The organism is Pseudomonas sp. MM213 (assembly GCF_020423045.1).
GTDB lineage: Bacteria > Pseudomonadota > Gammaproteobacteria > Pseudomonadales > Pseudomonadaceae > Aquipseudomonas > Aquipseudomonas migulae.
The window spans coordinates 4,015,205-4,130,547 of record NZ_CP081943.1 but is presented as its reverse complement, the minus strand read 5'-3'; the positions used below and the strand labels follow the sequence as shown (position 1 = coordinate 4,130,547).

Sequence of the window (115,343 nt, the reverse complement as noted above, 5' to 3'; positions counted from 1 at the left end):
CTGACCCCGGTGATGTCCTGCAGGATCGGTGCGATGTAGGTGAACACGCTGAACAGGCTGGTCGACGCCAGCACGCTCATGCCCAAGGCCAGCAGCACATTGACCTTGCCCAGCACCTTGAACTCGCTGGCGAGGTTGGCCTTGTCCATGGCGATGTCCTTCGGCAGCCAGACCCACTGCGCAATTGCGGCGATCACCCCGATCACCGACACCGCCCAGAACGTCGAACGCCAACCGGCGTATTGGCCGAGCGCGGTGCCCAATGGCACACCGAGCACATTGGCCAGGGTCAGGCCGGTGAACATCATGGCAATCGCCTGCGCCCGTTTGTTCGGCGCGACCAGACCGGCCGCGACCACCGAACCGATGCCGAAGAACGCCCCGTGGCACAACGCGGTAACCACTCGCGCGGCCATCAGCGTGGCGTAGTTTGGCGCCAACGCGCACAGCACGTTGCCGAGGATGAACATCAGTGTCATGCCCAGCAGGGTGGCTTTGCGCGGCATATTGGCGGTGCCGACCGCGAGGATAGGCGCGCCGAACACCACGCCCAGGGCGTAACCGGTGATCAACAGGCCGGCGTGGGGAATGCTCACGGCGAGGTCGCGAGCGACGTCGGGCAGCAAGCCCATGATGACGAATTCAGTGGTGCCGATGCCGAACGCGGCAACAGCGAGGGCAAGCAAGGCGAGTGGCATGCGCAAGGTCTCTGTCGGTAGTCTTGACGCTGTGATCAGGCATACGCAGGCCGACGACCGTTCTCGAGGAGAACGGGCCATGGCAGAAATTATTGGAATTAGTCTGTGCGCAACTGAGTGCGGCGTGGTCGCTTGCAGTATAAACAGCTGCTGACATATGGCGAATCAATAATCTCCCCCGTCCCTGTAGGAGCACGGCTTGCCGGCGAAAGCGGTCTGAAGTACGCCTTCGCCGGCAAGCCGTGCTCCTACAGGGTGAGGATGATGAACAAAAGGAGTGTGCCGTGCTTGCGACGGCGTTGGTGTTGGTGGCGGCGCTGTTGCACGCGGCGTGGAACACCCTGATTAAATTCAGTGCGGAACGGTTGTTGGTCGTGGCCTGCATGGACAGCGTGGCGATGCTTTTTGTCGCGCTGATGCTGCCGTTCGTGGCGCTGCCACCGATTGAAATCTGGCCATGGATTCTCGCATCGGCCGCATTCGAATTGCTTTATCGCTACCTGCTGATTCAGGCCTATCGAGTGGGTGATCTCGGTTTGGTGTACCCGCTGATGCGTGGCTTGTCGCCGTTAGTGGTGCTGGCCTTGACGCTGATCTTTGCCGGGGAGGTGCTGACGAATCAGCAGATCTTCGGAATTCTGCTCATCCCGTTGGGCATGCTGTGCCTGCTGTGGCAGGGCGGTGGCGGTACGCGTTTGCCGTGGTCGATGCTGCCGGTGGTGGCGCTGATTGGCCTGTGCATTGGCTGCTACACCTTTATCGATGGCCAGGCGTTGCGGCGCTGGTCGCATCCGCTGGACTACCTGGTCTGGGTGACGTTGCTCAGCGCCTGGCCGTTTCCGCTGCTGGCGTTGGTGCGCAAGCGGCCGGCGTTCATGCTGTTCTGGCGTGAACAATGGCGCTTGGGATTGGCGGTCGGGTTCTGCGTGTTGTTCAGCTACGCTCTGGTGCTGTGGGCGATGCAGCTGGGGTCGATTGCAGAAGCGGCGGCATTGCGCGAGATCAGCGTGATTCTGGTGGTGCTGTTTGGCATGCGCTATCTGAAAGAACCTTTCGGTCGGCCGCGGCTCTTGGCCTGTGGGCTGGTGCTGATCGGCATGTTGGTGATGAAGTTTTGACCGGAATCCGGAATTTATAACTCGAAGAAAGGGACTGCGATATGACGGTTGCTCTGTGGTGCATTTTGATTGCGTTCTTCCTGCCCTATCTCTGCGTGGGGATTGCCAAGATCAGTGGCCGTTTTGGACTGAAAGACAACCATGATCCCCGGGATTTTCTCGAGTCACTGAATGGTTTGGGCCGGCGCGCCTACGCGGCGCAATTGAACAGTTTCGAAGTGACCCCGGCGTTCGCGGCGGCGGTGATCGTGGCCCACCTGGCCGGCAACGCCGAGCTGGTGACGATCAATGTGCTGTCGGTGTTGTTCATCACCAGCCGTCTGCTGTACATCATTTGCTACCTGGCAGACTGGGCGATTCTGCGGTCGCTGGTGTGGTTTGTGGGGATGGGGTTGATCGTGAGTTTCTTTGTGATTTCGGTCTGACATATCTGCGGTGTTTATTTTGGCCCCTTCGCGGGCAAGCCACGCTCCTACAGGGATCTGCGTCGATCACAATTGTGTGATCGACGCAGATCCCTGTAGGAGCGTGGCTTGCCCGCGAAAGCTATCTATCTGCCGCCACAGTAATTAAGGGTTGGCTTTAACCGCATCAGCCACCTGAGGCACTTGCGGCAAGGCCGCGCCTTTGGGCCAGAGCATCCAGATCTGCCCCTGCTGTTTCATGTCGCCAGCCAGTTGCCCCGCTGCTTCGCCAGTGCCCCAGAACAAATCCGCACGGACTTCACCGGCAATCGCGCCGCCAGTGTCTTGAGCCGCCACCGGGCGAACAAGCGCGGTGCCGTCCGGCCGCGTTGTGGATAACCACAACAGGCTGCCCAGCGGAATCACTTTGCGATCCACTGCTGCGCTGTAACCCGCCGTCAGCGGTACGTTCAGCGAGCCGCGAGGGCCTTCATTGCTGTCCGGGTTGCGGGTGAAGAACACATAGCTCGGGTTGCTGCCGAGCAGTTCCGGAATGCGCGCCGGATTGGCCTTGGCCCAGTCGCTGATTGCGCCCATGGTCACGTCTTCTTTCTTCAGTTCGCCTTGCTCTACCAGCCAGCGGCCGATGGGGCGATACGGATGGCCGTTCTGGTCGGCATACGCAATGCGCAACTGGCGGCCATCGTCGAGCTGAATGCGACCGGAACCCTGGATTTGCAGGAATTGCAGGTTCATCGGATCGGTCAGCCACGCCACGACCGGCGCCTTGACCCCTTTGGTTTCGATGGTTGCCGCATCGTCGTAAGGCTTGAGCACGCGACCTTCGAGCCGTCCGCGCAGGCGTTTGCCTTTGAGCTCCGGGTAGATGCTGTCCAGAGAGACGATGATCATGTCCTCTGGAACCCCGTACACCGGGATGTTCGCCACGGCAGTTTGGGTCAGGCTGCCGGGGTAGACCGGCTCGTAGTAACCGGTGATCAAGCCGTTGGGATTGTCGTTGGCGGCGCGCAGGCCGTAGACGTCGAGGTTCTGTTTGAGGAAACCGCGAATGTCACTGGCGGTTTGCGGCACGTTGGTGGCAGCGGCACAGGTAGAGCCCCAGATCGGGTCGGCCTTGAGTCGGGTGCAGGCGCTGCGCCATGAACCGAAACCGGCGACCAGGTCGTTATCGGACACCGTCGGCAGGGCTTCCCAGGTGGCGCTGGAATAAGTCGCCAGCGCGTGAGTCTTGGGTTTGTTGTTGTCACCGCCGGTGCAGCCTGCGAGCACGGCCACCATCGGGAGGGTCCAGGCGAGGCGGTGACGCCATGCCTTGAAACGGCTGTTCATGGAGTAATTCCTTTGTCGGTTGCCTGAGTGCTCCATGCGCTCAAACAACCCGTATTGATAATAGGGCTATTGGTCTTTGCCGATGACGCGAGGATACTGGCCGCCGTTTCCCGTGACCTGAAGCCACCATGACTCTTAAAAGACTTTCCGTTGTATTGCTGGCCTGCCTGACCTTGTCCGCGTGCGGCGGTGTCGATCCGAATTCGCCACTGGGCCAGCGCAAGGCAATCTTCAAGCAAATGCTCAAGACCGGCGAAGACCTGGGTGGCATGTTGCGCGGCCGCATTCCATTCGACGGCCCGAAATTCGCTGACGGCGCGGTGAAACTCGATGCGCTGTCCCAGGAACCGTGGAAGCATTTTCCGCAGGTGCGCGAAGAAGATCACACCAGCGCCAAGGGCGACGTGTGGCAGAAACAGGCACGCTTTCAGGAAATGGCCCGCACCCTTGAAGCCGCCACCGGTGAATTGGTGATTGCCAGCAAGGTTCAGCCATACAAGGCCAGCAACCTGGGGCCGGCGGTGCAGAAGGTCGAAGATGCCTGCAGTGCGTGCCATAAAGAGTTTCGGGATCATTGATTTGCAGCGCTCTTGCTGACGCTTTCGCGAGCAGGCTCGCTTCCACATAGGATTGCATTCCCCTGTGGGAGCGAGCCTGCTCGCGAAGCTCCCTGAAGAACGCTACAAATTCCTGACTTTACCTTTTCTTATTTATCCAGCTCGTCGAGCGCGTTTTGCAGTTCCTTGCGCGACTCGGCCAGTTTGTCTTTGCGCTTGTTGATCTTCTCGGGGTCGCCTTTCTTCATGGCTTTGTCGAGGTCGGCCTGGCGCTGGCTGACTTCATGCTTGGCGTCGAGGACCTTGTTTTCCCGCTCCTTCTTCAGCGAAGCGTCGGTGCAATGCGCGGTAACTTCGCTCAGTGCCGTTTCCAGGCCTGCCTGCTGTTCGGCGTTGCCATGGGATTTGGCCAGTTCGATCTGGTTGATGATGCCTTGTTTCTTGGCGGCACAACCGGTCAGCCCCGGGGCCTCTTCGACGGCCATCAGTGGCGCGGCCATCACGCTGCAAAGGGTCAGCAGGGCGAGCGGTGAAAGAAATTTCATAAAAGCTCCATGTGCAGGTGCAATCGGGTCGATAGGGCGATGGGCGTTTGAGCTCGTCGGCCTCTTTGGGTTCCCGGGCGGGCGAGTATCTGCGGTTGCTAAAAACCGTCGATCCCCGCCGCACGTAATGTGTCGCTCAAGGCCAGGACCTGCGGGTCGCGGAAAAATGCACTCAATTGCGCCGCGCGTCCCGGGCCGATGCCGGCTTCGGCCTGCCATTGTTCGGTGTTTCGTTGTGCCAGTTCCTGCCAGGAGTCGGCGAGGTTTGCCTGGCCGGTCGGTGGTAAACCCAGGGCTTTGAGCCAGCGAGCAAAAGGGCGTTGGCGGGCACTGTTGAAACTGTTTAGTAGACGAGTACTGCTGCGGTCGCCGAAGCCGTTAATGTTAGCAAGCTCTTGAGCATCGAGGGTCAACCAATCCAGCAGGCCGTTCAGGTGGCCTGTTTCGAAAAGTTTCTCCCACGTTCCCGGGCCGACATGAGGCATGGCCAACCCTTGCTTGCCGCTGAGCCAGGTCAGTCGCGCGAGAAACTGGCTTTCACAGCCCGGCGTCGGTTGCCAGCAGCTCAAATGATGAAAGTCCGCTGCCAGCGGCGCGTTCAAGGCTGGGCGTTCGGCGGCGCGTAGTACGACGCCGTCGAGCCGGGGAATGGTCAGCCCCGCGAGGCTGATGGACACCTGATCACCGGGGCGGATGTCCAGCTCCTCCCAGCGCCGCAGTGAGCTGACGCTGACACGCTTGATCTGCCGGTCATCGAGCGTCACCGGTTTCAAGTCCAGCACGGGGGTGATCCGTCCGGTGCGACCGACCTTGAAGTCGACTTTGCGTACTTCGGCCAGCGCCTGGGCAAAGGGGTATTTCCAGGCGACCGCCCAGTACGGTGTTTTTGCCTGCCAGCGCTCGGCCGAAGGCCGTTGGCTCTGGCGCAGGACCACACCGTCACTGGCAAAGGGCAGGGGTGAGCGGTACCAGTAATTGCGCCAGTGTTCAGTATCGGCAAATGTCTGTACCGGCTGACTGTAAGGCGCGATGCTCGGCAAACCCAGCTCATCCAGAGCGGCGATGCGAGCAGGCAAACCGGCCGGGCCTTGTGGCCAGTCCCAGATAAACAGGCCGATGCCGGTGGCCTGCTCAGGGCTGAGTTTCTTGCGCGCCATCAAACCGGCCACGGTGGCGCGGGCATTGAGGCTTCCTGCCTTGACTTGTACATGGTCGACCAGTCGCCAATAGAGTTCACCTTGCACCAGCAGGTCCAGCGGGCGCGACAGTTGCCGGGGGATGGCGGGGATCAGTCGCGCCGAGGCCGTCCAGTCTTGCCCGTTTATTCCGTCGCCGCGACTGATTGCCTGGTGCAGTACGCCCTTGCGGTAGATCAGCGTCACCGCCACACCATCGACTTTGGGTTGTACCCAGAGGTCCTTGCGATCGCGCATCCAGGTTTCGGCTGCACGACCATCTCGCACTTTTTCCAGGCCCGTGTGGGCAATGGGGTGGGCAATTTTGCCGCCAGCCGTGCGTAATGGTTCGGGCGTCAGGCCCAAGTCAAAGCAACTGCGCCATTCGGTGAGGCGAGCGAGGGCTTGATCGTAAAGTTCGTCGGCGACCAACGAGCGGCCATGGCGGTGATAACTGTCATCCCAGGTGTCGATCTGTTTTTGCAGGGTGGTGATTTCGTCCAGAGCCCTGTCGGGTAGCCAGTCGGGGCAGTCGGCTGCCTTTGATATCGAGCAGACCAAGGTCAGGAAGAAAACAGAAAACAGGCGCAGAAGCATCGTGAGCGTCCTTGCTCAGGGGGATGCTTGAAGGCTAGTCAGTATTTTCTGGCGGGGACGGTGGGTGTTTTGCCTGGTGTTTCCGGGTGGCTGGGCTGGCCTCTTCGCGAGCAGGCTCGCTCCTACAGGGAAATGCATTCCAATGTAGGAGCGAGACCGGCTTGCCGGCGATGGGAGCGACTCGGTCTCAAAGGCAAGACAATAAAAAGCCCCGCACGGCGAACCGTGCAGGGCTTTTGGTACCGCCGGGGAGGTCTTACAGGCCGGCAGCCGAACGCAGGTCGTCGGCGCGGTCGGTTTTTTCCCAGGTGAACGTGGTGAAGGTGTCTTCGCCCACGGTCTTGGTCGCCGGGGTGCGACCGAAGTGGCCGTACGCTGCGGTTTCCTGGTACATCGGGTGCAGCAGGTCAAGCATGGTGGTGATTGCGTATGGACGCAGGTCGAACACTTCGCGAACCAGTTTGACGATTTTGTCGTCGCTGATTTTGCCGGTGCCGAAGGTGTTCAACGAGATCGAAGTCGGCTGGGCAACACCGATCGCGTAGGAAACCTGAATCTCGCAACGCTCGGCCAGGCCGGCAGCGACGATGTTCTTTGCCACGTAACGACCGGCGTAGGCCGCCGAACGGTCAACCTTCGATGGATCTTTACCGGAGAACGCGCCGCCGCCGTGACGGGCCATGCCGCCGTAGCTGTCGACGATGATCTTGCGACCGGTCAGACCGCAGTCACCCACTGGGCCGCCAATGATGAACTGGCCAGTCGGGTTGATGTGGAACTGGGTGTCTTTGGTCAGCAGTTCGGCAGGCAGCACGTGCTTGACGATCAGCTCCATCACGCCTTCGCGCAGGTCTTTGTACGACACTTCAGGGTTGTGCTGGGTCGACAGTACAACGGCGTCGATACCGACAACCTTGCCGCCTTCGTAACGGCAAGTCACTTGCGACTTGGCGTCCGGGCGCAGCCAAGGCAGCAGGCCGGATTTACGGGCTTCGGCCTGGCGCTGAACCAGCTGATGCGAGAAGGTGATCGGTGCTGGCATCAGCACGTCGGTTTCGTTGCTGGCGTAGCCGAACATCAGGCCCTGGTCGCCGGCGCCCTGATCTTCAGGCTTGGCACGGTCAACACCCTGGTTGATGTCAGGGGACTGCTTGCCGATGATGTTCATCACACCGCAAGTGGCGCCGTCGAAGCCGACATCGGAGCTGTTGTAGCCGATGTCCAGAATGACGTTACGCACGATTTCTTCCAGGTCGACCCAGGCCGACGTGGTGACTTCACCTGCGATGATTGCCACGCCGGTTTTTACCAGCGTTTCGCACGCCACACGGGCGAACTTGTCTTCAGCAATGATGGCGTCCAGCACCGCATCGGAAATCTGGTCGGCGATTTTGTCCGGATGCCCTTCAGACACGGACTCGGAGGTGAAGAGGGAGTATTCGCTCATCTCGATTTTTTCCTGAATTTACCGATGGTGAGTGTCGCCAGTTGGCCGCTGAAAGTGGCGGACCTGAATCTGGAAACCATTACGTAAGCCTACATAGAGGCTTTCCCCGGGAACGAGTCCCGCAGCGGTGGCCCAACGGGCCAGATCGTCCTGTTCAAACCCCAACCAGAGATCACCGCAGGCCTCCCTGGCCCAACTCTGGTTGTGGCTACATAACTCTGTCACAAGCAGGCTACCGCCCGGTTGCAGCAATTTGGCCATGTGCTTGAGCGCATCGGCCGGTGCGGCAAAGTGGTGCAGCACCATGTTCAGTACAACGCAATCGGCCTTGAGGCTTACGCCATTCAATGCATCGGCCAGTTGCAGGCTGACGTTAGCCAGCGTTTCACGTTCGCAGACCTGTCGCGCCAATTCGAGCATCGCCTGGCTGTTGTCCAGCGCGGTGACGTGAGTGAAACGGCGCGCCAGTTCCGGCAGAAAAGCACCGTCGCCAGGGCCGACTTCAATGGCCGTGGCGCCTTCGCTGAAGCTCAATTTGTCGAGCAAGGCCACCACGCTTTCGCGGTACTGCGGCAGGCCGGCAATCAGGTCTTGCTGGGCGCGAAACTTCTCCGCGACCCGTGAGAAAAAATCCTGGCTGGCCGCTGCACGTTGCCCGTGGACCTGGCCGATCCGCGACTGCACATCGGCAGGCAGGGTCAGGTTGTCCACTTCTTCGAGCAGCGCGGCGTGCAACTTGCCGCCGAGCAGGTCAGTGTGGGGCAGGGCGCGACGGTAGAAAATCGCGTTGCCTTCACGGCGCGTTGCCACCAGGTCAGCCTGGGCCAGTACCTTGAGGTGATGACTCATGCCCGACTGGCCAATACCGAAGATCTGCGCCAGTTCGAGTACGCCAAACGAGTCGTTGGCCAGCGCGCGCAATACATTCAGCCGCAGAGGATCGCCACCGGCCTTGCACAGGGCCGCCAGCTCATCGCACTCGTCATGTTGAATGGAAGGCACGCGTAAATTCATAGGGCCAGCAGTCTAGTGACGGTCAGAAAGTACCGCAAGAGCAATATCAAAAAGTTTTGATATTGCTCGATGGGTGGCACTTCTGATGACTTGTTCCACTCTACAAACGAATAGCAGAAAGGTTTCACCAGCCGAAACCGTCTTTATCCATTGGAAAAACGCCTTCAGATGACTATCTGTCATTGCCGCGAGGCATGCCTGTGAGGGAAAATGCTCGCCTTTTTTCCGTTTCGTTTTATTCAAACCCTAGGAGATCAGCGATGCCCAGCCGTCGTGAGCGTGCCAACGCCATTCGTGCCCTCAGCATGGATGCCGTGCAAAAAGCCAACAGCGGCCATCCCGGTGCCCCGATGGGTATGGCGGATATCGCCGAAGTACTTTGGCGTGACTACCTGAAGCACAACCCGAGCAATCCATCGTTCGCCGACCGTGACCGCTTCGTGCTGTCCAACGGCCACGGCTCGATGCTGATCTACTCGCTGCTGCACCTGACCGGTTACGACCTGTCGATCGATGACCTGAAGCAATTCCGTCAACTGCACAGCCGCACCCCGGGTCACCCGGAGCTCGGCTACACCCCGGGCGTTGAAACCACCACCGGTCCACTGGGCCAGGGTCTGGCCAACGCCGTGGGTTTTGCCCTGGCTGAAAAAGTCCTGGCGGCGCAGTTCAACCGTCCGGGCCACAACATCGTTGACCACCACACCTATGTGTTCCTGGGTGATGGCTGCATGATGGAAGGCATTTCCCACGAAGTCGGCTCGCTCGCCGGTACTTTGGGCCTGGGCAAGCTGATCGCCTTCTACGATGACAACGGCATCTCCATCGACGGCGAAGTCGAAGGCTGGTTCACCGATGACACGCCGAAGCGTTTCGAAGCCTACAACTGGCAGGTGATCCGCAACGTCGACGGTCATGATCCTGAAGAGATCAAGATCGCCATCGAGACCGCTCGCAAAAGCGCGCAGCCGACCCTGATCTGCTGCAAGACCACCATCGGTTTCGGTTCGCCGAACAAGCAAGGTAAAGAAGACTGCCACGGCGCCCCATTGGGTGACGCGGAAATCGCACTGACCCGTACTGCGCTGAAGTGGAACCACGGCCCGTTCGAAATCCCGGCCGACATCTACGCCGAGTGGGACGCCAAGGAAGCCGGCCGCGCTGCCGAAGCCGAGTGGGACCAGCGTTTCGCTGCCTACTCCGCCGCTTTCCCGACCGAAGCGAACGAACTGATTCGTCGTCTGAGCGGTGATCTGCCGGCCGACTTCACCGAAAAAGCCGATGCTTATATCGCTGAAGTCGCTGCCAAAGGCGAAACCATCGCCAGCCGTAAAGCCAGCCAGAACGCTCTCAACGCATTCGGCCCGCTGTTGCCTGAGTTCCTCGGCGGCTCCGCTGACCTGGCCGGTTCCAACCTGACCCTGTGGAAAGGCTGCAAAGGCGTCACGGCTGAAGACGCCAGCGGCAACTACATGTACTACGGCGTACGCGAGTTCGGCATGACCGCCATCATGAACGGCGTTGCCTTGCACGGCGGCCTGGTGCCTTACGGCGCGACCTTCCTGATGTTCATGGAATACGCCCGCAACGCTGTGCGCATGTCGGCCTTGATGAAGCAGCGCGTGATCCACGTCTACACCCACGACTCCATCGGTCTGGGCGAAGACGGCCCGACTCACCAGCCTATCGAGCAACTGGCCAGCCTGCGCTGCACGCCAAACCTCGACACCTGGCGTCCAGCCGACGCCGTGGAATCGGCGGTGAGCTGGAAGTGCGCACTGGAGCGCAAGGACGGTCCTTCGGCCTTGATCTTCTCGCGTCAGAACCTGCAGCACCAAACCCGCAACGCGATTCAGATCGAAGAGATCTCCCGTGGCGGTTACGTGTTGAAGGACTGTGCAGGCGAGCCTGATCTGATCCTGATCGCCACCGGTTCCGAAGTCGGCCTGGCGGTTCAGGCTTATGACAAGCTGACCGAGCAGGGTCGTAAAGTACGCGTCGTTTCGATGCCGTGCACCAGCGTGTTCGATGCCCAGGACGCCGACTACAAGCAATCGGTCCTGCCGTTGCAGGTCAGCGCCCGTATCGCCATCGAAGCCTCTCACGCGGACTACTGGTACAAGTACGTGGGCCTGGAAGGTCGCGTCATCGGCATGACCACCTACGGCGAGTCGGCGCCTGCGCCAGCCTTGTTCGAAGAGTTCGGCTTCACCCTGGAAAACATCCTGGGTCAGGCTGAAGAGCTGCTGGAAGACTGATCCAGAAGTTGCGTTATCGGGGCTGACGCCTTCGCGGGCAAGCCTCGCTCCTACAAGGGATAGCGTTGTTGGCAGAATTGGGGTCATCCCGATCCTCAACAATCGCAAACCTGTAGGAGCGAGGCTTGCCCGCGAAGACGGCAGGCCTGGCGACTACATTCCCAAGCGTCATCGAGAACCCCCATGCCTCAACCGCGTCCCTACAAAGTTGCACTCAACGGCTACGGCCGGATTGGTCGTTGCGTCTTGCGTGCGTTGTTTGAGCGAGGCTCGGCGGCCGGGTTTGAAATTGTCGCGATCAACGATCTGGCGGACATGGCCAGCATCGAATACCTGACACGCTTCGACTCCACGCACGGGCGTTTTCCCGGCGAGGTGAAGGTCGACGGCGATTGTCTGCATATTAATGGCGACTGCGTGAAGGTCCTGCGCAGTGCCACCCCCGAAGGCATCGATTGGGCGTCCCTGGGCGTCGATCTGGTGCTGGAGTGCTCCGGCGCTTACCACACCCGTGAAGACGGCCAGCGTTTTCTCGACGCCGGCGCGCCACGCGTGCTGTTTTCCCAGCCGATGGCCAGCGAGGCGGATGTCGACGCCACCATCGTCTACGGCGTGAACCAGGATTGCCTGACCGGCGACGAGCTGCTGGTGTCCAACGCATCTTGCACCACCAACTGCGGCGTGCCGCTGTTGCGCCTGCTGGATCAGGCCATCGGCCTGGAATACGTGTCGATCACCACCATCCACTCGGCGATGAACGATCAGCCGGTGATCGACGCCTATCACCACGAAGACCTGCGCCGTACGCGTTCGGCGTTTCAGTCGGTGATTCCGGTGTCCACTGGTCTGGCGCGCGGCATCGAACGCCTGTTGCCGGAACTTGCCGGGCGAATTCAGGCCAAAGCCGTGCGGGTGCCGACGGTGAACGTGTCTTGCCTCGACATTACGATGCAGACCGTGAGCGATACCGACGCCACCGAGGTCAACCGGATTCTGCGCGAGGCTGCCACCAGCGGCCCGCTCAAAGGCCTGCTGGCCTACACCGAGCTGCCCCACGCAAGTTGTGATTTCAACCATGACCCACATTCGGCGATCGTCGATGCCAGTCAGACCCGAGTTTCCGGCCCACGGCTGGTGAACATCCTGGCCTGGTTCGACAACGAATGGGGTTTTGCCAACCGAATGCTGGACGTTGCAGAACACTATCTGCAAACAGCAACTTCAAAAAAACCGTAGGAAGTGCGACCCATGACCGTGTTGAAGATGTCCGACCTCGATCTGCAAGGTAAGCGCGTATTGATCCGCGAAGACCTCAACGTCCCAGTCAAGGACGGTGTTGTCACCAGCGATGCGCGAATCCTGGCCTCGCTGCCGACCATCAAGCTGGCCCTGGAAAAAGGCGCGGCCGTGATGGTCTGCTCGCACCTTGGCCGTCCGACTGAAGGCGAGTTCTCGGCCGAGAACAGCCTCAAGCCTGTCGCTGACTACCTGAGCAAGGCCCTGGGCCGCGAAGTGCCGCTGGTTGCCGATTACCTGGGCGGCGTTGACGTCAAGGCCGGCGACATCGTGCTGTTCGAAAACGTGCGCTTCAACAAGGGCGAGAAAAAGAACGCTGACGAACTGGCCCAGCAATACGCCGCCCTGTGCGACGTGTTCGTGATGGACGCCTTCGGCACCGCTCACCGCGCCGAGGGTTCGACCCACGGCGTGGCCAAGTTCGCCAAAGTTGCGGCTGCGGGCCCGTTGCTGGCCGCCGAACTGGACGCACTGGGCAAAGCCCTGGGCGCTCCGGCTCAACCAATGGCAGCCATCGTTGCCGGCTCCAAGGTATCGACCAAACTCGACGTGTTGAATAGCCTGAGCCAGATCTGCGACCAGCTGATCGTCGGCGGCGGCATTGCCAACACCTTCCTGGCCGCAGCCGGTCACCCGGTCGGCAAGTCCCTGTACGAACCGGACCTGCTGGATACCGCTCGCGCCATCGCCGCCAAAGTCAGCGTGCCGCTGCCGGTCGATGTGGTGGTCGCCAAGGAATTCGCTGAAAGCGCCACCGCCACCGTCAAGCTGATCGCCGACGTGGCGGCAGACGACATGATCCTGGACATCGGCCCACAGACCGCGGCGAATTTCGCCGAGCTGCTGAAGTCGTCCAAGACCATCCTGTGGAACGGCCCGGTCGGCGTGTTCGAATTCGACCAGTTCGGTAACGGCACCAAAGTGTTGGCCCAGGCCATCGCCGAAAGCTCGGCGTTCTCCATCGCGGGCGGCGGCGACACCCTGGCGGCCATTGATAAATATGGCGTAGCGGATCAGATCTCCTACATTTCTACCGGCGGCGGCGCATTCCTCGAATTCGTCGAAGGCAAAGTGTTGCCGGCCGTAGAAGTCCTGGAAAGTCGGGCCAAGGCCTGAGGTCGCTGATTTGACCAGGCAAAGGAGTGTTCAGATGGTCAAGACGCTAGCGCTGTTGATCGTCGCCGGTTCACTGGCGGCTTGCGGGAGTAACCCGAAGGCCGCACCGGAACCTGCGCCGCAATCGGTACAAAAAAGCTGCTACCAGGCTGACTGGCAAGCGGAAACCAACCCGGTGCTCAACAAGCGTTCCGGGCCTGATGGCCTGGACAAATACGAAACACAGACCCCCGCCAAGGAACATGGTTGTCCTTGACGGGTCTGACTCCTTACTCAGGGCTGGCAGCGTGCGCCGTCAGTCGAGGAACACGGATGAAAGGTTTTATCGCCATTACGGCGCTGGTGCTGCTGGCAGGTTGCTCGAATTTTGACCTGTTCAAGCCGGCCCAATCGACGGACAGCTGGGCCACCTGGACCTGCGACAGCCAGGCCAAAGTGGTCTGGCGCTACACTGACGACAGCCACAAGGCCGTCGATGTGCGCCTCGGCGGGGCCGATCAGGTCTATCGCCTGAAGCTTGAGCCGGGCGCCGAAGGTTCGCTGTACAGCAACGACATGCTGGCGTTTCACATAAAAGGTGAGGAAGGCCTGGTTTACTGGGTCGCCACCAACGATTTGATCGGCCGCGGTTGTAAAGCCGAGTAATTGAAGGCTTGTGCCAAGCCTGTAGGAGCGAAGCTTGCTCGCGAAGAGGGCGCCACATTCAACGCATGTGGTGTCAGTTAAACCGCTTTCGCGAGCAAGCTTCGCTCCTACAGGGTTTCTGCGTAATACCGAATGAGCGGACTGGATTAACCCCCGATCTGCAATAACTTGAATAGCCGCCGCCGCTCCGGCAGGCTGGCACGATTAACGACCCAAACCGGGAGAGACACACACAATGGCACTTATCAGCATGCGCCAGATGCTGGACCACGCAGCCGAGTTCGGCTACGGCGTTCCAGCCTTCAACGTCAACAACCTTGAGCAGATGCGCGCCATCATGGAAGCCGCTGACAAGACTGACTCCCCGGTGATCGTCCAGGCGTCGGCCGGTGCTCGCAAATACGCCGGCGCACCGTTCCTGCGTCACCTGATCCTGGCGGCAATCGAAGAATTCCCGCACATCCCGGTGTGCATGCACCAGGACCACGGCACCAGCCCTGACGTCTGCCAGCGCTCCATTCAACTGGGCTTCAGCTCGGTGATGATGGACGGCTCCCTGGGCGAAGACGGCAAGACGCCGACCGACTACGACTACAACGTCCGTGTTACCCAACAAACCGTCGCCATGGCTCACGCCTGTGGCGTTTCGGTAGAAGGCGAGCTGGGCTGCCTGGGTTCGCTGGAAACCGGCATGGCCGGTGAAGAAGACGGCATCGGCGCTGAAGGCGTTCTGGATCACAGCCAGATGCTGACCGACCCGGAAGAAGCTGCCGACTTCGTCAAACGCACTCAAGTTGACGCCCTGGCCATCGCCATCGGCACCAGCCACGGCGCGTACAAGTTCACCAAGCCGCCTACCGGCGACGTACTGGCCATCGACCGCATCAAAGAAATCCACAAACGCATCCCGAACACCCACCTGGTGATGCACGGTTCGTCTTCGGTTCCGCAAGAGTGGCTGGCGATCATCAACCAGTACGGCGGCGACATCAAAGAAACCTACGGCGTGCCGGTTGAAGAGATTGTTGAAGGCATCAAGTACGGCGTGCGTAAGGTCAACATCGACACCGACCTGCGCCTGGCATCCACCGGTGCGATGCGTCGCCTGATGGCCACCAACCCGAGCGAATTCGACCCGCGTAAGTTCTTCGGCGCGACCGTGACTGCGATGCGTGATGTGTGTATCGCTCGCTACGAAGCCTTCGGCACTGCCGGCAACGCTTCGAAGATCAAAGCGATTTCGCTGGAAGGCATGTATCAGCGTTATCTGAAAGGTGAGTTGAACGCCAAGGTTAACTAAGCCTTCAGCGTTTGAGTTGCACAAAAAACCCGCCGAGAGGCGGGTTTTTTTATGGGCGATGACTCTTGGTTGAATGCGGTCATTGTAGGAGTGAGCCTGCTCGCGATGGCGGGGTGTCAACGTTGAATGACACTCCGCCATCGCGAGCAGGCTCGCTCCCACAGGTTCTGCCGTGATTCACATCACTTATCGTGATCAATATCCAGTTTGCTAAATGTCACTTTACCGCCTTCACTGGTGTACCCGGTGTTGTCCTGCACATAGACCCCGGCCTTGAAGTACAGGGGTTTGACCCGCCACGTGGCGCTGATGTTGGTGTCCCACTGATAACCCGCGGCACTGATGCCCAGCGCACCGCCAGGGCTGAGGTGGATGAGGTAGGAGAACTCCTGATCCAGCTTCACGCCGGTGGCGATGGTGATTACCCGGCCTACGTCGTCATCGGGGTGCATGCGCACTTTGGCGACGATGTTGCCGGTCTTGGTGGTGGTCTTGTACTGATACTCGACCTTCACCATGGGTTTCTGGCTTTCGTAGGCGTGGATCTGGCCGATGACGATTTTGCCGGAGCTCGGCACCTGGTTCACCGCCAGGGTGGCGCGCAGGGAGTTGTCGGCGTCCGGGTAGTACCAGTTTTTCAGGGTGCCGTTGCTGTAGGTTTCCCGTAGTTCGGTGCGCGGATATTTTGCGTTTTCGGTTTTTGTGCCGGTTACCGGGGCCCAGAAAAACAGGGTGCCGGTGTCGGAGTGGAAGTATTGATCCTTGAACCCATTCACCAGTTTGGCCGTTTCAACGGTGTACGGCGGGTTACCGACGGGAACGCTGAGGTTCCAGGATGCGAGATCGATCATAGGCAAAGCTTCCACGAATTTTGCGGCACGGACGTACCAGAAGCTCTAGCACGCGCCTTTGGGGGCGGTCTTTATAAGCGTAGAAGGCTATTTTGTTAACGTCTGTCTGACAAATGGATGACGTCAAAACCCTGTTAAAAGGCCATCTTTCCCGGTTTTAGCGGGCTGTAGAGGCGACCGTTAGTCGGGCAATGAACCCTTTAGTTAAATGATGGCGTACTGATATCTTCTGCTTTCGCGAATCCCGGTCTAGAGTGAAGACGTAATATTTGTCCGGTTTTCACGAGAAACCGGCCTGACGCCCCGACATAGAGAAGCAGCATGGAATGCGCGCAACCCACGCCAGCCGAAGGCAGCTCAACCCTTTTAATCGTCGATGATTACCCTGAAAACCTGATCAGCATGCGCGCGTTGCTGCAGCGCCAGGACTGGCAGGTCATTACTGCTGCCTCCGGTTTCGAAGCCCTCGGCCTTCTGCTCGAACACGATATCGACCTGGTGCTGCTGGATGTGCAGATGCCGGGCATGGACGGTTTTGAAGTGGCGCGCCTGATGCGCGGCAGTCAGCGCACCCGTCTCACGCCGATCATTTTCCTCACCGCCAACGAACAGTCCCAGGATGCCGTGATCAAGGGCTACGCCAGTGGAGCGGTGGATTACCTGTTCAAACCGTTCGACCCGCAGATTCTCAAGCCCAAAGTCCAGGCGCTGCTGGAGCATCAGCGCAATCGCCGGGCGTTGCAGCGCCTGAGCCACGATCTGGAGGTCGCGCGCGCCTTCAACGCCTCGGTGCTGGACAACGCCGCCGAAGGCATCCTGGTGGTCGGCGAGGACGGTCTGATTCGCTTTGCCAACCCGGCGATGTCACGACTGCTCAACGCCACGGTGCAAGACCTGCAAGGCAAAGAGTTTCTGGATTACCTGCAAAAGCCGCATATTCCGGTCTGGGCCGATTCCGAACTGCTGGCCGGTTACAAGCGCGGCGAAACCCTGCGCCTGCACGATGCGCTATTGCGTACGGCGCCGGGCCAGCAGGTGCCTGTCGCACTTTCATGCGCGCCATTACCAACCGAGCAACACGCGATGGTGGTGACGGTGCTCGACATGTCGGTGGTGCGTCATCTGCATCAGCAGCTGGAGTTTCAGGCGGTGACCGACCCGTTGACCGGCCTGCTCAATCGCCGTGGTTTCTATCAGACCGTGGAAAATCTGCTGCTGCGCGGTGAGCGTAACGACAGCGCCTGGGTGTTGCTGTACCTCGACCTCGACGGTTTTAAACGGGTCAACGATTCCCTTGGTCACGATGCCGGCGACCGCGTGTTGCGCTGGGTGTCCGAACAATTGAAGGCTTGCTTGCGACCCTTCGACATTCTGGCGCGCATGGGCGGCGATGAATTCACGGCGCTGCTCGATCTGGAGTTCCCCGAGCAAGCGGCCAAGATTGCCGAGAAGCTGATTGAGCGGGTGTCGATCTGTCAGCAGATCGATGGGCTGGATATCGCCCTCGGCGCCAGCATCGGCATCGCCACGTATCCGGATTGCGGGGCCAATCTCGATGGTTTGCTGCGAGCGTCCGACATCGCCATGTACGAAGCCAAGCGTGCCGGGCGTCAGCAATATCGCTTCTATGACCATGACATGAACGGTCGCGCGCGCTCACGGTTGATGCTCGAAGAAAGTGTGCGCACCGCCATCGAAAACCGCGATTTCAATCTGGTGTATCAACCGCAGGTGGCCATTGCCGGAGGGCAGATTCGCGGGTTCGAAGCCCTGCTGCGCTGGCAGCATCCGAGCGTCGGCGATGTGCCGCCGGGGCTGTTTTTGCCGTTGCTGGAAGAGGCTCGGTTGATCAGTCGTCTGGGCAGCTGGATTTATCATCGCGGCGCCGGGCAACGCAAAGCCTGGGAAACCTTGTTTGCCGAAGACTTGGTGCTGGGCGTCAGCTTGAGCAGTACACAGTTCGGTATGCCTAACCTGGTCACCGAGTTGCGTCAGGTGCTGGAGCGCCATGGCTTGCAGGCGCGGCATCTGGAGGTCGAGGTCACGGAAGAGGCCTTGATGCACAACCCCGATGAAACCCGTAAACAACTGCGGCTGCTGCGCAATCTGGGGGTGCGGGTGGCGCTGGATGATTTCGGCTCCGGGCCGTGCTCGTTGTCGCATCTGCGGGATCTGGAGCTGGACACGCTCAAGCTTGACCGGCATGTGATCGCCCGGTTGCCGGACTCCTCGCGGGATGCGGCGTTGGTGCGCAATGTGATCGACCTGTGCAAGCAGTACGGGATGCTGGTGATCGCCGAAGGCGTGGAAACCGTCGCGCAATATGAATGGCTGCAAGCCAATGGTTGCGAGTACGTGCAAGGTTTCCTGGTGGCGCGGCCGATGATGGCCGAAGACGTCGGCGACTTTGTGCGGCCGTTCGACTGGAGCACGTTGATCGACTGAATTCGCTACACTGGCGGCCTTTCAGTAATTGATGTTGCCTATCCCGATGACCGCGTTGAAATACCTTCAGGCCTATCCCGTAGAGTTGCAGGACCAGGTGCGCTGGCTGATCACCGAAGGTCGGCTGGGCGACTACCTGGACAAACGCTACCCGCAAAAGCACGACGTGCAGAGTGACAAGGCGCTGTATGCCTATGCCCTGGACCTCAAGCAGGAATACCTGCGTAACGCCCCGGCCATCGATAAAGTGTTGTTCGACAACCGTCTGGACCTGACCCATCGCGCCCTCGGCCTGCACACCACGATCTCGCGGGTGCAGGGCGGAAAACTCAAGGCCAAGAAAGAAATTCGCGTGGCCTCGCTGTTCAAGGAGGCGCCTTGCGAGTTCCTGAAGATGATCGTGGTGCATGAGCTGGCGCACTTCAAGGAATCGGATCACAACAAGGCGTTCTACAAGCTGTGCGAACACATGTTGCCGGGGTATCACCAGGTCGAATTCGATTTGCGGGTGTACCTGACGTGGCGGGAAATGCAGTAGCCAAGGAGTGTGTGGATGGACGTGAGCAAGACCAAGAGCAGCTTCTATCGCCGTTTATACGTGGCGTACCTGATCGACAGTGGGCTGGCCAGCAGCGTCCCGGCATTGACCGACGTGACCGGCATGCCCCGGCGCACGGCGCAGGACACCATTGCGGCGTTGGCGGATCTGGATATCGTTTGCGAGTTCGAGCAGGAAGAGGGCGCGCGCAACCATGCGGGGCGTTATCGGATTCGCGAGTGGGGAGCGATTGATCGGGGGTGGATCGAGCGGAATCTGCGGCAGATTAAAGCGGTGTTGGAATATCCCTAGCTCCTGCGGTGTTTGACCTGGCGCCTTCGCGGGCAAGCCTCGCTCCTACAGAAACAGTGAAGTCTGTGTAGGAGCGAGGCTTGCCCGCGAAGAGGCCCTCAAGAACGACGCATCCCGATATGCGGAATGCCATCTTCCACGTATTCCTCACCCGCCACGACAAACCCGTACCGTCCGTAATACCCCTGCAAATGCGCCTGCGCCGACAGATAAACCGGCACATCAGGCCAACGCTTCGCAGCCTGCTTCAACGCCAGGGCGATCAGCTCATGACCCAACCCTTTGCCGCGCGCCTGCGGGGCGGTAAGCACCCGGCCGATCACCACGTCGCCGCCCTGTAGCTCCGGGTCGAGCAAACGCAGGTACGCCACCAGCCGATCGCCTTCCCAGGCCATCAAGTGGCAGGTGTCACCCTCCAGATCCTGGCCGTCCACGTCCTGATAGACGCATTTCTGCTCCACAACGAAAACCTCTGAGCGCAGCTGCAGAATGGCGTACAGCTGCTCTTTGCCCAGATCACTGTGGTGCTTGCAGATCCAATCGATTGTCATCTTCACATTCCGTTGACCTAGTCGCTCCGATACTAATCGCCTGGGCGAAAGATGTCTTTATGGCAGAGAAATCTGTGACAAAGGCCAAAATGCCATCATTCAATTCGCGCGGCGTTGTCTTCTTTGTGTAATCTGGGCTGAAGCGCTGTGCAGTGGCTTCGATGAGCTAATGTTGGTACCTGGGTTTCGCCGTTACGGGGCCTTGGAGTTTTGGCTGAAAACACGTCGGGCAGCCGCCCGCTAAGGATTTTCGAGCATGCCGCGATTGCATCGAGCTTTGGCCTTGATCGGATTGCTGTTGCTGACTCAGAGCGCGGCAGCGGAAAAGCTGCGACTGGTAGCCGATGCCTGGCCACCCTTTACTGATGCGACGCTGCTCAATGGCGGCCTGGCGACGGACATTGTCAGCACCGCGCTGGCGCGAGCCGGCTATGCCAGTGACTTTGAACAGGTGCCCTGGGCACGTGCCCTGATGGGTGTGGGCGAAGGCCGTTACGATGTGCTGGTGAACGCCTGGTATACCGAAGAGCGCACCAGGCTCGGCCGGTTTTCCGGCGAGTACCTGCTCAACCGCGTGCGCTTTCTCAAGCGCAAGGACGCACCGATCGAATACAACAACCTGCAGCAACTGCACACCTACCCGATTGCAGTGGTACGCGGTTACGCCTATTCACCGGCGTTCGATGAGGACGCCTCGCTACAGAAGGTCCCGGTGCACAGCTTCGCCATGGCCGTGCGCATGGTCGCTGCCGATCGGGTCAAGCTGACGCTGGAAGACGAATACGTCGCGCGTTATTACCTGGCCCGGGAGTCCGCCAAGGTGCGCAATGCCGTGGAGTTCCTGCCCAAGCCGTTGAGCGAGAACAGCCTGCACATTCTGGTCAGCCTGAAAAATCCGCACCACGAAGAGATCGTGGCCAGTTTCGACCGTGAGATTGCGGAGATGAAAGCGGATGGCAGTTATGAGCAGTTGATGAAGCAGCACGGGATGTAGTTTTTGCGGGATGGCTGATGACCCCTTCGCGGGCAAGTCGGATCGCCGCACCGCTCGCTCCTACAGGATTCGCGGCGATACTTGTAGGAGCGAGGCTTGCCCGCGAAGGCGCCCGCTGGGTCACCACAAATCTCAATCCTCGCCGGTGTCCTTGATCAAATGCGCCGCCAACGTCCGTAACGGCCCCAGCTGCCGGCAGATCAACGCCAACTGCGTCTGCACCAATCGCTGCCCTTCATCGATTTCATCCGGCATCTGTTCCAGCTCATTGGCCAGTGCCTCTTCCTCATCACTCTGAATCGCAATCGGCAGTTTGCTCGCCAACCCTTGAGCGATTTCATCGATGCTCGCCGCCAGTTTCACGCCGGCCCCTTCGATCAATTGCTCGCGCACGTCCGTCGGCAGTTGGGTTTCACGGTGCGCACCCAGTCCTGACAAATAGCTGAGCAAGGTGTGCGACAACACCAGGAAACGGAACCCGACATCCGCTTCCTTACGAAAATGCCCCGGCTCCATCAGCATGTTGGCGAGCGTCGTCGAGAGCGCCGCATCGGCGTTGTGCGCGTTGCGCCGGGCCAGGCGATAAGCCAGGTCGTCGCTCTTGCCGGCGGCGTATTGCTGCATGATCTGGCGCAGGTAAATGCTGTTGCAGGTGAGGGTGTTGGCCAGCACTTTGTTCAAGCGTCGGCCCTGCCAGTCCGGCAGGAACAGGAACACCGCCAGGCCGGCAATCAGGCTGCCGAGCAAGGTATCGAACAGTCGCGGCAGGAACAGGCCGTAACCGTCGCCGACCTGGTTGAAGCAGAACAGCACCATCAGCGTGATCGCGGCCGTGGCCAGGGTGTAACGGGTGGTGCGGTTGATAAAGAACACCACGCCGGCGGCGATGGCGAAGCACGACTGGATCAGCGGGTTCGGGAACAGATCGAACAGCGCCCACGCCACGGTCAGGCCGATGGCGGTGCCGATGATCCGCTGACCGAGCTTGCGGCGGGTCGCGCCGTAGTTCGGTTGGCAGACGAACAGCGTGGTGAGGATGATCCAGTAACCCTGCGACGGGTGAATCAAATGCACCATGCCGTAGCCGATGCTCAATGCCAGGGGCAAACGCAGGGCATGGCGGAACAGCAGCGAGGTCGGCGTCAGCTGCGTGCGCAAGCGAATCCACACATCCTTGAGGCTGCGTGGCGAACGGTCGAGCAGGCTGCTGTCGGTGGCGTCAGCGAGGGCGTCGGGGTTGCTCGCATCGCTGAGCAAACGGTCGAGGGTGCCGAGGTTGGCGGCCAGGGCGCGCAAGGAGCGCAGCAGTCCGCGCCAGGCCGGGTTGCTCTGGACACGCAGGTGTTCAAGGGACGCATGCAGGTCGCTGAGGGCTTCGGCAAAGCTGGCGTCATAGATGAATGGCTGACGCATCTGGATCGATTCCGCCAGCGCTCGGCAAGCCTTGCCCTGTTGGCGCAGCAGGCGCTGACAGCGGAACAGCACGTCGCTGTGGAAAAAGGCGTCGGCCAGCGCGTTGTACGGATAGTGCGAGGAGCTGGCGCGCTCGTGGATGTCCTGAGCGAGGAAGTAGAGCTTCAGGTAGCGGCTGACTTTCGAGCCCGGTCGACCGTTGCCGACCCGGTGCAGAATGATTTCCTTGGCAGCGTTCAGGGCTGCCACGACCCGACCGTTCTGCTGGGCCAGTTCCAGTCGGCGCGCTTCCACGTCCATCTGTCGGATCGGCTCGAACAGCGACGATTTCAGCTTCAGGTAAAAGCCCAGTTCGCGGAACAACCGCGCCAGGCTCTGTTGCACCGGCTGGTTGGAAAACATCGCCTGCCACAACACCGAAAGCAAACCGTACCAGGCCGCGCCGGCCACCAGCAGCACCGGTTCGTGCCAGAAATCGGTCACTGCGCCGCCGCGCTGGTCCACGCCGATCATGGTGTAGACCGACAGAATCAACGTCGCCGAGGCAATCGCGCCATAACGTTCGCCGAGCGCGCCGAGCATGGTCAGGCAAAAAGCGGCCAATGCGAAAGCGATGATGAACAGGACGGGGTAGGGGAAGAGCAGTTCGACGGACAGGGCCGCGACGATGAAGCAAACCAGCGTTACGGCCAGCGAATTGAGGCGGCCCTGCCAGCTGTCGTCGGTTTCGGCCAGGGCGCTGGCGATGATCCCCAGGAACAACGGGATCAGCAGCCCCATTTCATCCTGATACCAACACAGCGCCATGCTGCCGGTCAGGGCGATGAACACCCGCACGCTGTAACTGAATTTATCCAGCGCCCAGAGGCGACGCAGGGACTGACGAAAAGGGGTCGATGGCATGAAGTGCGAGGGCCTTCCGAGGCAATGACGCTAAATTGAGCCAGTAATGACGCCGACGCAATGGCGCCGATCACATCTGACAGCAAAATCTGTTCCTTAAGTTCTATGTCGTCTGTCGGGACGCCTTCGCGGGCAAGCCTCGCTCCTACAGGTTTTGCGCCACCTGAAAACTGGCATATCACCTGTAGGAGCGAGCGGGCGGCGTTCCGACTTGCCCGCGAAGAACGATAACGCGGTACGTCAGACGAATTGCGCTGCGGCGTACCCGGAGGCCCACGCCCACTGGAAGTTGAAACCGCCCAGATGCCCGGTCACGTCGAGCACTTCGCCGATGAAATACAGCCCAGGGCTTTTCAGCGATTCCATGGTCTTGGACGAGACTTCGTTGGTGTCGACACCGCCCAAGGTCACTTCGGCCGTGCGGTAGCCTTCGGTCCCGGCCGGCACCACTTTCCAGCTCGCCAGCTTCTCGGCGATGTCGGCAATTTCCGCGTGGGTGTATTGCTTCATCGGTTTGGAGACGAACCAGTTGTCCGCCAGCAGGTTGGCCATCTTCTTGGTGAAGATTTCGCCGAGCAGGGTTTTCAACTCGCTGTTGGGACGTTCGGCCTGCTGCTGTTGCAGCCAGCTCGGCACATCGTGATCCGGCATCAGGTTGATCTCTACCGGGTCGCCGGATTCCCAGAACGAGGAAATCTGCAAAATTGCCGGACCGCTGAGGCCGCGATGGGTAAACAGGATGTTCTCGCGAAAGCTCTGATCGTTGCAGCTCACCAGGCAATCCACCGACGTACCGGACAGTTCGGTGCAAAGCTCTTTGAGCTGATCAGTGATGGTGAAAGGCACCAGGCCGGCGCGGGTCGGCAGCAGTTCGTGGCCAAACTGCTTCGCGACCTGGTAACCGAAGCCGGTGGCGCCGAGGGTCGGGATCGACAGGCCGCCCGTGGCGATCACCAACGATTCACAGGTGATCTGGCCCAGTGTGGTGTCCAGCAGATAGCCGCTTTCCAGCTTCTCGATGGTCTGGATCGACGTGTCCAGGTGCAGGCTGACGCCAACCTGATCGCACTCGTTGAGCAGCATTTCGAGGATGTCGCTGGATTTGTTATCGCAGAACAACTGGCCGAGTTTCTTCTCGTGGTACGGCACGCCGTGCTTGGCGACCATGCCGATGAAATCCCACTGCGTGTAGCGCGCCAGTGCGGATTTGCAGAAGTGTTCGTTCTGCGAGAGGAAATTGCCCGGTTCGGTGTACATGTTGGTGAAATTGCAGCGGCCACCGCCCGACATCAGGATTTTCTTGCCGGCCTTGTTCGCGTGGTCGAGCAACATCACCTTGCGCCCGCGCCCGGCGGCGGTCAGCGCACACATCAACCCTGCGGCGCCAGCGCCAATGATCACGACTTCGGTAGAGCGCAAAACGGTGTCCTCCAGTTGTCTCACCACAAAACTAACTGTGGGAGCGAGCCTGCTCGCGATGAGGTCTGCACATTCAACATAGATGTTGTTTGACAGTCCGTCATCGCGAGCAGGCTCGCTCCCACAGGGGGAATTGCGTTGTTCTTACAATATACGAACGCGCAGCGAACGGCCCTTGATCTTGCCGTCGTTCAGGCGTTGCACTGCCTGCTTGGCAACTGCGCGTTCCACGGCCACGAACGCCTGGAAGTCGAAGATCGCGATCTTGCCAACCTGCGCGCCCGGAATCCCGGCATCACCAGTCAATGCACCCAGAATATCGCCCGGACGCACTTTGTCTTTACGGCCAGCGCCGATGACCAGCGTGCTCATTTGCGGCAGCAACGGACCACCGCCCTGGGACTTGAGGTTGTCCAGTTGATCCCAGCTCAACGGCGACTTCTGCAGTTGCTCGATGGCTTGCGCGCGGTGCGCTTCGGACGGGGCGACCAGGCTGATCGCGATGCCTTTTTCACCGGCGCGGCCAGTACGGCCAACGCGGTGAATGTGGATTTCCGAATCACGCGCCAGTTCGACGTTGATCACCATGTCCAGCGCATCGATGTCCAGGCCGCGCGCGGCGACGTCGGTGGCAACCAGTACCGAAGTACTGCGGTTGGCAAACATCGTCAGCACCTGGTCACGATCACGTTGTTCCAGATCGCCGTGCAGGCCGACGGCGGAGATGCCTTTGGCGGTCAGGTGATCGACGGTTTCCTGAACCTGCTGCTTGGTGAAGCAGAAGGCCACGCAAGAGGCCGGGCGGTGATGCGCGAGGACTTTGACCACGGCGTCCATGCGCTCTTCCGGAGAGATCTCGTAGAAGCGCTGCTCGATCTGCGTGTCGTCGTGGAACGCCTCGGCCTTCACTTGCTGCGGGTTGCGCATGAACTTGGAGGCCAACTGCTTGATGCCCACCGGGTACGTGGCGGAGAACAGCAGGGTCTGACGACGTTCCGGGCACTGGGCGATGATTTCTTCGATGGAGTCGTAGAAACCCATGTCGAGCATGCGGTCGGCTTCATCGAGGATCAGCGTGTTCAGGCCATGAAGCACCAGCGAACCTTTGCGCAGGTGCTGCTGGATGCGACCCGGAGTGCCGACGATGATGTGCGCGCCGTGCTCCAGCGAGCCGATCTGCGGACCGAACGACACGCCGCCGCACAAGGTCAGGACCTTGATGTTGTCTTCGGCGCGGGCCAGGCGACGGATTTCCTTGGCAACCTGGTCAGCCAGTTCACGCGTTGGGCAAATGACCAGCGCCTGGCAGCCGAAGAAGCGCGGATTGATCGGGTTCAGCAGGCCGATACCGAAGGCTGCGGTCTTGCCGCTGCCGGTCTTGGCCTGGGCGATCAGGTCCATCCCCTTGAGGATCACCGGCAAGCTTTGCGCCTGGATCGGCGTCATCTGGGCATAACCGAGGGAGTCGAGGTTAGCCAGCATGGCGGCGGACAGCGGCAAAGTATTAAAAGCGGTGGCGATGGTGGTCACGGGACTGGCCTGCAAAACAAAATGTCGCGCAGTGTACCAGTCCCATGGCCATTGGCCCTAAGGTTCGATGTGTTCTTCCGGACGCTTGACGCGCCGTCCGTCTTCCTTTGAGAGTTGGGAAAAGATCGTTGCAGCCAGCATCGCCATGATTCCGACGGTCACAAACGTGAGTTGGAACGCGCCCAGCACCGTGTCCACGCCGTCGTTTCCGATCTCTGCCGTGAACCCGCCGAGCAGCGCACCGGCGCATGCAACGCCCAGACTCAGGGACAATTGCGCGACCACCGACAGCAGGCTGTTGCCGCTGCTGGCGCTGGCGTCATCGAGGTCGATCAGGGTCACGGTGTTCATCGCGGTGAACTGCAACGAGTTGATCGCGCCGAGAATCGCCAGCATGCCCAGCAGCAGCCAGTACGGCGTCTGTTCGCTGACCAGGCCCATGCTTGCCAGCATCAGCCCCAGCGCCAGGGTGTTGCCGGTCAGCACAATGCGATAACCCAGGCGCTCGATCAGCGGCCGCGCCACCGACTTGGCGACCATCGCCGCCGCTGCCAGCGGCAGCATGCTCATCCCCGCCTGCGACGGCGAGTAGCCCAGCGCCACTTGCAGCAGCAACGGCACGAGGAAGGGCAGTGCGCCGCTGCCGAGACGGGCGAACAGGTTGCCGAGGATGCCGACGGCGAACGTGCGGGTCTTGAACAGCGACGGCGCGAACAGCGGATTGTCGATGTGCCCGGCCCGCAACCAGTACGCCGCTAGGCACGCCATGCCGCCGAACAGCAGCAACATCACGCGCAGGTGCGGCAGGTGCAGTTCGCCGAGGCCTTCCATGGCGATGGTGATCAGCACCATCGCTGCGCCAAACAGCAAAAAGCCGAGGCTGTCGAACCGTGTGCGCTCAGTGCCGCGCAGGTCTGGGATGAATTTCCACACCGCGTAGCAACCGACGACGCCGACCGGCAGGTTGATCAGGAAGATCCAGTGCCACGTCAGGTATTCCACCATCCAGCCGCCCATGGTCGGGCCGATCAACGGGCCGAGCAGGCCGGGAATGGTGATGAAACCCATGATCCGCACCAGTTCCGAGCGCGGATAGGCCCGCAGCACCACCAGCCGCCCGACCGGCAGCATCAGCGCACCGCCCAGGCCCTGAATCACCCGGGCGCCGATCAGCATGCTCAGGCTGCTCGACAAGGCGCAGAGCAACGAGCCGAAGCTGAACAGCAGGATCGCGCCGAAGAAGATTTTCTTGGTGCCGAAGCGGTCGGCGATCCAGCCGGAGGCGGGGATCAGCAACGCGACGGTGAGCATGTAGGCGATGATCACGCCCTGCATGCGCAGCGGGTCTTCCGCCAGATCGCGGGCCATGGCCGGCAGGGCGGTGTTGAGGATGGTCCCGTCGAGGGACTGCATGAAGAAGGCAATGGCGACGACCCACGGCAACCAGCGGGCGGTGACAGCGTCGAGAGGCGGGCGGTTGGGCATGGGACCTCTTGTCAGTGTGAATCAGATTAACCGTGGCGGCTTCTTCGCGGGCAAGCCTCGCTCCTACAGGGTTTCGCTGTTCTTGTAGAAGCGAGGCTTGCCCGCGAAGCTTTTAGAGGGTCAAGGTCAATTTGCTGATCAGCGCGCCGGGTAACAGCGCCGATGCCGTGGCCCGCTGGCTGTAAGTGCTCGCCGACAGCAACAACTCACGCTCTTCGGTCAGCGCTTCCAGCTGCGAACCCAGCAAACTGTAAGCACTGTCGTCAAAACGCATGGTGCTGACCGGTGCCTGTATCTCGCCATTCTCGACCCAGAACGTCGCAAACCGCGTCATGCCGGTCATGCGTGCCATCGGTTGGTCCGAGTAATTCAGGTACCAGAGGTTGCTGATGTACAAGCCCGTGCCCAGTTGCTTGAGGATCTCGGCATCGGCAAGCGCGCCTGGCGCCATGTTCAGCGCGGTCGGCGATTCACCGCCGCTGGCGCCGTTGGCCGTCAGGCCGTATTCGGCGGCGCTGCGTGAGCCGACCAATTGCGCGCCGGCCTTGCCTTCGACGATCAGCTTCAGGTCACTGCGTGGATAGCCTTCGCCAGAAAATGCCGGGCTCAACGAACCGCTGACTTGCTCGTCAAGGGACACCAGCGGACTGAACGAATGGTCGCCCGCATAGAGTTTCTGCAACGGACTGCTCTTGCTGGCAATCGACTGCGCCGAAAAGCCACCCCAGGACAACATGCCCATGATTTCTTCCAGCGCGGCCGGTGCCAGGTAAGCGCGATACTGACCCGGTGCCAACGTACGCAATGGTCGACCGAGAAACTCAAGCTGCTCACGCGCCTGCTGGAAGCGCCGGGCAAACCCTTCGCTGTTCCAGTCATGCCCGGCGTAGCTGGCTTTCACCGCCTGGCCGTTTGCATGAAACAGGCTGAAGTCGAAGTTGAAGCTGTTGGCCTGATGCCAGCCGAACGCGCCTGAGGAACTGGCGAAGCCGCGACTGATTGGGCCGGCGGCATAGAAACCCACCAGATCCAGCCCCTCGGCGGCCCGGGTGATTTCGGCGACCACCTGCTCGGTGTCCGGCAGCGGATGCTCCTGCACATTCTTGCTTTGCCAGCCGGTGTAGTTGAGCAGCAAGTACGGATCCTGCGGCAGCAGCGGCAGGGTGTCGCGCAACTGTTGCAGGCCTTCGGCCAGACGCTGGGCGTCAACGTGCGCATCGCCCGACAGCGTGATGTCGAGGTCAGCGTGGCGACCGTCGTTGATCAGTTTGAGACCGACGCTCGCCTGTTGCACCTGCCCGGCCTGCCGCACCTTGGCATGATTGAAACGCACGAAGGCCGACGACTCGGCGGCGTAGCTGAGGGTGAATTGCTCCGGTTCGCGAATCGCCTCGCGCAACCCGTTGACCAAGGCCTTGAACGAATCAGCCTGACTTTTGAAGTGCTCATCAGGCGTCTCCCCCAAATACATCCACGTTGCTGAACACGCAGGCCGGTGATGCATGGCCGACACGGATCACCTGATTCGGTTCGCCCTTGCCGCAGTTCGGCGTGCCCAGAACCTTGAAGGTGCTGGCGTCGCCAACGGCGCTGAGGCTTTTCCAGAACTGCGCGGAAATTGCCCGGTAGTTCGGGTTTTTCACCACGCCTTTGAGTTCGCCGTTTTCGATCAACTGGCCCCATTCGCAGCCAAACTGGAACTTGTTGCGCGCATCGTCGATGGACCAGGAACGGTTGGTGCTCATCAAAATACCGTGCTCGATGTTGCCGATCAGTTGTTCCAGCGGCTGATCGCCGGGCTCGATATTGAGGTTGGCCATGCGGTCGATCGGTGGACGGTTCCAGCCGCAGGCGCGGCTGTTGGCAACGCCGTCCATGCCAGCGCGGAACTGCGAAAGTGCACCGCCCAATGGACGCAGGAGCAAGCCCTGCTTGATCAGGAATTGCTTGCTCGCGGCAGTGCCGTCGTCGTCATGACCGTAGCTGGCGAGCTGCTCGGGAATGTCCGGGTCGAAGGTGACGTTCAGCAGTTTCGAACCGTACTGCAAATGGCCGAAGTCTTCGGCCTTGACGAAACTGGTGCCGGCGTAATTGCGCTCGTCACCGAGGATGCGATCGAGTTCCAGCGGATGACCGATGGATTCGTGGATCTGCAGCATCATCTGATCAGGCATCAGCAGCAGGTCGCGTGGGCCTTGCGGCGTGTTCGGCGCGAGCAGCAATTGCAATGCTTGATCGGCAACTTTTGGACCGGCGCCGATCAGGCCGCAACGGCTGATGACATCAGCGCTGCCCTGTTGACCGAAGTTCTCGCGACCGAGGCTGCGGGTCTGGCTGTCGTTGCCATCGTAGGCCGTGACATCGAGGCCCGGATAGACGAATCGCTGGGCCTGGCGCAGCTCGGCACCGGCGCTGTTGAGGTAGATCTGCTCGACATGGGTGATGCCGATGCTGACCTGCCAGTTCATCAGTCGCTCGTCCTTGGGCACCGCCGCGGATTCGGCGCCGAGCAGTTGGTAGCAATCGCTCAGGGACGGGAAGGGCTGGTCGAGGTTCGGCGAAAAATAGTCGGCGCGGTCGCTGGAAACGGCTTGCTCACGCAGGTCCAGCAGCGCGTGAGGCTTGAGCAGGCGAGCTTGTTGCTCGGCTCGGTCCAGCGCCGATTGCAGGCCTTGCGGCGACAGGTCGTTGGTCGCGGCGTAGGCTTCAACGCCGTTGACACGAACGGTCAGCATCGCGCCTTCGTCACGGCTCAGGCTCGGAGGTTCGGCAACGTTCTTGCGTACCGACAGGTACTGGCCGGACTCGCGCACGTATCGCAGAGAAAAGAATTCAGCGCCCGTGCGCAAGGCAGCAAAGCGCTGCTTGAGCTGGGGGTGGAAATCGAACATTCGGGAACCTCCTTGGTCTGGAGTGGCGATGCAGCGGTGTTGCGAAGGGGGGTGAAACGTTTGCGTGGCGCTAGATTAGGCCTGCGTGGGGGTAGGATCAAGCGCAGAGCTGCGTAGGAAATATTTAATCAGCGTGAAGGCCGAGGCTCGCGGGCAGACCGTGTCGTGATCTGCTCGCGATGGCATGGGTTACGGTGGTGAGAGGGGGCGGGGCTTACTGCCCGCCATAGAGATAGACGACCGCCGTCAGATAAATCATCAGGCTGGCCAGGAAAGCGGGAAGTATTTTTCTGGTTTTGGCGACCGCAATGAAGGTCCCCAGCAGCAGGATCAGCTTCAGCGCATCCAGGCTTTCAAACTGTTGCATCAGGCTCGGCGCATCCTGTTTGTTGAAGGCCGTGTCATAAATGATGACCCCCAGCATGGCTTGTGCGCTGTAGTTGATAAACCGATAAAACGAACCGTGGGTGCGCGTCAGCGCCGTCGTGTTTTTAAAGGCAAAGGGCAGGGCGCGAAACGCCAGTGCGCTGACGGCGGCAAAGCCGATCAAAAACCAAAGTGTCATTGGCTGCGCGCTCCTTGTTCGGTCCAGGCGTTTTCAATCAGCACGGTCACGCCACCGATCAAAAACGGTGTGATGAGCAAGCTGTAATCCTTGAAGAACAACACCAGCACTGGCGCGCCGATGAAGCCCAGCCAGTAGCTGGACACTTCGGCGTAATGCGGCCAGTGTTTGCCGGCCAGTGCCGTGAACTGAAGCGGCAACAGCATCATCATCACGGCCGTAGTCACCGGCGACGCCAACCCGGCACCGGCGATGAAGCCGATGCAGGTGCACGCAATCGACACGGCAAATATCGGCAAGCCCACGCCGAGCATGTAAGTGAAGGGGTGATCGGTTCGTTGTTTGAAGCGGGTCATGCAGGCCGTGAATATCGACGGCGTTATCAGGATCAGCGAGGGCAGTATGTTGCTTGTCGAGACGTGCTTCAGGTACGGCGCCAGCGCGGCCGAGAGCAGCAGAAATCGCACGTTGAGCGCCAGAATGACCGGAATCAACAGCCAGCCATCGTTGTAGTTTTGCAGAAGCAAAAACTGTAGCGGCGTAGAAAATATCAACAAGGTTGTTGCCAGGGTCTGCCCCAGGGTTAACGACTGTGCGGCGCCTACCATCCCGATCGACAAATACAGAAACAGGAAGGCGACACCGAAGCTGATCGCATCCCGTGCGCCTTCCTGGAAGACCTTGGCTGACGAATGACAAGGCGGTTTTCCAGCAACCATCAGCAAGTTTCCCGCGGACAGTCGGATGCATTCAGCGCGTAATACTGTTTCCTGGGGCCTTTGCTGCGAAACAGCAGGCGAGGTGTGGTGGCCAGTGTTGAAGTGGCGGCCTGGGTGCGCACGGCATCTTCACTCATGTTCAGCATGGGGCGCGCGTGCAGGATCTTATGGTTGGCCACGATCAGGAAGGTTCCGGTCTCGGCTGTCGAGACACTGTGCCTGGCGGTGGGCAGCTGGGCTCTGATCTTGTCGAGGACATGTTGGCCGCCGTTGACCGCTCGCATCCGCTCACCGTTGTGCGGGTCGATCCGGAAGTCCAAAGAAAACCGGTAGCCGTAGTGGTCGTCGTATTCGACGACATTGCGAATTCGCTCTTTCGAACCGTTGACGTTTTTGCCTGAAATAAACCTGGCTTGCATGCCAAGCAGTGTTTCAATTTCTTCGTTATCAAGGTCGCAGAGCAAGTCTGCGGGAAAATAATAAGCCGTCGGCGTATGAGTAGTGTCTCGACAAACTGTTAATGCCAGGAAGTCCACGCTGAGGTTTTCATACAAGTCGTCGGAGTGCGGTGTGATATCTCCATAGCCATTTCCCCATTCCCGATATTTTTCTGCCGCCGGTTTAAGATATAAGGCTTTGTGTTCTTCATAGTCGTATTTGATGTCAACCAGATGGAACAAGTCGGCGAGCGCTTCATGCACCGTCAGGGCCAGCCTGGGTGAGTCGAGGTGGAAGATATTCTTGATGCACACGGCGGCCACGCCGTCGTGTGCTTGCCCTAATTTATCGAAATAGTAGGCATCTTCCGGGTGGAGGTAAGTTGCAAAAATATTGATCAGCTGGATTTTCAGCTCATGAATACTCAGGTCGTGATTTTTCATCCACCACGCTTCGATCATGCCGCTGAGATAGTTGAAGTTCAGAGTGATTGTTGTTTCTTTTGCTATTGCTTGTCGGAATAAGCTGGCTGATACAGTTGGGTTTGAATAGTGGGTATTCATTATCATCCTTGATAATCAGGTTTTTGATTGGCGCTGATCTTAATGCAACTATTAAGTTTGAAGTGCTCTGTAAGTGTTGCGGGTTTTGTTGCGGGCTGGACAGGGTGAGTGGTTTATTCAAGGCAATAAAAAACCGCCAGCCTCCGAAGAGGTGGCGGTTTGCGGTGTTGCAGAGCGGCTATCAGCGTGCTGTCGCGCTCACATCACGCACAGGCTTGCCTTTCACCGGAGCGTCACCGGCCACGTAGTAGCTGGCAGTGCTGCGCGGCAATGGCTTGCGACCACGGATCTTGTCGGCGATTTTCTCGGCGATCATGATCGTCGGCGCGTTCAGGTTGCCGGTGGTGATGATCGGCATGATCGAGGCATCGACCACGCGCAGACCTTGCATGCCGTGCACACGGCCTTCGCCATCGACCACCGCCATCTCGTCGGTGCCCATCTTGCACGAGCAGGACGGGTGGAACGCGGTTTCGGCGTGTTCGCGGATGAACTTGTCGAGCTGCTCATCGGTTTGCACTTCAATGCCCGGGCTGATTTCGCGGCCACGGAAAGCGTCCAGTGCAGGCTGTTGCATGATTTCACGGGTCAGGCGGATGCCGTCGCGGAATTCCTGCCAGTCCTGCTCGGTGGCCATGTAGTTGAACAGGATGCTCGGGTATTCGCGCGGATCCTTGGACTTGGCCTGGATGCGACCACGGCTCGGCGAACGCATGGAACCCATGTGCGCCTGGAAACCGTGCTCTTTCACACCGTTGCTGCCGTTGTAGTTAATCGCGACCGGCAGGAAGTGGTACTGGATGTTCGGCCATTCGAATTCCGGACGGGTGCGGATGAAACCGCCGGCTTCGAACTGGTTGCTGGCGCCGATGCCGGTGCCGTTGAACAGCCACTCGGCACCGATGGCCGGCTGGTTGTGCAAGAGCAGCGACGGGTACAGCGAAACTGGCTGGGTGCAGGCGTATTGCAGGTACAGCTCGAGGTGATCCTGCAGGTTTTCGCCGACGCCTGGCAGGTCGTGGACCACCGGGATGTCGAGCTTGTTCAGCAGTTCGGCCGGGCCGACGCCGGAACGTTGCAGAATCTGCGGCGAAGCGATGGCGCCGGAGCACAGCAGCACTTCTTTGCGGGCGCGGACTTCAACGCGCTCTTCAGCGGCGCCGATCAGGTAACGCACGCCGACGGCACGCTTGCCTTCGAACAGGATCTTGTCGGTCAGGGCGTGAGTGACGATGGTCAGGGTCGAGCGCTTCTTGGCGACGTCCAGGTAACCGCGAGCGGTGCTGGCGCGACGGCCCTTCGGCGTCACGGTGCGGTCCATCGGGCCGAAGCCTTCTTGCTGGTAACCGTTCAGGTCTTCGGTGCGCGGATAACCGGCTTGCACGCCGGCTTCAACCATGGCGTGGAACAGCGGGTTGTTGCCGGCTTTCGGCGTGGTCACGCTGACCGGACCTTCGCCACCGTGGTAGTCGTTAGGGCCGATGTCGCGGGTTTCGGCCTTGCGGAAATACGGCAGGCAGTTCAGGTAGTCCCAGTCTTCCAGGCCTGGCAGTTTGGCCCAGTTGTCGTAGTCCATCGCGTTGCCGCGGATGTAGCACATGCCGTTGATCAGCGAAGAACCGCCAAGGCCCTTGCCGCGACCGCATTCCATCCGGCGACCGTCCATGTGTGGCTCTGGATCGGTTTCGTACGCCCAGTTGTAGCGACGACCTTGCAGCGGGAACGCCAGGGCCGCTGGCATTTGCGTGCGGAAATCCATCCGGTAATCCGGGCCGCCTGCTTCGAGCAGCAGGACGGTGACGCCTTCGTCTTCAGTCAGACGGGTCGCCAGGGTGTTACCGGCCGAGCCGGCACCGATGATGATGTAATCGAATTCTTGGGACATTGAATGCACCCTCTTTAAATATGGTCAGGTCTGGCGAGTGCTTCGCACTCGATCGCCAGCAGGCTGGCTCCCACATTGGAATGCGTACTCCTGTGGGAGCCAGCCTGCTGGCGATGACGGCCTCGCAGGCGAAGCGGATATCGCCTTAGAACACCGAGGCGTAATCGCCCAGCTCAACCTGTACCGATTTGATGCGTGTGAAGTTGTTCAGCGAGCTGATGCCGTTTTCACGACCCACACCGGATTGCTTGTAGCCGCCGACCGGCATCTTCGCGTCGGACTCGCCCCAGGCGTTGATCCAGCAGATACCGGCTTCCAGTTGATGAATCACGCGGTGAGCGCGGTTCAGGTCCTTGGTGACGACGCCCGCGGCCAGGCCGAAGTCGGTGTCGTTGGCGCGACGGATCACTTCTTCTTCGGTTTCGTAAGTCAGGATCGCCATCACCGGGCCGAAGATCTCTTCGCGAACGATGGTCATCTCGTCGGTGCAATCGGTGAACACGGTCGGTGCGACGAACGCGCCTTTAGCGAATTCGCCGTCGGTCAGACGGCCGCCGCCGCACAGTACGCGAGCGCCTTCTTCTTTGCCTTTGGCGATGTAGCCCAGCACGCTTTCCATGTGGGCGAAGCTGACCAGCGGGCCGAAGTTGGTGTTTTCGTCTTCCGGATTGCCGACGCGGATGCGCGCAACGCGCTCAGCGATCTTGGCTTCGAAAGCGGCTTTCAGGTGGCTCGGTACGAACACGCGAGTGCCGTTGGTGCAGACCTGGCCGGAGCTGTAGAAGTTGGCCATCATCGCGGTGTCGGCGGCGCGATCGAGGTCGGCGTCGTCGAAAATGATCAGCGGGGATTTACCGCCCAGTTCCATGGTGACGTCTTTCAACGACGAAGCGGAAGCGCTGGCCATGACCTTCTTGCCGGTGTCGGTGCCGCCGGTGAAGGAGATTTTTTCGATGCGCGGGTGCTCGGTCAACCAGGTGCCGACTTCACGGCCGCTGCCGGTCAATACGTTGAACACGCCGGCTGGCAGGCCTGCCTCGGTGTAGATCTCGGCCAGTTTCAGCGTGGTCAGGGAAGTGACTTCGCTTGGCTTGAAGATCATCGCGTTACCGGCCGCCAGGGCAGGCGCGGATTTCCACAGGGCGATCTGGATCGGGTAGTTCCACGCGCCGATACCGGCCACGACGCCCAGCGGCTCGCGACGGGTGTAAACGAACGAAGTGGTGCGCAGCGGGATCTGCTCGCCTTCGATGGCGGGTACCAGGCCTGCGTAGTATTCCAGCACGTCGGCGCCGGTAACGATGTCGACATACTTGGTTTCGGAGAACGACTTGCCGGTGTCCAGGGTTTCCAGGGCGGCCAGTTCATCGTTGCGCTCGCGCAGGATGTCCACAGCGCGACGCAGGATGCGCGAACGCTCCATGGCAGTCATTGCAGCCCAGATTTTCTGGCCCTTTTCGGCGCTGACTACAGCGCGCTCAACGTCTTCCTTGGTCGCACGCTGTACTTTTGCGAGGACTTCACCGTTAGCCGGGTTGATGGCTTCGAAAGTGGCGTCGCTGCTCGCGTCGGAGTAACCGCCATCGATGTAGAGTTTTTGCAGTTCGAAACGGGCCATAGTGTCCTCGCAAGTGCATAAGTGGTTGGCGTTGACCACTGGGCGTGCCGTGTAGCGCTGGCACGCTGGTCAGTGGCGGTTCAGGGGTTGAGCGTTTTATGTGTGCTCTAACTCACCTGCTTGGCCAGTTGGAAATCCATGTATTCGTAAGCGATCCGGTGCGCCTGTTCCGTGTCGAAAGCATCTCCCGACAGCGCGCCGCGCAACCACAAACCGTCAATCAACGCTGCCAGGCCCCGGGCTGCACTGCGCGCATCATCGAGCGGCAATACGCGGCGGAACTGGCAGCACAGGTTGGAATACAGACGGTGATCGTTGATCCGCTGCAACCTGTGCAAAGACGGGTGGTGCATGCTGGTGGCCCAGAAGGCCAGCCAGGTTTTCATTGCCGGGCCATTGACCTGGCTGGCGTCGAAGTTGCCTTCGATGATCACCTGCAGATGCGCCCGCGGGCTGGCATCTGTCAGCGCCTGACGGCGCGCGGTGACGTTCTCGCTGAGGACACTCATCAGGTACTGCGCCGTGGCAGCGATCAGGCCGTTCTTGTCCTGAAAATAGTGACTGATGATGCCGTTCGAGACACCGGCCAAACGGGCGATCAGCGCAATGCTGGCGTCCCCCATTCCGACCTGATCGACGGCCAGCAAGGTGGCTTCGATCAATTGCTGGCGGCGGATGGGTTGCATACCGACCTTGGGCATCTTGCACATCTCCTTAGGCCTTCCGGCAGACGCAAAACGTCTATCGGATTGAGGGCCAGTCTATTTTGTTTTGATTGAACGTTCAATCAACAAAGAATAAGATCTGCGACAAATCGTCGCTGCTTACAGGTTTTTCCTACGTGTAAATGGCGATAACCCGACATCCAAAACGGCTCGAAACCCCTACGCACTGGTGCTTAAGGGTTTCGGGCTTTTTTCGGGTTGTCTTTATATCACCCGCCGGTCGGCTGCCAACTAACCGATTGGTCGGGTAACGCGCTGCCTTGTGTTCTTCTCTCGCACTGCCTGGAGCATCTGTGCCATGAGTTCTGCCTCTCTAATAAAGACCCCGCCCGAGAAGGTGACGGTCAACGGTTGGGTGTTCTACACCTCTACCGCGCTGATTCTGCTGTTGACCGCCATTCTGATCATCGCCCCGCAAGAGGCTGGCAGATTGCTCGGTATCGCCCAGGCCTGGCTGTCCCGCAGCTTTGGCTGGTACTACATGGTGGTGATCGCCGCTTACCTGGTATTTGTGGTCGGCCTGGCGTTTTCGTCCTACGGCAAGCTCAAACTGGGCAGCAAGGACGACACCCCGGACTTCAGCTACGGCGCCTGGGCGGGGATGCTGTTTTCCTCGGGTATCGGCATCTCGCTGTTGTACTTCGGTGCGTCCGAGCCGCTGGATCACTACTTCAACCCGCCGGAAGGCGTGTCGGCCAGCAACCTGGCCGCGCGTCAGGCGGTACAGCTGACCTTCCTGCACTGGGGTCTGCACGGCTGGGCGATTTACGCCTTGGTCGGCCTGGCCGTGGCGTACTTTGCTTACCGCCACAACCAGCCGCTGGCGTTGCGTTCGGCGCTGTATCCGCTGGTCGGTGAGCGTTGGGTCAAGGGCGCGGCCGGTCACGCGGTGGACGGCTTCGGCATGTTCGTGACCCTGTTGGGTCTGGTGACGAACCTGGGGATTGGTTCGCTGCAAGTGTCGTCGGGCCTTGAAAACCTGTTCGGCATGGAACACAGCAACACCAACCTGCTGATCGTGATCATCGTGATGAGCACCGTGGCGACCATCGCCGCCGTGTCGGGTGTGGAAAACGGCATCCGTCGTCTGTCCAACCTGAACATCGTGCTGTTCAGCGGCCTGCTGATTTTCGTGCTGCTGTTTGGCCCGACCTTGCACCTGCTCAACGGCTTCGTGCAAAACGTCGGTGACTACCTGAACGGCGTGGTGCTGAAGACCTTCGACCTCTATGTGTACGAAGGCGACAGTGAGAAGTCCGACCGCTGGTTGGGCCTGTGGACCCTGTTCTACTGGGCCTGGTGGATTTCCTGGGCCCCATTCGTGGGCATGTTCATCGCGCGTATTTCCCGTGGTCGTACCGTGCGTGAACTGGTGGCCGGCGTGCTGCTGATTCCGTTGGGTTTCACCCTGGCGTGGTTGTCGATCTTCGGTAACTCGGCTCTGGACCTTGTGATGAACCACGGGGCGGTGGAGCTCGGGAAGACGGCGCTGGAACAGCCGTCCATGGCGATCTACCAGTTGCTTGAGCATTACCCGGCGTCGAAAGTGGTGATCGGCGTGTCGATTTTCGTCGGTTTCGTGCTGTTCCTGACCCCGGCGGATTCCGGCGCGGTGATGATGGCCAACCTTTCGTGCAAGGGCGGCAACGTCGACGAAGATGCGCCGCACTGGCTGCGGATCTTCTGGTCCGTTGTGATCACCCTGGTGACCATCGGCCTGCTGTTCGCCGGTAACTTCGAAGCCATGCAAACCATGGTGGTGCTGGCCGGTCTGCCGTTCTCGGTGGTGCTGGTGTTCTTCATGTTCGGCTTGCACAAGGCCATGCGCCAGGACGTGCAGATCGAACAGGAGCAAGCGGAGTTGGCGGCGCGCGGTCGTCGTGGTTTCAGCGAGCGTCTGACTCAGTTGGACCTGCAACCGAACCAGTCGATCGTTCAGCGTTTCATGGACAAGCAAGTCAGCCCGGCGCTGGAAGAGGCCGTGGTGCAATTGCGTGGTAAAGGCCTGGACGTGCAAACGTTGTTGGGCAAGTCCAAGCGTTGCATGGGCGTGCGCATCGAGATGGAAGAGGGCAACCCTTTTGTCTACGAAGTGAGCCTGGACGGTTATTTGGCAGCGGCGAGCGACACGGTGTCGGCTGAAAGTGCCGATGAACCTCGCGCCCGTTATTACCGCGCCGAGGTGTACCTGCACAACGGCAGCCAGGATTACGACCTGATGGGCTTCACTCAGGATCAGATCACTCGTGACGTGCTCGATCAGTTTGAAAGCCATCGGCAGCTCCTTGGCCGGGTTTATAGCTAATTAAGTTGTAAGTGACGCGGTGTTTCAGTCTGAAGCACCGCGTCGGCTTCATCGCCAGCAGGCTGGCTCCCACAAGAGAATGCATTTCAATGTGGGAGCCAGCCTGCTGGCGATGGGGGCTTCAACTTCAACACTGCATCACCCGATATCCCACAAACAAAAACGCCGCGATCCTGTCGCGGCGTTTTTGTGTGTGTTGCCTTACCCCAGGTTCTTGCCGAGCAGCGCGTGATACAGCTCGCTGTCGCCGAGAATCCCGACCACTTTGTTGTTGTCGTGCAGCACCAGTTTGTTGCCGGTGTGATAACGAATCTGCAGCGCATCGCGCATGCCGATGTTGGAGTCCACCAGCGTTGGGCGACGGCCCAGGCCTTCCACTGCTTGCCCCGGGATCCAGTTCTGCAGGTCCAGGCTCGCACCGTTCTGGCGTGCGCCTTTGATGGTGTTGCCTTCCGCCAGGTCCAGCCACGAATCGCCACCCGGATCCAGGCAGACCGACCCGTTGATGCGCTTGCAGTTGTCCAGGGTGCGCATCAGGCTGCGACCGCACAAAACGTTCAGCGGATTGGTGTGGGCGACAAAGGTCCGCACATAGTCGTCCGCCGGGTTGAGAACGATTTCTTCCGGCTTGCTGTACTGGACGATCCGACCGTCTTTCATGATCGCGATACGGCTGCCCAGCTTCAGTGCTTCATCGAGGTCGTGGCTCACGAAGACGATGGTTTTGTTCAGCTTGCTTTGCAGCTCCAGCAGTTCGTCCTGCAGGCCTTGGCGGATCAATGGGTCGAGGGCCGAGAACGGTTCGTCCATCAGCAGAATGTCGGCGTCCATCGCCAGCGCGCGGGCCAGGCCCACACGTTGTTGCATACCGCCGGAAAGCTCGTTGGGTTTCTTGTTGCGCCATTGGGTCAGGCCCACCAGCTCAAGTTTTTCATCGACCAGTCGTTTGCGTTCCTTCTCCGGCCGACCCTGCATTTCCAGACCGAAACTGATGTTCTCGCGCACCGTCAGCCATGGCATCAGGGCGAATTTCTGGAACACCATCGCAATGCGCTTGGTGCGCATCATTTTCAGTTCCGCCGGGGTGCAGGAAGCGATGTCGATCTGCTTGCCTTCGTGCTCGACGAACAGCTTGCCACGGCTCACGGTGTTGAGGCCGTTGATGCAACGCAGCAGGCTGGATTTGCCGGAGCCGGACAGGCCCATCAGCACGCAGATTTCGCCTTTCTCGATATCCAGGCTGGCCTTTTCGACGCCGACGATCTGCCCGGTCTTTTTCAGGATCTCGTTACGGGTCATGCCCTGGTCGAGAAGTTTCAAGGCTTCGCGCGGATCTTTGGTGAAGATCACGTCGACGTCTTCGAAGCGAATAATGCTCATGCGTCACCCCCTACTTTAGCGTCGGGTTGTTTGCAGATACGGTCGAGCATGATCGCCAGCAATACGATCGCCAGGCCTGCTTCGAAGCCCAGGGCGATATCAGCAGTGTTCAGTGCATTGACCACGGGTTTGCCCAGGCCGTCGGCGCCCACCAGTGCCGCAATCACCACCATCGACAACGACAGCATGATGCACTGGGTGATACCGGCCGCGATGCTTGGCATGGCGTGGGGCAATTCAATCCGTGAGAGCAGCTGACGTCGCGAGCAGCCAAAGGCTTTGCCTGCGTCCATCAATTCTTCCGGGACATCGCGAATACCCAGGTAAGTCAGGCGGATAGGCGCGGCAATCGCGAACACCACCGTGGAGATCAGACCCGGGACCACACCCAGACCGAAGAGGGTCAGGGTAGGAATGAGGTAAACGAAGGTCGGTACGGTCTGCATCAGATCGAGCACCGGACGCATCAGGGTGTAGAACATCGGTTTGTGCGCGGCGACGATGCCCAGCGGCACGCCGATGACCACGCAGACCAGGGTGGCGAACAACACCTGGGCTAGGGTTTCCATGGTTTCCTGCCAGTACCCCAGATTGAGGATCAGCAGGAAGGAAGCGATGACGAAAGCAGTCAGCCCCCATTTTCGTTGAATAAAGTGTGCCAGTAGCGCGATGAGGCCGATCAATGCCAGCGGGTTGAACCAGGTCAGCGCAAAAGTCACGCCGTGGATCATCGTTTCCAGTGACACGGCGATTGCGTCGAAGGTGTTGGCGCCGTGTTGCGTCAACCATTCAACGAAGCCCGCGATGTACTGGCCTAGAGGTATTTTCTGATCAATCAGCATGGTAGTGAACGTCCGCATGCAAGGAAATAAACAGCCCGGGCGGGCGAGCCCGCCCGGCGTAAGCGGTGCTTCTTAATTCAAGGCTGCGCGAGCTTGGCTTTCACGGCGTCCAGGCCAGGTTTACCGTCAATGGTGGTCACGCCAGCGAGCCAGGTATCGAGCACCTGTGGATTCTTCTTCAGCCAGGCCTTGGCGGCCGCGTCAGGCTTCATTTTGTCGTCCAGGACGTTGCCCATCAGCGTGCTTTCCATGTCGAGGGTGAACACCAGGTTTTTCAGCAACTGTCCAACGTTGCTGCATTCCTGGGCATAACCCTTGCGGGTATTGGTGAAGATGGTCGCCTGACCGAAGTTGGGGCCGAAGAACTCGTCGCCGCCAGTCAGGTACTTCATCTTGAATCGTGTGTTCATCGGGTGCGGTTCCCAGCCCAGGAACACCACGGCGGTGTTGCGGCGCTGGGCGCGATCGACTTGCGAGAGCATGCCGGCTTCGCTGGATTCGACCACCTTGAAACCGGCGGCTTTCAAGCCGAAGGCGTCTTTGTCGATCATGCTCTGGATCAGACGGTTGCCGTCGTTACCCGGTTCGATGCCATAGATCTTGCCGTCGAGTTCTTTCTTGAACTTGGCGATGTCGGCGAAATCTTTCAGACCTTTGTTATACAACTCTTCCGGGACGGCGAGTGTGTATTTTGCGTTTTCGAGGTTGGCACGCAGGGTGTCCACGGTACCGGCATCGCGGTAGGCCTTGATGTCGTTTTCCATGGTCGGCATCCAGTTACCCAGGAATACGTCCATGTTCTTGCCGTCGGCCAGCGACTTGTAGGTCACCGGCACGGAAATCATTGTGGTTTTGGTTTTGTAGCCCAGGGCATCGAGCACGACGCTGGTGGTGGCTGTGGTGACAGTAATGTCAGTCCAGCCGACATCGGAAAAGTTTACGGTACTGCACTGAGCGGGTTCTGCGGCTTGAGCCAGTAACGGCAGACTCAGCATGGCGGCCAACAACAACGACGGGGAACCTTTCATGGATGGACTCCTTGGTGTTTTTTTTGGCAGTGTTCCGACTGTGGACCACCGCACTTATAGGTTGCGGTTGGATGGCGTTTTGGAGACAGCTCTACCACGGCGCCTTGCAATCGAGTCGATACGATCATGTACCAGTGAAAATCTGACGCCTACAGGGTGCGTCGTATCCAGTACAGGGATGGTCGCATCCAGTGTCGGTGACGTCGTTTACAGATTTTTTCAGCCCCGTTTGCCCACCTGAGCCGCAAAAAAACGGCGAAAAAGCAGCGTAAAACGCACACGGCGCTGGTGGACAAGAGTGCGTCGGTACTGGACGTCGAGCGACACGGTAAAAGCCTGATGATGCAGCCATACCGGCGGATTGCAGCTTGAGCGTAGCAGCTCCGTCACCGGGCGCTTTTGCGCCTGGAGTTGGCATATCCAGGAGTTCGGCAGTAATGGCTATCAGCGTTTTCGACCTGTTCAAAATCGGCATCGGCCCTTCCAGTTCGCACACCGTGGGGCCGATGCGCGCCGCGGCGCTGTTCGTGCAAGGTTTGCGTGAACGGGGGCTTTTGGAGCAAGTGCGGCGTGTCGAGGTCCAGCTTTATGGTTCGTTGTCGGCCACCGGCATTGGGCACGGCAGCGACAACGCTGTGATCATGGGCCTGATGGGCGAATGGCCGGACGCGATCGACCCGTCGCAAATCGGCATCCGCATTGAAACCCTGCGCGAAACCCACACCCTGCTGCTGGACGGCCGCTTGCCGGTGCCGTTCATCTGGGCGCGGGACATGCGCCTGATCGACGAAAACCTGCCGTTCCATCCGAACGCGATGACCCTGGTCGCCGAAGGCGATGACGGCGAGTTGCATCGCGACACCTACTATTCCGTCGGCGGCGGCTTTGTCGTCGATGAAGCGCAAGCCACCAGCGGTGTGGTGGATCTGGATCGCACGGTGTTGCCGTACGATTTCTCCAGCGCCGCCGAGCTGCTCAGCCTCTGCCAGAAGCACAACCTGCGTGTGGCCGAATTGATGATGGCCAACGAGAAGGTCTGGCGCAGCGAAGACGAAATCCGCGCCGGCCTGATGAAACTCTGGCGGGCCATGCAGGATTGCGTCGAGCAAGGCCTCAAGCACGAAGGCATCCTGCCCGGCGGCCTGAATGTGCGCCGTCGCGCGGCCAAATTGCACCGCAGCCTGCAAGAACTGAACAAGCCCAACGTCATCGGCTCAACCCTGAGCGCGATGGAATGGGTCAACCTGTTCGCCCTCGCGGTCAACGAAGAAAACGCGGCCGGCGGGCGCATGGTCACGGCGCCGACCAATGGCGCGGCGGGGATCATTCCGGCGGTGTTGCACTACTTCATGAAGTTCAGCGAGGTGGTGACGGACGCCAACGTGGTCGACTATTTCCTCGGTGCCGCGGCGGTGGGGATTCTGTGCAAGAAGAACGCCTCCATCTCCGGCGCGGAAGTCGGTTGCCAGGGCGAAGTCGGATCGGCTTGCGCGATGGCGGCGGCCGGGTTGGCGGAGATTCTCGGCGCCACGCCGGAGCAGTTGTGCAACGCGGCGGAAATCGGCCTGGAACACAACCTCGGCCTGACCTGTGACCCGGTCGGCGGGTTGGTGCAGGTGCCGTGCATCGAGCGCAACGCGATTGCCGCGGTGAAAGCGATCAACGCGGCGCAGATGGCGTTGCGTGGTGACGGCCAGCACTTTATTTCGCTGGACCGGGTGATCCGCACCATGCGAGATACCGGGGCAGATATGCATGACAAATATAAAGAGACATCGCGGGGCGGGTTGGCGGTTAGCGCGGTTGAGTGCTGAGACCGAGGCGATCCCATTCGCGAGCAAGCTTCGCTCCTACAGGGATCGTACGGTGCTCTTGTAGGAGCGAGGCTTGCCCGCGAAGGCGTCAGACCAGTCAAAACTGCGCGCTAAGTGAACACCGGATTGAAAACGCGCCACGTTTTGGCGCGTCGCTTACAGATAAGCGCATTGCAACACGTCAGGGATCCAAACCGGCCCTGACCGTCCGTCCCCTGTGCCTGCGGTGACACTCTTTCCGAAGTCGTCGCAGGCCTGTTCCCACAAGTGCTACCGATTTGCTCACACGCAACGCGGCAGAGCGCTTACCCCTGTGAATGCCACTTATAACCCCTACTCGTGACGCGGCTTATATAGACAGGCTGCGACGTCGTTTTCAGGAGTTATTGAACGCGTATTCAATTTTAGGCATGGCAATTGCTCTGTCATTACAAAGCCCGTCTCCCACGCGAGAACGATGGCAATAACAAGAGCCTCCGCCTGAGGCCATCACCTGCTTTGTGTGAGGAGATACCGCGATGACGACGTTCAACTCCGGGGCTCAACCCCAGAACCGTGCGCCTCAATCCATCGGCTTTCTGCTGCTGGACAATTTCACGCTTATTTCTCTGGCCTCCGCCGTAGAACCCCTGCGCATGGCCAACCAATTGTCCGGTCGCGAGCTGTATCGCTGGACCACGCTCACCGTCGATGGTGGTCAGGTCTGGGCCAGTGACGGTCTGCAGATCACCCCCGACGCCTCCATGCACAAAGCACCTTCCATGGACACCATCATTGTCTGCGGCGGTATCGGTATTCAGCGCACGGTAACTCGCGAACACGTCTCATGGCTGCAAAGCCAGGCGCGTCAATCCAAGCGTCTGGGTGCGGTTTGCACCGGCAGCTGGGCCCTGGCGTGCGCCGGCCTGCTGGACGGTTTCGATTGCAGCGTGCACTGGGAATGTCTGGCCTCGATGCAGGAAGCTTTCCCGCGTGTGGCGATGAGTACCCGCCTGTTCACCCTCGACCGTAACCGTTTCACCAGCTCCGGCGGCACCGCGCCGCTGGACATGATGCTGCACCTGATCAGCCGCGATCACGGGCGTGAACTGTCCGCCGCGATTTCGGAGATGTTCGTCTACGAGCGCATCCGCAACGAACAGGATCACCAGCGCGTGCCGCTCAAGCACATGCTCGGCACCAACCAGCCGAAGTTGCAGGAAATCGTCGCGCTGATGGAAGCCAACCTCGAAGAGCCGATCGACCTCGACGAACTGGCGGTGTACGTCGCCGTGTCACGTCGGCAACTCGAGCGGTTGTTCCAGAAATACCTGCACTGCTCGCCGTCGCGTTACTACCTGAAACTGCGCCTGATCCGTGCCCGGCAGTTGCTCAAGCAAACGCCGATGTCGATCATCGAAGTGGCGTCGGTGTGCGGTTTCGTATCCACGCCGCACTTCTCCAAGTGCTACCGCGAATACTTCGGCATTCCGCCGCGTGACGAACGCGTAGGCTCCAACACCACGCAACAGGTGGCGATGATGCCGCTGCCGCAAGCGTTGGTGCTGTCGCCGTTGTCCGGGCCATTGTCGGCTTTGAGTCAGGCGCGTAACGAGTCGACCTTCGCCAGCGTAAGGCTCTGATCAGAGCTGACGCCTGAAAAACACGACGCGCTCGGTTTCCTCGAAACCGAGCGCCTTGTGCGTCTCCTGGCTCGGCAGGTTGTCGACGTCAGTGTCCGAGGCCATTTCCACGCATCCGCGTTCCCGTCCCCATTGCGCCACGTGTTCGATCAATCGTGCGGCCACTCCATGGCGGCGCTGCTGCGGCACCACGTAGATACCTTCCAGGAACACCACCGGCGAGCTGTCGGTGCCATTGACGTAGTCGTGGCGCAATGAGGCTTCGGCCAGGCCGACGGGCTGTTCACCCGCGTCGTAGGCGACAAAGTTGATATAGCGTTGCGGCTGGCGCAGCTGTTCGGCGATTTCGTCCCGATGCTCCTGTTCCGAAGCATCAGGCCAGAGTGCCTGGCGCAAAGGCAGCCAGCCCGCTTGTTCGCCGGACTGGCAGTGTTGGATTCGGAACATCGGCGATCGCTTGTGGTGGTCAGGAAGCCACCACTCTAGCAAACCGCCGAAGTGTCAGGCGCGGTGGCTTTGTTGGTATTCAGCCAATGCCGGCAGCAGCTGCTTGTCGATAGCCTGACGCACTGCCGGCAGGATGGTCGCGCTGCTGGTGTACATCTGCTTGACCATGGTGCGCAGCACGGTCGCCCGTTCGTTGTTCAATCCTCTCACCGCGCACTCGCAAGCCTGCTCGGCGGTGGAGCCGTTCGGTACTTGAAAGCCCAACGATTTCAGCTGGCCCAACAGGTCTTCCTGGTCAATCAAATCGGCGTGCATCATGACGCAATCCTTCTTCAGGGAACGGTGTCGTGGTTCGATTCTCGTAGGGGCCGTTGGCGTCGGCAAGGACGATTTGTCGCAATGGCCGCAATACCTATGAACAGGTCGTTTTCGGCTAACTCGCGAGAGGGGAGAGTGGGCACACTGGATTCAGCTGGCTTCACGAAGGTTTGGTCACCCTCGCGCAACGGCTCCTCAACAGTACCCACCTCTGCCCCGATCCTGTCACGGCTTGATCGGGGTTTTTTTTGCCTGTGAGTCAGGGATATATGGGGTGTCTGTGCTGACGCCTTCGCGGGCAAGCCTCGCTCCTACAGAAGCCACGCTAACTCTGTAGGAGCGAGGCTTGCCCGCGAAAAACGATGACGCGGTCTAGCGTTGTAGCACGAGGATCCGCGACAACAACTCATCCCGATCGACATAGCACCCCTGGAAATGCCGGGCACCACTGGCGGGATCAAACGCATTGCGCGCATGCAGCGTGCGGCGGTTGTCGAAGCACCACAGCTCCCCGGGGTTGAGCCGTTGCATCAGCCTGAACCGCCCCTCGCGAGTCATCGCAATAAACCGTCGATAAGCGCGGTACAACCTGGGCATCTCTTCCTCCGACGCATCGAACGGCCCGCGCAAAAAGTTTGCCATACGAATTTCAGACACCTGCCCCAGCGCATCCAGAGCGATGACCGGCGCGAGGCAGCGATAGTCGCTGTGACGGTCCTTGTTGCGAAACTCCACGGGGATTTCGCACAGGGCCTTGAACGATTCGGGATCTTCCTCGCGCAGCGCTTGGGCGATGGCAAAACCGTCGACGAAAATACTCTCGCCACCGTCGGCGTCATTGACCAGGCAATGCAGAAATTGCAGCCCCGGTTGCAACTCGCGCGTCGGCAAGTCGCTGTGCAGCGGCAGGTTGAAAGCGGTGTAGGCGTTGCTGTCGGCATCGGCCTTGGATTGCACGTTGAACAACACGCCGAAATTGCTCTCGCGGATGAAGGAAATCCGCTGGGCGATCAGCTTCAACGAGCCGGGTTCGGTGGGCACGCCGCGCACTTGCGTCAGGCCGATATCGCGCACCGCCAACAGCCATTGCAACAAGGCGTCGTTGTCGTCCATCAGCGCTTGATAATCGAACACCGGCAGCGACAAGTCGCTTTTCCATAGACGAGATTTTGGCTTTGCGGCGCGGCGTTCGGCACGGGATTCATCGTCATAGGCGTGGGCCCGCAACCAGCCTGGATCGAAGCGGCTGAGGTGACCGTCCTGCCACTGGATGCAGAGGCAGCCTTCAGGGTCGACGCTTGTCTCTGCGGGCATCAGGTCTTGCGCAACGTCGACGATTTCCAGCACTTGCTCACGGGTCACCGTGTAGACGCACTGCGGGCAAGGGCAGTTGTCACGCAACCACTGGTGATGGAAGGGGCTGACACGGTCATCGGCCCATTTCACGAGAACGCGATCCGCCAGGGCCTGCACGCCACTGAGCGCGCTGATCAACGGATAAGTACGAAAGTCAGCAAAAGCGGCGGCGGTGTTCATGGCGATCTCCTTGTTATTTTTTTGGGGTAAAGCGATCACTCGGCCAATGTAGTCAGGGGTGGGCAGGTCGGTTTGTTGCGCAACGATGGCTTGCAGCTTGCCCAGCGTGTCTTCGCTGAACGGCGCGGAGCGGGGGCCGGCAAGGTCGACGTGCAGCAACATCTGCTCGTTGCCCGCCAGCTCTTTGTCGTCACCGACCAGGTGCAGGCTGTGATAGAGGTGCAGGCGTTTACTGTCGTGAGCGATGATCTGGGTGTGCACTTCTACGTCGGCGTCGAGCTTCACTTCATGCAGGTAATTGAGGTGCAGTTCGAGGGTGAACAGCGAATTGCCGCTGGCTTCGCGGTTGTTGCTGTCCATGCCCAGCCGGTCCATCAGCGCGTCGGTGGCGTAGCTGAAAATCAGCAGGTAAAACGCGTCGCGCAGGTGGCCGTTGTAGTCGACCCAGTCGGGGATGATTTTGGTTTGGTAAGTGGTCAGTGCGGGCATGTCGTCATATCCGAAAATGGGTGAAACCTGTAGGAGCGAGGCTTGCCCGCGAAGGCGGTATTCCTGCCACAAGAGATCCGTCGGATGTACCGGCCTCTTCGCGGGCAAGCCTCGCTCCTACAAGTGGCGGCGGGGCTTAGTCGGCGAACGCCATCCCATGCTTCTCTTTGGTGGTCTTCACCGCCTCCAGCACCGCCAGCAGGCAGTCATCACGATAGCGCTCCAGCGCCGAAATGCTGTGTTTGCCCAACTGATCGCTGGTGCCATCCACCACATCATCAATCAGCTTGTCGGTCAGCTCCGGTGCCGGCAGATACGTCCAAGGCAGCTGCAACGCCGGACCGAACTGTGCCATGAAATGGCGCATGCCCGCGTCGCCGCCCGCCAGGGTGTAGGTCAAAAACGTGCCCATGAATGACCAGCGCAGACCCGCACCAAAGCGAATTGCATCGTCGATTTCACCGGTGGTCGCCACACCGTCGTTGACCAAGTGCAGGGCCTCACGCCACAGCGCTTCGAGCAAACGGTCGGCGATGAATCCCGGCACTTCCTTGCGCACGTGCAGCGGGCGCATGCCCAAGGATTCGTAGACTTTCATGGCCGCTTGTACGGCTTCCGGCGCAGTGTTCTTGCCGCCGACCACTTCCACCAATGGCAGCAGGTAAACCGGGTTGAACGGGTGACCGACGACGCAGCGTTCCGGGTGGGTCGAGCTCTCGTAGAACTCGCTTGGCAACAGGCCCGAGGTGCTGGAGCCGATCAGAGCATTTGGTTTGGCTGCGGCGCTGATTTTGCTGTGCAGTTCCAGCTTCAGCTCCAGGCGTTCAGGGGCACTTTCCTGAATGAAATCGGCGTCGCGAACACACTCTTCGATGGTCGCGACAAAGCGCAGCCGATCCTGCGACGCGCCGGGTGCCAGGCCTTGTTTCTCCAGTGCGCCCCAGGCATTGGCGACGCGTTTGCGCAGCGCGGCTTCAGCGCCGGGCGCCGGGTCCCAAGCCACAACATCGAGGCCGTGGGCGAGGGCGCGGGACACCCAGCCGCTGCCGATGACACCGCTGCCCAGGGCGGCGAAGGTTTTGATATCAGTGATGAAGGTCATGGCAACTTCCTAAAAAATTCGGTGATCTTTGTAGGAGCCGGCTTGCTGGCGATGGCGGCGTTCCTGCCACAAAAGATGTGGCGGATGTACCGGCCTCATCGCCAGCAAGCCGGCTCCTACAGGGGATTTGTGTGGGGCTTAACCGCGCTTGGTCAGGCCCATTTTTGCCCGGCCCTCAGCCGGTGTCAGAACCCGGGCGCCGAGGCGGCTGAGGATTTCCGAGGCGCGTTCGACCAGTTGGCCATTGGTCGCCAACACGCCCTTGTCCAGCCAGATGTTGTCTTCCAGGCCGACCCGCACGTTGCCGCCCAGCAGCACCGCTTGCGCCGCCATCGGCATTTGCATGCGACCGATGCCGAACCCGGCCCACACGGCGTTTGCCGGCAGGTTGTCGACCATGGCTTTCATGGTGGTGGTGTCAGCCGGTGCGCCCCACGGGATGCCCAGGCACAGCTGGAACAGCGGGTCGTCGAGCAGGCCTTCCTTGATCATCTGTTTGGCGAACCACAGGTGACCGGTGTCGAAAATTTCCAGCTCGGCTTTGACGCCCAGCTCTTGAATGCGTTTGGCGCCTGCACGCAGCTGCGCCGGGGTGGAGACGTAAATGGTGTCGCCGTCGCCGAAGTTCAGGGTGCCGCAATCGAGGGTGCAGATTTCCGGCAGCAGTTCTTCGACGTGGGCCAGACGGGTCAGCGGGCCGACCAGATCGGTGTTCGGGCCGAACTCCATCGGGTTCTCGCCAGCGCCGATTTCCAGGTCGCCGCCCATGCCGGCGGTGAGGTTGACGATGATGTCGACGTCAGCTTCGCGGATGCGCTCCATGACTTCGCGGTACAGCGCCACGTCACGGCTGAATTTGCCGGTTTGCGGGTTGCGAACATGGCAGTGGACCACGGTGGCGCCGGCCTTGGCGGCTTCCACGGCGGCAGCAGCGATTTGTTTCGGGGTGACCGGCACGTGTGGGCTTTTGCTGGTCGTGTCGCCAGCACCGGTAAGTGCGCAGGTGATGATGACGTCGTGGTTCATGAGGTGGTTCCTTGCAGGCGTGGTGGTCCCGTTCGCAGCCCGGTCGGGCTGCGAATCGGTGGTTCGGTTCGGGTCTGTTTGCTGAAGAGCTACTTGCTGGTCAGTTGCAGGTTTTCAGCTGCTGGTTTGCCATCGAAGGTGGTTACACCTTCCAGCCAGCGCTGCTTGTCTTGCGGGTGATCTTTCAGCCATTGCTTGGCCGATTCGAAGGCGTCCTTGTGATCCAGCAGCGGCTGCATCATCCGGCTCTCGTCTTCGGCGGTGTAGGTCAGGTTGCTCAGTAAGCGGCCGATGTTCGGGCATTGCTCGGCGTAGGTCGGCGAAGTGACGGTCCAGACAGTTGCCATGCCTTCGTTCGGGCCCAGGGCGTCGTCGCTGCCGGTGAGGTAAGTCATCTTCACGTTGACGTTCATCGGGTGCGGCGCCCAGCCGAAGAACACGATGGCTTCGTTGCGTTTGGTCGCCCGGGTCACCGCCGACAGCATTCCGGCTTCGCTGGACTCGACCAGCTGGAATTTGCCGAGACCGAACTGGTTCTTGGTGATCATCTCTTTGATCTGCGTGTTGGCGCCCGAGCCTGGCTCGATGCCGTAGATCTTGCCGCCCAGCTCTTTCTCGAATTTGGCGATGTCGGCGAAGGTTTTCAGGCCCTTGTCGGCGAGGTAAGTCGGAACCGCGAGGGTGGCGCGGGCGTCTTTCAGGCTGGGCGCCTCAAGCACTTTGACCTGCTTGCCATCGACGAACGGCGTGATGGTTTGAGTCATCAGCGGGTTCCAGTAGCCCAGGAACAGGTCCAGGCGCTGGTCGCGGATCCCGGCGAAAATGATTTGCTGGGAGGCGCTGGTTTGTTTGGTGTTGTAGCCGAGGCCGTCGAGCAGGACCTGGGTCATGGCGCTGGTGGCGATTACATCGGTCCAGTTCACGACGCCCATGCGCACGTTCTGGCACGATGCAGGTTCGGCGGCCATGACGCTGGCGCTCAGGAAAGCGGTACCGCTGAGTGCAAGAACACAGCTGCTGATCAGTCGTTTCATCTCAGGTTTCCTCGGCAGTTCGTTATTGTGGGTCCGGTCGTCTTTGTGCGCCGGTGATGCCAAGTTACGCAGCTAAAGCCCGGTGAAAACGCACTGCGGCGACCAGCTCTTGCACTGCAGCGACCTATCCACTTGAATGCCGCTCGCAAGTGGCGTATCAACAGCACACGCTACCCGCGAATCGAGTGCGCTCCATGTCCCAGGATTTCTACTTCATGTTGATGCCGGGTTTCTCGGCCATCGGTTTCATCTCGGCCATCGAGCCGCTGCGGGTCGCCAATCGCTTTCGCGGCGAGCTGTATCGCTGGCACGTGCTGAGCGCGGATGGCGGGGCGGTGCTGGCCAGTAACGGCATGTCGGTCAACGCTGACGCGGCGTTGGAACCGCTGAAGAAAGGCGCGACGTTGTTGGTGGTTGCCGGTTTTGAACCCCTGAAATTCGCCACTCCGGCGCTGGAGCACTGGCTGCGCCGACTGGACAACGAAGGCGTGACACTCGGTGCTATCGACACCGGCAGCTTCGTCCTCGCCGAGGCCGGCTTACTTGATGGGCACCGCCTGACCCTGCACTGGGAAGCCATCGACGCCTTCAAGGAATCTTATCCACAGCTCAGCGTCACTCAGGAGCTGTTCGAAATTGACCGCCGGCGCATCACCTCCGCCGGTGGCACAGCGTCCATTGACCTGATGCTCGACCTCATCGCCCAGGCCCACGGCCCGGAACTGGCGATCCAGGTCAGCGAACAATTCGTACTCGGCCGCATCCGCCCGCGCAAAGACCACCAGCGCATGGAAGTCGCCACGCGCTATGGCATCAGCAACAAGAAGCTCGTTCACGTGATCGGCGAGATGGAACAACACAGCGAACCGCCGCTGACCACGCTGGAGCTGGCAGAATCGATCAAGGTGACGCGGCGGCAGCTGGAGCGGTTGTTCAGGCTGCATTTGAACGACACACCGAGCAATTTCTACCTGCGGTTAAGGCTGGAGAAGGCGCGGCAGTTGCTGCGGCAGACCGATATGAGTGTGCTGGAAGTGAGCATTGCGTGCGGGTTTGAATCGCCGTCGTACTTCACCCGCAGTTATCGGGCGAAGTTTGAGCGGTGTCCGCGGGAAGACCGCCGACAAACCCAAAAGGCCTGACACTATCAACGGAAAAAACCGAATCCTGTAGGAGTGAGGCTTGCCCGCGAAGAGGCCGCCTCAATCGAAATCACCGTCGTTTGACACTCCGCCTTCGCGGGCAAGCCTCGCTCCTACAGGTCGTGTCGCGTTTACTTTTTCATCAGTGCCGAACAGGCGGCTTTGTAAGCCTCATGCTGATACTTGTTCAGCGTCGCCGGCAGTTCGAAATCAAACTTCTTGTTCTGCGCATTGATCGTCTGTGGCGACAGCAACGTCACCTCGCAACTCTCCAGCAACTGAAAAACGCCCTCGATCTTGAACGTGGTCGGCCCGCCGGCGAATTCGCCTTTCTTGCTGCGCTTCTTGATCGCGATCCGGTCGATTGAATTCTCACGGACAAACGATGCGACCTGAGCGGCAAAGACTTTGACGTTGGCGGCTTCGTCGTCATCGTCGAGGGCGATTTTCTTGGTGTTCAGCGCGACGTGGCTCAGTACCTGATCGTCGAGGGAGGCCACGGCGATGATCGCTTCGCTGCCTTTGATTTCGATGCCGCAGATTTTCATTTGAATCCCTCTACCAAATTATGGTGTGCAGCTTACCGCTCGCGTTGGCAGGGTGTAGAAACAATAAGCTCAGCTCTTAATCACTCCTGCCCAATCGACTCCAAAAACTCCGACCGCTCATCACTCATCCGCGCCACGCAATCGTTCTGCGCAATGGTGAATGCCTTGCTGCCGCTGGTCGCCGGAAACGCTTCAACTGTGCAATCCGCATCCCGGGTTTTCAGCCATTGCTGCTGGGCGGTTTTGAGTTTGGCGTTGATGTCGGCCAGTTGTGTCGGATTTTTGCCGTAGAGCGTTTGCATGCGCTCGGTCAGGCTCTGGTAGTTGTCTTTGAGCAGGTCTTCGGCGGTGGTTCGGCTGTAGACAGAGCATTCCAGGGTCTGGACTTCGTTTTCGACCGCATCGCAGGGGTTGATGTCGGACTCTTCAGCCGCCTGTACGCCGGTCGCTATCAGTGCCATTGCCAGTAAGATCGATTTCATTGCGCCTCAGCCCCTTTTTTGGCCCAAATTCCGTAATGCGGCGAATTCTGGCCCATGCGCAAGTCCTTGAACAGGTGGCCCGCGACGTTCAACGACGACCCTTTGTCGCAGATTGACGCTTTCGGCAAACCCCCTGTCGTTTTTGCACCCGGCTGCACCGGTACTCAGGCATATGCTGGCCCCAAAGCGCCGGCACACGATTCGGCGCATGAATCGCTAATAGGGGACAGCCTGATGAGCCCAGCCGAATTGCACGCCGACAGCATCGTTATCGACGGGCTGATTATTGCCAAGTGGAACCGCGAGCTGTTTGAAGACATGCGCAAGGGCGGTCTGACTGCGGCCAACTGCACCGTGTCGGTGTGGGAGGGCTTTCAGGCCACCGTCAACAACATCGCCGCCAGCCAGAAGCTGATCCGCGAGAACAGCGACCTGGTGATTCCGGTTCGCACCACCGCCGACATCCGTAAAGCCAAGGAGCAGGGCAAGACCGGCATCCTGTTCGGCTTCCAGAATGCTCATGCGTTTGAAGACCAGATCGGCTATGTCGAGGTGTTCAAGCAGCTCGGCGTCGGTATCGTGCAGATGTGCTACAACACCCAGAACCTGGTCGGCACCGGTTGCTACGAGCGTGATGGCGGCCTGTCGGGCTTCGGTCGCGAAATCGTTGCCGAGATGAACCGCGTCGGGGTCATGTGCGACCTGTCCCACGTCGGTTCCAAGACTTCCGAAGAAGTCATCCTCGAATCGAAGAAACCGGTCTGCTACTCCCATTGCCTGCCGTCGGGTCTGAAAATTCACCCGCGCAACAAATCCGATGAAGAACTGAAGTTCATCGCCGACCACGGCGGTTTCGTCGGCGTGACCATGTTCGCGCCGTTCCTCGCCAAGGGCATCGATTCGACCATCGACGACTACGCCGAAGCCATCGAATACACCATGAACATCGTCGGCGAAGACGCCATCGGCATCGGCACCGACTTCACCCAGGGCCATGGCCAGGATTTCTTCGAATACCTGACCCATGACAAGGGCTACGCCCGCCGTCTGACCAGCTTCGGCAAGATCATCAACCCGCTGGGCATCCGCACCGTCGGCGAGTTCCCGAACCTGACCGAAACCCTGCTCAAGCGCGGCCATTCCGAGCGCGTGGTCCGCAAGATCATGGGCGAGAACTGGGTCAACGTCTTGAAAGATGTCTGGGGCGAATAAGCCGCCGCACCTCTGAATTCTTTCCCCCGGCCATCCGTGCCGGGGGCAACACCAAAATTTTTCTGGAGTTAAGTTTCCATGGCCAAGATCGCCCCGCAATTGCCTATCGAAGTCGACAGCGAAACCGGTGTCTGGACCTCCGACGCCCTGCCGATGCTGTACGTGCCGCGTCATTTCTTCGTCAACAACCACATGGGCATCGAGGAAGTGCTGGGCGCCGACGCCTACGCCGAAATTCTCTACAAGGCCGGCTACAAGTCCGCCTGGCACTGGTGTGAAAAAGAAGCTGAATGCCACGGCCTGGAAGGCGTCGCGGTGTTCGAGCACTACATGAAGCGCCTGTCGCAACGCGGCTGGGGCCTGTTCAAGATCCAGGACATCGACCTCGACAAAGGCACCGCCAGCGTCAAGCTTGAACACTCCGCTTTCGTCTACGTGTACGGCAAGGTCGGGCGCAAGGTTGACTACATGTTCACTGGCTGGTTTGCCGGTGCCATGGACCAGATTCTGCAAGCCCGCGGCAGCAAGATTCGCACCGTTGCCGAACAAGTCTACGGTGGCTCCGAAGAAGGCCACGACGACGGTTTGTTCACCGTCAAGCCGTTGTAAGTCGAGGAACCCGCCATGGCTTTCGAAGCAATGTTCCAGCCGATCCAGATCGGCAAACTGACCATCCGTAACCGCGTGCTCAGCACCGCGCATGCCGAGGTCTACGCGACCGACGGCGGCATGACCACCGATCGGTACGTCAAGTATTACGAAGAGAAAGCCAAGGGCGGGATCGGCCTGGCGATTTGCGGCGGTTCGTCCGTGGTGGCTATCGACAGCCCGCAGGAGTGGTGGAGTTCGGTGAACCTGTCCACCGACCGCATTATTCCGCACTTCCAGAATCTGGCCGACGCCATGCACAAGCACGGCGCCAAGATCATGATTCAGATTACCCACATGGGCCGGCGCTCGCGCTGGGACGGTTTCAACTGGCCGACGCTGATGTCGCCGTCCGGTATCCGTGAACCGGTGCACCGCGCCACCTGCAAAACCATCGAGCCGGAAGAGATCTGGCGGGTGATCGGCAACTACGCCCAAGCGGCCCGTCGTGCCAAGGCCGGTGGCCTGGACGGCGTTGAACTGTCGGCCGTGCACCAGCACATGATCGACCAGTTCTGGAGCCCGCGAGTCAACAAACGTACCGACGAATGGGGCGGCAGCTTCGAAGGCCGCATGAAATTCGGTCTGGAAGTGTTGAAAGCCGTGCGCGCCGAGGTTGGTGATGATTTCTGCGTGGGCATGCGTATCTGTGGTGACGAATTCCACCCGGACGGCCTGTCCCACGAGGACATGAAGCAGATTGCCAAGTATTACGACGACACCGGCATGCTCGATTTCCTCGGCGTCGTGGGTTCGGGTTGCGACACCCACAACACCCTGGCCAACGTGATTCCGAACATGAGTTATCCGCCAGAGCCGTTCCTGCACCTGGCGGCCGGCATCAAGGAAGTGGTCAAGGTTCCGGTGCTGCACGCACAGAACATCAAGGACCCGAACCAGGCGACCCGTATTCTGGAGGGCGGTTACGTCGACATGGTCGGCATGACCCGCGCACACATCGCTGACCCGCACCTGATCGCCAAGATCAAGATGGGCCAGATCGACCAGATCAAACAATGCGTCGGCGCGAACTACTGCATCGACCGTCAGTATCAAGGCCTGGATGTGTTGTGCATCCAGAACGCGGCGACCTCCCGTGAATACATGGGCCTGCCGCACATCATCGAAAAAACCACCGGCGTGAAACGCAAGGTAGTGGTGGTCGGTGCCGGTCCTGCCGGGATGGAAGCCGCCCGAGTGGCCGCCGAACGTGGCCACGACGTGACCCTGTTCGAGAAAAAGGAGTTCATTGGCGGGCAGATCACCACGGCGTCGAAAGCGCCGCAGCGTGACCAGATCGCTGGTATCACCCGCTGGTATCAGCTGGAACTGGCACGGTTGAAAGTCGACCTGCGCCTGGGCACTGCGGCTGATGCACCGACCATCATGGACCTGCGTCCGGATGTGGTGGTGCTGGCGGTTGGCGGCCATCCGTTCCTTGAGCAGAACGAACACTGGGGCGCGGCTGAAGGCCTGGTGGTCAGCAGCTGGGACGTGCTCGACGGCAAGGTTGCGCCGGGCAAGAACGTGCTGGTCTACGACACTATTTGCGAGTTCACCGGGATGTCGACCGCCGACTTCCTCGCCGACAAGGGCAGCCAGGTCGAGATCGTCACCGACGACATCAAGCCCGGGGTCGCGATTGGCGGTACGTCGTTCCCGACTTACTACCGCAGCATGTACCCGAAAGAAGTGATCATGACCGGGGACATGATGCTGGAGAAGGTCTACCGCGAAGGCGACAAGCTGGTGGCGGTGCTGGAAAACGAATACACCGGCGCCAAAGAGGAGCGGGTGGTCGACCAGGTGGTCGTGGAAAACGGCGTGCGCCCGGACGAAGAAATCTACTACGCGCTGAAGGACGGCTCGCGCAACAAAGGCCAGATCGACGTCGAAGCCTTGTTCGCGATCAAGCCGCAGCCATGCCTTGAGCAGAGCGGTGACGGCTACCTGCTGTTCCGCATCGGCGACTGCGTGGCCCAGCGTAACGTGCACGCGGCGATCTACGACGCGCTGCGGCTGTGCAAGGATTTCTAAGAGCTTGTGGATAACCCTGTAGGAGCGAGGCTTGCCCGCGAAGGCGTCCTGACATTCAACATTGTTGTCGGCTGACCCATCGCATTCGCGGGCAAGCCTCGCTCCTACAGGAATCGGGCAAGGCATCCAGGTAGTTTGGCCTGCAAGACCCTGCGGTCTTTGGGAGCTCCACCATGTTGAACACCCTTCTTCCAATCCTGTTGTTCGCTGCCCTGGGCCTTGCTGTCCTCGGCGCGTTGCGGCGGGTGGCCATGTGGCGCCGGGGCCGAGCCTCCAAGGTCGACCTGATCGGTGGCCTGTTCGCCATGCCCAAGCGCTACATGGTCGATTTGCACCATGTTGTCGCGCGGGACAAATACATCGCCAACACCCACGTGGCCACGGCCGGTGGTGCGGTGGCGTCCATCGTGCTGGCGATTCTGGTGCACGGTTTCGGCCTGCATAACCGCATCCTCGGTTACGCGCTGTTGTTGATGACAGTGGTGATGTTCGTCGGTGCGATCTTTGTGTACCTGCGTCGTCGCAACCCGCCGGCTCGCCTGTCCAAAGGCCCGTGGATGCGCCTGCCGAAAAGCTTGTTGGCGTTCTCGGCGAGCTTCTTCCTGTTGACTCTGCCGGTCGCCGGCATCCTTCCGGAGAATTTTGGCGGTTGGGTGGTGGCAGCGATCCTCGGCATCGGCGTGCTGTGGGGCGTTTCGGAATTGTTCTTCGGCATGACCTGGGGCGGGCCGATGAAGCACGCCTTCGCCGGTGCGCTGCACCTGGCCTGGCACCGTCGCGCCGAACGTTTTGGCGGCGGTCGTTCCACCGGTTTGAAACCGCTCGACCTGAACGATCCAAACGCACCGCTGGGCGTGGAAAAACCCAAGGATTTCACCTGGAACCAACTGCTCGGTTTCGATGCCTGCGTGCAATGCGGTAAATGTGAAGCCGCGTGCCCGGCGTTCGCCGCCGGCCAGCCGCTGAACCCGAAAAAGCTGATTCAGGACATGGTCGTCGGCCTTGCCGGCGGCACCGATGCCAAGTTCGCCGGCAGCCCCTATCCGGGCAAAGCCATCGGCGAACACGCGGGCAATCCGCATCAACCGATCGTCAACGGTCTGGTGGACGCCGAAACGCTGTGGTCCTGCACCACCTGCCGTGCCTGCGTCGAGGAATGTCCGATGATGATCGAGCACGTCGATGCCATCGTCGACATGCGTCGCCATCTGACCCTGGAAAAAGGCGCGACCCCGAACAAGGGCGCCGAAGTCCTGGAAAACCTGATTGCCACCGACAACCCCGGCGGTTTCGCACCGGGTGGCCGGATGAACTGGGCAGCGGATTTGAACCTCAATCTGCTCAGCGAGAAGAAATCCACCGACGTGCTGTTCTGGGTTGGCGACGGCGCCTTCGACATGCGCAACCAGCGCACTCTGCGTGCCTTCGTCAAAGTGCTGAAAGCGGCCAAGGTCGACTTCGCGGTACTCGGTCTCGAAGAACGCGACAGCGGTGACGTGGCCCGACGTCTGGGCGATGAAGCGACCTTCCAGTTGCTGGCCAAACGCAACATCCAGACCCTGGCCAAGTACAGCTTCAACCGCATCGTCACCTGCGATCCGCACAGCTTCCACGTGCTGAAAAACGAATACGGCGCCTTCGACGGCAACTACCTGGTGCAGCACCACAGCACCTACATGGCCGAAATCATCGACGCCGGCGCGCTCAATCTCGGCCAGCACAAAGGCAGCAGCGTGACCTATCACGACCCGTGCTACCTCGGTCGCTATAACGGCGAATACGAGGCGCCGCGAGAAGTGCTGCGCGCCCTCGGGATTGAAGTGAAAGAGATGCAACGCTCCGGTTTCCGTTCACGCTGCTGCGGCGGCGGTGGCGGCGCGCCGATCACCGACATTCCGGGCAAGCAGCGGATCCCCGACATGCGCATGGAAGACATCCGCGAAACCGGCGCCGAACTGGTGGCCGTGGGTTGTCCACAATGCACCGCGATGCTCGAAGGCGTGGTCGAACCACGGCCGTTGATCAAGGACATCGCCGAGCTGGTGGCGGACGCACTGCTTGAAGACGCAGCGCCAAGCAAACCGTCCACACCGGCCCAACGTGAACCTGCGGAGGCCCACTGATGAGCGACATTATCCGCCGCGACCCCCGCGCCGAATGGATTGCCCGTAACCGCCTGCACCCGCTGCACGCGGCCATGCAGCCGGCGCAACACAGCTGGATGGGGCCGAACGGCATCATTCGCAAGAACCCGCATGGCATCGGTTTTATCGGTCCCAACGGCATCAAGCGCATTGACCGCAGCGGCGCGCAGCAGGGCGGGGCGACCAAACGCTCGGCCGCTGTTGAAGTGCAATTGCCGCTGCATCAAGTGCCAGCACCTGCGTTTTACATCAGCGTGGTGCCGGACATGGTCGGTGGCCGCTTGAGCAGCCACGACAAGGATTTGCTCGGCCTGGCGCATCAGCTGGCCGGCAAGGACGGCGCGGTGTTGGCCGTGGTCTTCGGCGAACACAAGGAAAACGCGTTTGCCACCGCCGGCGTCGATCGCTTGCTGGTGCTCGAAGGCGACGAATTCAGTGGTTATGCACCGGAGCAACGTGTCCAGGGCCTGCGGGCTGTGGATAACCAGTTCAGCCCGCGTCACTGGCTGCTGCCGGACAGCCGCAGCGGTGGCGGCGAACTCGGTCGGCGCTTTGCCGCTGCACTGGGCGAACGCCCGGCCACGCGGGTCTGGCAGGTCAAGGATCAGGAATGCATCGGCCGCGCTGGCGCCGGGTTGCAAGACCTTGCGCGTCCGGTCGCACGCTTGATTCTGGCCGCCGCCGAATGCGCCGAGCCGGTCAGCGAAACCCGTCATGAAGCCTTGCCGGTGGAGTTATCCACAACCGTGGCGCGCAGCTTGTCGCGGATCGAGGATCTGGGCGCTGTGGCCGTGGACCCGGCAGCCATTCCGATGGCCGAAGCCGAGTTCATCTTCTCCGGCGGCAACGGCGTCAAGGACTGGGGACTTTTCCACAGGACTGCCGAAGCGCTCGGCGCCACCGAAGGCGCATCCCGTGTGGCGGTGGACGATGGCTTCATGGCCCGTGATCGTCAGGTCGGCGCGTCCGGCACGTGGGTCACTGCGCGGGTCTATGTGGCGGTGGGGATTTCCGGGGCGATCCAGCACCTGCAAGGCATCGGTGCCTGCGACAAGGTGGTGGCGATCAACCTTGACCCAGGTTGCGACATGATCAAACGGGCCGACCTGTCGGTGATCGGCGAGAGTGCCGAGATTCTTCAAGCCTTGATCGATGCGATAGCGGCTTATCGCGACGACGCCAAGCGCGATGCGGCTTAAGGGAAGGAAAGGGTTATGAGCACGAAAATCATCAGCCTGGTGTCCATCGGCGCCCACCCGACCTCCGGCCGGCCACGTCGCGCGGAGCAGGATGCGCGGGCGGTGGAACTGGGTCTGCAACTGGCTGGGGATAACTTGCAAGTGCTGCATGCCGGCGACGTCGCGGAGCCTGCACTGCGCGCCTATCTGGGCATGGGCCTGGAACAACTGCACGTGCTGGAACAACCATCCGGCGCGGATGCCTTGCCGGCGTTGACCGCCTATTTGCGTGATGCCGGAGCACAAGTCGTGCTGACTGGCAGCCAGGCAGAAACCGGCGAAGGCTCGGGCATGCTGCCGTTCCTGCTGGCGGAAAACCTCGGCTGGCCGCTGGTGGTCGGGCTGGCTCAGGTGGAGTCCATCGATGGCAGTTCGGCGCTTGTCCTTCAAGCGTTGCCCCGTGGTCAGCGCCGTCGTTTGAAGGTGCGGCTGCCGTTCCTGGCGACTGTGGATAACGCAGCGCCGAAGCCTCGTCAGAGCGCGTACGGCCCGGCCCGGCGTGGTGTGTTGCAGGCGGATGAAGTCGAAGTGATCGATGATGCGTTGCTGGCCGTATCGACGCTGCAACCGGCCAAGCCTCGGCCTAAACGCTTGAAAGTGATCAAGGCCAAAAGCGGCGCGGACCGGATGAAAGCGGCGACAGCCAAAGCCAGTGGCGGCGGCGGGCAGGTGCTCAAAGGTGTCACGGCGCAAGCGGGTGCCGAAGCGATTCTCAAATTGCTGATCGAAGAAGGCGTGGTCCGCTAACCGCGAATCTGCACAGAACTAATGTAGGAGTGAGCCTGCTCGCGATGGTGGTGTATCAGTTGACATCTATTCAGCTGATACACCGCTATCGCCGGCAAGCCGGTCTCGCTCCCACAGGGGGAAAGTTTAATGACCGTCAAATTTCGTTCGGCCCTGCGCGCGGATGCGCGGGAAATTGCCCGTCTGTTCCAGATTTCCTCGGAAGGCGCTTCGGATTACATCTGGAGCCAAATCGCCGAACCCGGCCAGGATCTGTTGGACGTCGGCGCCCTGCGTTACGCCCGTGACGACGTGGATTTCTCCTACCAGAACTGCCTCATCGCCGAGGCCGACGGCCACGTCATCGGCATGATGCACAGCTACGTGATGCGCCACGATCCACTGGCCGAGCCCACCACCGATCCGGTGCTGGTGCCGTATGCCGACATGGAAATCCCCGACACGCTGTACATATCGAGCCTCGCGCTGCATGAAGGCTGGCGCAACCAAGGCCTTGGCAAACAGTTCCTCGCCCACGCTCACGAACGCGCCCGCCAGTTGGGGCTCAAGGGCTTGAGCCTGATCGACTACGCCGTCAACACCGGCGCCCGTCGTTTCTATGAGCGGCATGGTTTCCGCATCGTCGATACCTGCCAGATCACGCCACACCCGATGATTCGGGTGACCGGCGACGCTTACCTCATGCAGTGGCCCTAGTGAGCTACATTTCTTAATGAGCGGCCCGAGGCGGCAGCAGCGCTGATTCATAAAACTCGTTTTCAGGAATGGGTTGCCGATGAGCACGGTCAGTCGGCGTGAGACATGTCTGATCTGTGGCGTGATGCTGGTTGTGATGGTTGCGGCCGCTGAAACCCGCCAGGGCGATCCGGATTTCTATCAATGGATCGACTCTGCGCAGGGGCGGCACGCCTCCCTGGCGCAAATGAAGCAACACTGCGATCAGGTGTTGGCGCCTGATAAAAACCTCAATTGTTCAGTCACCGTTCTCGCCAGAATGTTCGAGACCAAGGCTGCCAACCAGCTGCCCGACTACTACCTGGCAATCAAGCGGCGCCATGCTCAAGCCATCGCCAATGACCCTGAACTCCAACAGTTGTTCTCCATGTTCGGCGGTGAATCGATCGCGACCTTGCGTCAGGTCGCCGATTTCTCGCTGACAAGATCACCGCGACGCGAAGTGCTGCCGATTCATCCTTCCCCAGGCGATGGCCACGAGACGAATGAGGTGCTGCCGTACCTCGATGTCAAAGCCGCCAACGGTGTTTCGGCGCGGTTCATTCTGGATACGGGCGCCCCGCAAACCCGGGTCAACAGCGAAACCGCGAAGCAGATGGGCATCAAGCTGCTGACCGACTCTGATTACGGCTACAGCACTTTCTACGGCGAGCGGGACCTGGCGGCCAAACTCGGAATCCTTGAGTCCCTGAAGATCGGTGCCAGCGAGTTCAGGAACGTCCTGGTGTTTGTCAGTGACCGGGATAACTTATTGGGGCTCGACCTGATCGGTAAGCTGGGACGATTGACCATTACGAAAAAGACGCTGGAGATCAACGCTGCGGCGCCCACACGATGTGATTCGCCGGTCACCTTCGTGCGTATCGACATCAATCAACGATTGACCCTTGCTGCGCGGCTGGATCGGCGTGCGACCGTGGCGATTATCGACACCGGCAATGTGGATTACCTGACATCCGCCTCGCCCGGCACTTCACCTGTTCATGTCATTGATAAGCCGCACCACCAGATCTTCAAGGGCGAGTTGAGCTTGTCCGGGCGTACCCGTCTGATCGCCTACAAGTACTACCCGGACTTTACGATCCCGCCGTCGATGCTGCTTGGGCAGTACGTGCCGTCGATTTTGCTCGGATGGCGTGCATTCAATGATTACGAGTTGAATCTGGATATTGCTTCGGGCTTGTCCTGTTTCAACAGGGTTTGATCACGGTTACCCACAATCCCTGTTAGCGCTTCTGTGGATAACGTGTTCGCCCATCGCTACACGCCATACAAATCAAGCCCTGCAAGCCTTCGTACAAAAAACAACCAGCCTAAGTTGCGGTTTTTTCGGGCTTTTTCCAGAGGATAAGTCTGTTCGTTCGCCAATACTTGCCCCCAATCTCTGTTGGCGCTTCTGTGGATAAGATGTTCGCTGTCCGCTACAGGCCATATAAACCGGGCCTGTACGCTGCATGATTAAAAAATGATCAATTTGCCGGTTTGGAGCGGCGAACCTCGCGCAAACCCTGATTTATCGCGGCTTTCGGCGGTTTTCCACAGAGGCGGCGAAGTTGCCCCCAAAGTCTGTTGGCGCTTCTGTGGATAAGGTGTTCGCCATCCGCTACAGGCCACGTACTGCGTGGCTTTCAGGTGTCAGGTCAAAAAACAACCAATCGCTGTTCAAAACCCTGCTTCTGGATAAGTCACGGATTTTCTTCGGTTTCTGTGGAGAAAGTTAGGGGGTGTCGCACACTTGTCCCCATTAGCTGTGGGTGGAGGTGTGGATAACTTGTTTGCGGAAGGCTGAAAGCCACGTAGGGCATAGCGCTGAACGGAATAGATCATATTTCGTACAGTTCTAATGTCGCGGAGAGTCAGAAGGGGATGTGTTGCGAGGGATTGCGCCATCGCGAGCAAGCTTGCTCCTACATTTGATCTTCGGTGCGCCAAAGATCCCCTGTGGGAGCGAGCCTGCTCGCGATGCTTTTGATCTTTAACCCTGAACCGGAACCCCTTTGAGGTAAGGCGCAGGCTCAGCGCCGAGGTTGTTCAGCAGACGCTCGCTGTACCAGTCCACAAAGTTCACCACACCAAACTCATAGGTCTTGGAGTAAGGCCCTGGCTGGTAAGCCGAGGAGTTGATGCCGCGCTGGTTTTCTTCAGCCAGGCGACGGTCCTGGTCGTTGGTGGCATCCCAGACCTGGCGCATGCGCTCCACGTCGTAGTCGACGCCTTCGACGGCATCCTTGTGCACGATCCACTTGGTGGTGACCATGGTTTCCTGCGCGCTGATCGGCCACACGGTGAAGACGATGATGTGGTCGCCCATGCAGTGGTTCCACGAGTGCGGCAGGTGCAGGATGCGCATCGAGCCCAGGTCCGGGTTCTTGATGCGGCCCATGAGTTTGGCGCAACCCTGTTTGCCGTCCATGGTCATCGACACGGTGCCCTTGAGCAGCGGCATGCGCACGATGCGGTTACGCAGGCCGAAGCTGGCGTGGGCGTAAGGAATCTTCTCGGCTTCCCAGGCAGCGGCGGAAGCGGCGACGTGGTCCTTGAACGCCTGGTCGGCGCGCGGGTCGGTGACGTCGTCCCATTCCAGCAGGGTTTTCAGCAGTTCCGGGTGCGACGCGTTGCAGTGGTAGCACTCGCGGTTGTTTTCCAGCACCAGTTTCCAGTTGGCCTTTTCCATCAAGGTGGTTTGCACCGCCACCTTGGTGTTTTCCATGTCGTACGGTTCCATGTAATGGTTCAGCGTCGACAGGAAGTCATCAATGGCCGGCGGATTCTCCGACAGGCTGATGAAGATATAGCCGCCGGCGGTCTTCACGTTCACCGGTTTGAGGCCGTACTGCTTCATGTCGAAATCGGCGCCCATCTCGGTGCCGGCGAACAGCAGGCGGCCGTCCAGCTCGTAGGTCCACTGGTGGTAGTGGCAGACCAGCTTGGCGACTTTGCCTTTTTCACTGGTGCACAGCCGCGAACCGCGGTGACGGCAGACGTTGTGGAAGGCGTGTACCACGCCTTCGGCGCCGCGAATCACGATGATCGGGTTCTTGCCGACTTGCAGGGTCAGGTAGTTGCCCTTGGTCGGGATTTCGCAGGTCATGCCGGCGATCAACCACTCTTTCTGGAAGATCTCCTGCATGTCGATATCAAACAGCCGCTCGTCAGAGTAAAACGGCTGCGGCAGCGAGAAGGTGCGCTCGCGCTCTTGCAGCATCTGCGCGGTGGCCTTGCGTGCGGGTTCCAGCGGATCGCCCAGGCTGATTTTTGCGGTGACGTCCATCGTGTATATCCTCAAGGCCATCTGCGTGGCCGCGAAAGTGGCTGATCAGGGTTGCTACGCAAGGTGTAAAGGTTATGTCTTGGTATGGGGCGAGTGTGGGGCCGGCGTTGCCCGGAACCTTATCCATGGGCGACATGGCCCAATCTGTTCCCGACGCGTAACCCCCGGCAGTTGGGGGCTGGTCGCGATAAGTATGTGAATGTCGCAGATAGGTAAATGGGTGGTCTGCGCTATACGCAGAATCGTCAACATAAGGCCGACCATCGGCGGTGGAGAACAGCATGTCCAACAGCTTCCTGAATCCGGTAACCACCCAGACCTGGGCCAATGGCCGACACATCGTCCGTTGCGTCAAAGTCATCCAGGAAACCTGGGATGTGCGCACCTTCTGCTTTATGGCCGACCAGCCGATCATGTTCTTCTTCAAGCCGGGGCAATTCGTCACCCTGGAGCTGGAAATCGATGGCCAGCAGATCATGCGTTCGTACACCATTTCCAGTTCGCCCTCGGTGCCGTACAGCTTTTCGGTAACGATCAAGCGCGTGCCGGGCGGCAAGGTTTCGAACTGGCTGCACGACACCCTGCATGAAGGCTACGAACTGGCGGTGCACGGCCCGGTCGGGCTGTTTAACGCGATCGACTTCCCGAACCCGAAAGTGCTGTACCTCAGTGGCGGCGTGGGCATCACGCCGTGCATGTCCATGGCCCGCTGGTTCTTCGATACCAACGGCAATGTCGACATGGCGTTTATCCACAGCGCCCGCTCGCCGAAAGACATCATTTATCACCGCGAGCTGGAACACATGGCAGCGCGGATCGAAAATTTCAGCCTGCACCTGATCTGTGAAAAACATGGTTTTGGTGAGCCATGGGCCGGTTATCGCGGTTATCTGAACCACAAGATGCTGGAACTGATGGTCCCGGACTTCCTTGAGCGCGAAGTGTTCTGCTGCGGCCCGACGCCTTACATGAACGCGGTCAAGCGCCTGCTGGAAAACGCCGGCTTCAATATGAAGCACTACCACGAGGAATCGTTCGGCGCCACGCCGCCAGAGGCGATCGCCGATGCCGTGGAGAATGCCGAGCAGGCCGCTGACGCGCCGGAAATCGATGCGGCTGATTTGCATGAGGTGGAATTCACCGCCTCGGGCAAGAGCATCCGCGTGGCACCGGGCGAGACCGTGCATGCGGCGGCCGCCAAGGTCGGCCTGATGATTCCGAAAGCATGCGGCATGGGCATTTGCGGCACCTGCAAGGTGCTCAAGCTTGGCGGCGAAGTGGAGATGGACCACAACGGCGGGATCACCGAGGAAGACGAAGCCGAAGGGTTCATCCTGTCGTGCTGCAGCGTGCCGAAGGGCGACGTTCGCATCGAGTATTGATACACGCCGCGCAACCTGTGGGAGCGAGCCTGCTCGCGATGGCTGCGGTACATTCAACATCAATGTTGGCTGGTCTGCCGCTATCGCCGGCAAGCCGGTCTCGCTCCCACAGGTGCGGTGTTTTTCAGTCGACGAATAGGTCTGGCATCAACTTGTCGTTGGTGCCGGGCTCAAAGCGGTAATGATCGAATTCGGTCGCGCCGTGCTCCCGCAGAATTTCCTCATCAATCAGCAGCCGACCGGTGATGCTGCGACCGTTGCTGTCCAGGATAACGTGGGCGGCATCCGCCATGATTTCCGGCGTGCGCGCATGTTTGAAGGATTCACGCGAACCTAGCTGAAATTCGATGGCGGCGGTGGCGATCATCGTCTGCGGCCACAGCGAGTTGACACTGATCCCGTAATTCTTGAATTCCTCGCTCATGCCCAACGTGAGCATGCTCATGCCGTATTTGGTCACGGTGTACGGGCTGTATTGGGCGAACCACTTGGTTGCCAGGTTCAGTGGCGGTGACAGGTTGAGGATATGCCCGCTGCTTTTCTTCAGGTAAGGCAGGGCTGCCTGGCTGCACAGCAATACGGCGCGGGTGTTGATCTGGTGCATCAGGTCAAAGCGCTTGAGCTCGATGTGCTGAACCCCGGTCAGCTTGATCGCGCCGGCGTTGTTGACCAGCGCATCGATGCCGCCGAAATGCTCGTTGGCCCGGGCCAGTGCCTCACGCACCGCGACTTCATCACGCACATCCACCTGCAGCGCCAGCGCCTTGCCGCCGGCGGCTTCGACTTCCTTTGCGACACTGAAAATCGTGCCCGGCAATTTGGCGTGCGGCTCGGCACTTTTGGCTGCAATCACGATGTTGGCCCCATCGCGCGCGGCCCGCAGCGCGATCTCACGACCAATCCCGCGGCTGGCGCCGGTGATGAACAGGGTTTTGCCTTGAAGGGACATGCGTGCGCTCCTGATTATTGTTATCTGAGCGCTTCAATGTAGACCAACATGCGTGGTGCATCTTGCTGGCGAGGGTGGTGTGTCAGGTGCACCGCGTTGCGGCGATCGCCAGCAAGCCGGCTCCTACAGGGTTTGTGTCGTACGCGGGATGGCAGGCGGGGCGGGGATTTGTAGGAGCCGGCTTGCCGGCGATGGCGGTGTGTCAGGTGCACCGCGTCGCGGCAATCGCCAGCAAGCTGGCTCCTACAGGGTTTGTGTTGTTAGCGGGACATCACTTCGCGAATATCCGCTGCCAATTCACGTACGCGTTCTTCCTCGGTGTCCCAGGAGCACATGAAGCGGGCGCCGCCGTTGCCGATGAAGGTGTAGAAGCGCCAGCCCTTGGCGGTCAGTGCGGCGATGGCCGGTTCCGAGAGTTGCAGGAACACGCCGTTGGCCTGCACCGGGAACATCAGCTCCACGCCCTGGATATCGCTGACCAGTTCCGCCAGCAGTTGCGCGCAATGATTGGCGTGGCGGGCGTATTTGAGCCAGGCATCGTTTTCCAGGATCCCGACCCACGGTGCCGAGAGGAAACGCATTTTCGAGGCCAGTTGCCCGGCCTGCTTGCAGCGGTAGTCGAAGTCTTCGGCCAGTTTGTGGTTGAAGAACAGAATCGCTTCACCCACTGCCATGCCGTTTTTCGTGCCGCCGAAGCACAGCACGTCAACGCCGGCCTTCCAGGTCAGGTCGGCCGGTGTGCAGCCGAGGAATGCGCAGGCGTTGGAGAAGCGTGCGCCGTCCATGTGCAGGTTCAGGCCGAGTTCTTTGCAGGTGGCGCTGATGGCGCGGATTTCTTCCGGGGTGTAGACGCTGCCGACTTCGGTGGCCTGGGTCAGGGTCACGACGCGCGGTTTCGGGTAGTGAATGTCCTGGCGCTTGAGGGCCACTTCGCGGATCGATTCCGGGGTCAGCTTGCCGTTCTCGGTGCGGGCGACCAGCAGCTTGGAGCCGTTGGAAAAGAACTCCGGCGCGCCGCATTCGTCGGTTTCGACGTGGGCGGTTTCCGAGCAGATCACGCTGTGGTAACTCTGGCACAGCGACGACAGGGCCAAGGAGTTGGCGGCGGTGCCGTTGAAGGCGAAGAACACTTCGCAGTCGGTTTCGAACAGTTTGCGGAAATCATCGGACGCGCGAGCGGTCCATTCATCGTCGCCGTAGGCGCGCTGGTGGCCGTGGTTGGCCTGTTCCATCGCCGCCCAGGCTTCAGGGCAGATACCGGAATAGTTGTCGCTGGCGAATTGTTGGCTCTTATCGGTCATGGCCCTGCTTTCCGTGGTCGGGACGCTTATGGTGAAGCGTCTCGTGGTCAATGATGGTGCGCACTTTACCGAAGATCATCCGGCGAGCACACAGGATGCGTCTGACAGAAAAATACAAAGACGACGGGCGATTATGCACATGACTCAACGGGATGGGGCACTGGATCTGCTCAAGTGGCTGGCGCTGTTGAGCATGGTGCTCGATCACCTGCGATATGTCGGTTATTCCCTCGATCTGCTGTATGTGCCCGGACGACTGGCGTTTCCGTGGTTCTGTCTGGCAATGGCGGCGAACCTGTCGCGTTCACGACAAGTCACACATCAATGGCGGTATCTGGGCTGGTTGATTCTGTTTAGTGCTATCAGCGAAATCCCTTACAGGATGTTCATTCCTGATCCCGACACCTTGAACGTGCTGCCTACGCTGGCGCTTGGGCTGTTGGTCGCGCGTGGCTGGCAGCAAAAGACGCTGCCATCGCGCCTGCTTGCGGTTGCTGCCTTATTGCTGGCAGCGGTGTTCACGGAATACCTGATGTTCGGCGTTTTTGGTGTGTTGTTGCCGCTGGCGATGTTGCTGGTGCTCAAGCGGCCCCGGTATTTCAGCCTGTTGCCGGGGTTGATCTGTCTGGCCGCCAATCAGTGGGAGGTGCTGTATTACTCCGCCCGGTTGGGTAACAGTGCGGCGCTCCCTGGCATTGCCACTTGTCTGATCGCGCCAGGGCTCGGGTTGTTCTTGTTGCGACATGCGCGACGCATTAGTCCTCCACCCATGCGGCGCTGGGCATATGCCCTTTATCCGCTGCATTTCCTGATGCTATTACTCGTCCGCCAGATCGCCGCATAACCCCTGTGGGAGCGAGCCTGCTCGCGATGAGGCCGTCACAGCCAGCATCGATGTTGCCTGACCCACCGCTATCGCCGGCAAGCCGGTCTCACTCCCACAGGGATATCTACTGGTTCAAGGATCGTGTTCGTTCAGCCATTTCGGTCTATGTCGTAAACGCACCTTTGCGTGGCGTCCGTAGGCATTTGACCTGTCTGCGCCGGTCATACCATCGCTATCAAAGGGCACTGCCGAAACGCCGTGCCTTACCGAGACGAATGGCGCACAGATGCCGCTGGGAGAGACGCGATGTTCAGCAAGCAAGACCAGATCAAGGGTTACGACGATGCACTGCTGGCGGCGATGAATGCCGAGGAGCAACGCCAGGAAGATCACATCGAGCTGATCGCGTCCGAAAACTACACCAGCAAACGCGTCATGGAAGCGCAGGGCAGCGGCCTGACCAACAAATACGCCGAAGGCTATCCGGGCAAGCGCTACTACGGTGGCTGCGAGCACGTCGACAAGGTTGAAGCACTGGCTATCGAACGCGCCAAGCAACTGTTCGGCGCCGATTACGCCAACGTGCAGCCGCACTCCGGTTCTTCGGCCAACAGCGCCGTTTACCTGGCCCTGCTGCAAGCCGGCGACACCATTCTGGGCATGAGCCTGGCCCACGGCGGTCACCTGACCCACGGCGCCAAGGTTTCGTCTTCGGGCAAGCTGTACAACGCCGTGCAGTACGGCATCGACACCAAGACCGGTCTGATCGACTACGACGAAGTCGAGCGCCTGGCCGTCGAGTGCAAGCCGAAAATGATCGTTGCCGGTTTCTCGGCTTACTCCAAGACCCTCGACTTCCCACGCTTCCGTCAGATCGCCGACAAGGTCGGTGCGCTGCTGTTCGTCGACATGGCCCACGTTGCCGGTCTGGTTGCTGCCGGCCTGTACCCGAACCCGCTGCCGTATGCCGACGTGGTGACCACCACCACCCACAAGACCCTGCGCGGTCCGCGTGGCGGCCTGATCCTGGCCAAGGCCAACGAAGAAATCGAGAAGAAGCTCAACGCAGCCGTATTCCCGGGTGCCCAGGGCGGCCCGCTGATGCACGTCATCGCTGGTAAAGCGGTGTGCTTCAAGGAAGCGCTGGAGCCAGGTTTCAAGGCTTACCAGCAACAAGTGATCGATAACGCCCAGGCCATGGCCGGCGTATTTATCAAACGCGGCTACGATGTAGTGTCCGGCGGCACCGATAACCACCTGTTCCTGGTCAGCCTGATTCGTCAGGGCCTCACCGGCAAAGAGGCGGATGCAGCACTCGGTCGCGCCCACATCACTGTGAACAAGAACGCTGTCCCGAACGATCCACAGTCGCCGTTCGTCACTTCCGGCCTGCGCATCGGCACCCCTGCGGTGACCACACGCGGCTTCAAGGTGACCCAGTGCGTCACGCTGGCCGGCTGGATCTGCGACATCCTCGACAACCTCGGCGACGCCGATGTCGAAGCGAACGTCGCGCAGCAAGTGTCGGCCCTGTGCGCGGACTTCCCGGTTTATCGCTGAGCGCGGTTTTGGAGTAAATGACTATGCAACGCTACTCGGGCTTCGGCCTCTTCAAACACTCCCTCAGCCATCATGAAAACTGGCAGAAAATGTGGCGCACGCCGACCCCTAAAAAGGTCTATGACGTGGTCATCGTCGGCGGTGGCGGACATGGTCTCGCCACGGCTTACTACCTGGCCAAGGAACACGGCATCACCAACGTGGCCGTGGTCGAAAAAGGCTGGCTGGGCGGCGGTAACACCGCGCGCAACACCACCATCGTTCGCTCGAACTACCTGTGGGACGAGTCGGCGCACCTGTACGAACACGCGATGAAACTGTGGGAAGGCCTGTCCCAGGACCTGAACTACAACGTGATGTTCTCCCAGCGCGGCGTCTACAATCTGTGCCACACCCTGCAGGACATTCGTGATTCCGAGCGTCGGGTCAGTGCCAACCGCCTCAACGGCGTGGACGGCGAGCTGCTCGATGCCAAGCAAGTAGCGGACGAGATTCCGTACCTCGACTGCTCCAAGAACACTCGCTACCCGGTGATGGGCGCTACCGTCCAGCGTCGCGGCGGCGTCGCCCGTCACGATGCCGTGGCATGGGGCTTTGCCCGTGCCGCTGACGCACTCGGCGTGGACCTGATCCAGCAGACCGAAGTGATCGGTTTCCGCAAGGAAAACGGTGTGTGCATCGGCGTTGAAACCAACAAGGGCTTCATCGGCGCCAAGCGCGTCGGCGTGGTCACGGCCGGCAACTCCGGGCACATGGCCAAACTCGCCGGTTTCCGTCTGCCGATCGAATCCCACCCGCTGCAAGCGTTGGTGTCCGAGCCGATCAAGCCGATTATCGACAGCGTGATCATGTCCAACGCCGTACACGGTTACATCAGCCAGTCCGACAAGGGCGACCTGGTGATCGGCGCCGGTATCGACGGCTACAACGGCTACGGCCAGCGTGGTTCGTACCCGGTGATCGAGCACACCATCCAGGCCATCGTCGAGATGTTCCCGGTCTTGTCCCGCGTACGCATGAACCGGCAGTGGGGCGGCATCGTCGACACCACGCCGGATGCCTGCCCGATCATCTCGAAAACCCCGGTCCCGAACATGTTCTTCAACTGCGGTTGGGGCACCGGTGGCTTCAAGGCAACACCTGGTTCGGGCAACGTGTTTGCCGCGAGCCTGGCCAAGGGTGAAATGCACCCATTGGCCGCACCTTTCTCCATCGACCGTTTCCACAACGGTGCGTTGATCGATGAACACGGCGCTGCTGCGGTTGCCCACTAACAGGAGAAATCCCCATGTTGCATATCTTCTGTCCTCACTGCGGCGAGCTGCGCTCTGAAGAGGAATTCCACGCATCCGGCCAGGCGCACATCCCGCGTCCACTGGATCCGAACACCTGCACCGACGAGGAGTGGGGCGACTACATGTTCTTCCGCGATAACCCTCGCGGCCTGCACCACGAACTGTGGGATCACGTTGCCGGTTGCCGTCAGTACTTCAACGTCACCCGCGACACCGTGACCTACGAGATTCTCGAGACTTACAAGATCGGCACCAAGCCACAATTCACCGACAAGACCGATAGCTCGAAAGCGGCTACGACGGCTCTGGGAGAGAAGGTATGAGCCAGATCAATCGCCTGTCCAACGGCGGACGGATCGACCGCAACAAAGTGCTGAGCTTCACCTTCAACGGCCAGACCTACAAAGGCTTTGAAGGCGATTCCCTGGCCGCTGCACTGCTGGCCAACGGCGTCGACATCATCGGTCGCAGCTTCAAGTATTCCCGTCCGCGCGGCATCTTCGCCGCCGGTGCCGAAGAGCCGAACGCCGTGCTGCAGATCGGCGCGACCGAAGCCACGCAAATCCCGAACGTACGCGCCACGCAACAAGCGCTGTACCAGGGCCTGGTCGCCACCAGCACCAACGGCTGGCCGAGCGTGAACAACGACATGATGGGGATTCTCGGCAAGGTCGGCGGCAAGCTGATGCCACCGGGCTTCTACTACAAAACCTTCATGTACCCGCAATCGTTCTGGATGACTTACGAGAAGTACATTCGTAAGGCTGCCGGTCTTGGCCGCTCGCCGACCGAGAACGATCCGGACACCTACGACTACATGAACCAGCACTGCGACGTGCTGATCGTCGGTGGTGGCCCGGCTGGCCTGGCCGCTGCTTTGGCAGCCGCTCGCAGCGGTGCTCGCGTCATTCTGGCCGATGAGCAGGAAGAGTTCGGCGGCAGCCTGCTCGACTCCCGCGAAAGCCTCGACGGCAAGCCTGCCGTGGAATGGGTCGCCAGCGTCCTCGACGAACTGAAGAACACCCCGGACGTGCTGCTGTTGCCGCGCGCCACGGTCAACGGCTACCACGACCATAACTTCCTGACCATTCACGAGCGCCTGACCGATCACCTCGGCGACCGCGCACCGATTGGCCAGGTGCGTCAACGCATCCACCGGGTTCGCGCCAAGCGTGTGGTGCTGGCGACCGGCGCTCACGAGCGTCCACTGGTCTACGGCAACAACGACGTGCCGGGCAACATGCTCGCCGGCGCTGTGTCGACTTACGTCCGTCGCTACGGCGTGGCACCGGGTAAAAAACTGGTGCTGTCGACCAACAACGATCACGCCTACCGCGTTGCCCTGGATTGGCTCGACGCCAGCCTGCAAGTGGTGGCCATCGCCGACGCCCGCAGCAATCCGCGTGGTGCACTGGTTGAAGAAGCCCGCGCCAAAGGCATTCGCATCCTGACCGGCAGCGCCGTGATCGAGGCCCGTGGCAGCAAGCACGTGACCGCCGCTCGCGTTGCAGCGATCGACGTCAAAGCCCACGCCGTGACCAGTCCTGGCGAGTGGCTCGAATGCGACCTGGTTGCCAGTTCCGGCGGTTACAGCCCGGTGGTTCACCTGGCTTCGCACTTGGGTGGCAAGCCAATCTGGCGTGAAGACATCCTCGGTTTTGTACCGGGCGAAGCACCGCAGAAACGCGTGTGCGTCGGTGGCATCAACGGCGTCTACGGCCTCGGCGATTCGCTGGCCGACGGTTTTGAAGGCGGCGCTCGCGCAGCCAGCGAAGCCGGTTTCAGTGTGGTCGAAGGCTCCTTGCCGAAAGCCCTGAGCCGCCTGGAAGAGCCTACGTTGGCGCTGTTCCAGGTGCCGCACGAAAAGAACACCGCACGTGCGCCGAAGCAATTCGTCGACCTGCAAAACGACGTCACCGCCGCCGCCATTGAACTGGCGACCCGCGAGGGCTTCGAGTCGGTCGAGCACGTCAAACGCTACACCGCACTGGGCTTCGGCACTGACCAGGGCAAGCTCGGCAACGTCAACGGCCTGGCCATTGCCGCCCGTTCGCTGAACGTGACCATCCCGCAGATGGGCACCACCATGTTCCGTCCGAACTACACGCCGGTGACTTTCGGCGCCGTGGCCGGCCGTCACTGTGGGCACATCTTCGAACCTGTACGCTTCACTGCGCTGCATCACTGGCACGTGAAGAATGGCGCTGAATTCGAAGACGTCGGTCAGTGGAAACGTCCTTGGTACTTCCCGAAAAACGGTGAAGACATTCACGCCGCCGTGAAACGCGAATGCAAAGCCGTGCGCGACAGCGTCGGCCTGCTGGATGCGTCGACCCTCGGCAAGATCGACATTCAAGGCCCGGATGCGCGTGAGTTCCTCAACCGCGTCTACACCAACGCCTGGACCAAGCTCGACGTGGGCAAGGCGCGTTATGGCCTGATGTGCAAAGAAGACGGCATGGTCTTCGACGACGGCGTCACCGCTTGCCTCGCCGACAACCACTTCGTGATGACCACCACCACCGGCGGCGCTGCACGCGTGCTGCAATGGCTGGAAATCTACTCACAGACCGAATGGCCAGAGCTGAAGGTGTACTTCACTTCCGTGACGGATCACTGGGCAACCATGACCCTGTCCGGGCCGAACAGCCGCAAGCTGCTCAGCGAAGTCACCGACATCGACCTGAGCAACGAAGCCTTCCCGTTCATGACCTGGAAAGAAGGTCTGGTCGGCGGTGTACCGGCGCGGGTGTTCCGGATCTCGTTTACCGGTGAGCTGTCGTACGAAGTCAACGTGCAAGCCGACTACGCCATGGGCGTGCTCGAAAAAATCGCCGAGGCCGGCAAGCAGTACAACCTCACGCCGTACGGCACCGAAACCATGCACATCCTGCGTGCGGAGAAGGGCTTCATCATCGTCGGTCAGGACACTGACAGCTCGATGACCCCGGACGACCTGAACATGGGCTGGTGTGTCGGTCGCACCAAACCGTTCTCGTGGATCGGCTGGCGTGGCATGAATCGCGAAGACTGCGTGCGTGATCAACGTAAACAACTGGTGGGCCTGAAGCCGATCGATCCGACCAAATGGCTGCCGGAAGGTGCGCAACTGGTGTTCAACACCAAGCAGACGATCCCGATGACGATGGTCGGTCACGTCACCTCCAGCTACCTGCACAACTCCCTCGGCTATTCGTTTGCCATGGGCGTGGTCAAGGGCGGCTTGAAACGGATCGGCGAGCGCGTATTCGCACCGCTGGCCGACGGCAGCGTGATCGAGGCGGAAATCGTTTCTTCGGTGTTCTTCGATCCGAAAGGCGATCGCCAGAACATCTGACACCACAGCCCCTGTAGGAGCGAGGCTTGCCCGCGAAGAACGATGACGCGGTGCCTCAGTAAAACCGAGTCGATGCCTTCGCGGGCAAGCCTCGCTCCCACAGGTGAGATGCAAGAACTTCAGGAACAGGTGCTTTATGACCGCAGCCAATGTTTACCAACAACGCCCAACCACCGGGGCCAAGGCCGAGTCGTCGCTGCATCATGCCGACCTCGCCAGCCTGGTCGGCAAGGGTCGCAAAAACGCCGGCGTGATCGTGCGTGAGAAAAAACTCCTCGGCCACCTGACCATCCGTGGCGATGGCCACGATGCCGCGTTCGCCGCTGGCGTGCACAAGGCCCTGGGCATCGAATTGCCGAGCGCGCTGACCGTGATCGTCAAGGGCGAAACCAGCCTGCAATGGATGGGGCCGGATGAGTATTTGCTGATCGTGCCGACCGGCGAAGAATTTGCCGCCGAGAAAAAGCTCCGTGAAGCGCTGGGTGACCTGCACATCCAGATCGTCAACGTCAGCGGTGGCCAGCAGATCCTCGAACTGAGCGGTCCGAACGTGCGCCAGGTGCTGATGAAGTCCACCAGCTACGACGTACACCCCAACAGCTTCCCGGTCGGCAAGGCTGTCGGCACCGTGTTTGCCAAGTCGCAACTGGTGATCCGCCACACCGCCGAAGACACCTGGGAACTGCTGATCCGTCGCAGCTTCTCGGATTACTGGTGGTTGTGGTTGCAGGATGCGGCGGCCGAGTACGGGCTTAGCGTTCAGGCCTGAGATTGCCTTCGCGGGCAAGTCGGAACGCCGCCCGCTCTCTCCTACAGGGAGATGCATTCCAAATGTAGGAGCCGGCTTGCTGGCGATCAACCGCGCAGCGGTTGCCCATAACAACAGGAGTCACCGCACTATGAGCCGCGCCCCAGACACATGGATTCTGACCGCCGACTGCCCAAGCGTCCTCGGCACCGTGGACGCGGTGACCCGCTTTCTGTTCGAGCAGGGCTGCTACGTCACCGAGCACCATTCGTTCGATGACCGGCTCTCGGGTCGTTTCTTCATTCGCGTGGAATTCCGTCAGCCTGACGGCTTCGACGAACAAGCCTTCCGCGCAGGGCTGGAAGAGCGTGGCCAGGCGTTCGGCATGATCTTCGAGCTGACCCCGCCGCATCACCGCCCGAAAGTGGTGATCATGGTCTCCAAGGCCGATCACTGCCTCAACGATTTGCTCTACCGCCAACGCATCGGCCAGTTGTCGATGGACGTCGCCGCCGTGGTTTCCAACCACCCGGACCTCAAGCCGTTGGCCGACTGGCACCAGATTCCGTATTACCACTTCCCGCTCGACCCGAACGACAAACCGTCGCAAGAGCGCCAGGTGTTGCAGGTGATCGAAGAATCCGGTGCCGAGCTGGTGATCCTTGCGCGCTACATGCAGGTGTTGTCGCCGGAGCTGTGCCGCAAACTCGATGGCAAGGCGATCAATATTCACCACTCCCTGCTGCCCGGTTTCAAAGGCGCCAAGCCGTATCACCAGGCCTATAACAAGGGCGTGAAACTGGTCGGCGCCACGGCGCATTACATCAACAACGACCTGGACGAAGGCCCGATCATCGCCCAGGGCGTGGAGGTGGTGGACCACAGTCATTACCCGGAAGATTTGATCGCCAAAGGGCGCGATATCGAGGGGCTGACGTTGGCGCGGGCGGTTGGTTATCACATTGAGCGACGGGTGTTCCTCAACGCCAATCGCACCGTCGTTCTTTAGATCGCCTTCGCGGGCAAGCCTCGCTCCTACAAGGGCAACTCGATCACCTGTAGGAGCGAGGCTTGCCGGCGATGAGGCCATAACAAACAACACAAGACACACAGGCAATAACCCGAGCAATCAACGCGCCGCCGATCCTGGGCGACGCGGCTATTACATAAAAACAACAGCGAGGTGAAAGCATGTCTGGCAATCGTGGTGTGGTGTATCTCGGCGCTGGCAAGGTCGAAGTACAGAAAATCGACTATCCGAAAATGCAGGACCCGCGTGGCAGGAAGATCAACCACGCCGTTATCCTGCGCGTGGTTTCCACCAACATCTGTGGTTCCGACCAGCACATGGTGCGCGGTCGTACCACTGCACAAACCGGTCTGGTACTGGGTCACGAAATCACCGGTGAAGTGATCGAGAAGGGCAGCGACGTCGAGAACCTGCAAATCGGCGACCTGGTGTCCGTTCCGTTCAACGTGGCTTGCGGGCGCTGCCGTTCCTGCAAGGAAATGCACACCGGCGTCTGCCTGAGCGTTAACCCGGCGCGTCCGGGCGGTGCTTACGGTTACGTCGACATGGGCGACTGGACTGGCGGCCAGGCTGAGTACGCAATGGTGCCGTACGCCGACTTCAACCTGCTGAAACTGCCTGATCGCGATCGCGCGATGGAAAAAATCCGCGACCTGACCTGCCTCTCCGACATCCTGCCGACCGGTTACCACGGCGCAGTGACTGCTGGCGTTGGCCCAGGCAGCACGGTGTACATCGCCGGTGCCGGTCCGGTTGGTCTGGCGGCTGCCGCTTCCGCTCGCCTGCTGGGTGCGGCAGTGGTCATCGTCGGTGACGTCAACACCGTTCGCCTGGCGCACGCCAAGGCGCAGGGCTTTGAAATTGCCGACCTGTCCCTGGACACCCCACTGCACGAACAAATCGCCGCATTGCTGGGCGAGCCAGAAGTGGATTGCGCCATCGACGCCGTGGGCTTCGAAGCGCGCGGTCACGGCCATGACGGCGTGAAGCACGAGGCTCCGGCCACTGTGCTCAACTCGTTGATGGGCGTGGTTCGGGTTGCCGGCAAAATCGGTATCCCAGGCCTGTACGTCACCGAAGATCCGGGTGCCGTGGACGCGGCCGCGAAAATGGGCAGCCTGAGCATTCGCTTCGGTCTGGGCTGGGCCAAGTCCCACAGCTTCCACACCGGCCAGACCCCGGTGATGAAGTACAACCGCGCGCTCATGCAAGCGATCATGTGGGACCGCATCAACATCGCCGAAGTGGTGGGCGTTCAGGTGATCAGCCTGGATCAAGCGCCTCAGGGCTACGGTGAGTTCGATGCAGGCGTGCCGAAGAAGTTTGTGATCGATCCACACAAACTGTTCAGCGCGGCATAAGGCTTCACGCAATGCAAAACGGCGACCCTCGGGTCGCCGTTTTTGTTTGAGCCATTCATCTGTCCAGTGACGAACGGGCTCAAAATGGGCGTAGCGCTGAGGAACATGCCGGCAGAAGCCGAGTCAAACCGGCAGGTTTTCCCGCCCATTGCCGGGCGGTTTTCATGGCGCAAGAGGATGTCTGGATGAAGTTTTCACGTGGTTTTGTACTGGCATCGCTCATGACTCTGGCGGCCAGTCCGGTCTTCGCGCAGTTCAGCTTGAGCGATGCAGCCAGTGCCATTTCCGGCATGAAGGACGATAACGCCACCACAGCGGCAGCGCCGACTGCTGAAACAGCCGATCTGCTGGGTGCGCTCAGCGAGTTGAACCTGACGCCACAACAATTGCTTGGCGGTACCGGAGCGATGCTCGGCCTGGCGAAGAATCAATTGAGTTCAACCGACTATTCGGAACTGGCCCAAAGCGTACCGGGCATCGACATGCTGTCCGGCGGCGGTGAACTGGGTGCCATCGCCGGTTTGCTCGGTTCGTCCGGCAAGGTGGCCGGACTGGACAATGTCTTGGGCAACGTCAAGGACACCAATGACCTTAACAATGCGTTCAGCGCATTGGGCATGGAAAGCGGCATGATCGGTCAGTTTGCCCCGCTGATTCTGCAATACCTCGGTCAGCAGGGCGTCGCCGGTTCGCTGCTGCAGAACCTGGGCGGGATCTGGGGCGCCGGCACCTGATTCAGCGGCGCTCGGCGCGCAAGGCGTCGATGCGCCGGTCCTTCTCGATCCAGAGCTGGTTGACCCAGTTCTGGACCGTTTCGCGAAACACCGGATCGTTCTCGTAATCGCCCTGCCACAGCGCGGGGTCGAGTTCGCGGGTCTTGATGTCAATGATGACCCTCGGCACGTTGCCGCTGATCAAATCCCCAAACCCCGGAATCTTCTGCTGCGGATACACCACCGTCACATCGAGAATGGCGTCCAGCTGTTCACCCATTGCCGCCAGCACAAACGCCACGCCGCCGGCCTTGGGCTTGAGCAAATGGGTGAACGGTGACTGCTGCTGAGTGCTTTTCGCCGCCGTGAACCGGGTGCCTTCCAGGTAATTGACCACCGTCACCGGCTGGCGCTTGTACAGTTCGCACGCCGCTTTGGTGATCTCCAGGTCCTTGCCGGCAAGCGTCGGGTTCTTTTCCAGAAACGCCTTGGTGTAACGCTTCATGAACGGGTAATCCAGCGCCCACCACGCCAGGCCCAGGAACGGCACCCAGATCAGTTCTTTCTTGAGGAAGAACTTGAAGAACGGCGTTCGCCGGTTGAGCGTCTGGATCAGTGCCGGAATGTCCACCCAGGATTGGTGGTTGCTGATCACCAGGTACGACGTGTCGACCCGCAGGTCATCGCCGCCCCGCACGTCCCATTGCGTGGGGATGCACAGACGGAAGATCAGCTTGTCGATCTCGGCCCAGGTCTCGGCGATCCACATCACTGCCGCTGATGCGTAATCACGCAAGCGGCCGGGCAGGACCAGTTTGAGCAGGGCAAACACCATCAGCGGCCCGAACAGGACCAAGGTGTTGAGCAACAACAGCAGGGTAACGAAACAGCCGGTGAGCAGGCGGCGCATAAGTAACTCTTGAAAGCGTTTGGGCGCGCCATGATAAGCAGCTTCGGGCGACAGGCCAAATCGGGGGGAACGAATGTTTCACGGTTGCGTGAGTATGCTGGGTCTTTGGTGATCATTCCGGCCTCTTCGCGGGCAAGCCTCGCTCCTACAGGATTGGGTGTGTTCCCGCGATGTGCGGCACCACGCAAAACCTGTAGGAGCGAGGCTTGCCCGCGAAGCGATCCCAAGAACGAACGAATTGCTCACCGACGGTCTAAAATTCCGCTGCCCACTTTCCCAGGATGCCCCTTACGTGAAATCCCTCCTCGCATTGCTTTCCCTCGTGGCCCTGCCGGTCCTGGCCGCCGAGCCGACCCTGTACGGGCGCTACGAATACATTGCGCTGCCGGAAATCGGCGGTGAAGTGCTCAAGGCCAAAATGGACACTGGCGCCCTGACCGCCTCGCTGTCGGCCAAGGACATCGAAACCTTCACCCGCGACGGCGAAGAATGGGTGCGCTTCCGTCTCGCCACCAAAGACGCGAGCAACAAGGTCTACGAACACAAGGTCGCGCGGATCAGCAAGATCAAGACCCGCTCCGAAGAGGACGAGGATGAAGATGTCGCGGCGCCCACCAAGCGCCCGGTGGTCGATCTGGAACTGTGCCTGGGCAACGTCAAGCGCACGGTCGAGGTCAACCTCACCGACCGCAGCAGCTTCAACTACCCGCTGCTGATCGGCGCCAAAGCCCTGCGTGAATTCGGCGCGGCCGTGAACCCGGCGCGGCGTTTTACGGCGGACAAGCCCGACTGCTGATTTCAAGTGGTCTCATTGACGTGACGTGAGGCATGGGGCACCGTTCGCCCACTCAACTGCCGGGCTCGGACGCCATGCCTCATATCCTGATTGTCGAAGACGAAGCGGCGATTGCCGACACCCTGATTTTCGCCTTGCAGGGCGAAGGGTTCACCACGACGTGGCTGAGCCTTGGCGCCGTCGCGCTGGAGCATCAGCGGCAGACGCCGGCCGATCTGATCATTCTCGACATCGGCTTGCCGGATATCAGCGGCTTCGAAACCTGCAAGCAACTGCGCCGTTTCAGTGAAGTGCCGGTGATTTTCCTCAGTGCGCGTGATGCGGAAATCGACCGTGTCGTGGGCCTGGAAATCGGTGCCGACGATTATGTGGTCAAGCCGTTCAGCCCACGGGAAGTGGCGGCGCGCGTGCGGGCCATCCTCAAGCGCATGGCGCCGCGAGCAGTGCCCGACCCAGGATCTGCGTTGTTTCGCATCGACAGCGAGCGAGTACAAATCTGCTATCGCGGCCAGTTGCTGAGCCTCACCCGCCACGAATTCCGTCTGCTGCAATGCCTGTTGGAACAACCCGAACGCGTGTTCAGCCGCGAGCAGTTGCTCGATGCGCTGGGCGTCGCCGCCGACGCCGGGTATGAGCGCAGCATCGACAGCCACATCAAGAGCGTGCGCGCCAAATTGCGTCTGGTGAAGGCTGATGCCGAACCGATCCAGACCCATCGCGGCCTCGGTTACAGCTACAGTCCGGGGCACAGCTGATGCCCTTGGGGATCCGGATATTCCTGGTCTATGTGCTGTTCATCGGCCTGACCGGTTACTTCGTGCTCAGCACCGTGATGGAGGAAATCCGCCCCGGTGTGCGTCAGTCCACCGAAGAAACCCTGGTCGATACCGCCAACCTGATGGCCGAAATCCTGCGCGATGATTTCAAGGCCGGCACGCTCAATCAGAACCGCTGGCCCGAATTGCTCAAGGCCTATGGCGAGCGGCAACCGAAGGCGAGCATCTGGGGGTTGCCGAAAAATCAGGTCAACCACCGCATCTACGTCACCGACGCCAAGGGCATCGTGGTGCTGGATTCCAGCGGTGTGGCGGTGGGTCAGGATTACTCGCGCTGGAACGATGTTCTGCTGACTTTGCGCGGTGAATACGGCGCCCGCTCCAGTCGCAGTGATCCGAATGATGCCAGCTCTTCGGTGATGCACGTTGGCGCGCCGATCCGCGACAACGGCCAGATCATCGGCGTGGTCACCGTGGCCAAACCCAATAGTTCGTTGCAGCCTTACGTCGATCGCACCGAGCGCCGATTGCTCGCGTATGGCGCCGGGCTGATCGGCCTCGGCTTGCTGTTTGGTGCGTTGCTGTCGTGGTGGCTGAGCGCGGCATTGCGGCGCTTGACCGCTTATGCGAAAGCCGTGAGTGAAGGCCGGCGAGTCGAGGTCCCACACTATCGCGGCGGCGAGCTGGAGCAACTGGCGACTGCTGTGGAACAGATGCGCACGCAGCTCGAAGGCAAGGCCTACGTCGAGCGTTACGTGCACACGTTGACCCATGAATTGAAAAGCCCGCTGGCGGCGATTCGTGGTGCGGCGGAGTTGCTGCAAGGGGAGATGCCGTTGGCGCAACGGCAGCGTTTTGTCAGCAACATCGACAGCGAAAGCGTGCGGATGCAGCAGTTGATCGAACGGTTGCTGAACCTGGCGCAGGTTGAGCAGCGCCAAGGCTTGGAAGAGCGGGTGGCCGTGCCGTTGGCGGGTTTGGTCGATGAGCTGCTGAGTGCTCAGGCCGGGCGTATCGAAGGCAAGCGGTTACGCGTGGAGCAGGCGATTCCAGGGGATCTGGCGCTGACTGGTGAGCCATTTTTGTTGCGTCAGGCGCTGGGTAATCTGCTGGAAAATGCGCTGGATTTCACGCCGGTGAATGGCGTGCTGCGATTCAGCGCCGAGCGGATTGGCGAACAGATTGAGTTCAAACTGTTCAATCAGGCCGAAGCGATTCCCGAATACGCGTTGCCGCGATTGAGTGAGCGCTTCTACTCGTTGCCGCGTCCGGACAGTGGGCGCAAGAGCACAGGGTTGGGGCTCAATTTTGTAGAGGAAGTGGTGAAGCTGCATGGCGGGACATTGAGCATTGGCAATGTCGAGGGCGGGGTTGAAGTGACTTTGCGCCTGGCTTAGAACCGAGTCGCGGCCAATCGCCGGCCCAGTCTCCACATTATCTCCATACTTCCCCCACAAAACCCCCACACACCCATCCCAGACTCTCCCCATCCAAACAGGGAGAGTCCCATGAACCGAAATCTGACCATAAAACTCGGGGCCATTGCCCTGCTGATTCTGTTGTTGCTGATCCCGTTGCTGATGATCAACGGCGTGATTCAGGAGCGTCAGGAACTGCGCGACGGTGTGCTCGAAGACATTGCGCGCAGTTCCAGCTACAGCCAGCGCCTGAGCGGACCGCTGATGGTGGTGCCTTATCGCAAAGTGGTGCGCACCTGGAAGCTCAACGAAAAAACCAACGAGCGTTACCAGGACATCGGCGAAGAGCGCGGCCGTTTGTACTTCCTGCCGGAGCGTTTCGAACTCGACGGGCAGGTTCAGACCGAGCTGCGTTCCCGGGGCATCTACGAGGCGCGGCTGTTCCACGCCGACAACCGCATCAGCGGACACTTCTCGGTGCCGGCGCAACTGGGCATCAAGGAAGATTTCGCCGACTACCAGTTCGATCAGCCATTTCTCGCTGTCGGGATCAGCGACATTCGCGGCATCGAGAATGCATTGAAACTGGAACTCAATGACCAGCGCCTGGACTTCATCCCCGGCAGTCAGGTGGGCTGGTTGGGCGAAGGTGTGCACGTGACGCTGCCAGCGCTTGACCCACGTCAGGCCACGGAGCTGGCCTTCGGTTTCGACCTGCGTTTGCAAGGCACCGGCCAGTTGCAGGTTCTCCCGGTGGGCAAGACCAGTAAAGTCTCTCTGGGCGCCAACTGGCCGCATCCGAGCTTCATCGGTAACTACCTGCCGACCCAACGCGAAGTCTCCGATCAGGGCTTTACCGCGAATTGGCAGACCTCGTTTTTCTCCACCAACCTGCAAGAAGCATTGAGCAGTTGCGTGTCCGGCGGCGACTGTGACGCGTTCAGCGGCCGCAGCTTCGGCGTGAGCTTCATCGACCCGGTGGACCAGTACCTGAAAAGCGACCGGGCGATCAAATACGCACTGCTGTTCATCGTCCTGACCTTCGCTGGTTTCTTCCTCTTCGAAGTCCTGAAGAGCCTGGCAGTGCACCCGGTGCAATACGCGTTGGTGGGCGTGGCGCTGGCGTTCTTTTATCTGCTGTTGCTGTCGTTGTCCGAGCACATCGGTTTTGCCCTGGCGTATCTGTTGTCGGCCAGCGGCTGTGTGTTGTTGATCGGTTTCTATGTCTGCCACGTGCTGCGCAGCGTGCGCCACGGCTTGAGTTTTTCGGCAGGATTGGCGGCGTTGTATGGCCTGCTCTATGGCTTGTTGAGCGCCGAGGATTACGCGCTGTTGATGGGGTCGTTGCTGCTGTTCGGGTTGCTGGGCGTGTTTATGGTGCTGACCCGCAAGCTGGATTGGTACGGGATCGGGCAGAAGGCGGCCAAGCCGCTGGAATTCGATATCGGGGTGGTGGAATGAGCCGGTCGTTGGGGTTGCGTGAGGATCAGCGGGAGGGGGAGGTGTTGGCGACGCTGATTTTTGGGTTGTTTCCGGTAGATCCGGTGTGGTGCCATCGCGAGCAGGCTCGCTCCCACAGTGGATCTCCAGTGAACACAAAATATATGCACACCACAGATCAAAATGTAGGAGCGAGCTTGCTCGCGAAGAGGGCAGAACAGTCAGCGAAAATCTAAACCTTCGGCATCGTCGCCACCATCGAAGGCCGCTGGCTCACCTCAAAATACCAGTCCGCCAGCTTCGGATTCATCTCGCGCCATCCCAGGTCCGGATGGCGCAAATCCACGTAGCCCAACGCACACGCCACACTGATCGCCGCTACATCGAAATGGCTGGTCAGCTCGGCAATCGCGTCTTTTTCCAGCAGCGCCAAGGCGCGGCGGATCTTGTCGCGTTGGCCATCGAGCCATTCGTCCCAGTGTTTTTCCGGGGCGCGCAGGGCGACTTCGTAACGCACCAGCACCGCAGCGTCCATGATCCCGTCGGCCAGGGAGGCCAGGGTCAGGCGACGCCAGCGTGCCGAGCCTTCGCGAGGAATCAGCGGGTTGCCGACGTGTTGGTGGTCGAGGTAGTCGAGAATCACCCGGCTGTCATGGATGACGTTGCCGTCGGCCAGGCGCAGGGCCGGGATTTTGCTCAGCGGGTTGTCATCGATCAGGGGCAGGTCCGGGGCGACCGGGGTCAGCACACAGTTTTGCAGGGCGACGCGGTCTTGCTGACCGGTCTCGTGCAGCAGCACCATGACTTTGCGAACGAAGGGCGACAACGGGTTGTGGTAGAGGGTCATGCTCGGGGCGGACATGGCAGCATCTCGGTCGGTTTGCAGTGTCGGGAGCATAGCGCGTGGATCACACAACTTGTAGGAGCGAAGCTTGCTCGCGAAGGGATCGCCTCGATCTGACTGAAGAACCGAGGCGATCCCTTCGCGAGCAAGCTTCGCTCCTACAGGTTTGGTGTTGTTAGCGGCGTTGCAGGAGACCGCGCAGGGCCAGCGCGGCAGGAACGCCCAGGCCCAGCCAGCTCAACGCATCCCAAACGCCATCGCCCAGCAAGGCCGCAAACAACCCGGCAGCGCTGAGCAGCGCGATGACCGTCGGCGTGGAGAAGACCTTCCAGAAGTTCGACTGCCGCGGCTTCATGCGTTGGCCTCCGCTTGTTCCAGTACAGGCCTGGCCGCTTTGCGCCGCACCACCCACAGGTAAACCCCGCTGCCGAGCACGATGATGGTCAGCACATCGAGGGTCGCCCAGAGGATTTTCATCGGCATGCCGCCGTAATCGCCGAAGTGCAACGGCTGCGACATGCCCATGGCGTCCATGTACCACGGTCGTTCGGCCACGGCGGTGACTTGCAGGGTGCTGGCGTCGATCAGCACCGGCGTCAGCAGATGCGAGGTCAGGTGCGTGCTGCCCTTCATGAACACCGCGTAATGGTGCTCACTGGAAAACCGCGTGCCGGGGAAGGCGATGAAGTCTGGCTGCATACCGGGCGCGACTTCTTTGGCGATGTCGAGCAAGCGGGTCGCAGGCGCGAGTTGCGTCAGCGCCGGCGCATCGCGATACGGTGCAACCATCGCGCTCAGGCTGTCATTGCGCCACGCGGCGATCAGCAGGTCGGCGCAGGCACTGATGACGCCGGTGACGCCGACCACCAGCGCCCAGGTCAGGGTGACGACGCCGATCAGGTTATGCAGGTCGAGCCAGCGCAGGCGCGTGGATTTGTCCTGGCGCACCGTGGCGAATTTCAACCGGCGCATGAACGGCAGGTACAGCACCGTCCCGGACACGATAGCCACTACAAACAGAATCCCCATGAACGCCAGCAGCAGCTTGCCCGGCAGGCCGGCGAACATGTCCACGTGCAGGCGCAGCATGACCATCATGAAGCCGCCGTTGGCCGATGGCATCTCCAGCGCTTCACCGGTGCGGGCGTCGAGCATGAAGGTGTGCGACGAATTCGGTTTGGTGCCGGCAGTGGCCGCCATGATCGCGATGGCGGCGTTTGGTTCGTCTTCGTCGAAGCCGAAATACTGCATGACCTCGCCGGGGCGATGTTTTTGGGCGGCCTTCACCAACTGCTGCAGATTCAGCTGCGGGGTGTCGGCCGGCAGCTGCTGCAACTCGGCGGCATCGCCCAGCAAGTGGTCGATTTCGTGGTGGAAGATCAACGGCAGGCCGGTCAGCGCCAGCATCAGCAGGAAGACCGTGCAGATCAGGCTGGTCCAGGTGTGGACAAAGGACCAGCGGCGAATGGTTTTGCTTTTCATGACCCATCCAAATGCAAAAGGGCCACGGCTGTACCGTGACCCTTGTGTGGCTGTAATCCGCTCAGCGGATTACCACTTGTAGTTGACTGCCGCCACGACGTTGCGCTCGTCGCCGTAGTAGCACCAGGTGCCATCGCAGGTCGACAGGTAGTCCTTGTTGAACAGGTTCTTCGCGGTGACGTCAACCGAAACGCCTGCCAGTACCGGGTTGATGCGGCTCAGGTCGTAATGCACAGCGGCGTCGTACACGGTGTACGAACCCACGTGACCATTGTTGGTGTTGGCCGTGTTGCCGTAGGTATCGCCGACATAACGCACGCCCGCGCCCACGCCAAAACCGTCGAGCACACCGGTGTGCCACGTGTAATCGGACCACAGGGAGGCCTGATTGCGCGGGACCAGTTTCATCCGGTTGCCCTTGTCGTCGCCCTTGAGGATCTCGGTATCGGTGTAGGTGTAGGAGCCCACCAGTTTCAGGTTGTCGGTGACATCGGAGACGGCTTCCAGCTCGATACCGCGCACTTTCAATTCACCGATCTGGCTGGTGACGTTGTTCTGCGACACCGACACGTTCTGCTGGCGCAGGTCGAACGCGGCGGCGGTCAGCAAGGTGCGGCTGCCCGGTGGCTGGTACTTCACGCCGACTTCGGTCTGCTTGCCTTCGGTGGGTTTGAACGACTGGGTAGAACTGGCATCGGCGCCCATCGAAGGCTGGAACGACTCGGTGTAGGAGATGTACGGCGTGATCCCGGAGTCGAACACGTAACTCAGGCCTGCGTTGCCGCTGAAAGCCTTGTCGCGCTGGGTGTTGGTGGCATCGCCCTGGTTATTGAACTGCGTCGAGCTGTGAATCCAGTCTTCACGACCGCCGAGGGTCAGGCGCCATTTGTCCAGGGAGATCTGGTCCTGGGCGTAGAGGCCGGTCTGGTTGGTTTTCTGGTTGTAGTCGTAAAAGGTGGTGTACGCGACGTTGGAGAAGTCCGCACCACGGATTGGCTTGATCACATTGCTGTCGGGCGCGTTGCCTTCCAGCCATTTGTAATTGGTGTTGGTCCGCTGGTGGTCCAGGCCCAACAGCACGACATGGCTCAGCGCACCGGTCTGGAAGTCGGCCTGGAAGTTGTTGTCCACGGCGAACTGGCTGATGTCCTCATCAACCTGATCGACCAGACGGCGCAGGGTGCCGTCCGCCGCCACGACGTCACCGAACGACGCATAGGCTTGCTGGAACGACAGATCGCTTTTGGTGTAACGCAGGTTTTGCTTGAACTGCCAGACATCGTTCAGGCGATGGTCGAAGGCATAACCCAGTGCGTAATAGGTGCGGTCGTAGTGATCGGAGTCCGGATCGCCAAGGTTTTTATGGTGCGAAATTTTCGCCCCGGCCGGAGAAGCCAGTTTGGTGCCTTGCAGAGGCAGGAACTGGCCGCTGACCCCGGTGTCGTCGCGGGTGAACTGCGAGAGGAAGGTCAGGTGTGTGTTGTCATCGATGTTCCAGGTCAGGCTCGGTGCGAGGTTGTAGCGCTTGTCATCAATGTGGTCGACCGGCATGCCGCTGTCGCGCACCACGCCGTCGACGCGGTACAGGAACTGACCCTCGTCATCGATTTTTCCGGTGCTGTCGAAGCTGATTTGCTTGCGATTGTTGCTGCCGACTTCGGCTCGCACTTCGTGGCTGGCAATGACGTCGGGACGGCGGCTGACCATGTCGAGCATGCCGCCCGGTGGCGTCTGGCCGTATACCGAAGAGGCCGGGCCGCGCAGGAGCGTGATGCGTTCCAGGTTCCAGGTTTCAGCCTTTGGGTTGGCGTAGGAACCTTTTGGCAACGGCAGGCCGTCGAGGAACTGGGTTGGCTCGAAGCCGCGTACGCGCAGCCAGTCGGCGCGGGAGTCGCTGCCATAGCTGCTGGCGATCACGCCTGGCATGTAACGCACGGCGTCATCGAGATTCTGTACGCCGCGATCTTCCATCTGGGCGCGGGTGATCACCGACATCGAGCGTGGTGCTTCGACAATCGGCGTATCGGTCTTGGTGCCGGCAGCGGTGCGAGTGGCGACGTAACCGTCTACCGGGCCCCAGGCGTTTTCAGTGTTTTCTACGCCGATCACGCTGGTTTCCGGCAGGGCCACCACGCCCTCAGGCATCGCCACCAGGCTGTAGGTGCCAGTGCTGCTCTGTTCCAGTTGCAGACCGGTGCCACGCAAAGCTGCCTGCAAGGCGCCAACCGCGTCGAACTGGCCATTGACCGGTGCCGACGTCTTGCCCGCCGCCAGCGACGGATTCAGCGACAGCGCCAGGCCCGACTGGCTGGCGATCTGGTTCAACGTTGTGGCCAATGGCGCGGCCGGCAGGTTGTAGGCACGAACGCTGGACGCTTGTTCGGCGGCGATCAGTTGGCTACTGGCCAGAGGGGCGCAAAGGGCAATGGCGACCGCCAGCAAACTGGGGCGCAACAAGGTGTTTAGCGAACGGGACATGCAACGGCTCCTGAAAGGGAATACTTCTCAATTGCCTAGGTGCCGGACGAGAATCAAAAAGTGATAGGGCTGGATGAAAATAATTTCGATTCAGCAATTGTGGTGAGGCTGATGGCCTCTTCGCGGGCAAGCCTCGCTCCTACAGGGTTTTGTGTCATACACAGAATTACCGTTCGACACAAAACCCTGTAGGAGCGAGGCTTGCCCGCGAAGGCGTCCGCTCAGACGACAACTTTCTCAGGGCTTGGCATCAGCCTTCGCCACCGTCACCCACCACGGTGTGTGCTGTTCGATCTGCACCGGCAGCGTCGGCAACAGTGCGCTCAGCGCCAGGTCGGTGTCGTGCAACGGGAAACTGCCGGTGATGCGCAGGTCGGCGATCTCGGGCGCTACGCCCAGATGCCCACGCCGATAACGACCGAGCTCGTGAACCAGGTCTTCCAGCCGTGCGTTGTCCACCACCAGCATGCCGCGGGTCCAGGCGTCGGCACCGAGGTTGAGCGCGATGATCGGCCCCAGGCCATTGTTGCGCATCAGCACTTGCTGGCCTTCGTGCAGGATCTGTTCTTCAGTGCTCGACTCGGGGTGGGCGGCCACGGCGGACTGCAACACGCTCAGGCGCGTGCCTTCTTCCTCGCGCTTGACCAGGAACCGCGTGCCCAGTGCGCGCATGCTGCCTTCGCGGGTTTCGACGATAAACGGCCGGGCGTCGCCATGGCCGGTTTCGACGAGGATTTCCCCTTCCTGAAGAATCACCCGGCGCTGCTTCTCATCAAAACGCACATCCACGGCGCTGTGAGTGTTGAGGTTGATCAGCGTGCCGTCGCTCAGGCGCAGGGTGCGTTGCTCGCCGGTGGCGGTGCGCTGATCCGCCAGCCAATAGTCGACCGGCAGATAACGATCACCGGCAAACAGCGCCAGGCCAAGCACCGCAACGATGCTGGCCACGCCGCTGCCGAGTTTGCGCACCCGTCGGCGAATGCTTTCGCGCGATTGCAGCAACGCGGTGCGGGCCGGGCCGCTGGCCACGCTGAAACGCTGGTCGAGCATGCCCAACTGGCGCCAGGCGCGGGCGTGCTCTTCGTGGGCGGCATGCCATTTGGCAAACTCCTCGCGCTCCACCGGGGTGCCGGAATCCAGCGACAATTGCCAGGCAATCGCCGCGTCCAGCACCTGTGCCGAGACCGGCTTGGAACTGACCGGGTTCACACCGGCTCACCGTACAGCGCGATGTAGCACTGACGAATGCCCTGAGCCAGGTACTGACGCACCCGCGGCACCGACACGCCCAGGCGCTGGGCGATTTCTGCGTGGCCGAGGCCGTCCAGACGGTTGTAGAGAAACGCCGCCCGCGCCTTGCTCGACAGCTTGCCGAGCAGGCGGTCGATGTTTTTCAGGTCTTCGAGGATCATCTGCTGTTCTTCCACCGACGGTTGCTCGCCTTCAGGGATCAGCATCAGTTCGGTGAGGTAAGCCTGTTCCAGCGCAGCGCGGCGGAAATAGTCGAACAGCAGGCCCTTGGCAATCGCCACCAGAAACGCCCGCGGTTCGCGAGGTTCGTTCAGTTGATCACGGCCCAGCAAGCGCACGAAGGTGTCCTGACTCAGGTCTTCGGCCCGTTGCGGGCAGGCGACATTGCGTCGAAGCCAGGCCAATAGCCAACTGCGGTGGTCGCGATATAACGCACCGACGAGCTCACTGTGGGGGCTTTGGACTGACGACACGCAGCATCACCGATTGGGAAGTGTTAACTAACGAGAATTGTTCGCGATTGTGGCAGAGGCGGGGGAGGTAAGCAATTGGCCACTGGTCAGGTGGTTTTGGTGGGGGGCAGTTGGACCGTGTCATCGTTCTTCGCGGGCAAGCCTCGCTCCTACAGGATGGTGCGTTGCTCACGAACAACGTAAACCCTGTAGGAGCGAGGCTTGCCCGCGAAGGCGCCAGATCAGACGCCGCGAATTCAGAACGAAGGCGCCCGCTGCCTGCGCTTCCACTGACTCAACCGCTGTTGCAGATTCAACGGGCTATGAATCTGCTGCTGCCGCGCGCGGCTGAACAGGATCAGCGCCAGCTCGGCGGTCGCCAGCGCATCGGCACTGGCGTTGTGGCGTTCGAACACCTCGAGCTTGAACCAGTCGATCCACTCGTCCAGCCCCGCCTCGCGAATGTGCGCCTGGGGGCAGAGCAGGGGCGCGATATCCGCCACATCCAGAAACGGATGCTGCAGTTTGTAGCCCAGATGATCTTTCAGTGCGCGGCCGAGCATGTGCTGATCAAACGGCGCATGAAACGCCAGCACCGGGCTGTCGCCCACAAACTCCATGAACTCGACCAACGCCTGCGCCGGATCACTGCCGGCAGCAATCGCGCTCGGACCCAAACCGTGAATCAACACGCTCGGCGCCACTTTCATGTCCGCGCATTGCAGGGTGCGTTCGAACTGCTGACTGAAGTCGATTGCCCCGTCCTCAATCACCACCGCCCCGATGGACAGCACCCGGTCCTTGTTCAGGTTCAACCCCGTGGTTTCCAGATCCAGCACCACCCAGCGCTGCTCGCGCAGGCTGCATTCTCTGAGCTCGGCCCGCGCCGGCAAACGTTGCAGACGTTGCTGCAAGTCCCCGGACAGCATCGGCCCTGCCGGGCGCAGCCATGAAAACAGGCTCATAGCTGATACCGCAGGGTCAGGCTGCTTTGCAGGCGTTGGGCCTGGCGCAGGGATTCACGCAGGATGCGTCGGTCCAGATGATTGAGGCTGTCGGGATCGACCCGGTTGGAGTAGGGCAAATTCTCCCGGGTCTGTAGCTGATGTTGCTGCATGCGGGTTTGCTGAATGAAGTGATACGCCTCTTCGTACGCCGCACCGTCCTGTCGATCAATGACTTCTTTATCGACCAACTGGCGAAAGCGCTCCAGCGTATTGTTCGCCTCGATGCCATGGGCCAAGGCCAACAGTCGGGCGCCGTCGACAAACGGGGTCAGGCCCTGGACTTTCAGGTCCAGCGTGGCTTTCTCGCCATTTTTGCGCGCCAGCACAAACTCGCGGAAACGCCCTACGGGTGGACGGTTGCGCAGGGCGTTCTCGGCCATCATTCGCTGGAACAATCGGTTGTCGGCAACCTGATCGAGAATCCCCCGACGCAACTGCTCGCAGCTGTGCTCGTCGCCCCAGACCACGCGCAGGTCGAAATAGATGCTCGAACCCAGCAGGTTTTCCGGCGTCGCCTCGCGAATGAACGCCGCAAAACGCCGCGCCCATTCGGCCCGGGACAAACACAGCTCGGGGTTGCCGGCCATGATGTTGCCTTTGCACAGGGTAAAACCGCAGAGCGCCAGGCTCTGGTTGATCTGCTGAGCGATGGGCAGCAACTTGCCGCGAATCTCGGCGGCGTGCGCGGCGTCCCGCGCCTCGAACAGAATGCCGTTGTCCTGGTCGGTATGCAGCGTCTGCTCGCGGCGGCCTTCGCTGCCGAAACACAACCAACTGAACGGCACGCCCGGGTCGCCTTTCTCGGCGAGGGTCAGTTCGATCACCCGGCACACGGTGTGATCGTTGAGCAGGGTGATGATGTGGGTGATCTGGGTCGAGGACGCACCGTGGGCCAGCATGCGCTCGACCAATTGACCGATCTCGCCGCGCAGCGCCACCAGGTTTTCCACGCGCTGGGCGCTGCGGATGGTTCGCGCCAGATGCACCAGGTCGACCCGTTGCAGGGAAAACAAGTCGCGCTCCGAGACAACGCCGCACAGACGCTGGTCCTTGACCAGGCAGACGTGGGCGATGTGCCGCTCGGTCATGGCAATCGCGGCATCGAAGGCGCTGTGGTCCGGCGTCAGGAAAAACGGCGCCTGGGTCATGTGCCGTTCGATGGCTTCGTTGAAGTCGTTGATGCCTTCGGCCACCACGTGGCGCAGGTCGCGCAGGGTGAAAATACCCAACGGCGCCTTGTGTTCATCGACCACCACAATGCTGCCGACCTGCTGCTCGTGCATCAGGGTGACCGCTTCCCGCAGCGGCGTGGTCGGGCTGCACGTCACCGGGTGACGCATGGCCAGTTCGCCCAGACGGGTATTCAGCGAGTATTGGGTGCCGAGGGTTTCCACGGCTTTTTGCTGGACTTGCTGGTTGACCTGGTCCAGCAAACTGCTCACGCCGCGTAGGGCAAAGTCGCGAAACGCGTTGGAAAGTGCGAACAGTTTGATGAACGCCAGCTTGTTCAGTTGTAGGCAAAAGGTGTCTTCGGCAGCCAGATGTTCGGTGCGCGTCGCACGCTCACCCAGCAGCGCGGCGAGGGGGAAACATTCGCCGGTGGTGATTTCGAAGGTGGTTTCCGTGCCGCCCTTGGCCGTGTGGGGACGTTCACCCACGACCCGGCCCTGTTTGACGACGTAGAAATGCTCAACCGGGCCATCGGCGGGCTTGATGATGCTCTCGCCGGGGGCATAAAAACGTAGCTGACATTGTTCAACCAGGTACGCCAGGTGAGCGTGTTCCATTTGATTGAAGGGCGGGAAGCGCTGAAGGAATTGCAAAGTGCCCTGGATGTTCTGCAATACCGCGGTTTTCCCTGCCTGTGTGAAGGCGTCCGCTTTACTCATAACCATTACCGCAGTCTTTTATGAATTGTTGTTGTCGGGTGACTCAGTCATGGTCGGCCCCTGCGCGCAGGGTGCCCATTGGACGTAAGTCTAGGTCGGGCCTTGCGGCGATGAAATTTCGGAAATGCCTTACACAATCTTGGGAAGAACCTATCCTTCTCCCTATAGGAAATAAATCCGACGAAGTGCACATTGACGGCCCGCTTAGCGATGTCTCACCACTGTGCTAGGGAATGATATTGGAAACTTAGAGAAAACCATGTCCGACCACGATATTTTGAGTGACGCCGAGCGCGAGGCGCTGAGTGCCGTCATGCTGGAACCCGACTTGCCGCCGCAACGGGTGCTGATCGTCGATGACGATAAAGATGCGCGCGAGCTGTTGTCGGAGATTCTTGGTCTGGATGGTATTCGTTGCATGACCGCAGCCAGCGGTGAAACCGCGCTCAAGATGCTGGCGGAGAAACCATCGATAGGCCTGGTGATTACTGATCTGCGGATGGGGCAAATTGATGGCCTGGAGTTGATCCGCAAGGTCCGTGAGTCCGTTCGGGGCGCCATGCCGTTCATCATCGTTTCCGGCGATGCCGACGTGAAGGACGCGATTGCCGCCATGCATTTGAGCGTGGTGGATTTTTTGCTCAAGCCGATTGATAGCGCGAAACTGCTAAAGCTGGTCAAGCATGAGTTGGGGTTGGAGCCCTGATCCAGGCTATCTGTTGCCCATTTGATCGCCTTCGCGGGCAAGCCTCGCTCCTACAGGATGGTGCGTTGCTCACGAACACCGTAAACCCTGTAGGAGCGAGGCTTGCCCGCGAAGGCAACACCACTGATCTCAAGCAAACAAAAAAGGCCCTGATCCGAAGATCAGGGCCTTTTTTTGTCACGGCATCAACGCTCGGTTACAGGCCATTGGCAGCCTTGAACTCGCGACGACGACGGTGCAGAACCGGCTCGGTGTAGCCGTTCGGCTGTTTGGTGCCTTCAACCACCAGTTCGACCGCCGCCTGGAAGGCGATGTTGCTGTCGAAGTTCGGTGCCAGCGGACGGTACAGCGCGTCATTGGCGTTCTGACGGTCAACCACCGGCGCCATGCGCTTGAGGCTTTCCATCACTTGCGCTTCGGTGACGATGCCATGACGCAACCAGTTGGCGATGTGCTGGCTGGAGATACGCAGCGTGGCACGGTCTTCCATCAGGCCGATGTCATTGATGTCCGGCACTTTCGAGCAGCCAACACCCTGGTCGATCCAGCGCACCACGTAACCGAGAATGCCCTGGGCGTTGTTGTCCAGTTCGTTCTTGATCTGTTCCGCGGTCCACTGCGGGTTTACCGCCAGCGGGATGGTCAGGATGTCATCCACCGAAGCGCGTGCACGTTTGGCCAGTTCGGCCTGACGGGCGAACACGTCGACCTTGTGGTAGTGCAGCGCGTGCAGCGCAGCCGCCGTTGGCGATGGCACCCAAGCAGTGTTGGCGCCGGCCAATGGGTGAGCGATTTTCTGTTCAAGCATCGCCGCCATCAGGTCGGGCATCGCCCACATGCCTTTACCGATCTGTGCGCGACCTTGCAGGCCGGTGCTCAAACCGATATCGACGTTCCAGTTCTCGTAGGCGCCGATCCACTTTTCAGCCTTCATGTCGGCCTTGCGCACCATCGGGCCGGCTTCCATGGAGGTGTGGATTTCATCGCCCGTACGGTCGAGGAAACCGGTGTTGATGAACACCACGCGCTCGCTGGCGGCCTTGATGCAGGCCTTGAGGTTGACCGTGGTGCGGCGCTCCTCGTCCATGATCCCGACTTTCAGGGTGTTGCGCGGCAAGCCGAGCACGTCTTCGATGCGACCGAACAGCTCGTTGGTGAACGCAGCTTCTTCCGGACCGTGCATCTTCGGCTTCACGATGTAGACCGAACCGGTGCGGCTGTTCTTGCGCGAGCTGTTGCCGTTGAGGCTGTGGATCGCCGCCAGGCAGGTCACCAGACCGTCGAGAATGCCTTCCGGCACTTCGTTGCCGTCTTTATCGAGGATCGCGTCGATGGTCATCAGGTGACCGACGTTGCGCACGAACAACAGCGAGCGACCGTGCAGGCTCAGTTCCTTGCCATCGACGCCGGTGTAGGTGCGGTCGGCGTTCATGGTGCGGGTAAAGGTTTTGCCACCCTTGGAGACTTCTTCTGACAGGTCGCCCTTCATCAGGCCGAGCCAGTTGCGGTAGATCACCACTTTGTCATCGGCATCGACAGCGGCGACGGAGTCTTCGCAGTCCATGATGGTGGTGAGTGCGGCTTCCATCAGGATGTCTTTGACGCCGGCAGCGTCGGTCTGGCCGACCGGGGTGCTGGCATCGACCTGGATTTCGAAATGCAGGCCGTTGTTTTTCAGCAGGATCGCGGTCGGTGCAGCGGCATCGCCGTGGAAACCGATCAACTGAGCGTCGTTGCGCAGGCCGCTGTTGCTGCCGCCTTTGAGGGCGACCACCAGTTTGCCGCCGACGATCTTGTAGCCGATGGAGTCGACGTGCGAGCCGGCAGCCAATGGCGCCGCTTCGTCGAGGAAGGCACGGGCGAAGGCAATCACCTTGTCGCCGCGAACCTTGTTGTAGCCTTTGCCTTTTTCCGCACCGTCAGCTTCGCTGATGGCGTCGGTGCCGTAGAGCGCGTCATACAGCGAACCCCAGCGGGCGTTCGAAGCATTGAGCGCGAAACGCGCATTCATCACCGGCACCACGAGCTGCGGGCCGGCCATGCGGGCGATTTCGTCATCGACGTTTTGCGTCGTTGCCTGGAAATCGGCCGCTTCTGGCAGCAGATAACCGATGTCTTGCAAGAAGGCTTTATAAGCCACGGCATCGTGCGCCTGACCGGCACGGGATTGGTGCCAGCCGTCGATACGAGCCTGGAAATCATCGCGTTTGGCGAGTAGGGCTTTGTTCTTCGGCGCCAGGTCGTGAATGACCTTGTCGGCACCGGCCCAGAATTTATCGGCGGTGAGGCCGGTTCCGGGAATGGCTTCGTTGTTCACGAAGTCGAACAGGACTTTGGCGACCTGCAGGCCACCGACTTGAACGTGTTCAGTCATTGCTTGCCTCACTCTGCTCAGCTATTTCGCTTTTCAGCTCTTCAAATTAACAATGAAGCCTCTGGCTATTTAAACCACAAACCCCTTCCACCAGTACATGCCATTTCGGGCGGCTGGGATGGAACCGATCAACGGCGTTGAGGCCTTGCTGATAGGGCTTTCAGGGCTGCGACCGCGCCTGTGGCAGACATCGATCCAACGTTATGTAGTGCGCGCTGCGGCATACTACATGATGAATTGCGGTTGTGAAAATTAGACTAATTACGTCGTTCTGCGACCCCGTGACGCATTGCAGTCACGTCGGGGATAGGGATGTTCTCAAAAAAGTATGAGATTGTTCCAGTTAAATATAAGAAGTTGTACACGATTTGTATTTTGGCCGGGGGAATGGTGTCGTCCCGTTCGCGGGCAAGCCTCGCTCCTACAGGGCTGCGTACGACCTGTAGGAGCGAGGCTTGCCCGCGAAGGCGTCGGCCGACTCAGCGCAGCAACATCCCTTGCCTATACTTCTCTTTCTACAACAAAAGAGGGCTGCGCCATGGACCACCTCGTACTCACTGTTTTCGCACCGGACAAACCTGGGCAGGTCGAGCGCATCGCCCAGTGCATTGCCGAGCACGGCGGCAACTGGCTGGAAAGCCGCATGTCACGCATGGCCGGGCAGTTTGCCGGGATTCTTCGGGTGGGCGTGCCGGCCGAGGCCTACGACGAATTGGTCGATGCCTTACAGGCGTTGTCCGTCCATGGCATTCGCGTGCTGATCGCCGAAAGCGGCATCGAACAATCCTGCACCTGGAAACCGATTGCCATGGAACTGGTCGGCAATGATCGCCCCGGGATCGTGCGCGACATCACGCGTCTGTTGAGTGAGCAAGGGGTCAACCTGGAGCGGCTGGTGACGGAAGTGCGTCCGGCGCCTATGAGCAGCGAGCCGTTGTTCCACGCCGAAGCGATTCTTGCGGTGCCGCTGACCTTGTCGCTGGACGTGTTGCAGTCGCGCCTGGAAACCCTGGCGGACGATTTGATGGTGGAGTTGGTATTGCGCAGCGACCCCTGACAGGGTTATCCAAGTTATACGTGCACCTGCCTGTGGATAACCTGTAGAGACAGCCCGCCAGCCCACGCCGGCCGGGCTTCTTCAAGATCTGATCAAAAAACCATCAGTTTCAACAAGTTGCGCACAAACGCCGGGGATCACGCTGTGGATAACCTTGGGAAGGATCGATGCAGGCCACGAGAGGCGTGGCCTGCAGAGGTTTGTACGATTTTTGATCAGCTGCGGCGGCGCAGACTTATCCACGCATCGATGCTGTAAACCGCCAGGCCTGCCCAGATAAAGATGAAGGCGACCAGTGTGCTGGACGACAGATGCTCGCCAAACAGCAGCACGGCTTGCAACAGCACCAATGTCGGCGCCAGGTACTGGAGAAATCCGAGTGTCGTGTAGGGCAAATGCCGTGCGGCGGCGTTGAAACACACCAGCGGCACCAGCGTTACCGGACCCGCGGCGACCAGCCACCAGGCTTCGGACGTGGTCCAGAATTCGGGTTGGGCGCTGACAGCCGTCTGATTGAACAGCAGCCAGGCGATGGCAATCGGCACCAGCATCCAGGTTTCCACCACCAGGCCCGGCAGCGCCTTGACCGGCGCCTGCTTGCGGATCAATCCGTAGAAGCCGAACGTCAACGCCAGCACCAGCGACACCCACGGCAGACTGCCGACTTGCCACACCTGTTGCGCGACGCCGACCGCCGCCAGACCCACGGCGATCCACTGCATACGCCGCAACCGTTCGCCGAGGATCAACATTCCCAGCAACACGTTCACCAGCGGGTTGATGTAGTAACCGAGACTGGCCTCAAGCATGCGCCCGTTGTTCACCGACCAGACGTACGTCAGCCAGTTGGCCGCGATCAGCGTGCCGCTCAAGGCCAGGATCGCCAGCCGTTTCGGGTTGTCACGCAACTCGCGCCACCAGCCCGGATGCTTCCACACCATCAGCAGCAACGCGCCGAACAGCGCCGACCAGAGCACGCGATGGATGATGATCTCCACGGCGGGCACGTTGGCGATGGCCTTGAAGTAGAGCGGGAAAAGTCCCCAGATGATGTAGGCACTCAGGCCCAGGATGTACCCGCGACGGGGGTTGGCGGCTTGCATGCAGAATCCTTGCTTAGGCAGCTAACAAAGAAGGGATTGTATAGACATGTGTTTTTTTGTAGGAGCGAGGCTTGCCCGCGAAGAACGATTACGCGGTGTATCTGGCTAACCGCGTTATCGTTCTTCGCGGGCAAGCCTCGCTCCTACAAAGGGTTAGAACAGTTTCAGGGGTTCTTCGTTGAGGGCGGCGAGTTGCTCGCGCAACGCCAACACCTGATCACCCCAATACCGCTCCGTCCCGAACCACGGAAAACTGTGCGGGAACGCCGGGTCATCCCAGCGGCGTGCCAGCCACGCGCTGTAATGCATCAGGCGCAGCGCGCGCAGTGGTTCGATCAGCGCCAGTTCCCGCGGGTCGAAATCGTGAAACTCGTTGTAGCCGTCCATCAATTCCGACAACTGCCCCAGACATTCCTGACGGTCACCGGCGAGCATCATCCAGATGTCCTGCACTGCCGGGCCCATGCGGCAGTCGTCCAGGTCGACGATGTGGAACATCTCGTCGCGGCACATCATGTTGCCGGGGTGGCAATCGCCGTGCATGCGGATGTTCTGGTGTGGCGTGGCGTTGTAGACGTCTTCCACCCGTTTGAGCAGGTCGCGGGCGACAGATTCGTAGGCCGGCAGCAGGCTTTTGGGGATGAAGTTGCCTTCGAGCAAGGTTGTCAGCGAGGCATGACCGAAGTTCTTCACGCTCAGGGCTTCACGGTGTTCGAACGGTTTGGTCGAGCCGACGGCGTGCAGGCGACCGAGCAGTTGGCCCAGCCGATACAGCTGATCGAGATTGCCAGGCTCCGGTGCGCGGCCACCACGGCGGGGAAACAGGGTGAAACGGAAACCGTTGTGTTCGTGCAGGCTGGCACCGTTGTGAATCATTGGCGCCACCACCGGCACGTCGCACTCGGCGAGTTCGAAGGTGAACTGGTGTTCTTCGAGAATCGCTTCGTTGGTCCAGCGCTGCGGGCGGTAGAACTTGGCGATCAGCGGCTCGGAGTCTTCGATGCCGACCTGATAGACACGGTTCTCGTAGCTGTTGAGCGCCAGAACGCGCGCGTCGCTGAGAAAGCCGATGCTTTCGACGGCATCGAGCACGAGGTCTGGGGTGAGGGTTGCAAACGGGTGGGCCATGCTGACTCCTGCGCGCAGCAGGCTGCCGCGTCCGGCCAAGCATGGTAGCGCAGACGGGCTGTCTTTAGTGGTTGGGGTTGAGATGAGTGTTGTTTGGGCTGACGTCTTCGCGGGCAAGCCTCGCTCCTACATTTGGAATGCATTTCCCTGTAGGAGCGAGGCTTGCCCGCGAAGGCGGTTGATCAGGCGCCGACGATCCCGCCGTCCTCGCGGGAAATCGCCATCACCGAAGACCGCGGCTTGCCGTTCGGCAGGTGCTCAGGGAACGTCGAACCACCGTTCTCCCCCGGATGCTGAATCCCGACAAACAAGGTCTTCTGATCCGGCGAGAAACTGATCCCCGTCACCTCGCAACCCACCGGCCCGACCATGAAGCGTCGGATCTCACCGGTCACCGGGTCGGCACAGAGCATCTGATTGTTGCCCATGCCGGCAAAATCACCGGCGTTGCTCGAATCGCCATCGGTCAGGATCCACAAGCGTCCGGCCTTGTCGAAACCCAGGCCGTCCGGGCTGTTGAACATGTTCTGCGGCGTGATGTTCGACGAACCGCCCTTCGGCGTGCCGGCGTGGACACCCGGGTTGCCGGCGACCACAAACAGATCCCAGGCAAAGCTTTTCGAGCCGTGATCATCACGGTCGGTGCGCCAGCGCAGAATCTGCCCGTAGACGTTCTTCTCGCGCGGGTTCGGCCCGCCCACCGGTTGACCGTCTTCACCGCGCTTGGCGTTGTTGGTCAGCGTGCAATAGACCTGGCCGTCCTTGGGACTGACGACGATCCATTCCGGACGGTCCATGCGCGTGGCTTTCACCACCGTGGCGGCGAGGCGTGCATGAATCAGCACCTCGGCCTGATCGGCAAAACCGCTGCTGGCGTCGATGCCGTTTTTGCCGTGGGTCAGCTCGATCCACTCGCCCTGGCCTTTCGGGTGATCGGCATTGCCGTCGCCCGCGTCGAAACGCGCTACGTACAAGGTGCCGTGGTCCAGCAGGTCGCGGTTGGCTTTCGGGTTCTTGTGGTTGATCTTGTCGCGGCTGACGAACTTGTAGATGAACTCGCCGCGTTCGTCGTCGCCCATGTACACCACGGCGTGGCCGTCATGGGTTTCGGCCAGGGCCGCGTTTTCATGTTTGAAACGGCCCAGCGCGGTGCGCTTGACCGGTGTCGATGTCGGATCGAACGGGTCGATTTCCACCACCCAGCCATGACGGTTGAGTTCGTTGGGGTTCTTCGCCAGGTCGAAGCGCTCGTCGTGTTGATGCCAGTTGATCTCTTTACTGGTCGCCACCGCACCGTAGCGTTTTTGCGCGGCGTCGAATTTCTGCTCGGCATTGCTGCTGCCGAAGCAGTCGGTGAAGTTCTCTTCACAGGTCAGGTAGGTGCCCCACGGCGTCTTGCCGTTGGCGCAGTTCTGGAAGGTGCCGAGCACGTTCTTGCCGTGCGGGTCGGCGCTGGTTTTCACCAGCGCGTGGCCGGCAGCCGGGCCGCTGAGGCTGATCGGTGCGTTGCCGTGAATGCGGCGGTTGTAGCGCGAGCCCTGAACGAATTGCCATTGGCCGTTCTTGCGCTGCACCTCGATCACCGACACGCCTTCGCAGGCCAGCGCCTTGCGCACTTCTTCGGCCGATTGCGGCATGCCGCCGTGCGGGTAGAGGTAGCGGTAGTTGGTGTATTCGTTGTTGATCGCCATCAGCGCCCGGTCTTTCTCACCCGGAAATTCGAACAGGCTCATGCCGTCGTTGTTGTCGCCGAACTGGACTTCCTGTTGCTCGGCGCTGCCGTTGCCGCTTGGATCAAATGCCGGACCGTTCTTTTGCAGCGGCTGGCCCCAGCTGATCAGCACCGAAGACTTGTAGCCCGGTGGCAGGGTGATGGCGTCGCTGGTGGCGGCGGGGATGCTGTCAAAACCCAACAGTTTGCTGGTGCCGGCGCTGACACTGGCCGCGAGCACGCTGCGGCTCAGCAGGTTGCCGCCGAGGAACATCGCGGCACCGCACAGGGCGCCCGCGCTGATGAAACCACGACGGCTGAGGCCGACCATTTGCTCGAGGTCGGTGGATTGGTTGTCTTCTAATAGGCTCACATCAGGCTCCCTGCTGGTTTTTGCAGTCACCTTAAAGCGCGTTAATGACGCTTGTGTTTCAGAGCGGTGTACCGAGCAGCACATTGGAGGGGGAAAATTGCACCCGCAGCGCTTTGCCGGTGGCCAGACCGTGGGTTCGCAAGTGCAGCGGTTCGGCCAGCGCGCACAACGTCTGGCCATTGGGCAGGCCGATGCGCACTTCACTCGGGCCGTCTTCGGCGTCGAGGATTTCCTCAAGGGTGCCGGTCAGGCAATTGTGTCCGGGCGTTGCCTCGTCATCGATACCCAACAGGTCGAGCCAACCGGCCTTGATCAGGGCGACGACTTCGGTGCCGGTTTGCAGCTCCAGGCGCAGGGTGCTGTCGTGAGTGATCTGCGCCACGAGGATCAAGCCTTCAGCCAGTTCCAGGCGGATCAGGTCGTTGCGTCCTTGAGCTTCGATTTCCACGACTTTGCCGTGCAATTGATTGCGCGCGCTGGTTCTGAGCATCAGACGGCCGAGCAGGTTGAAGTCGCTGGCGTCTTCGGCGGCTTCCAACACCTGCGCCTGCAACGTTTGCAGCTTTTGATACAGGCGCAAAACGCGCTCGCCTTCGCTGGACAGCTTGGCGCCACCGCCACCCTTGCCGCCGACGCTGCGCTCCACCAGCGGTTTCTGCGCGAGGTTGTTCAGCTCGTCGATGGCATCCCATGCAGCTTTGTAGCTCAGGCCCGCGCTTTTCGCGGCGCGAGTGATCGAGCCCTGTTCGGCGATGTGTTGCAGCAAGGCGATGCGCTGCGGGCGACGGACAATGTGCTGGGACAACAACGTAGGCAAGGACATGGCGAGACGCTTTGGCGGGTGATGATGGTGAGGACGTTGGCGGCTGGAAGCCCGGGAGTCAAGTCAGCCACGATTCCTGTGGGAGCGAGCCTGCTCGCGATGGCGGCTGGTCAGTCGCCATCTACATTACTGACCAACCGCCATCGCGAGCAGGCTCGCTCCCACAGGTTTTGTGCCAGGCATTAGTCAATTGGTGTCGCCGGGTTTTGGGGTGCGGGCCAGGCAGTAGACGTCGACTCGCGCGGCACCGGCGTCCATTAACAGACGAGCCAATGCCTGGGCCGTGGCGCCGGTGGTCAGTACGTCGTCAACCAGTGCCAGGTGACGGCCCTTGATCAGCGCTCCGGGCATCAGCGCGAAAGCATTACGCAGGTTCTTCCTGCGCGCATCGGCCTTCAGCTCCTGTTGCGCGCTGGTGTCCTGAATCCGTTTGAGCAGCTGTTCGTCACAGGGGATATCCAGGCTGGCGCTCAACCAGCGGGCCAGCATCGCGGCCTGGTTGAAGCCCCGTTGGCGCAGACGTTTAGCGGCGAGCGGAACGGGGACCAACGCATCTGGCCGTTCCAGCGCTTCATCGAAGTGATGTTGCAGGGATTGAGCAAGAAGTTCGGCGAGCAGGCGACCATACGGCCACTTCGCGCTGTGCTTGAATCGGGTGATCAGGCTGTCGACCGGAAAACCGTAGGTCCACGGGGCAATGACTTGCTCGAAGGGCGGCGGTTGCTGCAAGCACTGGCCGCACGTCAGGCCCGCCGCGGGTAACGGCAGGGCGCAGGTCTGGCAGTGATCGCCGAGCCAGGGCAGCTCGGTTTCGCAGGCCATGCAGATCGGCGTGGCTTCTTCGGCCGTCTCGTCGCAGAGTAAACAAGATTGGTTGTTTTTTAACCAGATGTAAACCGGTCCTTCGTGTCGTGGTTGACAGCGCATCGCTCTTCCTTAAATATGCCGAACATCCGTGTCGCGTCTGTGGGTATTCCGTCCCCCGACCGCTTGCCCAGCATAAAACAAAGGAAACGCCCATGAGCGCCAGCACCTCTGCAACCCTGCGTCATGACTGGTCTTTGGCCGAAGTCAAAGCACTCTTCGTTCAGCCATTCAATGACCTGCTGTTTCAGGCGCAGACCGTGCACCGCGCGCATTTCGACGCCAACCGCGTCCAGGTTTCCACGCTGCTCTCGATCAAGACCGGCGCCTGCCCGGAAGATTGCAAATATTGTCCGCAGTCCGGTCACTACAACACCGGCCTGGAAAAAGAAAAACTGATGGAAGTGCAGAAGGTCCTCGAAGAGGCCGCTCGCGCCAAAGCCATCGGTTCGACGCGTTTCTGCATGGGCGCGGCGTGGAAACATCCGTCGGCCAAAGACATGCCTTACGTGCTGAAGATGGTCGAAGGCGTGAAGGCCATGGGCCTGGAAACCTGCATGACCCTCGGTCGTCTGGACCAGGAGCAGACCGAAGCGCTGGCCAAGGCCGGCCTCGATTACTACAACCACAACCTCGACACTTCGCCGGATTTCTACACCAGCATCATCACCACCCGCACCTACAGCGAACGCCTGCAAACCCTGGCCTACGTGCGTGATTCGGGGATGAAGATCTGCTCCGGCGGCATCCTCGGCATGGGTGAGTCCCTCGATGACCGTGCCAACCTGCTGATCCAGCTGGCCAACCTGCCAGAGCATCCGGAATCGGTGCCGATCAACATGCTGGTGAAAGTTGCCGGTACGCCGCTGGAAAACGCCGAAGACATCGACCCGTTCGACTTCATCCGCATGCTCGCCGTGGCGCGCATCCTGATGCCGAAGTCCCACGTGCGCCTGTCCGCCGGCCGTGAAGCGATGAACGAGCAGATGCAGGCCCTGGCGTTCTTCGCCGGTGCGAACTCGATTTTCTACGGCGACAAACTGCTGACCACCGCCAACCCGCAGGCCGACAAGGACATGCAACTGTTCTCGCGCCTCGGCATCCTGCCGGAAGCGCGCGAAGAGCACGCCGACGAAGTGCATCAGGCCGCCATCGAGCAGGCGCTGGTGGAGCAGAAGAGTAGCGAGCAGTTCTACAACGCTGCCGTCTAACCAACGCGAAACCCTGTAGGAGCGAGGCTTGCCCGCGAAAGAGTCACTGCGGTCGCTCAGTCAGGCCGCGGCGTTCCCTTCGCGGGCAAGCCTCGCTCCTACAGGTTATGTTTGTTTTCCTTACTTGCGAGGCCTGCATGTCTTTCGATCTCGCCGCACGCCTTGCTGCCCGTCGTGCCGAAAATCTCTATCGCCAACGCCCCTTGCTCGAAAGCCCCCAGGGCCCGGAAGTGGTGGTCGATGGCCAGCCGTTGCTGGCGTTCTGTAACAACGATTACCTGGGCCTGGCCAATCATCCGCAAGTGATCGAGGCCTGGCGCGCCGGGGCTTCTCGATGGGGCGTCGGCGGCGGCGCTTCGCATTTGGTCATCGGCCACAGCACGCCACATCACGAGCTGGAAGAAGCGCTGGCTGACTTGACCGGCCGCCCGCGCGCGTTGCTGTTCACCACCGGCTACATGGCCAACCTCGGTGCGGTCACCGCGTTGGTCGGGCAGGGCGATACGGTGCTCGAAGACCGCCTCAATCACGCCTCGTTGCTCGATGCCGGTTTGTTGTCCGGCGCGCGTTTCAATCGTTATCTGCACAACGATGCAGCGAGCCTGGCCAATCGTCTCGAGAAAGCCACCGGCAATACGCTGGTGGTCACCGACGGTGTGTTCAGCATGGATGGCGATATCGCCGACCTGCCAGCGCTGGCCCGAGAAGCCAAGGCCAAAGGTGCGTGGCTGATGGTGGATGACGCGCACGGTTTTGGTCCGCTGGGTGCCAATGGCGGCGGGATCGTCGAGCATTTCGGCCTGAGCCAGGAAGACGTGCCCGTGCTGGTCGGCACCCTCGGCAAGGCGTTCGGGACGGCGGGCGCGTTCGTCGCCGGCAGCGAAGAGCTGATCGAGAGCCTGATCCAGTTCGCCCGTCCCTACATTTACACCACCAGCCAACCGCCGGCCCTGGCCTGTGCGACGCTGAAAAGCCTGGAATTGCTGCGCAGCGAACACTGGCGGCGTGAGCATCTGAAAACGCTGATCCGTCAGTTCCGCGACGGCGCCGAGCAGATCGGCCTGGAGTTGATGGACAGCTTCACGCCCATTCAACCGATCATGATCGGCGACGCCGGGCGTGCGGTGCGACTGTCGCAGATGCTGCGCGAACGCGGCTTGATGGTCACGGCGATTCGTCCGCCGACTGTGCCCGCCGGCAGCGCCCGTCTTCGGGTAACCCTGACCGCCGCGCACAGCGAGGCGCAGGTGCAGCTATTGTTAAATGGACTGGCCGATTGTTTTCAACAACTGGGACCGGAGCCAAGCCATGCGTAATCGCCTGATTCTGCTGCCCGGCTGGGGCCTCGGGATTTCTCCGCTGGAGCCCTTGGCGGCTGCGTTGCAGGGGCTGGACGAACACCTGCGCGTCGAGATCGAACCGTTGCCGGAACTGGAATCCAGCGACCTTGAAGAATGGCTCGACGAACTCGACTCGGCCGTGCCTCAGGATGCGTGGCTTGGCGGCTGGTCGCTCGGCGGCATGCTTGCCTCCGAGTTGGCGGCGCGACGCGGTGATCGTTGCTGCGGCTTGCTGACCCTGGCGAGCAATCCTTCTTTTGTTGCCCATGAACAGTGGCCGAGCGCGATGCCCGGCGAGACGTTTGATGCGTTTCTGGCAGGCTGCAATGCCGATCCGCGCATGACCTTGAAACGCTTTTCGCTGCTGTGCGCGCAAGGCGCCGAAGACCCGCGCGGGTTGTCGCGGCTGCTGCTCGGTGGTGCGCCAAACGCCTCTGCTGCGGTGTTGATGAGCGGCCTGGAGTTGCTGGCACAACTGGATACCCGTCAGGCATTGCAGGCCTTTCGCGGCCCGCAGTTGCACCTGTTCGCCGGCCTCGACGGACTGGTTCCGGCCGAAGCGGCGGGGGACTTGCTGGCGTTGCTGCCGGATGTCGAAATCGGTCTGATTGAACAGGCCAGCCACGCGTTTCTTCTGGAAGACCCTCACGGTGTGGCGGGGGCGATCCAGGCCTTTTTGCATGAGTCCGGTGATGACTGATTTATCCCTTCCCAGCCTGCCCGGCGGCCTGCCGGACAAACGCCAGGTGGCGGCGTCCTTTTCCCGCGCGGCGGCCAGCTATGACAGCGTGGCCGAATTGCAGCGTGACGTCGGCAGCCAGTTGTTGAGCCGTTTGCCGGGCGATTTCGTGCCCGGTCGCTGGCTGGACCTGGGCTGTGGCACCGGGCATTTCAGTCGTGTGCTGGGTGAGCGTTTTCCTGGCGGTCACGGCGTGGCGCTGGACATCGCCGAAGGCATGCTCAATCACGCGCGGCCATTGGGCGGGGCCACGCACTTCATCGCCGGGGATGCCGAGCGGTTGCCATTGCAGGATTCGACTTGTGATCTGATCTTCTCCAGCCTGGCGGTGCAGTGGTGCGCAGACTTCGCGTCGGTGCTCAGTGAAGCCCATCGCGTGCTGAAACCCGGTGGAATGTTTGCGTTTGCTAGTCTGTGCGTGGGCACACTGTTTGAGCTGCGAGACAGTTGGCGTCAGGTGGATGGCATGGTGCACGTCAACCGCTTCCGCGAGTTCGGGGTTTATCAACACCTGTGTGCGGCCAGCGGTTTGAAGGTCGCGAGTCTGCAAACCCGTCCTCACGTGCTGCATTACCCGGATGTGCGCAGCCTGACCCATGAACTCAAAGCGCTGGGCGCGCACAATCTGAACCCCGGTCGGCCGGGTGGTTTGACCGGCAGGGCGCGGATCCTCGGCCTGGTCGAGGCGTATGAGCAGTTTCGTCAGGCCCAAGGCCTGCCGGCGACTTATCAAGTGGTGTACGCCGTTTTGGAGAAACCCTTATGAGCGCAGCGTATTTCATCACCGGGACTGACACCGATGTCGGCAAGACCACCGTGGCTGCGGGTTTGCTGCATGCTGCGCGGTTGGCCGGCCTGAGTACGGCGGCGGGAAAACCGGTGGCCTCCGGTTGCGACGTGACGCCCAAGGGCTTGCGCAACGCCGATGCGTTGGCGCTGCTGGCGGAATGTTCGGTGCCGCTGACGTATGCACAAGTCAACCCGGTGGCCTTCGAACCGGCCATCGCTCCGCATCTGGCGGCACGCGAGGCCGGCGTGGCATTGACGGTGCAATCGTTGCTGACGCCAATGCAGCAGATTCTGGAGATGCAGGCAGATTTCACCCTGATCGAAGGCGCTGGCGGCTGGCGCGTGCCGCTGGCGGATCAGGACAACCTGTCGGACCTGGCCATGGCGCTGGGTTTGCCGGTGATTCTGGTGGTTGGCGTACGGCTGGGCTGCATCAACCATGCGTTGCTGACGGCCGAGGCGATTGCCCGTGACGGTTTGCAATTGGCGGGTTGGGTGGCCAACATCATCGATGCCAAGACCGCGCGCCTTGAAGAAAACCTGGCCACGCTGGCCGAGCGGATCCCCGCGCCGTGCCTGGGGCGTGTGCCGAAACTCAAGTTGGTGACCGCAGAGGCGGTGGCGGAACACCTTCAGCTGGATTTGCTGGACTGAAGTCTCAAGCACTGGTTTTACCTATGACAAGGCACTGTGCCATTAGTGTTTTTGTCGGGCCTTTTGCAGGCGGGTCTGGTTCAATGGCCGCTGTTGATCCTTTGTAGGACGAGTTCTCCCATGGAAATCTCAGGAAGTACCGCTTTTTATGCTGGTCTGAGCACTATTCAGACGGGGCAGAACCGTGTCGATCAAGCCTCCGGCCAGATTGCCAACAATTCGGTCGAGCGTTCGGTGACCAGTCAGTCCTCCGATGCTCAGGTCAATCGCCTGCGCTCGGTTGATCGCAGCCAGCAGTCGGACCTCGCCAGCAACATGGTCGAGATGGCTCAGGGCAAGTTTCAGGTCGAGGCCGGTGTCAAAGTTGCCAAAGCTTCCGATGAAATGCTCGGTACACTGATCGACACATTCGCTTGATCATCTGCTGAAACCGCTCTGCCAACGCCGCGACCCTTCGCGGCGTTTTTGTGTGTAAGTCCTTCTCTCCCAACTAAACTTTTCTGCAGGACGTGTTGCTCAGTCAACGGCGTTGCGTTGTCGCGTGTGCAGCTTTGCGCGGGGAGTGAAGACGAACGGCAAAAGATCGGCGCTTGACAAGATTTGGGCGTAAACGTATGTTTCAAACAACTGTTTGACCGTCACAACAAATCAACGCGGTCGTTCATTCCCGGTTACATCAGCAGAGGTTTATCGCTATGCCTGACTACAAGGCCCCCTTGCGTGATATTCGCTTCGTTCGTGACGAACTGCTCGGCTACGAAGCGCACTATCAGAGCCTTCCGGCTTGCTCGGACGCAACTCCGGACATGGTTGACGCCATTCTCGAAGAAGGCGCCAAGTTTTGTGAGCAGGTACTGGCTCCGCTGAACCGCGTGGGTGACACCGAAGGCTGCACCTGGAGCGAGTCCGGCGTTAAAACCCCGACCGGCTTCAAAGAAGCCTACAAGCAATTCGTTGAAGGCGGCTGGCCAAGCCTGGCCCACGACGTAGAGCACGGCGGCCAGGGCCTGCCGGAGTCTCTGGGTCTGGCAGTCAGCGAAATGGTTGGCGAAGCCAACTGGTCGTGGGGCATGTACCCGGGCCTGTCGCACGGCGCGATGAACACCATTTCCGAGCACGGCACGCCTGAGCAGCAACACGCCTACCTGACCAAACTGGTCTCCGGCGAATGGACTGGCACCATGTGCCTGACCGAACCGCACTGCGGCACCGACCTGGGCATGCTGCGCACCAAGGCCGAACCTCAGGCCGACGGTTCCTACAAAGTCTCCGGCACCAAGATCTTCATCTCGGCCGGTGAACACGACATGGCCGACAACATCGTCCACATCGTGCTGGCTCGCCTGCCGGATGCACCGGCTGGCACCAAAGGCATCTCGCTGTTCATCGTTCCGAAATTCATGCCGAACGAAGACGGTTCGATCGGTGCGCGCAACGCCGTGTCCTGTGGTTCCCTGGAACACAAAATGGGCATCCACGGCAACGCCACCTGCGTGATGAACTTCGACGCGGCCACCGGTTTCCTGATCGGCCCGGCGAACAAAGGCCTGAACTGCATGTTCACCTTCATGAACACCGCACGTCTGGGTACCGCGCTGCAAGGCCTGGCCCACGCCGAAATCGGTTTCCAGGGCGGCCTGAAATACGCTCGCGATCGTCTGCAAATGCGCTCCCTGACTGGCCCGAAAGCGCCGGAAAAAGCCGCCGACCCGATCATCGTGCACCCTGACGTCCGTCGCATGCTGTTGACCATGAAAGCGTTCGCCGAAGGCAACCGCGCAATGGTTTACTTCACTGCCAAGCAAGTCGACATCGTCAAGTACGGCGTGGACGAAGAAGAGAAGAAGAAAGCCGACGCACTGCTGGCGTTCATGACGCCAATCGCCAAAGCCTTCATGACCGAAGTCGGTTTCGAATCCGCCAACCACGGCGTGCAAATCTACGGCGGCCACGGCTTCATCGCCGAGTGGGGCATGGAGCAGAACGTTCGCGACAGCCGCATTTCGATGCTGTACGAAGGCACCACCGGCATCCAGGCACTCGACCTGCTGGGCCGCAAAGTGTTGATGACTCAAGGCGAGGCCCTGAAAGGCTTCACCAAGATCGTCCACAAGTTCTGCCAGACCAACGAAGGCAACGAAGCCGTTCAGGAATTCGTCGCACCGCTGGCTGCAATCAACAAAGAATGGGGCGAGCTGACCATGAAGGTCGGTATGGCAGCCATGAAAGACCGCGAAGAAGTCGGCGCGGCTTCCGTGGACTACCTGATGTACTCCGGTTACGCCTGCCTGGCCTACTTCTGGGCTGACATGGCACGCCTGGCGGCCGAGAAACTGGCAGCCGGCACCACCGAAACGGCGTTCTACACCGCCAAGCTGCAGACTGCGCGCTTCTACTTCCAGCGCATCCTGCCGCGTACCCGCACTCACGTTGCAACCATGCTGTCGGGCGCCAACAACCTGATGGACATGAAAGAAGAAGACTTCGCACTGGGCTACTAAGCCTTAACGCAGCCTTCTAAAAAACCGCTGCTCCTTCGGGAGTGGCGGTTTTTTTTCAACTCGACTTTGGTGAAAAAAACCACGGTCGGGGGCAGTTCTCCCGTCTTTTGTAACGACCTTTGATGGGGGAACCGTGCATTGCTGGTTGGCCGGATAGTAGTCAGTAATGCGGCGTCAAAAAAACCTTAGCAAATCACTCAGAAAATCAGGGTCACTGCCGTTAAAGTAGTGGGCACAATGCCATCTATAGACATGACGGGTCGGAGCTTTACCCTTGCCGCGTTCTTCCGCTGTACGTTTCAGTCATTTCCTACCCTCACTTCTGCTTTTGCTTGCGGGGCTGGCGGCTGCGTACGTCAAGGACCTGAACGTCTTCTTCACTTCGCTGTTCAACGTGCTGCCTACGTTGGTGCTGTTGCTCGGCGGCGCTTATTGCGCGGTTTACCGACGTCAGCGTGAACTGTTTCTGATGGTCACGGTGTACATCGCCTACTACCTGCTCGACACCCAGACCGACTATTACCGCGACAACGGCAGAGTGCGTGAAGACGCCGCCGTGGTCTTTCACCTGTGCTGTCTGTTGCTGCCGCTGATGTTTGGCATATTCGCCGCGTGGCAGGAACGCACCCATCTGTTCCAGGACATGATTGCGCGTTTCGCAGTGTTGCTGGCCGTCGGCAGCGTGGCGTTGGGCCTGGAGCAAAGTTACCCACAGGCGCTGTTGATGTGGCTGTCGGAAATCCGCTGGCCAGCCCTGCATGGCGCGTGGATGAGCCTGATTCAGCTGTCCTACCCCGTGTTTATCGCCTCGTTCCTGCTGCTGAGCTGGCAATACTGGCGCAACCCCAGACCTTTGCACGCCGCCCAACTGGTGGGTTTGCTCGGGTTGTTCTGGGCGTTGCCGAAGACGTTCATCCTGCCGTTCACCCTGAACATCATGTGCAGCCAGGTGATGTTGATGATTGCCGCGGCGGTTGCCCATGAAGCCTATCAAATGGCCTTCCGCGATGAGCTCACCGGTTTGCCTGGCCGCCGCGCGTTGAACGAACGCATGCAGCGCCTGGGGCGCAATTACGTGCTGGCCATGAGCGACGTCGACCACTTCAAGAAATTCAACGACACCCACGGCCACGACGTCGGCGATCAGGTGCTGCGGCTGGTAGCCAGCAAACTGTCGAAAATCGGCGGCGGCGGTAGGGCGTATCGTTACGGCGGTGAGGAATTTGCGCTGGTGTTCGCGGGCAAGACGCTTGAAGAGTGCATGCCGCACCTGGAAGTCATCCGCGAATCCATCGCCACCTACAACATTCAACTGCGTAACCAGGACAACCGTCCTCAGGATGACCAGCAAGGTCGTCAGCGTCGTGCCGGATCAGGGGCTTCGAGTGTGTCGGTCACCGTCAGCATCGGCGTCGCCGAACGCGTGGAACAACGCAACCCGGAAAAAGTGCTCAAGTCTGCCGATGAGGCGCTCTACGCTGCAAAAGGTGCCGGGCGAAACTGCGTGGTGGCTTACGGTCAGAACCGTCGTGGTGCGGTACGCGAGGCGGCTGCGGGTTGAGTGATGATGGCGCATTCAGCGTCTGGACTGTGATTGTGAGGCGTGGTCGGCGGCAGTAGGTTTGATCAATCTGCTGCCGGAGAAATGACCATGCCCGAGTACAAAGCTCCCCTGCGCGACATGCGCTTTCTGATCGACCACGTCTTCGACTTTCACAGCAACTACGCCGCACTGGGCGCCACGGATGCCAGCCCGGACATGGTCAATGCGATCCTCGAAGAAGGCGCGAAGTTCTGCGAGAACGTGCTCGCACCGCTCAATCGCAGCGGCGACGAAGAGGGCTGCCATTTCGACAACGGCGTGGTGACAACGCCTACAGGCTTCAAGCAAGCCTTCGCACAATACGTCGAAGGTGGCTGGCATGGTCTGGCGGCCGATCCCGCTTATGGCGGCCAGGGCTTGCCGAGTTCCCTGGGGCTGGTCATCAGCGAGATGGTCGGGTCCAGCAACACTTCCTGGGGCATGTACCCGGGCCTGACGCACGGCGCGATGTCGGCGATCCATGCCCATGGCACCGAAGAACAGAAAAACACCTACCTGAGCAAACTCACCGCGGGCCAATGGACCGGCACCATGTGCCTGACCGAAGCCCATTGCGGCACAGACCTGGGCATCATCAAGACCCGCGCCGTGCCGGCAGCGGATGGCAGTT

The 115,343-nt window shown here is 60.4% G+C and carries 99 protein-coding genes and 1 pseudogene (2 of these 100 running past the window's edge); 50 read left to right on the top strand and 50 right to left on the bottom strand.

The window, feature by feature from the left end:
* Positions 1-698, bottom strand: partial view of an MFS transporter gene (locus K5R88_RS18815; RefSeq protein WP_008033308.1) — the 5' portion only. The gene continues 472 nt to the left of window position 1, outside the view; the window shows 698 of its 1,170 coding nt (coding positions 1-698); its start codon is at positions 696-698; its stop codon lies off the left edge, out of view.
* A gap of 284 nt (positions 699-982) precedes the next feature.
* Here K5R88_RS18815 and K5R88_RS18810 point away from each other — a divergent pair, with 284 nt between their 5' ends.
* Positions 983-1,816: an EamA family transporter gene (locus tag K5R88_RS18810; protein ID WP_008033307.1), complete on the top strand. Its 834-nt coding sequence runs from the start codon at positions 983-985 to the stop codon at positions 1,814-1,816.
* A 41-nt stretch (positions 1,817-1,857) separates the two neighbouring features.
* Positions 1,858-2,241 carry an MAPEG family protein gene (locus K5R88_RS18805; protein WP_008045013.1) on the top strand — a complete coding sequence of 128 codons (384 nt, stop codon included), beginning with the start codon at positions 1,858-1,860 and terminating at the stop codon, positions 2,239-2,241.
* A gap of 144 nt (positions 2,242-2,385) precedes the next feature.
* On the opposite strand, the gene mltA is transcribed toward K5R88_RS18805, so the two are convergent.
* Complete coding sequence (gene mltA / locus K5R88_RS18800; protein ID WP_008045012.1) at positions 2,386-3,570, bottom strand: murein transglycosylase A; 1,185 nt, start codon at positions 3,568-3,570, stop codon at positions 2,386-2,388.
* Positions 3,571-3,698: 128 nt separating this feature from the next.
* Here mltA and K5R88_RS18795 point away from each other — a divergent pair, with 128 nt between their 5' ends.
* Complete coding sequence (locus K5R88_RS18795) at positions 3,699-4,148, top strand: c-type cytochrome (RefSeq protein WP_008033302.1); 450 nt, start codon at positions 3,699-3,701, stop codon at positions 4,146-4,148.
* A 128-nt stretch (positions 4,149-4,276) separates the two neighbouring features.
* Here the strand turns inward: K5R88_RS18795 and K5R88_RS18790 are convergent, their stop codons facing one another.
* The 4 genes from K5R88_RS18790 to K5R88_RS18775 form a co-directional block, all read right to left on the bottom strand.
* Complete coding sequence (locus K5R88_RS18790; protein WP_223434066.1) at positions 4,277-4,672, bottom strand: DUF1090 domain-containing protein; 396 nt, start codon at positions 4,670-4,672, stop codon at positions 4,277-4,279.
* Between the two features lie 98 nt (positions 4,673-4,770).
* Positions 4,771-6,444, bottom strand: coding sequence for an NAD-dependent DNA ligase LigB (ligB, locus tag K5R88_RS18785; RefSeq protein WP_226298182.1), 1,674 nt, complete (start codon positions 6,442-6,444; stop codon positions 4,771-4,773).
* 256 nt (positions 6,445-6,700) lie between these two features.
* A complete protein-coding gene (gene metK, locus K5R88_RS18780) occupies positions 6,701-7,891 on the bottom strand; it encodes a methionine adenosyltransferase (RefSeq protein WP_008033298.1) in 1,191 nt (396 codons plus the stop codon).
* Between the two features lie 18 nt (positions 7,892-7,909).
* Positions 7,910-8,905: an ArsR/SmtB family transcription factor gene (locus K5R88_RS18775; protein WP_008033297.1), complete on the bottom strand. Its 996-nt coding sequence runs from the start codon at positions 8,903-8,905 to the stop codon at positions 7,910-7,912.
* A 260-nt stretch (positions 8,906-9,165) separates the two neighbouring features.
* Here K5R88_RS18775 and tkt point away from each other — a divergent pair, with 260 nt between their 5' ends.
* From tkt to fba, 6 genes are all read left to right on the top strand, one after another.
* Entirely contained in the window at positions 9,166-11,163 is a 1,998-nt protein-coding gene (tkt, locus tag K5R88_RS18770; RefSeq protein WP_008033295.1) for a transketolase, read from the top strand.
* 183 nt (positions 11,164-11,346) lie between these two features.
* Positions 11,347-12,399 (top strand): erythrose-4-phosphate dehydrogenase, encoded by a 1,053-nt coding sequence (gene epd / locus K5R88_RS18765; protein WP_008033294.1) that lies wholly within the window; start codon positions 11,347-11,349, stop codon positions 12,397-12,399.
* 12 nt (positions 12,400-12,411) lie between these two features.
* Complete coding sequence (locus K5R88_RS18760; RefSeq protein ID WP_226298181.1) at positions 12,412-13,575, top strand: phosphoglycerate kinase; 1,164 nt, start codon at positions 12,412-12,414, stop codon at positions 13,573-13,575.
* Positions 13,576-13,609: 34 nt separating this feature from the next.
* Entirely contained in the window at positions 13,610-13,831 is a 222-nt protein-coding gene (locus K5R88_RS18755; protein ID WP_008033291.1) for a hypothetical protein, read from the top strand.
* Positions 13,832-13,887: 56 nt separating this feature from the next.
* Positions 13,888-14,220 (top strand): MliC family protein, encoded by a 333-nt coding sequence (locus K5R88_RS18750; RefSeq protein WP_008045002.1) that lies wholly within the window; start codon positions 13,888-13,890, stop codon positions 14,218-14,220.
* A gap of 235 nt (positions 14,221-14,455) precedes the next feature.
* Complete coding sequence (gene fba, locus K5R88_RS18745) at positions 14,456-15,520, top strand: class II fructose-bisphosphate aldolase (protein WP_224542065.1); 1,065 nt, start codon at positions 14,456-14,458, stop codon at positions 15,518-15,520.
* Between the two features lie 182 nt (positions 15,521-15,702).
* Here fba and K5R88_RS18740 read toward each other — a convergent pair whose 3' ends face one another.
* Positions 15,703-16,371: a polysaccharide lyase family 7 protein gene (locus tag K5R88_RS18740; RefSeq protein ID WP_226298180.1), complete on the bottom strand. Its 669-nt coding sequence runs from the start codon at positions 16,369-16,371 to the stop codon at positions 15,703-15,705.
* Positions 16,372-16,692: 321 nt separating this feature from the next.
* Here K5R88_RS18740 and K5R88_RS18735 point away from each other — a divergent pair, with 321 nt between their 5' ends.
* From K5R88_RS18735 to K5R88_RS18725, 3 genes are read left to right on the top strand one after another with little or no spacing between them, the layout of a single operon-like run.
* Positions 16,693-18,816, top strand: a complete 2,124-nt coding sequence (locus K5R88_RS18735) for a putative bifunctional diguanylate cyclase/phosphodiesterase (RefSeq protein ID WP_008044752.1) — start codon at positions 16,693-16,695, stop codon at positions 18,814-18,816.
* A gap of 46 nt (positions 18,817-18,862) precedes the next feature.
* Positions 18,863-19,354 carry a YgjP-like metallopeptidase domain-containing protein gene (locus tag K5R88_RS18730; RefSeq protein ID WP_032832888.1) on the top strand — a complete coding sequence of 164 codons (492 nt, stop codon included), beginning with the start codon at positions 18,863-18,865 and terminating at the stop codon, positions 19,352-19,354.
* A 15-nt stretch (positions 19,355-19,369) separates the two neighbouring features.
* Positions 19,370-19,666, top strand: a complete 297-nt coding sequence (locus tag K5R88_RS18725) for a winged helix-turn-helix domain-containing protein (RefSeq protein ID WP_008033286.1) — start codon at positions 19,370-19,372, stop codon at positions 19,664-19,666.
* Between the two features lie 98 nt (positions 19,667-19,764).
* On the opposite strand, the gene K5R88_RS18720 is transcribed toward K5R88_RS18725, so the two are convergent.
* Positions 19,765-20,217 carry a GNAT family N-acetyltransferase gene (locus tag K5R88_RS18720; RefSeq protein ID WP_192227571.1) on the bottom strand — a complete coding sequence of 151 codons (453 nt, stop codon included), beginning with the start codon at positions 20,215-20,217 and terminating at the stop codon, positions 19,765-19,767.
* A gap of 256 nt (positions 20,218-20,473) precedes the next feature.
* Here K5R88_RS18720 and K5R88_RS18715 point away from each other — a divergent pair, with 256 nt between their 5' ends.
* Complete coding sequence (locus tag K5R88_RS18715; RefSeq protein WP_008033284.1) at positions 20,474-21,211, top strand: substrate-binding periplasmic protein; 738 nt, start codon at positions 20,474-20,476, stop codon at positions 21,209-21,211.
* 132 nt (positions 21,212-21,343) lie between these two features.
* Here K5R88_RS18715 and yccS read toward each other — a convergent pair whose 3' ends face one another.
* The 12 genes from yccS to betI form a co-directional block, all read right to left on the bottom strand.
* Entirely contained in the window at positions 21,344-23,527 is a 2,184-nt protein-coding gene (yccS, locus tag K5R88_RS18710) for a YccS family putative transporter (RefSeq protein WP_207284855.1), read from the bottom strand.
* A gap of 240 nt (positions 23,528-23,767) precedes the next feature.
* Positions 23,768-24,946, bottom strand: a complete 1,179-nt coding sequence (locus K5R88_RS18705) for an NAD(P)/FAD-dependent oxidoreductase (protein ID WP_008044773.1) — start codon at positions 24,944-24,946, stop codon at positions 23,768-23,770.
* A 144-nt stretch (positions 24,947-25,090) separates the two neighbouring features.
* On the bottom strand, positions 25,091-26,428 hold the full coding sequence (gene dbpA, locus K5R88_RS18700; protein WP_230427581.1) for an ATP-dependent RNA helicase DbpA: 1,338 nt from the start codon (positions 26,426-26,428) through the stop codon (positions 25,091-25,093).
* Positions 26,429-26,533: 105 nt separating this feature from the next.
* Complete coding sequence (gene mdtD / locus K5R88_RS18695) at positions 26,534-27,961, bottom strand: multidrug transporter subunit MdtD (protein WP_008033279.1); 1,428 nt, start codon at positions 27,959-27,961, stop codon at positions 26,534-26,536.
* 112 nt (positions 27,962-28,073) lie between these two features.
* On the bottom strand, positions 28,074-29,426 hold the full coding sequence (locus tag K5R88_RS18690) for a TldD/PmbA family protein (RefSeq protein WP_226298179.1): 1,353 nt from the start codon (positions 29,424-29,426) through the stop codon (positions 28,074-28,076).
* Positions 29,410-30,852: a TldD/PmbA family protein gene (locus K5R88_RS18685; RefSeq protein ID WP_226298178.1), complete on the bottom strand. Its 1,443-nt coding sequence runs from the start codon at positions 30,850-30,852 to the stop codon at positions 29,410-29,412. Before K5R88_RS18685 ends, K5R88_RS18690 begins: the two co-directional genes overlap by 17 nt.
* A gap of 214 nt (positions 30,853-31,066) precedes the next feature.
* Positions 31,067-31,402 carry an AzlD domain-containing protein gene (locus tag K5R88_RS18680; RefSeq protein WP_230427571.1) on the bottom strand — a complete coding sequence of 112 codons (336 nt, stop codon included), beginning with the start codon at positions 31,400-31,402 and terminating at the stop codon, positions 31,067-31,069.
* Positions 31,403-31,413: 11 nt separating this feature from the next.
* Complete coding sequence (locus K5R88_RS18675; protein ID WP_226298176.1) at positions 31,414-32,136, bottom strand: AzlC family ABC transporter permease; 723 nt, start codon at positions 32,134-32,136, stop codon at positions 31,414-31,416.
* A complete protein-coding gene (locus K5R88_RS18670) occupies positions 32,136-33,137 on the bottom strand; it encodes a hypothetical protein (protein ID WP_226298175.1) in 1,002 nt (333 codons plus the stop codon). Before K5R88_RS18670 ends, K5R88_RS18675 begins: the two co-directional genes overlap by 1 nt.
* A gap of 181 nt (positions 33,138-33,318) precedes the next feature.
* Positions 33,319-35,022 (bottom strand): choline dehydrogenase, encoded by a 1,704-nt coding sequence (gene betA, locus K5R88_RS18665; protein ID WP_192227581.1) that lies wholly within the window; start codon positions 35,020-35,022, stop codon positions 33,319-33,321.
* 145 nt (positions 35,023-35,167) lie between these two features.
* A complete protein-coding gene (betB, locus tag K5R88_RS18660) occupies positions 35,168-36,640 on the bottom strand; it encodes a betaine-aldehyde dehydrogenase (protein WP_008033273.1) in 1,473 nt (490 codons plus the stop codon).
* 107 nt (positions 36,641-36,747) lie between these two features.
* Positions 36,748-37,341, bottom strand: coding sequence for a transcriptional regulator BetI (betI, locus tag K5R88_RS18655; protein ID WP_008033272.1), 594 nt, complete (start codon positions 37,339-37,341; stop codon positions 36,748-36,750).
* A gap of 379 nt (positions 37,342-37,720) precedes the next feature.
* Between betI and K5R88_RS18650 the strand changes: the two genes are divergently transcribed.
* Positions 37,721-39,670 (top strand): BCCT family transporter, encoded by a 1,950-nt coding sequence (locus tag K5R88_RS18650; RefSeq protein WP_226300271.1) that lies wholly within the window; start codon positions 37,721-37,723, stop codon positions 39,668-39,670.
* 201 nt (positions 39,671-39,871) lie between these two features.
* Here the strand turns inward: K5R88_RS18650 and choV are convergent, their stop codons facing one another.
* The 3 genes from choV to K5R88_RS18635 all read right to left on the bottom strand — a co-directional run bounded on the left by choV (position 39,872) and on the right by K5R88_RS18635 (position 42,920).
* Entirely contained in the window at positions 39,872-41,050 is a 1,179-nt protein-coding gene (choV, locus tag K5R88_RS18645; RefSeq protein WP_008044794.1) for a choline ABC transporter ATP-binding protein, read from the bottom strand.
* Positions 41,047-41,892 (bottom strand): choline ABC transporter permease subunit, encoded by an 846-nt coding sequence (choW, locus tag K5R88_RS18640; RefSeq protein WP_008033268.1) that lies wholly within the window; start codon positions 41,890-41,892, stop codon positions 41,047-41,049. Before choW ends, choV begins: the two co-directional genes overlap by 4 nt.
* 77 nt (positions 41,893-41,969) lie before the next feature.
* Positions 41,970-42,920, bottom strand: coding sequence for a choline ABC transporter substrate-binding protein (locus K5R88_RS18635; protein ID WP_223434072.1), 951 nt, complete (start codon positions 42,918-42,920; stop codon positions 41,970-41,972).
* A gap of 437 nt (positions 42,921-43,357) precedes the next feature.
* On the opposite strand from K5R88_RS18635, the gene K5R88_RS18630 reads away from it, so the two are divergent.
* Together K5R88_RS18630 and K5R88_RS18625 are read left to right on the top strand one after the other, a co-directional pair.
* On the top strand, positions 43,358-44,734 hold the full coding sequence (locus K5R88_RS18630) for an L-serine ammonia-lyase (RefSeq protein WP_223413610.1): 1,377 nt from the start codon (positions 43,358-43,360) through the stop codon (positions 44,732-44,734).
* Positions 44,735-45,252: 518 nt separating this feature from the next.
* Positions 45,253-46,356 (top strand): GlxA family transcriptional regulator, encoded by a 1,104-nt coding sequence (locus K5R88_RS18625; RefSeq protein ID WP_008033265.1) that lies wholly within the window; start codon positions 45,253-45,255, stop codon positions 46,354-46,356.
* Here K5R88_RS18625 and aac(6') read toward each other — a convergent pair whose 3' ends face one another.
* The 7 genes and pseudogenes from aac(6') to K5R88_RS18590 form a co-directional block, all read right to left on the bottom strand.
* Positions 46,357-46,803 carry an aminoglycoside 6'-N-acetyltransferase gene (gene aac(6') / locus K5R88_RS18620; protein WP_192227583.1) on the bottom strand — a complete coding sequence of 149 codons (447 nt, stop codon included), beginning with the start codon at positions 46,801-46,803 and terminating at the stop codon, positions 46,357-46,359.
* Positions 46,804-46,857: 54 nt separating this feature from the next.
* The gene (locus tag K5R88_RS18615; protein ID WP_008033263.1) at positions 46,858-47,121 is read right to left on the bottom strand and encodes a hypothetical protein; all 264 of its coding nucleotides are present in this window, start codon (positions 47,119-47,121) and stop codon (positions 46,858-46,860) included.
* A 372-nt stretch (positions 47,122-47,493) separates the two neighbouring features.
* The gene (locus K5R88_RS18610) at positions 47,494-48,657 is read right to left on the bottom strand and encodes a gamma-butyrobetaine dioxygenase (RefSeq protein WP_223452607.1); all 1,164 of its coding nucleotides are present in this window, start codon (positions 48,655-48,657) and stop codon (positions 47,494-47,496) included.
* 18 nt (positions 48,658-48,675) lie between these two features.
* Positions 48,676-49,146 (bottom strand): annotated as a pseudogene (locus tag K5R88_RS18605) (thioesterase family protein); the annotation flags it as partial.
* Between the two features lie 136 nt (positions 49,147-49,282).
* Complete coding sequence (locus K5R88_RS18600) at positions 49,283-50,248, bottom strand: L-carnitine dehydrogenase (RefSeq protein WP_226298174.1); 966 nt, start codon at positions 50,246-50,248, stop codon at positions 49,283-49,285.
* Between the two features lie 138 nt (positions 50,249-50,386).
* A complete protein-coding gene (locus tag K5R88_RS18595) occupies positions 50,387-51,274 on the bottom strand; it encodes a 3-keto-5-aminohexanoate cleavage protein (RefSeq protein WP_008033258.1) in 888 nt (295 codons plus the stop codon).
* A gap of 89 nt (positions 51,275-51,363) precedes the next feature.
* Positions 51,364-52,308, bottom strand: a complete 945-nt coding sequence (locus tag K5R88_RS18590; RefSeq protein WP_207284843.1) for a choline ABC transporter substrate-binding protein — start codon at positions 52,306-52,308, stop codon at positions 51,364-51,366.
* Between the two features lie 194 nt (positions 52,309-52,502).
* On the opposite strand from K5R88_RS18590, the gene K5R88_RS18585 reads away from it, so the two are divergent.
* Positions 52,503-53,450, top strand: coding sequence for a GlxA family transcriptional regulator (locus tag K5R88_RS18585; protein WP_008033255.1), 948 nt, complete (start codon positions 52,503-52,505; stop codon positions 53,448-53,450).
* Between the two features lie 131 nt (positions 53,451-53,581).
* Here K5R88_RS18585 and K5R88_RS18580 read toward each other — a convergent pair whose 3' ends face one another.
* The gene (locus tag K5R88_RS18580) at positions 53,582-53,998 is read right to left on the bottom strand and encodes a DUF3010 family protein (RefSeq protein WP_226298173.1); all 417 of its coding nucleotides are present in this window, start codon (positions 53,996-53,998) and stop codon (positions 53,582-53,584) included.
* Positions 53,999-54,078: 80 nt separating this feature from the next.
* Entirely contained in the window at positions 54,079-54,480 is a 402-nt protein-coding gene (locus K5R88_RS18575; protein WP_008044811.1) for a lysozyme inhibitor LprI family protein, read from the bottom strand.
* A 234-nt stretch (positions 54,481-54,714) separates the two neighbouring features.
* On the opposite strand from K5R88_RS18575, the gene K5R88_RS18570 reads away from it, so the two are divergent.
* The 8 genes from K5R88_RS18570 to K5R88_RS18535 all read left to right on the top strand — a co-directional run bounded on the left by K5R88_RS18570 (position 54,715) and on the right by K5R88_RS18535 (position 64,445).
* Complete coding sequence (locus K5R88_RS18570) at positions 54,715-55,692, top strand: dipeptidase (RefSeq protein ID WP_008033250.1); 978 nt, start codon at positions 54,715-54,717, stop codon at positions 55,690-55,692.
* A 78-nt stretch (positions 55,693-55,770) separates the two neighbouring features.
* Positions 55,771-56,301: a DUF5943 domain-containing protein gene (locus tag K5R88_RS18565; RefSeq protein WP_008033249.1), complete on the top strand. Its 531-nt coding sequence runs from the start codon at positions 55,771-55,773 to the stop codon at positions 56,299-56,301.
* A gap of 15 nt (positions 56,302-56,316) precedes the next feature.
* Positions 56,317-58,377 carry a dimethylglycine demethylation protein DgcA gene (gene dgcA, locus K5R88_RS18560; RefSeq protein ID WP_008033247.1) on the top strand — a complete coding sequence of 687 codons (2,061 nt, stop codon included), beginning with the start codon at positions 56,317-56,319 and terminating at the stop codon, positions 58,375-58,377.
* A 173-nt stretch (positions 58,378-58,550) separates the two neighbouring features.
* On the top strand, positions 58,551-60,500 hold the full coding sequence (gene dgcB / locus K5R88_RS18555) for a dimethylglycine demethylation protein DgcB (protein WP_008033245.1): 1,950 nt from the start codon (positions 58,551-58,553) through the stop codon (positions 60,498-60,500).
* Complete coding sequence (gene etfA, locus K5R88_RS18550; protein WP_008044814.1) at positions 60,500-61,720, top strand: electron transfer flavoprotein subunit alpha; 1,221 nt, start codon at positions 60,500-60,502, stop codon at positions 61,718-61,720. Before dgcB ends, etfA begins: the two co-directional genes overlap by 1 nt.
* Positions 61,721-61,735: 15 nt before the next feature.
* Positions 61,736-62,506 (top strand): electron transfer flavoprotein subunit beta, encoded by a 771-nt coding sequence (gene etfB / locus K5R88_RS18545; protein WP_192416772.1) that lies wholly within the window; start codon positions 61,736-61,738, stop codon positions 62,504-62,506.
* Positions 62,507-62,635: 129 nt separating this feature from the next.
* Complete coding sequence (locus K5R88_RS18540) at positions 62,636-63,202, top strand: GNAT family N-acetyltransferase (RefSeq protein WP_226298172.1); 567 nt, start codon at positions 62,636-62,638, stop codon at positions 63,200-63,202.
* A gap of 79 nt (positions 63,203-63,281) precedes the next feature.
* Positions 63,282-64,445 (top strand): retropepsin-like aspartic protease, encoded by a 1,164-nt coding sequence (locus K5R88_RS18535; protein WP_226298171.1) that lies wholly within the window; start codon positions 63,282-63,284, stop codon positions 64,443-64,445.
* Between the two features lie 771 nt (positions 64,446-65,216).
* Here the strand turns inward: K5R88_RS18535 and gbcA are convergent.
* On the bottom strand, positions 65,217-66,512 hold the full coding sequence (gbcA, locus tag K5R88_RS18530; RefSeq protein ID WP_008044830.1) for a glycine-betaine demethylase subunit GbcA: 1,296 nt from the start codon (positions 66,510-66,512) through the stop codon (positions 65,217-65,219).
* 281 nt (positions 66,513-66,793) lie between these two features.
* Between gbcA and gbcB the strand changes: the two genes are divergently transcribed.
* Positions 66,794-67,894, top strand: coding sequence for a glycine-betaine demethylase subunit GbcB (gene gbcB / locus K5R88_RS18525; protein WP_192227594.1), 1,101 nt, complete (start codon positions 66,794-66,796; stop codon positions 67,892-67,894).
* A 124-nt stretch (positions 67,895-68,018) separates the two neighbouring features.
* Here the strand turns inward: gbcB and K5R88_RS18520 are convergent, their stop codons facing one another.
* Both K5R88_RS18520 and K5R88_RS18515 read right to left on the bottom strand, forming a co-directional pair.
* Positions 68,019-68,843 (bottom strand): SDR family oxidoreductase, encoded by an 825-nt coding sequence (locus K5R88_RS18520; RefSeq protein ID WP_226298170.1) that lies wholly within the window; start codon positions 68,841-68,843, stop codon positions 68,019-68,021.
* A 260-nt stretch (positions 68,844-69,103) separates the two neighbouring features.
* Positions 69,104-70,144 carry a threonine aldolase family protein gene (locus K5R88_RS18515; RefSeq protein WP_008035042.1) on the bottom strand — a complete coding sequence of 347 codons (1,041 nt, stop codon included), beginning with the start codon at positions 70,142-70,144 and terminating at the stop codon, positions 69,104-69,106.
* Between the two features lie 133 nt (positions 70,145-70,277).
* On the opposite strand from K5R88_RS18515, the gene K5R88_RS18510 reads away from it, so the two are divergent.
* From K5R88_RS18510 to K5R88_RS18470, 9 genes are all read left to right on the top strand, one after another.
* Positions 70,278-70,988 (top strand): TraX family protein, encoded by a 711-nt coding sequence (locus tag K5R88_RS18510; RefSeq protein ID WP_226300270.1) that lies wholly within the window; start codon positions 70,278-70,280, stop codon positions 70,986-70,988.
* 288 nt (positions 70,989-71,276) lie between these two features.
* On the top strand, positions 71,277-72,530 hold the full coding sequence (glyA, locus tag K5R88_RS18505; protein WP_008035038.1) for a serine hydroxymethyltransferase: 1,254 nt from the start codon (positions 71,277-71,279) through the stop codon (positions 72,528-72,530).
* 23 nt (positions 72,531-72,553) lie between these two features.
* On the top strand, positions 72,554-73,804 hold the full coding sequence (locus K5R88_RS18500) for a sarcosine oxidase subunit beta (RefSeq protein ID WP_007947735.1): 1,251 nt from the start codon (positions 72,554-72,556) through the stop codon (positions 73,802-73,804).
* Between the two features lie 14 nt (positions 73,805-73,818).
* Positions 73,819-74,148, top strand: coding sequence for a sarcosine oxidase subunit delta (locus K5R88_RS18495; RefSeq protein ID WP_008035036.1), 330 nt, complete (start codon positions 73,819-73,821; stop codon positions 74,146-74,148).
* Complete coding sequence (locus tag K5R88_RS18490) at positions 74,145-77,162, top strand: sarcosine oxidase subunit alpha (protein ID WP_008035035.1); 3,018 nt, start codon at positions 74,145-74,147, stop codon at positions 77,160-77,162. Before K5R88_RS18495 ends, K5R88_RS18490 begins: the two co-directional genes overlap by 4 nt.
* Positions 77,163-77,298: 136 nt before the next feature.
* Positions 77,299-77,931, top strand: coding sequence for a sarcosine oxidase subunit gamma (locus tag K5R88_RS18485; RefSeq protein ID WP_008035033.1), 633 nt, complete (start codon positions 77,299-77,301; stop codon positions 77,929-77,931).
* A 130-nt stretch (positions 77,932-78,061) separates the two neighbouring features.
* Entirely contained in the window at positions 78,062-78,919 is an 858-nt protein-coding gene (purU, locus tag K5R88_RS18480) for a formyltetrahydrofolate deformylase (RefSeq protein ID WP_008035031.1), read from the top strand.
* Between the two features lie 182 nt (positions 78,920-79,101).
* Positions 79,102-80,301, top strand: a complete 1,200-nt coding sequence (fdhA, locus tag K5R88_RS18475) for a formaldehyde dehydrogenase, glutathione-independent (RefSeq protein ID WP_192227598.1) — start codon at positions 79,102-79,104, stop codon at positions 80,299-80,301.
* A gap of 185 nt (positions 80,302-80,486) precedes the next feature.
* On the top strand, positions 80,487-81,035 hold the full coding sequence (locus tag K5R88_RS18470) for a DUF2780 domain-containing protein (RefSeq protein ID WP_192227599.1): 549 nt from the start codon (positions 80,487-80,489) through the stop codon (positions 81,033-81,035).
* A gap of 1 nt (position 81,036) precedes the next feature.
* Here K5R88_RS18470 and K5R88_RS18465 read toward each other — a convergent pair whose 3' ends face one another.
* Positions 81,037-81,924, bottom strand: a complete 888-nt coding sequence (locus K5R88_RS18465) for an acyltransferase (protein WP_226298169.1) — start codon at positions 81,922-81,924, stop codon at positions 81,037-81,039.
* A gap of 292 nt (positions 81,925-82,216) precedes the next feature.
* Here K5R88_RS18465 and rloA2 point away from each other — a divergent pair, with 292 nt between their 5' ends.
* From rloA2 to creD, 4 genes are all read left to right on the top strand, one after another.
* Positions 82,217-82,720, top strand: a complete 504-nt coding sequence (gene rloA2 / locus K5R88_RS18460; protein ID WP_008045158.1) for a retropepsin-like aspartic peptidase RloA2 — start codon at positions 82,217-82,219, stop codon at positions 82,718-82,720.
* A 74-nt stretch (positions 82,721-82,794) separates the two neighbouring features.
* Positions 82,795-83,475, top strand: coding sequence for a two-component system response regulator CreB (creB, locus tag K5R88_RS18455; RefSeq protein WP_226298168.1), 681 nt, complete (start codon positions 82,795-82,797; stop codon positions 83,473-83,475).
* Entirely contained in the window at positions 83,475-84,893 is a 1,419-nt protein-coding gene (gene creC / locus K5R88_RS18450) for a two-component system sensor histidine kinase CreC (protein ID WP_226298167.1), read from the top strand. Before creB ends, creC begins: the two co-directional genes overlap by 1 nt.
* A gap of 111 nt (positions 84,894-85,004) precedes the next feature.
* Positions 85,005-86,375, top strand: coding sequence for a cell envelope integrity protein CreD (gene creD / locus K5R88_RS18445; RefSeq protein ID WP_226298166.1), 1,371 nt, complete (start codon positions 85,005-85,007; stop codon positions 86,373-86,375).
* 211 nt (positions 86,376-86,586) lie between these two features.
* Here creD and K5R88_RS18440 read toward each other — a convergent pair whose 3' ends face one another.
* From K5R88_RS18440 to K5R88_RS18405, 8 genes are all read right to left on the bottom strand, one after another.
* The gene (locus tag K5R88_RS18440; RefSeq protein WP_226298165.1) at positions 86,587-87,216 is read right to left on the bottom strand and encodes a glutathione S-transferase; all 630 of its coding nucleotides are present in this window, start codon (positions 87,214-87,216) and stop codon (positions 86,587-86,589) included.
* Between the two features lie 157 nt (positions 87,217-87,373).
* Positions 87,374-87,553: a hypothetical protein gene (locus K5R88_RS18435; RefSeq protein ID WP_223452616.1), complete on the bottom strand. Its 180-nt coding sequence runs from the start codon at positions 87,551-87,553 to the stop codon at positions 87,374-87,376.
* Positions 87,550-88,680 carry a PepSY-associated TM helix domain-containing protein gene (locus K5R88_RS18430; protein ID WP_226298164.1) on the bottom strand — a complete coding sequence of 377 codons (1,131 nt, stop codon included), beginning with the start codon at positions 88,678-88,680 and terminating at the stop codon, positions 87,550-87,552. Before K5R88_RS18430 ends, K5R88_RS18435 begins: the two co-directional genes overlap by 4 nt.
* 69 nt (positions 88,681-88,749) lie before the next feature.
* On the bottom strand, positions 88,750-91,158 hold the full coding sequence (locus tag K5R88_RS18425) for a TonB-dependent siderophore receptor (RefSeq protein WP_226298163.1): 2,409 nt from the start codon (positions 91,156-91,158) through the stop codon (positions 88,750-88,752).
* A gap of 237 nt (positions 91,159-91,395) precedes the next feature.
* Positions 91,396-92,367, bottom strand: a complete 972-nt coding sequence (locus tag K5R88_RS18420; protein WP_008035007.1) for a FecR domain-containing protein — start codon at positions 92,365-92,367, stop codon at positions 91,396-91,398.
* Positions 92,364-92,882: an RNA polymerase sigma factor gene (locus K5R88_RS18415; RefSeq protein WP_032829214.1), complete on the bottom strand. Its 519-nt coding sequence runs from the start codon at positions 92,880-92,882 to the stop codon at positions 92,364-92,366. Before K5R88_RS18415 ends, K5R88_RS18420 begins: the two co-directional genes overlap by 4 nt.
* Before the next feature lie 236 nt (positions 92,883-93,118).
* Positions 93,119-93,826: a 3'-5' exonuclease gene (locus K5R88_RS18410; protein ID WP_008045145.1), complete on the bottom strand. Its 708-nt coding sequence runs from the start codon at positions 93,824-93,826 to the stop codon at positions 93,119-93,121.
* Positions 93,823-95,763: a putative nucleotidyltransferase substrate binding domain-containing protein gene (locus K5R88_RS18405; RefSeq protein ID WP_226298162.1), complete on the bottom strand. Its 1,941-nt coding sequence runs from the start codon at positions 95,761-95,763 to the stop codon at positions 93,823-93,825. Before K5R88_RS18405 ends, K5R88_RS18410 begins: the two co-directional genes overlap by 4 nt.
* A 253-nt stretch (positions 95,764-96,016) precedes the next feature.
* Between K5R88_RS18405 and K5R88_RS18400 the strand changes: the two genes are divergently transcribed.
* A complete protein-coding gene (locus K5R88_RS18400) occupies positions 96,017-96,463 on the top strand; it encodes a response regulator (RefSeq protein WP_223434085.1) in 447 nt (148 codons plus the stop codon).
* Between the two features lie 196 nt (positions 96,464-96,659).
* Here the strand turns inward: K5R88_RS18400 and K5R88_RS18395 are convergent, their stop codons facing one another.
* Positions 96,660-98,837 (bottom strand): malate synthase G, encoded by a 2,178-nt coding sequence (locus K5R88_RS18395; protein ID WP_008045142.1) that lies wholly within the window; start codon positions 98,835-98,837, stop codon positions 96,660-96,662.
* A gap of 538 nt (positions 98,838-99,375) precedes the next feature.
* Here K5R88_RS18395 and K5R88_RS18390 point away from each other — a divergent pair.
* Positions 99,376-99,894 (top strand): glycine cleavage system protein R, encoded by a 519-nt coding sequence (locus tag K5R88_RS18390; RefSeq protein ID WP_008045141.1) that lies wholly within the window; start codon positions 99,376-99,378, stop codon positions 99,892-99,894.
* A 215-nt stretch (positions 99,895-100,109) separates the two neighbouring features.
* Here K5R88_RS18390 and rarD read toward each other — a convergent pair whose 3' ends face one another.
* From rarD to K5R88_RS18365, 5 genes are all read right to left on the bottom strand, one after another.
* Positions 100,110-100,997 carry an EamA family transporter RarD gene (gene rarD, locus K5R88_RS18385; RefSeq protein WP_192227612.1) on the bottom strand — a complete coding sequence of 296 codons (888 nt, stop codon included), beginning with the start codon at positions 100,995-100,997 and terminating at the stop codon, positions 100,110-100,112.
* A 153-nt stretch (positions 100,998-101,150) separates the two neighbouring features.
* Positions 101,151-102,125, bottom strand: coding sequence for a serine/threonine protein kinase (locus K5R88_RS18380; protein ID WP_226298161.1), 975 nt, complete (start codon positions 102,123-102,125; stop codon positions 101,151-101,153).
* Positions 102,126-102,307: 182 nt separating this feature from the next.
* Positions 102,308-104,209, bottom strand: a complete 1,902-nt coding sequence (locus K5R88_RS18375) for a PhoX family protein (RefSeq protein WP_192227613.1) — start codon at positions 104,207-104,209, stop codon at positions 102,308-102,310.
* Positions 104,210-104,267: 58 nt separating this feature from the next.
* On the bottom strand, positions 104,268-105,032 hold the full coding sequence (locus tag K5R88_RS18370; protein ID WP_226298160.1) for a TOBE domain-containing protein: 765 nt from the start codon (positions 105,030-105,032) through the stop codon (positions 104,268-104,270).
* A gap of 186 nt (positions 105,033-105,218) precedes the next feature.
* Positions 105,219-105,959 (bottom strand): ComF family protein, encoded by a 741-nt coding sequence (locus K5R88_RS18365; protein ID WP_226298159.1) that lies wholly within the window; start codon positions 105,957-105,959, stop codon positions 105,219-105,221.
* Between the two features lie 92 nt (positions 105,960-106,051).
* On the opposite strand from K5R88_RS18365, the gene bioB reads away from it, so the two are divergent.
* From bioB to K5R88_RS18320, 9 genes are all read left to right on the top strand, one after another.
* Complete coding sequence (gene bioB, locus K5R88_RS18360) at positions 106,052-107,107, top strand: biotin synthase BioB (protein WP_008024223.1); 1,056 nt, start codon at positions 106,052-106,054, stop codon at positions 107,105-107,107.
* 137 nt (positions 107,108-107,244) lie between these two features.
* The gene (gene bioF / locus K5R88_RS18355) at positions 107,245-108,423 is read left to right on the top strand and encodes an 8-amino-7-oxononanoate synthase (protein WP_192227616.1); all 1,179 of its coding nucleotides are present in this window, start codon (positions 107,245-107,247) and stop codon (positions 108,421-108,423) included.
* Complete coding sequence (locus tag K5R88_RS18350; RefSeq protein WP_226298158.1) at positions 108,416-109,147, top strand: alpha/beta fold hydrolase; 732 nt, start codon at positions 108,416-108,418, stop codon at positions 109,145-109,147. Before bioF ends, K5R88_RS18350 begins: the two co-directional genes overlap by 8 nt.
* The gene (gene bioC, locus K5R88_RS18345; protein ID WP_223452624.1) at positions 109,140-109,952 is read left to right on the top strand and encodes a malonyl-ACP O-methyltransferase BioC; all 813 of its coding nucleotides are present in this window, start codon (positions 109,140-109,142) and stop codon (positions 109,950-109,952) included. The genes K5R88_RS18350 and bioC overlap by 8 nt, the downstream gene beginning before the upstream one ends.
* The gene (bioD, locus tag K5R88_RS18340) at positions 109,949-110,629 is read left to right on the top strand and encodes a dethiobiotin synthase (RefSeq protein ID WP_226298157.1); all 681 of its coding nucleotides are present in this window, start codon (positions 109,949-109,951) and stop codon (positions 110,627-110,629) included. Before bioC ends, bioD begins: the two co-directional genes overlap by 4 nt.
* Before the next feature lie 120 nt (positions 110,630-110,749).
* Positions 110,750-111,046 carry a hypothetical protein gene (locus tag K5R88_RS18335; RefSeq protein WP_008024213.1) on the top strand — a complete coding sequence of 99 codons (297 nt, stop codon included), beginning with the start codon at positions 110,750-110,752 and terminating at the stop codon, positions 111,044-111,046.
* Positions 111,047-111,324: 278 nt separating this feature from the next.
* Positions 111,325-113,130: a phenylacyl-CoA dehydrogenase gene (locus tag K5R88_RS18330; RefSeq protein ID WP_008024212.1), complete on the top strand. Its 1,806-nt coding sequence runs from the start codon at positions 111,325-111,327 to the stop codon at positions 113,128-113,130.
* 274 nt (positions 113,131-113,404) lie between these two features.
* Positions 113,405-114,691: a GGDEF domain-containing protein gene (locus tag K5R88_RS18325; RefSeq protein WP_008035909.1), complete on the top strand. Its 1,287-nt coding sequence runs from the start codon at positions 113,405-113,407 to the stop codon at positions 114,689-114,691.
* Between the two features lie 90 nt (positions 114,692-114,781).
* On the top strand, positions 114,782-115,343 hold the beginning of the coding sequence (locus K5R88_RS18320) for an acyl-CoA dehydrogenase C-terminal domain-containing protein (protein ID WP_226298156.1). The gene runs 1,235 nt beyond the window's last position; 562 of the gene's 1,797 nt are visible here — the first part of the coding sequence; the start codon lies at positions 114,782-114,784; its stop codon lies off the right edge, out of view.

Excerpts from the sequence above, each read along its gene's own strand:
- K5R88_RS18805 (WP_008045013.1), top strand. The coding sequence starts at position 1,858 with ATGACGGTTGCTCTGTGGTGCATTTTGATTGCGTTCTTCCTGCCCTAT.
- mltA (WP_008045012.1), bottom strand. The coding sequence starts at position 3,570 with ATGAACAGCCGTTTCAAGGCATGGCGTCACCGCCTCGCCTGGACCCTC.
- K5R88_RS18795 (WP_008033302.1), top strand. The coding sequence starts at position 3,699 with ATGACTCTTAAAAGACTTTCCGTTGTATTGCTGGCCTGCCTGACCTTG.
- K5R88_RS18790 (WP_223434066.1), bottom strand. The coding sequence starts at position 4,672 with ATGAAATTTCTTTCACCGCTCGCCCTGCTGACCCTTTGCAGCGTGATG.
- ligB (WP_226298182.1), bottom strand. The coding sequence starts at position 6,444 with ATGCTTCTGCGCCTGTTTTCTGTTTTCTTCCTGACCTTGGTCTGCTCG.
- metK (WP_008033298.1), bottom strand. The coding sequence starts at position 7,891 with ATGAGCGAATACTCCCTCTTCACCTCCGAGTCCGTGTCTGAAGGGCAT.
- K5R88_RS18775 (WP_008033297.1), bottom strand. The coding sequence starts at position 8,905 with ATGAATTTACGCGTGCCTTCCATTCAACATGACGAGTGCGATGAGCTG.
- tkt (WP_008033295.1), top strand. The coding sequence starts at position 9,166 with ATGCCCAGCCGTCGTGAGCGTGCCAACGCCATTCGTGCCCTCAGCATG.
- epd (WP_008033294.1), top strand. The coding sequence starts at position 11,347 with ATGCCTCAACCGCGTCCCTACAAAGTTGCACTCAACGGCTACGGCCGG.
- K5R88_RS18760 (WP_226298181.1), top strand. The coding sequence starts at position 12,412 with ATGACCGTGTTGAAGATGTCCGACCTCGATCTGCAAGGTAAGCGCGTA.
- K5R88_RS18755 (WP_008033291.1), top strand. The coding sequence starts at position 13,610 with ATGGTCAAGACGCTAGCGCTGTTGATCGTCGCCGGTTCACTGGCGGCT.
- K5R88_RS18750 (WP_008045002.1), top strand. The coding sequence starts at position 13,888 with ATGAAAGGTTTTATCGCCATTACGGCGCTGGTGCTGCTGGCAGGTTGC.
- fba (WP_224542065.1), top strand. The coding sequence starts at position 14,456 with ATGGCACTTATCAGCATGCGCCAGATGCTGGACCACGCAGCCGAGTTC.
- K5R88_RS18740 (WP_226298180.1), bottom strand. The coding sequence starts at position 16,371 with ATGATCGATCTCGCATCCTGGAACCTCAGCGTTCCCGTCGGTAACCCG.
- K5R88_RS18735 (WP_008044752.1), top strand. The coding sequence starts at position 16,693 with ATGGAATGCGCGCAACCCACGCCAGCCGAAGGCAGCTCAACCCTTTTA.
- K5R88_RS18730 (WP_032832888.1), top strand. The coding sequence starts at position 18,863 with ATGACCGCGTTGAAATACCTTCAGGCCTATCCCGTAGAGTTGCAGGAC.
- K5R88_RS18725 (WP_008033286.1), top strand. The coding sequence starts at position 19,370 with ATGGACGTGAGCAAGACCAAGAGCAGCTTCTATCGCCGTTTATACGTG.
- K5R88_RS18720 (WP_192227571.1), bottom strand. The coding sequence starts at position 20,217 with ATGACAATCGATTGGATCTGCAAGCACCACAGTGATCTGGGCAAAGAG.
- K5R88_RS18715 (WP_008033284.1), top strand. The coding sequence starts at position 20,474 with ATGCCGCGATTGCATCGAGCTTTGGCCTTGATCGGATTGCTGTTGCTG.
- yccS (WP_207284855.1), bottom strand. The coding sequence starts at position 23,527 with ATGCCATCGACCCCTTTTCGTCAGTCCCTGCGTCGCCTCTGGGCGCTG.
- dbpA (WP_230427581.1), bottom strand. The coding sequence starts at position 26,428 with ATGCTGGCTAACCTCGACTCCCTCGGTTATGCCCAGATGACGCCGATC.
- mdtD (WP_008033279.1), bottom strand. The coding sequence starts at position 27,961 with ATGCCCAACCGCCCGCCTCTCGACGCTGTCACCGCCCGCTGGTTGCCG.
- K5R88_RS18685 (WP_226298178.1), bottom strand. The coding sequence starts at position 30,852 with ATGTTCGATTTCCACCCCCAGCTCAAGCAGCGCTTTGCTGCCTTGCGC.
- K5R88_RS18675 (WP_226298176.1), bottom strand. The coding sequence starts at position 32,136 with ATGGTTGCTGGAAAACCGCCTTGTCATTCGTCAGCCAAGGTCTTCCAG.
- K5R88_RS18670 (WP_226298175.1), bottom strand. The coding sequence starts at position 33,137 with ATGAATACCCACTATTCAAACCCAACTGTATCAGCCAGCTTATTCCGA.
- betA (WP_192227581.1), bottom strand. The coding sequence starts at position 35,022 with ATGTCCCAAGAATTCGATTACATCATCATCGGTGCCGGCTCGGCCGGT.
- betB (WP_008033273.1), bottom strand. The coding sequence starts at position 36,640 with ATGGCCCGTTTCGAACTGCAAAAACTCTACATCGATGGCGGTTACTCC.
- betI (WP_008033272.1), bottom strand. The coding sequence starts at position 37,341 with ATGCCCAAGGTCGGTATGCAACCCATCCGCCGCCAGCAATTGATCGAA.
- choV (WP_008044794.1), bottom strand. The coding sequence starts at position 41,050 with ATGAGCATTATTCGCTTCGAAGACGTCGACGTGATCTTCACCAAAGAT.
- choW (WP_008033268.1), bottom strand. The coding sequence starts at position 41,892 with ATGCTGATTGATCAGAAAATACCTCTAGGCCAGTACATCGCGGGCTTC.
- K5R88_RS18635 (WP_223434072.1), bottom strand. The coding sequence starts at position 42,920 with ATGAAAGGTTCCCCGTCGTTGTTGTTGGCCGCCATGCTGAGTCTGCCG.
- K5R88_RS18630 (WP_223413610.1), top strand. The coding sequence starts at position 43,358 with ATGGCTATCAGCGTTTTCGACCTGTTCAAAATCGGCATCGGCCCTTCC.
- K5R88_RS18625 (WP_008033265.1), top strand. The coding sequence starts at position 45,253 with ATGACGACGTTCAACTCCGGGGCTCAACCCCAGAACCGTGCGCCTCAA.
- K5R88_RS18615 (WP_008033263.1), bottom strand. The coding sequence starts at position 47,121 with ATGATGCACGCCGATTTGATTGACCAGGAAGACCTGTTGGGCCAGCTG.
- K5R88_RS18610 (WP_223452607.1), bottom strand. The coding sequence starts at position 48,657 with ATGAACACCGCCGCCGCTTTTGCTGACTTTCGTACTTATCCGTTGATC.
- K5R88_RS18600 (WP_226298174.1), bottom strand. The coding sequence starts at position 50,248 with ATGACCTTCATCACTGATATCAAAACCTTCGCCGCCCTGGGCAGCGGT.
- K5R88_RS18595 (WP_008033258.1), bottom strand. The coding sequence starts at position 51,274 with ATGAACCACGACGTCATCATCACCTGCGCACTTACCGGTGCTGGCGAC.
- K5R88_RS18590 (WP_207284843.1), bottom strand. The coding sequence starts at position 52,308 with ATGAAACGACTGATCAGCAGCTGTGTTCTTGCACTCAGCGGTACCGCT.
- K5R88_RS18585 (WP_008033255.1), top strand. The coding sequence starts at position 52,503 with ATGTCCCAGGATTTCTACTTCATGTTGATGCCGGGTTTCTCGGCCATC.
- K5R88_RS18580 (WP_226298173.1), bottom strand. The coding sequence starts at position 53,998 with ATGAAAATCTGCGGCATCGAAATCAAAGGCAGCGAAGCGATCATCGCC.
- K5R88_RS18575 (WP_008044811.1), bottom strand. The coding sequence starts at position 54,480 with ATGAAATCGATCTTACTGGCAATGGCACTGATAGCGACCGGCGTACAG.
- K5R88_RS18570 (WP_008033250.1), top strand. The coding sequence starts at position 54,715 with ATGAGCCCAGCCGAATTGCACGCCGACAGCATCGTTATCGACGGGCTG.
- K5R88_RS18565 (WP_008033249.1), top strand. The coding sequence starts at position 55,771 with ATGGCCAAGATCGCCCCGCAATTGCCTATCGAAGTCGACAGCGAAACC.
- dgcA (WP_008033247.1), top strand. The coding sequence starts at position 56,317 with ATGGCTTTCGAAGCAATGTTCCAGCCGATCCAGATCGGCAAACTGACC.
- dgcB (WP_008033245.1), top strand. The coding sequence starts at position 58,551 with ATGTTGAACACCCTTCTTCCAATCCTGTTGTTCGCTGCCCTGGGCCTT.
- etfA (WP_008044814.1), top strand. The coding sequence starts at position 60,500 with ATGAGCGACATTATCCGCCGCGACCCCCGCGCCGAATGGATTGCCCGT.
- etfB (WP_192416772.1), top strand. The coding sequence starts at position 61,736 with ATGAGCACGAAAATCATCAGCCTGGTGTCCATCGGCGCCCACCCGACC.
- K5R88_RS18540 (WP_226298172.1), top strand. The coding sequence starts at position 62,636 with ATGACCGTCAAATTTCGTTCGGCCCTGCGCGCGGATGCGCGGGAAATT.
- K5R88_RS18535 (WP_226298171.1), top strand. The coding sequence starts at position 63,282 with ATGAGCACGGTCAGTCGGCGTGAGACATGTCTGATCTGTGGCGTGATG.
- gbcA (WP_008044830.1), bottom strand. The coding sequence starts at position 66,512 with ATGGACGTCACCGCAAAAATCAGCCTGGGCGATCCGCTGGAACCCGCA.
- gbcB (WP_192227594.1), top strand. The coding sequence starts at position 66,794 with ATGTCCAACAGCTTCCTGAATCCGGTAACCACCCAGACCTGGGCCAAT.
- K5R88_RS18520 (WP_226298170.1), bottom strand. The coding sequence starts at position 68,843 with ATGTCCCTTCAAGGCAAAACCCTGTTCATCACCGGCGCCAGCCGCGGG.
- K5R88_RS18515 (WP_008035042.1), bottom strand. The coding sequence starts at position 70,144 with ATGACCGATAAGAGCCAACAATTCGCCAGCGACAACTATTCCGGTATC.
- K5R88_RS18510 (WP_226300270.1), top strand. The coding sequence starts at position 70,278 with ATGCACATGACTCAACGGGATGGGGCACTGGATCTGCTCAAGTGGCTG.
- glyA (WP_008035038.1), top strand. The coding sequence starts at position 71,277 with ATGTTCAGCAAGCAAGACCAGATCAAGGGTTACGACGATGCACTGCTG.
- K5R88_RS18500 (WP_007947735.1), top strand. The coding sequence starts at position 72,554 with ATGCAACGCTACTCGGGCTTCGGCCTCTTCAAACACTCCCTCAGCCAT.
- K5R88_RS18495 (WP_008035036.1), top strand. The coding sequence starts at position 73,819 with ATGTTGCATATCTTCTGTCCTCACTGCGGCGAGCTGCGCTCTGAAGAG.
- K5R88_RS18490 (WP_008035035.1), top strand. The coding sequence starts at position 74,145 with ATGAGCCAGATCAATCGCCTGTCCAACGGCGGACGGATCGACCGCAAC.
- K5R88_RS18485 (WP_008035033.1), top strand. The coding sequence starts at position 77,299 with ATGACCGCAGCCAATGTTTACCAACAACGCCCAACCACCGGGGCCAAG.
- purU (WP_008035031.1), top strand. The coding sequence starts at position 78,062 with ATGAGCCGCGCCCCAGACACATGGATTCTGACCGCCGACTGCCCAAGC.
- fdhA (WP_192227598.1), top strand. The coding sequence starts at position 79,102 with ATGTCTGGCAATCGTGGTGTGGTGTATCTCGGCGCTGGCAAGGTCGAA.
- K5R88_RS18470 (WP_192227599.1), top strand. The coding sequence starts at position 80,487 with ATGAAGTTTTCACGTGGTTTTGTACTGGCATCGCTCATGACTCTGGCG.
- K5R88_RS18465 (WP_226298169.1), bottom strand. The coding sequence starts at position 81,924 with ATGCGCCGCCTGCTCACCGGCTGTTTCGTTACCCTGCTGTTGTTGCTC.
- creB (WP_226298168.1), top strand. The coding sequence starts at position 82,795 with ATGCCTCATATCCTGATTGTCGAAGACGAAGCGGCGATTGCCGACACC.
- creC (WP_226298167.1), top strand. The coding sequence starts at position 83,475 with ATGCCCTTGGGGATCCGGATATTCCTGGTCTATGTGCTGTTCATCGGC.
- creD (WP_226298166.1), top strand. The coding sequence starts at position 85,005 with ATGAACCGAAATCTGACCATAAAACTCGGGGCCATTGCCCTGCTGATT.
- K5R88_RS18440 (WP_226298165.1), bottom strand. The coding sequence starts at position 87,216 with ATGTCCGCCCCGAGCATGACCCTCTACCACAACCCGTTGTCGCCCTTC.
- K5R88_RS18435 (WP_223452616.1), bottom strand. The coding sequence starts at position 87,553 with ATGAAGCCGCGGCAGTCGAACTTCTGGAAGGTCTTCTCCACGCCGACG.
- K5R88_RS18430 (WP_226298164.1), bottom strand. The coding sequence starts at position 88,680 with ATGAAAAGCAAAACCATTCGCCGCTGGTCCTTTGTCCACACCTGGACC.
- K5R88_RS18425 (WP_226298163.1), bottom strand. The coding sequence starts at position 91,158 with ATGTCCCGTTCGCTAAACACCTTGTTGCGCCCCAGTTTGCTGGCGGTC.
- K5R88_RS18410 (WP_008045145.1), bottom strand. The coding sequence starts at position 93,826 with ATGAGCCTGTTTTCATGGCTGCGCCCGGCAGGGCCGATGCTGTCCGGG.
- K5R88_RS18405 (WP_226298162.1), bottom strand. The coding sequence starts at position 95,763 with ATGGTTATGAGTAAAGCGGACGCCTTCACACAGGCAGGGAAAACCGCG.
- K5R88_RS18400 (WP_223434085.1), top strand. The coding sequence starts at position 96,017 with ATGTCCGACCACGATATTTTGAGTGACGCCGAGCGCGAGGCGCTGAGT.
- K5R88_RS18395 (WP_008045142.1), bottom strand. The coding sequence starts at position 98,837 with ATGACTGAACACGTTCAAGTCGGTGGCCTGCAGGTCGCCAAAGTCCTG.
- K5R88_RS18390 (WP_008045141.1), top strand. The coding sequence starts at position 99,376 with ATGGACCACCTCGTACTCACTGTTTTCGCACCGGACAAACCTGGGCAG.
- rarD (WP_192227612.1), bottom strand. The coding sequence starts at position 100,997 with ATGCAAGCCGCCAACCCCCGTCGCGGGTACATCCTGGGCCTGAGTGCC.
- K5R88_RS18380 (WP_226298161.1), bottom strand. The coding sequence starts at position 102,125 with ATGGCCCACCCGTTTGCAACCCTCACCCCAGACCTCGTGCTCGATGCC.
- K5R88_RS18370 (WP_226298160.1), bottom strand. The coding sequence starts at position 105,032 with ATGTCCTTGCCTACGTTGTTGTCCCAGCACATTGTCCGTCGCCCGCAG.
- K5R88_RS18365 (WP_226298159.1), bottom strand. The coding sequence starts at position 105,959 with ATGCGCTGTCAACCACGACACGAAGGACCGGTTTACATCTGGTTAAAA.
- bioB (WP_008024223.1), top strand. The coding sequence starts at position 106,052 with ATGAGCGCCAGCACCTCTGCAACCCTGCGTCATGACTGGTCTTTGGCC.
- bioF (WP_192227616.1), top strand. The coding sequence starts at position 107,245 with ATGTCTTTCGATCTCGCCGCACGCCTTGCTGCCCGTCGTGCCGAAAAT.
- K5R88_RS18350 (WP_226298158.1), top strand. The coding sequence starts at position 108,416 with ATGCGTAATCGCCTGATTCTGCTGCCCGGCTGGGGCCTCGGGATTTCT.
- bioC (WP_223452624.1), top strand. The coding sequence starts at position 109,140 with ATGACTGATTTATCCCTTCCCAGCCTGCCCGGCGGCCTGCCGGACAAA.
- bioD (WP_226298157.1), top strand. The coding sequence starts at position 109,949 with ATGAGCGCAGCGTATTTCATCACCGGGACTGACACCGATGTCGGCAAG.
- K5R88_RS18335 (WP_008024213.1), top strand. The coding sequence starts at position 110,750 with ATGGAAATCTCAGGAAGTACCGCTTTTTATGCTGGTCTGAGCACTATT.
- K5R88_RS18330 (WP_008024212.1), top strand. The coding sequence starts at position 111,325 with ATGCCTGACTACAAGGCCCCCTTGCGTGATATTCGCTTCGTTCGTGAC.